This window comes from Streptomyces sp. NPDC043867, assembly GCF_056435845.1.
Map to the genome: position 1 here is coordinate 45,058 of NZ_JBWKDS010000019.1, position 113,292 is coordinate 158,349.

At 72.6% G+C, this 113,292-nt stretch carries 92 protein-coding genes, 2 pseudogenes and 1 riboswitch; of the genes and pseudogenes, 63 read left to right on the forward strand and 31 right to left on the reverse strand.

Translation table 11 applies throughout. The features are described from left to right. Positions 1-126: 126 nt before the first annotated feature. Positions 127-627, reverse strand: coding sequence for a transcriptional regulator BldD (gene bldD / locus AC069T_RS20025; RefSeq protein ID WP_067366005.1), 501 nt, complete (start codon positions 625-627; stop codon positions 127-129). A 244-nt stretch (positions 628-871) separates the two neighbouring features. Here bldD and pyrR point away from each other — a divergent pair, with 244 nt between their 5' ends. The 14 genes from pyrR (at position 872) to AC069T_RS20095 (ending at position 17,541) form a co-directional block, all read left to right on the forward strand. Further along, the gene (gene pyrR / locus AC069T_RS20030; RefSeq protein ID WP_478784026.1) at positions 872-1,462 is read left to right on the forward strand and encodes a bifunctional pyr operon transcriptional regulator/uracil phosphoribosyltransferase PyrR; all 591 of its coding nucleotides are present in this window, start codon (positions 872-874) and stop codon (positions 1,460-1,462) included. Between the two features lie 84 nt (positions 1,463-1,546). Then, positions 1,547-2,581, forward strand: a complete 1,035-nt coding sequence (locus AC069T_RS20035) for an aspartate carbamoyltransferase catalytic subunit (protein ID WP_478784027.1) — start codon at positions 1,547-1,549, stop codon at positions 2,579-2,581. Positions 2,582-2,585: 4 nt separating this feature from the next. Beyond that, a complete protein-coding gene (locus AC069T_RS20040; RefSeq protein ID WP_478784028.1) occupies positions 2,586-3,872 on the forward strand; it encodes a dihydroorotase in 1,287 nt (428 codons plus the stop codon). Then, positions 3,869-4,498 (forward strand): PH-like domain-containing protein, encoded by a 630-nt coding sequence (locus AC069T_RS20045; protein ID WP_478784029.1) that lies wholly within the window; start codon positions 3,869-3,871, stop codon positions 4,496-4,498. Before AC069T_RS20040 ends, AC069T_RS20045 begins: the two co-directional genes overlap by 4 nt. After that, a complete protein-coding gene (gene carA, locus AC069T_RS20050) occupies positions 4,495-5,637 on the forward strand; it encodes a glutamine-hydrolyzing carbamoyl-phosphate synthase small subunit (protein WP_478784030.1) in 1,143 nt (380 codons plus the stop codon). The genes AC069T_RS20045 and carA overlap by 4 nt, the downstream gene beginning before the upstream one ends. Further along, positions 5,630-8,938 carry a carbamoyl-phosphate synthase large subunit gene (gene carB, locus AC069T_RS20055; protein ID WP_478784031.1) on the forward strand — a complete coding sequence of 1,103 codons (3,309 nt, stop codon included), beginning with the start codon at positions 5,630-5,632 and terminating at the stop codon, positions 8,936-8,938. The genes carA and carB overlap by 8 nt, the downstream gene beginning before the upstream one ends. A 55-nt stretch (positions 8,939-8,993) precedes the next feature. Then, positions 8,994-10,100 carry a quinone-dependent dihydroorotate dehydrogenase gene (locus tag AC069T_RS20060; RefSeq protein ID WP_478784032.1) on the forward strand — a complete coding sequence of 369 codons (1,107 nt, stop codon included), beginning with the start codon at positions 8,994-8,996 and terminating at the stop codon, positions 10,098-10,100. Then, on the forward strand, positions 10,097-10,939 hold the full coding sequence (gene pyrF / locus AC069T_RS20065; RefSeq protein ID WP_478784033.1) for an orotidine-5'-phosphate decarboxylase: 843 nt from the start codon (positions 10,097-10,099) through the stop codon (positions 10,937-10,939). Before AC069T_RS20060 ends, pyrF begins: the two co-directional genes overlap by 4 nt. A 277-nt stretch (positions 10,940-11,216) precedes the next feature. After that, complete coding sequence (locus AC069T_RS20070) at positions 11,217-11,540, forward strand: integration host factor (RefSeq protein ID WP_010988268.1); 324 nt, start codon at positions 11,217-11,219, stop codon at positions 11,538-11,540. 38 nt (positions 11,541-11,578) lie between these two features. Next, positions 11,579-12,136, forward strand: coding sequence for a guanylate kinase (gmk, locus tag AC069T_RS20075; RefSeq protein ID WP_478784034.1), 558 nt, complete (start codon positions 11,579-11,581; stop codon positions 12,134-12,136). A gap of 38 nt (positions 12,137-12,174) precedes the next feature. Further along, positions 12,175-12,447, forward strand: a complete 273-nt coding sequence (gene rpoZ, locus AC069T_RS20080; RefSeq protein WP_019059732.1) for a DNA-directed RNA polymerase subunit omega — start codon at positions 12,175-12,177, stop codon at positions 12,445-12,447. Between the two features lie 148 nt (positions 12,448-12,595). Continuing rightward, complete coding sequence (coaBC, locus tag AC069T_RS20085) at positions 12,596-13,810, forward strand: bifunctional phosphopantothenoylcysteine decarboxylase/phosphopantothenate--cysteine ligase CoaBC (protein WP_478784035.1); 1,215 nt, start codon at positions 12,596-12,598, stop codon at positions 13,808-13,810. 228 nt (positions 13,811-14,038) lie between these two features. Continuing rightward, a complete protein-coding gene (metK, locus tag AC069T_RS20090) occupies positions 14,039-15,247 on the forward strand; it encodes a methionine adenosyltransferase (RefSeq protein ID WP_355793032.1) in 1,209 nt (402 codons plus the stop codon). A gap of 146 nt (positions 15,248-15,393) precedes the next feature. Continuing rightward, positions 15,394-17,541 (forward strand): primosomal protein N', encoded by a 2,148-nt coding sequence (locus AC069T_RS20095; RefSeq protein ID WP_478784036.1) that lies wholly within the window; start codon positions 15,394-15,396, stop codon positions 17,539-17,541. Between the two features lie 459 nt (positions 17,542-18,000). Here AC069T_RS20095 and AC069T_RS20100 read toward each other — a convergent pair whose 3' ends face one another. After that, positions 18,001-18,561, reverse strand: coding sequence for a hypothetical protein (locus AC069T_RS20100; protein ID WP_478784037.1), 561 nt, complete (start codon positions 18,559-18,561; stop codon positions 18,001-18,003). Positions 18,562-18,899: 338 nt separating this feature from the next. Between AC069T_RS20100 and fmt the strand changes: the two genes are divergently transcribed. Next, a complete protein-coding gene (fmt, locus tag AC069T_RS20105; protein ID WP_478784038.1) occupies positions 18,900-19,832 on the forward strand; it encodes a methionyl-tRNA formyltransferase in 933 nt (310 codons plus the stop codon). A gap of 98 nt (positions 19,833-19,930) precedes the next feature. After that, positions 19,931-21,361, forward strand: a complete 1,431-nt coding sequence (locus AC069T_RS20110) for an RsmB/NOP family class I SAM-dependent RNA methyltransferase (RefSeq protein WP_478784039.1) — start codon at positions 19,931-19,933, stop codon at positions 21,359-21,361. 34 nt (positions 21,362-21,395) lie between these two features. Here AC069T_RS20110 and AC069T_RS20115 read toward each other — a convergent pair whose 3' ends face one another. Continuing rightward, positions 21,396-23,564, reverse strand: a complete 2,169-nt coding sequence (locus AC069T_RS20115) for an MMPL family transporter (RefSeq protein WP_478784040.1) — start codon at positions 23,562-23,564, stop codon at positions 21,396-21,398. Positions 23,565-23,719: 155 nt separating this feature from the next. Between AC069T_RS20115 and rpe the strand changes: the two genes are divergently transcribed. From rpe to AC069T_RS20140, 5 genes are all read left to right on the forward strand, one after another. Then, positions 23,720-24,406, forward strand: coding sequence for a ribulose-phosphate 3-epimerase (gene rpe, locus AC069T_RS20120; protein ID WP_478784041.1), 687 nt, complete (start codon positions 23,720-23,722; stop codon positions 24,404-24,406). A 79-nt stretch (positions 24,407-24,485) separates the two neighbouring features. Beyond that, positions 24,486-25,529 (forward strand): sugar-binding transcriptional regulator, encoded by a 1,044-nt coding sequence (locus AC069T_RS20125; protein WP_358852680.1) that lies wholly within the window; start codon positions 24,486-24,488, stop codon positions 25,527-25,529. A gap of 632 nt (positions 25,530-26,161) precedes the next feature. Further along, on the forward strand, positions 26,162-27,604 hold the full coding sequence (locus AC069T_RS20130) for a GuaB1 family IMP dehydrogenase-related protein (protein WP_478784101.1): 1,443 nt from the start codon (positions 26,162-26,164) through the stop codon (positions 27,602-27,604). A gap of 330 nt (positions 27,605-27,934) precedes the next feature. Beyond that, positions 27,935-29,434, forward strand: coding sequence for an amino acid permease (locus AC069T_RS20135; protein ID WP_478784042.1), 1,500 nt, complete (start codon positions 27,935-27,937; stop codon positions 29,432-29,434). A 10-nt stretch (positions 29,435-29,444) separates the two neighbouring features. Further along, positions 29,445-29,897, forward strand: a complete 453-nt coding sequence (locus AC069T_RS20140; RefSeq protein ID WP_358852678.1) for an Lrp/AsnC family transcriptional regulator — start codon at positions 29,445-29,447, stop codon at positions 29,895-29,897. Between the two features lie 38 nt (positions 29,898-29,935). Here the strand turns inward: AC069T_RS20140 and AC069T_RS20145 are convergent, their stop codons facing one another. Next, positions 29,936-30,526, reverse strand: coding sequence for a Repetin (locus AC069T_RS20145; RefSeq protein ID WP_478784043.1), 591 nt, complete (start codon positions 30,524-30,526; stop codon positions 29,936-29,938). Positions 30,527-30,843: 317 nt separating this feature from the next. On the opposite strand from AC069T_RS20145, the gene AC069T_RS20150 reads away from it, so the two are divergent. Both AC069T_RS20150 and AC069T_RS20155 read left to right on the forward strand, forming a co-directional pair. Beyond that, positions 30,844-31,629: a carbon-nitrogen hydrolase family protein gene (locus AC069T_RS20150; protein WP_478784044.1), complete on the forward strand. Its 786-nt coding sequence runs from the start codon at positions 30,844-30,846 to the stop codon at positions 31,627-31,629. A 53-nt stretch (positions 31,630-31,682) separates the two neighbouring features. Continuing rightward, positions 31,683-33,377 carry a flavin monoamine oxidase family protein gene (locus tag AC069T_RS20155; protein ID WP_388790062.1) on the forward strand — a complete coding sequence of 565 codons (1,695 nt, stop codon included), beginning with the start codon at positions 31,683-31,685 and terminating at the stop codon, positions 33,375-33,377. Positions 33,378-33,423: 46 nt separating this feature from the next. Here the strand turns inward: AC069T_RS20155 and AC069T_RS20160 are convergent, their stop codons facing one another. After that, a complete protein-coding gene (locus tag AC069T_RS20160; RefSeq protein ID WP_478784045.1) occupies positions 33,424-34,125 on the reverse strand; it encodes a DUF5995 family protein in 702 nt (233 codons plus the stop codon). Positions 34,126-34,416: 291 nt separating this feature from the next. Next, positions 34,417-35,826, reverse strand: a complete 1,410-nt coding sequence (locus AC069T_RS20165; RefSeq protein WP_478784046.1) for a uracil-xanthine permease family protein — start codon at positions 35,824-35,826, stop codon at positions 34,417-34,419. Positions 35,827-36,048: 222 nt separating this feature from the next. Between AC069T_RS20165 and AC069T_RS20170 the strand changes: the two genes are divergently transcribed. Beyond that, entirely contained in the window at positions 36,049-36,510 is a 462-nt protein-coding gene (locus tag AC069T_RS20170; RefSeq protein WP_478784047.1) for an acyl-CoA thioesterase, read from the forward strand. Here the strand turns inward: AC069T_RS20170 and AC069T_RS20175 are convergent. After that, positions 36,470-37,681 (reverse strand): MFS transporter, encoded by a 1,212-nt coding sequence (locus tag AC069T_RS20175; protein ID WP_478784048.1) that lies wholly within the window; start codon positions 37,679-37,681, stop codon positions 36,470-36,472. The two genes, AC069T_RS20170 and AC069T_RS20175, sit on opposite strands and share 41 nt — an antisense overlap. 132 nt (positions 37,682-37,813) lie before the next feature. On the opposite strand from AC069T_RS20175, the gene AC069T_RS20180 reads away from it, so the two are divergent. From AC069T_RS20180 to AC069T_RS20225, 10 genes are all read left to right on the forward strand, one after another. Then, on the forward strand, positions 37,814-39,022 hold the full coding sequence (locus AC069T_RS20180; RefSeq protein WP_478784049.1) for an ROK family transcriptional regulator: 1,209 nt from the start codon (positions 37,814-37,816) through the stop codon (positions 39,020-39,022). A gap of 320 nt (positions 39,023-39,342) precedes the next feature. Beyond that, a riboswitch (FMN riboswitch) is annotated at positions 39,343-39,473 on the forward strand. Positions 39,474-39,629: 156 nt separating this feature from the next. Beyond that, positions 39,630-40,265, forward strand: coding sequence for a riboflavin synthase (locus tag AC069T_RS20185; RefSeq protein ID WP_478784050.1), 636 nt, complete (start codon positions 39,630-39,632; stop codon positions 40,263-40,265). Then, positions 40,262-40,906: a nicotinamide mononucleotide transporter family protein gene (locus AC069T_RS20190; RefSeq protein WP_478784051.1), complete on the forward strand. Its 645-nt coding sequence runs from the start codon at positions 40,262-40,264 to the stop codon at positions 40,904-40,906. The genes AC069T_RS20185 and AC069T_RS20190 overlap by 4 nt, the downstream gene beginning before the upstream one ends. Next, positions 40,903-42,192, forward strand: coding sequence for a bifunctional 3,4-dihydroxy-2-butanone-4-phosphate synthase/GTP cyclohydrolase II (locus AC069T_RS20195; protein WP_478784052.1), 1,290 nt, complete (start codon positions 40,903-40,905; stop codon positions 42,190-42,192). The genes AC069T_RS20190 and AC069T_RS20195 overlap by 4 nt, the downstream gene beginning before the upstream one ends. Before the next feature lie 45 nt (positions 42,193-42,237). Beyond that, positions 42,238-42,723, forward strand: a complete 486-nt coding sequence (gene ribH, locus AC069T_RS20200) for a 6,7-dimethyl-8-ribityllumazine synthase (protein ID WP_358852666.1) — start codon at positions 42,238-42,240, stop codon at positions 42,721-42,723. A 33-nt stretch (positions 42,724-42,756) separates the two neighbouring features. After that, entirely contained in the window at positions 42,757-43,029 is a 273-nt protein-coding gene (locus AC069T_RS20205) for a phosphoribosyl-ATP diphosphatase (protein ID WP_121404457.1), read from the forward strand. Positions 43,030-43,082: 53 nt separating this feature from the next. Beyond that, positions 43,083-43,940, forward strand: a complete 858-nt coding sequence (gene hisG / locus AC069T_RS20210) for an ATP phosphoribosyltransferase (RefSeq protein WP_358852665.1) — start codon at positions 43,083-43,085, stop codon at positions 43,938-43,940. Between the two features lie 20 nt (positions 43,941-43,960). Then, entirely contained in the window at positions 43,961-44,416 is a 456-nt protein-coding gene (locus AC069T_RS20215) for a PH domain-containing protein (protein WP_478784053.1), read from the forward strand. 232 nt (positions 44,417-44,648) lie between these two features. Then, complete coding sequence (locus AC069T_RS20220) at positions 44,649-45,983, forward strand: hemolysin family protein (RefSeq protein WP_478784054.1); 1,335 nt, start codon at positions 44,649-44,651, stop codon at positions 45,981-45,983. Beyond that, positions 45,980-47,068, forward strand: coding sequence for a hemolysin family protein (locus tag AC069T_RS20225; RefSeq protein ID WP_478784055.1), 1,089 nt, complete (start codon positions 45,980-45,982; stop codon positions 47,066-47,068). Before AC069T_RS20220 ends, AC069T_RS20225 begins: the two co-directional genes overlap by 4 nt. Positions 47,069-47,191: 123 nt before the next feature. Here AC069T_RS20225 and AC069T_RS20230 read toward each other — a convergent pair whose 3' ends face one another. Continuing rightward, positions 47,192-47,908 carry a TetR/AcrR family transcriptional regulator gene (locus AC069T_RS20230; RefSeq protein ID WP_478784056.1) on the reverse strand — a complete coding sequence of 239 codons (717 nt, stop codon included), beginning with the start codon at positions 47,906-47,908 and terminating at the stop codon, positions 47,192-47,194. A 177-nt stretch (positions 47,909-48,085) separates the two neighbouring features. Between AC069T_RS20230 and AC069T_RS20235 the strand changes: the two are divergent. Continuing rightward, positions 48,086-49,713: pseudogene (locus AC069T_RS20235) on the forward strand (CocE/NonD family hydrolase). A 243-nt stretch (positions 49,714-49,956) separates the two neighbouring features. Here AC069T_RS20235 and AC069T_RS20240 read toward each other — a convergent pair. Together AC069T_RS20240 and AC069T_RS20245 are read right to left on the reverse strand one after the other, a co-directional pair. Then, the gene (locus AC069T_RS20240) at positions 49,957-51,819 is read right to left on the reverse strand and encodes an AAA family ATPase (protein WP_478784057.1); all 1,863 of its coding nucleotides are present in this window, start codon (positions 51,817-51,819) and stop codon (positions 49,957-49,959) included. Positions 51,820-52,254: 435 nt separating this feature from the next. Then, positions 52,255-52,908 (reverse strand): uridine kinase family protein, encoded by a 654-nt coding sequence (locus tag AC069T_RS20245; RefSeq protein ID WP_478784058.1) that lies wholly within the window; start codon positions 52,906-52,908, stop codon positions 52,255-52,257. 275 nt (positions 52,909-53,183) lie between these two features. Here AC069T_RS20245 and AC069T_RS20250 point away from each other — a divergent pair, with 275 nt between their 5' ends. From AC069T_RS20250 to AC069T_RS20270, 5 genes are all read left to right on the forward strand, one after another. After that, complete coding sequence (locus AC069T_RS20250) at positions 53,184-54,140, forward strand: hypothetical protein (protein WP_478784059.1); 957 nt, start codon at positions 53,184-53,186, stop codon at positions 54,138-54,140. A gap of 55 nt (positions 54,141-54,195) precedes the next feature. Continuing rightward, complete coding sequence (locus AC069T_RS20255; protein ID WP_478784060.1) at positions 54,196-55,737, forward strand: amino acid permease; 1,542 nt, start codon at positions 54,196-54,198, stop codon at positions 55,735-55,737. Between the two features lie 233 nt (positions 55,738-55,970). Continuing rightward, on the forward strand, positions 55,971-57,323 hold the full coding sequence (locus tag AC069T_RS20260) for a peptidase C39 family protein (protein ID WP_478784061.1): 1,353 nt from the start codon (positions 55,971-55,973) through the stop codon (positions 57,321-57,323). 457 nt (positions 57,324-57,780) lie between these two features. Continuing rightward, the gene (locus AC069T_RS20265; RefSeq protein WP_358852656.1) at positions 57,781-57,927 is read left to right on the forward strand and encodes an SCO1431 family membrane protein; all 147 of its coding nucleotides are present in this window, start codon (positions 57,781-57,783) and stop codon (positions 57,925-57,927) included. A 166-nt stretch (positions 57,928-58,093) separates the two neighbouring features. Beyond that, a complete protein-coding gene (locus AC069T_RS20270) occupies positions 58,094-58,789 on the forward strand; it encodes a TetR/AcrR family transcriptional regulator (protein WP_478784062.1) in 696 nt (231 codons plus the stop codon). A gap of 51 nt (positions 58,790-58,840) precedes the next feature. On the opposite strand, the gene AC069T_RS20275 is transcribed toward AC069T_RS20270, so the two are convergent. Next, complete coding sequence (locus tag AC069T_RS20275; protein ID WP_478784063.1) at positions 58,841-60,100, reverse strand: glycoside hydrolase family 18 protein; 1,260 nt, start codon at positions 60,098-60,100, stop codon at positions 58,841-58,843. A gap of 378 nt (positions 60,101-60,478) precedes the next feature. Here AC069T_RS20275 and AC069T_RS20280 point away from each other — a divergent pair, with 378 nt between their 5' ends. Further along, the gene (locus AC069T_RS20280; protein ID WP_478784064.1) at positions 60,479-61,651 is read left to right on the forward strand and encodes an acyl-CoA dehydrogenase family protein; all 1,173 of its coding nucleotides are present in this window, start codon (positions 60,479-60,481) and stop codon (positions 61,649-61,651) included. Here AC069T_RS20280 and AC069T_RS20285 read toward each other — a convergent pair. Beyond that, entirely contained in the window at positions 61,614-61,883 is a 270-nt protein-coding gene (locus AC069T_RS20285; RefSeq protein ID WP_388790033.1) for a hypothetical protein, read from the reverse strand. The genes AC069T_RS20280 and AC069T_RS20285 overlap by 38 nt on opposite strands. Before the next feature lie 183 nt (positions 61,884-62,066). Next, positions 62,067-62,504 carry a hypothetical protein gene (locus tag AC069T_RS20290; protein ID WP_476755308.1) on the reverse strand — a complete coding sequence of 146 codons (438 nt, stop codon included), beginning with the start codon at positions 62,502-62,504 and terminating at the stop codon, positions 62,067-62,069. A 264-nt stretch (positions 62,505-62,768) separates the two neighbouring features. Here AC069T_RS20290 and AC069T_RS20295 point away from each other — a divergent pair, with 264 nt between their 5' ends. From AC069T_RS20295 to fxsA, 4 genes are all read left to right on the forward strand, one after another. Then, positions 62,769-63,209: an Lrp/AsnC family transcriptional regulator gene (locus tag AC069T_RS20295; RefSeq protein WP_476755309.1), complete on the forward strand. Its 441-nt coding sequence runs from the start codon at positions 62,769-62,771 to the stop codon at positions 63,207-63,209. Between the two features lie 67 nt (positions 63,210-63,276). Further along, positions 63,277-64,899 carry an amidohydrolase gene (locus tag AC069T_RS20300; RefSeq protein ID WP_478784065.1) on the forward strand — a complete coding sequence of 541 codons (1,623 nt, stop codon included), beginning with the start codon at positions 63,277-63,279 and terminating at the stop codon, positions 64,897-64,899. A gap of 572 nt (positions 64,900-65,471) precedes the next feature. Further along, a complete protein-coding gene (locus tag AC069T_RS20305) occupies positions 65,472-66,263 on the forward strand; it encodes a polyprenol monophosphomannose synthase (protein WP_478784066.1) in 792 nt (263 codons plus the stop codon). 73 nt (positions 66,264-66,336) lie between these two features. Then, positions 66,337-66,903, forward strand: coding sequence for an FxsA family membrane protein (fxsA, locus tag AC069T_RS20310; RefSeq protein ID WP_478784067.1), 567 nt, complete (start codon positions 66,337-66,339; stop codon positions 66,901-66,903). Between the two features lie 152 nt (positions 66,904-67,055). Here the strand turns inward: fxsA and AC069T_RS20315 are convergent, their stop codons facing one another. The 3 genes and pseudogenes from AC069T_RS20315 to yczE all read right to left on the reverse strand — a co-directional run bounded on the left by AC069T_RS20315 (position 67,056) and on the right by yczE (position 68,647). Then, the gene (locus AC069T_RS20315; RefSeq protein WP_003977404.1) at positions 67,056-67,430 is read right to left on the reverse strand and encodes an RNA polymerase-binding protein RbpA; all 375 of its coding nucleotides are present in this window, start codon (positions 67,428-67,430) and stop codon (positions 67,056-67,058) included. 313 nt (positions 67,431-67,743) lie between these two features. Next, positions 67,744-67,991 (reverse strand): annotated as a pseudogene (locus AC069T_RS20320) (glycerophosphodiester phosphodiesterase family protein); the annotation flags it as partial. Beyond that, on the reverse strand, positions 67,988-68,647 hold the full coding sequence (gene yczE, locus AC069T_RS20325) for a membrane protein YczE (protein WP_478784068.1): 660 nt from the start codon (positions 68,645-68,647) through the stop codon (positions 67,988-67,990). The gene yczE and the pseudogene AC069T_RS20320, both read right to left, overlap by 4 nt. Before the next feature lie 104 nt (positions 68,648-68,751). Here yczE and AC069T_RS20330 point away from each other — a divergent pair, with 104 nt between their 5' ends. Further along, positions 68,752-70,251 carry an SCO1417 family PLP biosynthesis transcription factor gene (locus AC069T_RS20330; protein WP_478784069.1) on the forward strand — a complete coding sequence of 500 codons (1,500 nt, stop codon included), beginning with the start codon at positions 68,752-68,754 and terminating at the stop codon, positions 70,249-70,251. 176 nt (positions 70,252-70,427) lie between these two features. On the opposite strand, the gene AC069T_RS20335 is transcribed toward AC069T_RS20330, so the two are convergent. Both AC069T_RS20335 and AC069T_RS20340 read right to left on the reverse strand, forming a co-directional pair. After that, positions 70,428-72,095, reverse strand: coding sequence for a hypothetical protein (locus tag AC069T_RS20335; RefSeq protein WP_478784070.1), 1,668 nt, complete (start codon positions 72,093-72,095; stop codon positions 70,428-70,430). Positions 72,096-72,132: 37 nt separating this feature from the next. Further along, complete coding sequence (locus tag AC069T_RS20340; RefSeq protein ID WP_358852643.1) at positions 72,133-72,327, reverse strand: hypothetical protein; 195 nt, start codon at positions 72,325-72,327, stop codon at positions 72,133-72,135. Between the two features lie 334 nt (positions 72,328-72,661). Between AC069T_RS20340 and AC069T_RS20345 the strand changes: the two genes are divergently transcribed. The 4 genes from AC069T_RS20345 to AC069T_RS20360 all read left to right on the forward strand — a co-directional run bounded on the left by AC069T_RS20345 (position 72,662) and on the right by AC069T_RS20360 (position 77,290). Next, complete coding sequence (locus AC069T_RS20345; protein WP_478784071.1) at positions 72,662-73,054, forward strand: ankyrin repeat domain-containing protein; 393 nt, start codon at positions 72,662-72,664, stop codon at positions 73,052-73,054. Between the two features lie 301 nt (positions 73,055-73,355). Continuing rightward, the gene (locus tag AC069T_RS20350) at positions 73,356-74,774 is read left to right on the forward strand and encodes a HEAT repeat domain-containing protein (RefSeq protein WP_478784072.1); all 1,419 of its coding nucleotides are present in this window, start codon (positions 73,356-73,358) and stop codon (positions 74,772-74,774) included. A 138-nt stretch (positions 74,775-74,912) separates the two neighbouring features. Next, complete coding sequence (locus AC069T_RS20355) at positions 74,913-76,037, forward strand: glycosyltransferase family 4 protein (RefSeq protein ID WP_478784073.1); 1,125 nt, start codon at positions 74,913-74,915, stop codon at positions 76,035-76,037. After that, a complete protein-coding gene (locus AC069T_RS20360; RefSeq protein WP_478784074.1) occupies positions 76,034-77,290 on the forward strand; it encodes a glycosyltransferase in 1,257 nt (418 codons plus the stop codon). Before AC069T_RS20355 ends, AC069T_RS20360 begins: the two co-directional genes overlap by 4 nt. Positions 77,291-77,412: 122 nt before the next feature. On the opposite strand, the gene AC069T_RS20365 is transcribed toward AC069T_RS20360, so the two are convergent. Genes AC069T_RS20365 through AC069T_RS20380 form a run of 4 tightly spaced genes read right to left on the reverse strand, consistent with a single transcriptional unit; the run spans position 77,413 to position 81,030 of the window. After that, positions 77,413-78,285 carry a 5-oxoprolinase subunit C family protein gene (locus AC069T_RS20365; RefSeq protein ID WP_478784075.1) on the reverse strand — a complete coding sequence of 291 codons (873 nt, stop codon included), beginning with the start codon at positions 78,283-78,285 and terminating at the stop codon, positions 77,413-77,415. Then, on the reverse strand, positions 78,282-78,899 hold the full coding sequence (pxpB, locus tag AC069T_RS20370) for a 5-oxoprolinase subunit PxpB (RefSeq protein WP_478784076.1): 618 nt from the start codon (positions 78,897-78,899) through the stop codon (positions 78,282-78,284). The genes AC069T_RS20365 and pxpB overlap by 4 nt, the downstream gene beginning before the upstream one ends. Then, positions 78,896-79,654 carry a LamB/YcsF family protein gene (locus tag AC069T_RS20375; protein ID WP_478784077.1) on the reverse strand — a complete coding sequence of 253 codons (759 nt, stop codon included), beginning with the start codon at positions 79,652-79,654 and terminating at the stop codon, positions 78,896-78,898. Before AC069T_RS20375 ends, pxpB begins: the two co-directional genes overlap by 4 nt. A gap of 56 nt (positions 79,655-79,710) precedes the next feature. Beyond that, complete coding sequence (locus AC069T_RS20380) at positions 79,711-81,030, reverse strand: MFS transporter (protein WP_478784078.1); 1,320 nt, start codon at positions 81,028-81,030, stop codon at positions 79,711-79,713. Between the two features lie 206 nt (positions 81,031-81,236). Here AC069T_RS20380 and AC069T_RS20385 point away from each other — a divergent pair, with 206 nt between their 5' ends. The 4 genes from AC069T_RS20385 (at position 81,237) to AC069T_RS20400 (ending at position 89,701) form a co-directional block, all read left to right on the forward strand. After that, a complete protein-coding gene (locus AC069T_RS20385) occupies positions 81,237-81,941 on the forward strand; it encodes a GntR family transcriptional regulator (RefSeq protein ID WP_478784079.1) in 705 nt (234 codons plus the stop codon). A gap of 125 nt (positions 81,942-82,066) precedes the next feature. Beyond that, the gene (locus AC069T_RS20390; RefSeq protein ID WP_478784080.1) at positions 82,067-83,593 is read left to right on the forward strand and encodes a hypothetical protein; all 1,527 of its coding nucleotides are present in this window, start codon (positions 82,067-82,069) and stop codon (positions 83,591-83,593) included. Positions 83,594-84,123: 530 nt separating this feature from the next. Continuing rightward, positions 84,124-85,002: a hypothetical protein gene (locus tag AC069T_RS20395; RefSeq protein ID WP_478784081.1), complete on the forward strand. Its 879-nt coding sequence runs from the start codon at positions 84,124-84,126 to the stop codon at positions 85,000-85,002. A gap of 40 nt (positions 85,003-85,042) precedes the next feature. Further along, positions 85,043-89,701, forward strand: coding sequence for a hypothetical protein (locus tag AC069T_RS20400; protein ID WP_478784082.1), 4,659 nt, complete (start codon positions 85,043-85,045; stop codon positions 89,699-89,701). A gap of 267 nt (positions 89,702-89,968) precedes the next feature. Here the strand turns inward: AC069T_RS20400 and AC069T_RS20405 are convergent, their stop codons facing one another. Beyond that, complete coding sequence (locus AC069T_RS20405; RefSeq protein ID WP_478784083.1) at positions 89,969-90,514, reverse strand: hypothetical protein; 546 nt, start codon at positions 90,512-90,514, stop codon at positions 89,969-89,971. A gap of 433 nt (positions 90,515-90,947) precedes the next feature. Between AC069T_RS20405 and AC069T_RS20410 the strand changes: the two genes are divergently transcribed. The 4 genes from AC069T_RS20410 to AC069T_RS20425 all read left to right on the forward strand — a co-directional run bounded on the left by AC069T_RS20410 (position 90,948) and on the right by AC069T_RS20425 (position 95,575). Further along, positions 90,948-93,875, forward strand: a complete 2,928-nt coding sequence (locus tag AC069T_RS20410) for a nitrate- and nitrite sensing domain-containing protein (RefSeq protein ID WP_478784084.1) — start codon at positions 90,948-90,950, stop codon at positions 93,873-93,875. Continuing rightward, entirely contained in the window at positions 93,872-94,312 is a 441-nt protein-coding gene (locus tag AC069T_RS20415) for a roadblock/LC7 domain-containing protein (RefSeq protein ID WP_358855355.1), read from the forward strand. Before AC069T_RS20410 ends, AC069T_RS20415 begins: the two co-directional genes overlap by 4 nt. Before the next feature lie 9 nt (positions 94,313-94,321). Beyond that, a complete protein-coding gene (locus AC069T_RS20420) occupies positions 94,322-94,717 on the forward strand; it encodes a DUF742 domain-containing protein (RefSeq protein WP_478784085.1) in 396 nt (131 codons plus the stop codon). 252 nt (positions 94,718-94,969) lie between these two features. Beyond that, positions 94,970-95,575, forward strand: coding sequence for a GTP-binding protein (locus tag AC069T_RS20425; RefSeq protein WP_478784086.1), 606 nt, complete (start codon positions 94,970-94,972; stop codon positions 95,573-95,575). A 115-nt stretch (positions 95,576-95,690) separates the two neighbouring features. Here AC069T_RS20425 and glpK read toward each other — a convergent pair whose 3' ends face one another. From glpK to AC069T_RS20450, 5 genes are all read right to left on the reverse strand, one after another. Then, entirely contained in the window at positions 95,691-97,208 is a 1,518-nt protein-coding gene (gene glpK, locus AC069T_RS20430) for a glycerol kinase GlpK (protein WP_478784087.1), read from the reverse strand. 32 nt (positions 97,209-97,240) lie between these two features. Further along, a complete protein-coding gene (locus tag AC069T_RS20435; protein WP_478784088.1) occupies positions 97,241-98,023 on the reverse strand; it encodes an MIP/aquaporin family protein in 783 nt (260 codons plus the stop codon). Positions 98,024-98,647: 624 nt separating this feature from the next. Next, the gene (locus tag AC069T_RS20440) at positions 98,648-100,312 is read right to left on the reverse strand and encodes an EAL domain-containing protein (RefSeq protein WP_478784089.1); all 1,665 of its coding nucleotides are present in this window, start codon (positions 100,310-100,312) and stop codon (positions 98,648-98,650) included. Between the two features lie 194 nt (positions 100,313-100,506). Further along, positions 100,507-101,697 (reverse strand): lipid-transfer protein, encoded by a 1,191-nt coding sequence (locus AC069T_RS20445; RefSeq protein ID WP_478784090.1) that lies wholly within the window; start codon positions 101,695-101,697, stop codon positions 100,507-100,509. A gap of 4 nt (positions 101,698-101,701) precedes the next feature. Continuing rightward, positions 101,702-102,160 carry a Zn-ribbon domain-containing OB-fold protein gene (locus AC069T_RS20450; RefSeq protein WP_478784102.1) on the reverse strand — a complete coding sequence of 153 codons (459 nt, stop codon included), beginning with the start codon at positions 102,158-102,160 and terminating at the stop codon, positions 101,702-101,704. A gap of 187 nt (positions 102,161-102,347) precedes the next feature. Here AC069T_RS20450 and AC069T_RS20455 point away from each other — a divergent pair, with 187 nt between their 5' ends. Together AC069T_RS20455 and AC069T_RS20460 are read left to right on the forward strand one after the other, a co-directional pair. Continuing rightward, positions 102,348-103,157, forward strand: coding sequence for a M15 family metallopeptidase (locus tag AC069T_RS20455; RefSeq protein ID WP_478784091.1), 810 nt, complete (start codon positions 102,348-102,350; stop codon positions 103,155-103,157). 133 nt (positions 103,158-103,290) lie between these two features. Next, complete coding sequence (locus AC069T_RS20460) at positions 103,291-103,830, forward strand: NUDIX domain-containing protein (protein ID WP_478784092.1); 540 nt, start codon at positions 103,291-103,293, stop codon at positions 103,828-103,830. A gap of 36 nt (positions 103,831-103,866) precedes the next feature. Here AC069T_RS20460 and AC069T_RS20465 read toward each other — a convergent pair whose 3' ends face one another. Further along, the gene (locus AC069T_RS20465; protein ID WP_478784093.1) at positions 103,867-106,233 is read right to left on the reverse strand and encodes a glycoside hydrolase family 31 protein; all 2,367 of its coding nucleotides are present in this window, start codon (positions 106,231-106,233) and stop codon (positions 103,867-103,869) included. Between the two features lie 213 nt (positions 106,234-106,446). Between AC069T_RS20465 and AC069T_RS20470 the strand changes: the two genes are divergently transcribed. The 3 genes from AC069T_RS20470 to AC069T_RS20480 all read left to right on the forward strand — a co-directional run bounded on the left by AC069T_RS20470 (position 106,447) and on the right by AC069T_RS20480 (position 110,612). Continuing rightward, positions 106,447-108,414, forward strand: coding sequence for an acetoacetate--CoA ligase (locus AC069T_RS20470; protein ID WP_478784094.1), 1,968 nt, complete (start codon positions 106,447-106,449; stop codon positions 108,412-108,414). A gap of 328 nt (positions 108,415-108,742) precedes the next feature. Further along, positions 108,743-109,699, forward strand: a complete 957-nt coding sequence (locus AC069T_RS20475; protein ID WP_478784095.1) for an MFS transporter — start codon at positions 108,743-108,745, stop codon at positions 109,697-109,699. 22 nt (positions 109,700-109,721) lie between these two features. Further along, positions 109,722-110,612, forward strand: a complete 891-nt coding sequence (locus AC069T_RS20480) for a hypothetical protein (RefSeq protein ID WP_478784096.1) — start codon at positions 109,722-109,724, stop codon at positions 110,610-110,612. A 72-nt stretch (positions 110,613-110,684) separates the two neighbouring features. Here AC069T_RS20480 and ptsP read toward each other — a convergent pair whose 3' ends face one another. Then, entirely contained in the window at positions 110,685-112,355 is a 1,671-nt protein-coding gene (gene ptsP / locus AC069T_RS20485) for a phosphoenolpyruvate--protein phosphotransferase (RefSeq protein ID WP_478784097.1), read from the reverse strand. A gap of 77 nt (positions 112,356-112,432) precedes the next feature. Next, on the reverse strand, positions 112,433-112,882 hold the full coding sequence (locus AC069T_RS20490) for a PTS sugar transporter subunit IIA (RefSeq protein WP_478784098.1): 450 nt from the start codon (positions 112,880-112,882) through the stop codon (positions 112,433-112,435). Between the last annotated feature and the right edge of the window lie 410 nt (positions 112,883-113,292).

Genomic DNA, 113,292 nt, shown 5'->3' on the forward strand with positions numbered 1-113,292 from the left:
TGGTTCTGTCTCCCTTCCTTTCTTCTCTTGTGGTGACGCCGAAGGGAAAAACGCCGCGGGGGGGCGCCACGCCCCCTCCCCCCCCCCCCCCCTGCCCCCACGTTTCTTCTCAAGCGCGGGAAGGGATCAGCCTTCGTCGTGGGAAACCGCGCGGCGCGCGTCCGCGTCCAGGACGCCCCAGCTGATCAGCTGCTCGGTGAGGACCGAGGGCGACTGGTCGTAGATGACGGCGAGTGTGCGCAGGTCGTCCTGGCGGATCGACAGCACCTTGCCGTTGTAGTCGCCGCGCTGGGACTGGATCGTGGCCGCGTACCTCTGCAGGGGGCCCGCCTTCTCGGCCGGGACGTGCGCCAGGCGCTCCAGGTCCAGGACGAGCTTCGGCGGCGGCTCGGCGGCCCCGCCCGGCGTGGTGCCCGGCAGCAGCTCCTGCACGGGGACCCCGTAGAAGTCCGCCAGCTCGGCGAGGCGCTGTACGGTGACGGCGCGGTCGCCGCGCTCGTACGAACCGACCACGACCGCCTTCCAGCGGCCCTGGGACTTCTCCTCGACGCCGTGGAGGGAAAGGCCCTGCTGGGTGCGGATGGCGCGGAGCTTGGCCCCGAGCTGTTTGGCGTATTCGCTGGACATATAGCTCCCCGGACGCTGTATCAACGTGCGGCTCCGCCGCGCGGCTGGTGACTCACTGTGAGGTTACGCAGCGTTACTCTTCCCCGTCAAGCCGAACGGTCCGCCCCCGCCCCCGCCCGCAGCCGCCGTCCGGGTGATTCCGAGGGGGTGATCAGGCGCGTTGCCTTGCTGCTAACGTGGGTGGCGCAAATCCGACGTCCTTTAATGATCCGTCCCGTGAGGCGGAGAAGGAGGTCCGTTTCCTATGGACTCAGAGCAGGACAAGCAGCAGTACGAGTCCGATGCGCGGCCCGTTCTCGAAGGCCCCGACATCGCGCGGGTGCTGACCCGCATCGCCCACGAGATCGTCGAGCGCGCCAAGGGCGCCGACGACGTGGTGCTCCTCGGCATTCCGACCCGGGGCGTCTTCCTGGCCCGCAGACTGGGCGACAAGCTCGCGGAGATCACCGGCCGCACCATCCCGGTCGGCTCCCTCGACATCACCATGTACCGCGACGACCTGCGCATGCACCCGCCGCGTGCGCTCGCCCGCACCGAGATCCCCGGTGACGGCATCGACGGCCGGCTGGTCGTCCTCGTCGACGACGTGCTCTTCTCGGGCCGCACGATCCGCGCCGCCCTCGACGGCCTGAACGACATCGGGCGACCGCGCGCCGTGCAGCTCGCCGTCCTCGTCGACCGCGGCCACCGCGAACTGCCCATCCGTGCCGACTACGTCGGCAAGAACCTCCCCACGTCGTTGCGGGAGACGGTCAAGGTCCAGCTCGCCGAGGAGGACGGTCGCGACACCGTGCTGCTCGGCGCGAAGCGGACCTCCCCGGCCGGCGAGCAGTAGCCCCACTCGGACGCACGTCCCCGAGTGCGCCGCTGCGCGCCCGTATGCCCGAATACGCCTGAACTGCCCTACGGAGCCTGACAGATGCAGCGTCATCTCATCTCGGCCGCCGACCTCACCCGCGACGACGCCGTGCTCATCCTCGACACCGCCGAGGAAATGGCCCGGGTCGCCGACCGGCCGATCAAGAAGCTGCCGACCCTGCGCGGCCGCACCGTCGTCAACCTCTTCTTCGAGGACTCGACCCGTACCCGGATCTCCTTCGAAGCGGCCGAGAAGCGGCTCTCGGCGGACGTCATCAACTTCACCGCCAAGGGATCGAGCGTCTCCAAGGGCGAGTCCCTCAAGGACACCGCCCAGACCCTGGAGGCGATGGGCGTCGACGCCGTCGTCATCCGGCACGGCGCCTCCGGCGCCCCCTACCGCCTCGCCACCTCCGGCTGGATCGACGCCGTGGTCATCAACGCGGGCGACGGCACCCACCAGCACCCCACGCAGGCCCTGCTCGACGCGTTCACCATGCGGCGCCGGCTCGTCGGCCGCGACGCCGGGCTCGGCAAGGACCTGGCGGGCAGGCGCATCACGCTGGTCGGCGACATCCTGCACAGCCGGGTCGCCCGCTCCAACGTCGACCTGCTGCACACCCTGGGCGCCGAGGTCACCCTCGTCGCACCGCCGACGCTGCTCCCCATCGGCGTCGAGGCGTGGCCCTGCGCGGTCTCCTACGACCTCGACAGCACGCTGTCCAAGTCCGACGCGGTGATGATGCTGCGCGTCCAGCGCGAGCGGATGAACGCCGCGTTCTTCCCGACCGAGCGCGAGTACTCGCGTCGCTACGGCCTCGACGGCGACCGCATGGCGAAGATGCCGGAGCACGCCATCGTCATGCACCCCGGCCCGATGGTCCGCGGCATGGAGATCACCGCCGCGGTCGCCGACTCCGACCGCTGCACGGCGATCGAGCAGGTGACGAACGGCGTGTCCGTCCGCATGGCGGTCCTGTACCTCCTGCTGGGCGGCAACGAGCCCGCCGTCACCCACACCCGCCCGCCCGTCTCCCACCCCCACCCTTCCAGCGAGCGCTCCGCGCACACCCTTTCCGCGGACGAGGAGAAGTAAGACCATGAGCAAGATCCTTATCCGCGGTGCGAAGGTGCTCGGCGGCGAGCCGCAGGACGTCCTCATCGACGGCGAGACCATCGCCGAGGTCGGCACCGGTCTGAGCGCCGAGGGCGCCGAGGTCGTCGAGGCCGACGGCCGCGTGCTGCTGCCGGGCCTCGTCGACCTGCACACCCATCTGCGCGAGCCGGGCCGGGAGGACTCCGAGACCGTCCTGACCGGTACCCGGGCCGCGGCGAGCGGCGGCTACACCTCCGTGTTCGCCATGGCCAACACCTTCCCGGTCGCCGACACCGCAGGCGTCGTCGAGCAGGTCTACCGGCTCGGCCAGGAGGGCGGCTACTGCGACGTGCAGCCCATCGGCGCCGTCACCGTCGGCCTGGAGGGCAAGAAGCTCGCCGAGCTGGGCGCGATGCACGAGTCCGCGGCCGGCGTCACCGTCTTCTCCGACGACGGCAAGTGCGTCGACGACGCGGTGATCATGCGCCGGGCCCTGGAGTACGTGAAGGCCTTCGGCGGGGTCGTCGCCCAGCACGCCCAGGAGCCGCGGCTGACCGAGGGCGCCCAGATGAACGAGGGCGCCGTCTCCGCCGAGCTCGGGCTCGGCGGCTGGCCCGCGGTCGCCGAGGAGTCGATCATCGCCCGGGACGTCCTGCTCGCCGAGCACGTCGGCTCCCGCGTCCACATCTGCCACCTGTCGACCGCAGGCTCCGTCGAGATCGTGCGCTGGGCCAAGTCCCGCGGCATCGACGTCACCGCCGAGGTCACCCCGCACCACCTCCTCCTCACCGACGAACTGGCGCGCACGTACAACCCGGTCTTCAAGGTGAACCCGCCGCTGCGCACCGAACGTGACGTGCTGGCGCTGCGCGAGGCGCTCGCCGACGGCACCATCGACATCGTCGCCACCGACCACGCCCCGCACCCGCACGAGGACAAGGACTGCGAGTGGGCCGCCGCCGCCATGGGCATGGTGGGCCTGGAGACCGCGCTCTCCGTCGTCCAGCAGACGATGGTGGAGACCGGCCTGCTCGACTGGGCCGGCGTCGCCGACCGCATGTCCGTCAAGCCCGCCGTGATCGGCCGGGCCACCGGACACGGGCGTCCCGTCTCGGCAGGTGAGCCCGCCAACCTCACCCTCGTCGACACGGAATACCGTGGGGCCGTGGACCCCGCGGGCTTCGCCTCGCGCAGCCGCAACACTCCGTACGAGGGCCGCGAGCTGCCGGGCCGTGTCACGCACACGTGGCTGCGGGGCCGGGCCACGCTCGTCGACGGGAAGCTCGCGTGACATCTCTGCAACTGACGTACCTCGCCGCCGGACAGAAGTCGGCGGAGGTGACCGACTGGGCCGCCCGCATCGGCTGGCTCGTCGGCCTCGCCCTCTTCGTCGCGCTCCTCTACTGGCTGATGCGCGAGGGCTGGAAGTGGCGCGGCACTCTCCAGGGCGACCTGCCGGAGCTGCCCGCCCGCCCGTCGCCCGCCACCACCCCGGACGGAGACGGCGGGCCGCCGCTGCCTGGAATGCCGGAAGGACCGGGTCCGGCGAGACTGAGCATGAGCGGCCGCTACCACGGCTCCACCACCGCCGGGCAGTGGCTCGACCGCATCGTGGCGCACGGCCTGGGCACCCGCAGCCGGGCCGAGCTCACGCTGACGGACGCGGGACTGGACGTCGTACGGCCCGGAGCCACCGACTTCTTCGTCCCGGTGGGAGCACTGCGCGAGGCCCGGCTGGACAAGGGCATCGCGGGCAAGGTCCTCACCGAGGGCGGTCTGCTCGTCGTCACCTGGGCGCACGGCGACAGACTGATCGACTCCGGATTCCGGTCGGACCGCGCGGCCGAGCACCACGAGTGGGTCGAGACCCTGAACCGAATGATCAACAAGAGCAGCGACACGGAAGGCGCACGATGACGACCTCCACAAGGGAGACCGGAAGGGTTTCCGCCGTACTCGTCCTGGAGGACGGCCGGATCTTCCGCGGCCGTGCCTACGGGGCCGTGGGGGAGACCTTCGGCGAAGCGGTGTTCTCCACCGGCATGACCGGCTACCAGGAGACCCTCACCGACCCGTCGTACCACCGCCAGGTCGTCGTCATGACGGCCCCGCACGTCGGCAACACCGGCGTCAACGACGAGGACCCCGAGTCCAGGCGGATCTGGGTCGCCGGATACGTGGTGCGCGACCCCGCGCGCGTGCCCTCCAGCTGGCGCTCCCGGCGGACCCTCGACGACGAGCTGCGCGCCCAGGGCGTCGTCGGCATCAGCGGGATCGACACCCGCGCGCTCACCCGGCACCTGCGTGAGCGCGGCGCCATGCGCGTCGGCATCTTCTCCGGCGACACGCTGCCCGACGAGGGCACGATGATCACCGAGGTCCGCAGGGCCCCGGAAATGAAGGGCGCCAGCCTCTTCGAGGAGGTCGCCACCAAGGAGACGTACGTCGTCCCCGCCGTCGGCGAGAAGAAGTTCACCGTCGCCGCCGTGGACCTCGGCATCAAGGGCATGACCCCCCACCGCATGGCCGAGCGCGGCATCGAGGTGCACGTGCTGCCGGCCACCGCGACCGCCGAGGAGCTGTACGCCGTCAACCCCGACGGGGTGTTCTTCTCCAACGGCCCCGGCGATCCCGAGAAGGCCGACCAGCCCGTCGCGCTGATGCGCGAGGTCCTCAGCCGGAGGACGCCGCTCTTCGGCATCTGCTTCGGCAACCAGATCCTCGGCCGCGCCCTCGGCTTCGGCACCTACAAGCTGAAGTACGGCCACCGCGGCATCAACCAGCCCGTGCAGGACCGTACGACGGGCAAGGTCGAGGTCACCGCGCACAACCACGGCTTCGCCGTCGACGCCCCGCTCGACCGGGTCTCCGAGACCCCCTTCGGCCGCGCCGAGGTCTCCCACGTCTGCCTGAACGACCAGGTCGTCGAGGGACTCCAGCTCCTCGACCAGCCGGCCTTCAGCGTCCAGTACCACCCCGAAGCGGCAGCGGGCCCCCACGATGCCGCCTACCTGTTCGACCGCTTCGTATCCCTGATGGAGGGCCAGCGTGCCTAAGCGCACCGATATCCAGTCCGTCCTGGTCATCGGCTCCGGCCCGATCGTCATCGGCCAGGCCGCCGAGTTCGACTACTCCGGCACCCAGGCGTGCCGCGTGCTCAAGGCCGAGGGCCTGCGCGTCATCCTGGTGAACTCCAACCCGGCGACGATCATGACCGACCCGGAGATCGCCGACGCGACCTACGTCGAGCCGATCACCCCCGAGTTCGTCGAGAAGATCATCGCCAAGGAGCGCCCCGACGCGCTGCTGCCGACGCTCGGCGGCCAGACCGCCCTCAACACCGCGATCTCCATGCACGAGCAGGGTGTGCTGGAGAAGTACGGGGTCGAGCTGATCGGCGCCAACGTCGAGGCGATCAACAAGGGCGAGGACCGCGACCTCTTCAAGGACGTCGTCGAGGCCGTCCGCGAGAAGATCGGGCACGGCGAGTCCGCCCGCTCCGTCATCTGCCACTCCATGGACGACGTGCTGAAGGGCGTCGAGACGCTCGGCGGCTACCCCGTCGTCGTGCGGCCCTCCTTCACCATGGGCGGCGCCGGCTCCGGCTTCGCCCACGACGAGGAGGAGCTGCGCCGCATCGCCGGCCAGGGCCTCACGCTCTCCCCGACCACCGAGGTGCTCCTGGAGGAGTCCATCCTCGGCTGGAAGGAGTACGAGCTGGAGCTGATGCGCGACAAGAACGACAACGTCGTGGTCGTCTGCTCCATCGAGAACTTCGACCCGATGGGCGTCCACACCGGTGACTCGATCACCGTCGCGCCCTCGATGACGCTGACCGACCGCGAGTACCAGCGGCTGCGCGACATCGGCATCGCGATCATCCGCGAGGTCGGCGTCGACACCGGCGGCTGCAACATCCAGTTCGCGGTCAACCCCGAGGACGGCCGCATCATCGTCATCGAGATGAACCCGCGCGTGTCGCGCTCCTCGGCCCTCGCCTCCAAGGCCACCGGCTTCCCGATCGCCAAGATCGCCGCCAAGCTGGCCGTCGGCTACACCCTCGACGAGATCCCGAACGACATCACGGAGAAGACGCCGGCGTCCTTCGAGCCGACGCTCGACTACGTCGTCGTCAAGGCGCCCCGGTTCGCCTTCGAGAAGTTCCCCTCGGCGGACTCGACCCTCACGACCACCATGAAGTCCGTCGGTGAGGCCATGGCCATCGGCCGCAACTTCACCGAGGCCCTGCAGAAGGCGCTGCGCTCCCTGGAGAAGAAGGGCTCGCAGTTCACGTTCGTGGGCGAGCCCGGCGACAAGGAGCAGCTCCTCGAAGAGGCCGTCCGGCCGACCGACGGGCGCATCAACACCGTCATGCAGGCCATCCGCGCCGGAGCCACCCAGGAGGAGGTCTTCGACGCGACGAAGATCGACCCGTGGTTCGTGGACCAGATGTTCCTGATCAAGGAGATCGCGGACGAGCTGGCCACCGCCGACCGCCTCGACCAGGACCTGCTGGCCGAGGCCAAGCGCCATGGCTTCTCCGACGTGCAGATCGCCGAGATCCGCGGCCTGCGCGAGGACGTCGTCCGCGAGGTCCGGCACGCCCTCGGCGTCCGCCCGGTCTACAAGACGGTCGACACCTGCGCCGCCGAGTTCGCCGCGAAGACGCCGTACTTCTACTCCTCCTACGACGAGGAGACCGAGGTCGCGCCCCGCGAGAAGCCCGCGGTCGTCATCCTCGGCTCCGGGCCCAACCGCATCGGCCAGGGCATCGAGTTCGACTACTCCTGCGTCCACGCCTCCTTCGCCCTCAGCGAGGCCGGCTACGAGACCGTGATGGTCAACTGCAACCCCGAGACCGTCTCCACCGACTACGACACCTCCGACCGCCTGTACTTCGAGCCGCTGACGCTCGAGGACGTGCTGGAGATCGTCCACGCGGAGTCCCTCGCGGGCCCGATCGCCGGTGTGGTGGTGCAGCTCGGCGGCCAGACCCCGCTCGGCCTCGCGCAGGCGCTCAAGGACAACGGCGTACCGGTCGTCGGCACCTCGCCCGAGGCGATCCACGCCGCCGAGGACCGCGGCGCCTTCGGCCGCGTCCTCGCGGAGGCCGGCCTCCCGGCCCCCAAGCACGGCACCGCCACCACCTTCGCGGGCGCCAAGGCCATCGCCGACGAGATCGGCTACCCGGTCCTCGTCCGGCCGTCGTACGTCCTCGGCGGACGCGGCATGGAGATCGTGTACGACGAGACGCGCCTCGAGTCGTACATCGCCGAGTCCACCGAGATCAGCCCCTCCCGGCCGGTCCTCGTCGACCGCTTCCTCGACGACGCCATCGAGATCGACGTCGACGCCCTGTACGACGGCGAGGAGCTCTACCTCGGCGGCGTCATGGAGCACATCGAGGAGGCCGGCATCCACTCCGGCGACTCGGCGTGCGCCCTGCCCCCGATCACCCTCGGCGGCTTCGACATCAAGCGGCTGCGCGCCTCCACCGAGGCCATCGCCAAGGGCGTCGGCGTCCGCGGACTGATCAACATCCAGTTCGCCATGGCCGGGGACATCCTCTACGTCCTCGAAGCCAACCCGCGCGCCTCCCGCACGGTCCCCTTCACCTCGAAGGCGACCGCCGTGCCGCTGGCCAAGGCCGCCGCCCGCATCTCGCTCGGCGCGACCGTGGCCGAACTGCGCGCGGAGGGACTGCTGCCCGCGAACGGCGACGGCGGCACCCTGCCGCTCGACGCGCCGATCTCCGTCAAGGAGGCCGTCATGCCGTGGTCGCGCTTCCGCGACATCCACGGCCGGGGCGTGGACACCGTCCTCGGCCCGGAGATGCGCTCCACCGGCGAGGTCATGGGCATCGACTCGGTGTTCGGCACCGCGTACGCCAAGTCCCAGGCCGGCGCGTACGGGCCGCTGCCCACCGGGGGCCGCGCCTTCATCTCGGTGGCCAACCGCGACAAGCGCTCGATGATCTTCCCGGCGCGTGAACTCGTCGCCCACGGCTTCGAACTGCTCGCCACGTCCGGCACGGCCGAGGTGCTCAAGCGCAACGGCCTCAACGCCACCGTCGTGCGCAAGCAGAGCGAGGGCGAGGGCCCGAACGGCGAGAAGACCATCGTCCAGCTCATCCACGACGGCCAGGTCGACCTCATCGTCAACACCCCGTACGGCACCGGCGGCCGCCTCGACGGCTACGAGATCCGTACGGCGGCCGTGGCACGGTCCGTCCCGTGCCTGACGACGGTCCAGGCGCTCGCCGCCGCCGTCCAGGGCATCGACGCGCTCAACCGCGGCGACGTGGGCGTGCGCTCACTCCAGGAACACGCCGAGCATCTGATCGCGGCCCGCGACTAGCAGCCCGAGGGGGACACCGGAAACGGTGTCCCCCTCTTCATGAGGACACTGACACATGTACAAACTCTTCTTCCGTCTGGTTTTCCGGCGGATGGACCCGGAGCAGGCGCACCACCTGGCCTTCCGCTGGATCCGTCTCGCCGTCCGCGTGCCCGTGCTGCGGACCTTCGTCGCCGCCGCGCTCGCCCCGCGGTACGAGGAACTGCGCACCGAGGCGTTCGGCCTGCGCATGCAGGGCCCCTTCGGGCTCGCCGCCGGCTTCGACAAGAACGCGGTAGCCGTCGACGGCATGTCGATGCTCGGCTTCGACCACGTCGAGATCGGCACGGTCACCGGCGAACCGCAGCCCGGCAATCCGCGCAAGCGCCTGTTCCGGCTCGTGCCGGACCGGGCCCTCATCAACCGCATGGGGTTCAACAACGACGGCTCGGCGGCCGTCGCCGAGCGACTGGCCGGCCGTACGCCCGTCTTCCGGACCGTCGTGGGCGTCAACATCGGCAAGACCAAGGCCGTCCCCGAGGCCGAGGCCGTCGGCGACTACGTGAAGTCGGCCGAGCGGCTCGCCCGGCACGCCGACTACCTGGTCGTCAACGTCTCCTCGCCGAACACGCCCGGCCTGCGCAACCTCCAGGCCACCGAGGCGCTGCGCCCGTTGCTGAGCGCCGTCCGCGAGGCCGCCGACCGGACGGTCACCGACCGCCGCGTGCCGCTCCTGGTCAAGATCGCGCCGGACCTGGCGGACGAGGACGTCGACGCCGTCGCCGACCTCGCCGTCGAACTCGGCCTGGACGGCATCATCGCCACGAACACCACCATCGCGCGCGAGGGACTCGGCCTGCGGTCCGTCCCCTCCCTCGTCGAGGAGAGCGGCGGACTGTCCGGCGCCCCGCTGAAGGCACGCTCCCTGGAGGTGCTGCGCCGCCTCTACGCGCGCGTGGGCGACCGGATCACCCTGGTGGGCGTCGGCGGCATCGAGAGCGCCGAGGACGCCTGGGAGCGCATCCTGGCCGGCGCCACCCTGGTCCAGGGGTACAGCGCCTTCATCTACGAGGGCCCCTTCTGGGGGCGCGCCGTCCACAAGGGTCTCGCCGCGCGGCTGCGGACGAGCCCGTACGCCACCCTCGCCGACGCCGTCGGCGCCGACGTGAGGAAGTCCGCATGACCCTGGAGCCCTTCGGCGCACGTCTGCGCCGGGCCATGGACGACCGTGGCCCCCTGTGCGTCGGTATCGACCCGCACGTCTCGCTGCTCGCCGACTGGGGCCTGAACGACGACGTCGCGGGCCTGGAGCGCTTCAGCCGCACCGTCGTGGAGGCGCTGGCCGACCGGGTCGCCGTCCTCAAGCCGCAGAGCGCGTTCTTCGAGCGCTTCGGGTCGCGCGGCGTCGCCGTCCTGGAGAAGTCGGTCGAGGAGGCGCGAGCCGCCGGTGCCCTGGTCGTGATGGACGCCAAACGCGGCGACATCGGCTCGACCATGGCCGCGTACGCGGAGACGTTCCTGCGCAAGGACGCCCCGCTCTTCTCCGACGCCCTCACCGTGTCCCCGTACCTCGGCTACGGCTCGCTGGCGCCGGCCGTGGAGCTGGCGCGCGAGAACGGTGCCGGGCTGTTCGTCCTGGCGCTCACCTCCAACCCGGAGGGCGGCGAGGTGCAGCACGCGGTCCGTACCGACGGCCGGGACGTCGGGGCGACCATGCTGGCCCACCTCGCCGCCGAGAACGCGGGAGAGACGCCCCTGGGGTCCTTCGGGGCGGTCGTGGGTGCCACGCTCGGCGATCTGTCCTCGTACGACCTGGACATCAACGGCCCGCTCCTCGCGCCCGGCATCGGCGCTCAGGGGGCCACGCCGGCCGATCTCCCGGGCGTCTTCGGCGCGGCCGTGCGTCAGGTCGTGCCGAACGTGAGCCGGGGTGTGCTGCGGCACGGTCCCGATGTGAGCGCCCTGCGGGGGTCCGCGGAGCGCTTCGCCGAGGAGATCAGGGCGGCCGTGGCAACCGTCTGAGCGGCTCGGCGAGGGCCCCGCGTCTGAATACATCCTCAAATCCGGGGCGTAATGTCGGGAATGCCGGGCTCGACGGAGGCTGACCAGGACTTTTCCGCTGTTCTCGCTGACTCCGGCGGACTTGCCCGCTAGTCTCCGTCGAGTGGGAGCTCCTCCCGCATCCACAAAGGCAGGCGGGGGAGACCGGGCGAGCGTGTTGCCCATAACTCCCCAGGTGTGGGGCACTAGGTTCCTCACCGGTCCGTATCCGACAGTTGACATCCGAGGTGACGTAGGCGTGGCTCTTCCGCCCCTTACCCCTGAACAGCGCGCAGCCGCGCTCGAAAAGGCCGCCGCGGCTCGCCGGGAGCGGGCCGAGGTCAAGAATCGACTCAAGCACTCCGGCGCCTCGCTTCACGAGGTCATCAAGCAGGGACAGGAGAACGATGTCATCGGCAAGATGAAGGTCTCCGCTCTCCTGGAGTCCCTGCCGGGCGTGGGCAAGGTCCGCGCCAAGCAGATCATGGAGCGGCTCGGCATCTCCGAGAGCCGCCGAGTGCGGGGTCTCGGCTCCAACCAGATCGCCTCCCTGGAGCGCGAGTTCGGCAGCACCGCCGGCTGACGTTCTCAGGCACTCCTGAGAACCTGGATAATCGCTGCATGAGTGAACGTTCGCGGCTGACCGTGCTCTCCGGCCCCTCCGGGGTCGGCAAGAGCACGGTCGTCGCTCATATGCGCAAGGCACACCCCGGAGTCTGGCTCTCGGTGTCGGCGACGACCCGCAAGCCCCGCCCCGGTGAGAAGCACGGGGTCCACTACTTCTTCGTCACCGACGACGAGATGGACAAGCTGATCGCCAACGGCGAGCTGCTCGAGTGGGCCGAGTTCGCCGGCAACCGCTACGGCACTCCGCGGGCCGCCGTGCTGGAGAGGCTGGAGGCGGGCGAGGCGGTGCTCCTGGAGATCGACCTCCAGGGAGCCCGACAGGTCCGCGAGTCCATGCCGGACGCCCAGCTGGTGTTCCTGGCCCCGCCCTCCTGGGAGGAGCTGGTGCGCAGGCTCACCGGACGCGGCACCGAACCGCCCGAGGTGATCGAGCGCCGCCTGGCCGCGGCGAAGGTCGAACTGGCGGCCGAGTCCGAGTTCGACGTCACCCTGGTCAACACCTCCGTCGAGGACGTGGCGCGCGAGCTGCTAGCCTTGATGAACGTTGTGTGATCTTCACTGATCTCATCCCACCTTTCGGAAGGCAGAGCGTGTCCTCTTCCATCACCGCTCCCGAGGGCATCATCAACCCTCCGATCGACGAGCTCCTCGAGGCCACCGACTCGAAGTACAGCCTGGTGATCTACGCCGCCAAGCGCGCCCGTCAGATCAACGCTTACTACTCGCAGCTCGGCGAGGGTCTCCTCGAGTACGTCGGTCCCCTCGTGGACACCCACGTCCACGAGAAGCCGCTCTCGATCGCCCTGCGCGAGATCAACGCGGGTCTCCTCACGTCCGAGGCCGTCGAGGGCCCCGCGACCTGACCGTCCGTTCGCTCATCCCAGGCCCGGCAGCGCGACTGCCGGGCCTGAGGTGTGTCGGGGGCGCCTCAGCCGTCCCCGCGCGGTGATGCAGCATGGAGTCGTACTCCTCCGAGTGCGTCGAACGTTTTCCGAGTGCGGGGAGACCCTGGTGGGCAAGCCGAAGGTCGTTCTGGGCGTCAGCGGCGGCATCGCCGCCTACAAGGCCTGCGAGCTGCTGCGCAGGCTGACGGAGTCGGGCCACGACGTGCGGGTCGTGCCGACCGCGTCCGCCCTGCACTTCGTCGGCGCCGCCACCTGGTCCGCGCTCTCCGGCCACCCCGTCTCGACCGAGGTCTGGTCCGACGTCCACGAGGTCCCGCACGTCCGCATCGGACAGGACGCCGACCTGGTGGTCGTGGCACCCGCGACGGCCGACATGCTCGCCAGGGCCGCCCACGGTCTCGCCGACGACCTCCTCACGAACACCCTGCTGACCGCCCGCTGTCCGGTCGTCCTCGCGCCCGCCATGCACACCGAGATGTGGGAGCACCCGGCCACCCAGGAGAACGTCGCCACGCTGCGCCGCCGCGGGGCCGTCGTGATCGAGCCGGCCGTCGGCCGCCTGACCGGCGTCGACACCGGCAAGGGCCGGCTGCCCGACCCGGCCGAGATCTTCGAGATCTGCCGAAGGGTCCTCGCCCGCGGCGTGCCTCGGCCCGACCTCGCCGGCCGGCACGTCGTCGTCAGCGCGGGCGGCACACGCGAGCCGCTCGACCCCGTCCGCTTCCTCGGCAACCGCTCCTCCGGCAAGCAGGGGTACGCCCTCGCCCGCACCGCGGCGGCGCGCGGCGCCAGGGTGACGCTCGTCTCCGCGAACACCGGGCTGCCGGACCCCGCGGGAGTGGACGTCGTCCAGGTGGGGACCGCCGTGCAGCTGCGCGAGGCCGTGCTGAAGGCGGCCGCCGACGCCGACGTCGTGGTGATGGCCGCGGCGGTGGCCGACTTCCGCCCGGCGGCCTACGCGGCCGGGAAGATCAAGAAGAAGGACGGACAGGAGCCCGAACCGGTCGTCCTGGTCCGCAATCCGGACGTCCTCGCCGAGATCTCCGCCGACCGCGCCCGTGCCGGCCAGGTGGTCGTGGGCTTCGCGGCCGAGACGGACGACGTCCTCGCCAACGGCCGCAGGAAACTGGAGCGCAAGGGCTGCGACCTCCTCGTGGTGAACGAGGTGGGGGAGCGCAAGACCTTCGGCTCCGAGGAGAACGAGGCCGTGGTGCTCGGCGCGGACGGCAGTGAGACCCCGGTGCCCCACGGGCCCAAGGAGGCCCTGGCCGATACCGTGTGGGACCTGGTGGCCGAACGGTTCGGCCCGCTGTCTCAATAGCTCCCTCCGGTATCGCACGCCACCCCGAATTCGGCGTGGCGACCCTGGCGGAGAGCGATCCACATTGGGCAGAATGCCCGTGCCGCAGGTCACAGCGCTCCCGAGAGGCGAGACGGGTGGGCCCGCGGACGAGCGCGACCGATAAACTGTTCTCGGACGACGCCGGGCGCAGCCCCCGTCCCGTCCAACAATGATCAGCCAGCAGCCGCTGCAACCACAGGGAGCGTTGTGTCCCGTCGCCTGTTCACCTCGGAGTCCGTCACCGAGGGTCACCCCGACAAGATCGCTGACCAGATCAGCGACACCATTCTCGATGCGCTTCTGCGCGAGGACCCGACGTCCCGGGTCGCCGTGGAGACGCTGATCACGACCGGCCTGGTGCACGTGGCCGGCGAGGTCACGACCAAGGCGTACGCGCCGATCGCCCAGCTGGTCCGCGACAAGATCCTCGAGATCGGTTACGACTCCTCCAAGAAGGGCTTCGACGGCGCGTCCTGCGGCGTCTCCGTGTCCATCGGCTCGCAGTCCCCCGACATCGCGCAGGGCGTCGACACGGCGTACGAGAACCGGGTCGAGGGCGACGACGACGAGCTGGACCGGCAGGGCGCGGGCGACCAGGGCCTGATGTTCGGTTACGCGACCGACGAGACGCCGAACCTGATGCCGCTCCCCATCCACCTCGCGCACCGCCTCTCCCGGCGGCTGTCCGAGGTGCGGAAGAACGGGACGATCCCCTACCTCCGCCCCGACGGCAAGACCCAGGTCACCATCGAGTACGACGGCGACAAGGCGGTCCGCCTGGACACCGTCGTCGTCTCCTCCCAGCACGCCTCCGACATCGACCTGGACTCGCTCCTGGCCCCCGACATCCGCGAGTTCGTCGTGGAGCCGGAGCTCAAGGCACTCCTGGACGACGGCATCAAGCTGGACACCGAGGGCTACCGCCTCCTGGTGAACCCGACCGGCCGTTTCGAGATCGGCGGCCCGATGGGTGACGCCGGCCTCACCGGCCGAAAGATCATCATCGACACGTACGGCGGCATGGCCCGCCACGGCGGCGGCGCCTTCTCCGGCAAGGACCCGTCCAAGGTCGACCGTTCCGCCGCGTACGCGATGCGCTGGGTCGCGAAGAACGTGGTCGCCGCGGGTCTGGCCACCCGCTGCGAGGTCCAGGTCGCCTACGCCATCGGCAAGGCCGAGCCCGTCGGCCTCTTCGTCGAGACCTTCGGCACCGCCAAGGTCGACGCCGAGCGCATCGAGACCGCCATCACCGAGGTCTTCGACCTCCGCCCGGCGGCCATCATCCGCGACCTCGACCTGCTGCGCCCGATCTACTCCCAGACCGCCGCGTACGGCCACTTCGGCCGCGAGCTGCCCGACTTCACGTGGGAGCGCACGGACCGGGTGGACGCGCTGCGGAAGGCGGCGGGGCTGTAGCCCGCACCCTCACGGTCGCGAGGCCCGGCTTCCTTCGGGAGGCCGGGCCTTCGTGTGTCGCGGGCGCGGGCCGGGCGCGGCGCCGGACGGGCCGGGGGTGTCCGGGACGGGCGGCGGTGTCGGTGGGGTCTGGTAGGAATGCAGGCGTGAGCAGCGAGAACGGGCGGGCGGACGGGGCGGCGGACGGAGCGCCGCCCGAGCAGCTTGCGCTGGTCCGGGAAGCCGTGCGCAAGGCCGAGGTGCCGAAGGCGAAGCCGCGGACCTGGCGGGGGGCCGCCCTGGCGAAGGAGCTTCCCGTCGCACGCGTCGTCGTCGACAAGGGCGTGCTGCACCTGGACCGGTACTTCGACTATGCCGTGCCGAAGGAGCTGGACGAGATCGCCCGGCCCGGGGTGCGGGTGCGGGTCCGGTTCGGCGCCGGGGGACGCCAGGTGCGCGGCGGGCGGCGCGAGGGCGGCAGTCTGATCGACGGGTTCCTCGTCGAGCGGGTCGCCGAGTCGGACTACTCGGGCCCGCTCGCCGCGCTGGCCCAGGTGGTGTCGCCGGAGCCGGTGCTCGGGCCCGACCTGCTCGGCCTCGCCCGGGCCGTCGCCGACCGGTACGCGGGCAGTCTCGCGGACGTGCTGCAGCTGGCGGTGCCGCCCCGGCACGCCCGCGCGGAGGCGGCCGTGCTGCCCGAGCCGCCGCCCCCGCCGGCCGCCCCGGACCCGGGGACCTGGACGCGGTACGTGCGGGGCGCGGAGTTCCTCGGTGCCCTCGCCGCGGGCGGGGCACCGCGCGCCGTGTGGACCGCGCTGCCCGGGCCGCAGTGGGCCGACGAGATCGCGCGGGCGGTGCGGGCCACGCTCGCCTCCGGACGCGGGGCCCTGGTCGTCGTACCGGCCGGGCGGCCCGCCGCGCGGGTGGACGCGGCGCTGACCGCCCTGCTGGGGGAGGGGCAGCACGCGGTGCTGACCGCCGACGCCGGCCAGGAGCGGCGGTACCGGGAGTGGCTCGCCGTCCGGCGGGGGGCGGTGCGCGCCGTGGTGGGGACCCGGGCCGCCATGTTCGCGCCCGTACGGGATCTCGGGCTCGTGGTCGTCTGGGACGACGGCGATGCGGCGCACAGCGACGACAACGCGCCCTTCCCGCATGTGCGGGAGGTGCTGGAGCTGCGGGCCGCCCGGGACAAGTGCGGCTTCCTGCTGGGGAGTTGGAGCTGCACGGTGGAGGCCGCGCAGCTCGTCGAGAGCGGCTGGGCGCTGCCGCTGGCCGCCGAGCGGGACCAGGTACGGGCGAGCGCGCCCCTCGTGCGCACGGTGGGGGACGGGGACCTCGCCCGCGACGAGGCCGCGCGGGCCGCACGGCTGCCCACCCTCGCCTGGCAGATCGCCCGCGAGGGGCTGCGGCACGGCCCCGTCCTCGTGCAGGTGCCGCGCCGCGGGTACGTGCCGCGGATGGCCTGCGCGCAGTGCCGGGCGCCCGCGCGGTGCCGGCACTGTGCCGGGCCGCTGGAGGCTCAGGAGGCCGCGGCCCTGCGGTGCGGGTGGTGCGGCCGGGACGAGGCCGCCTGGCACTGTCCCGAGTGCGGGGGGTTCCGGCTGCGGGCTCAGGTGGTGGGGGCGCGGCGGACGGCCGAGGAGCTGGGGCGGGCGTTTCCGGCCGTGCCGGTCCGGACGTCGGGGCGGGAGCAGGTCCTCGACACGGTGTCCGGGGCGCCCGCGCTCGTGGTGAGCACGCCCGGCGCGGAGCCCGTCGCCGAGGGCGGGTACGCGGCCGCGCTGCTGCTCGACGGGTGGGCCATGCTCGGCCGGCCCGACCTGCGGGCCGGTGAGGACGCCCTGCGACGGTGGACAGGAGCGGCGGCACTCGTCAGGCCCCAGGGGGACGGCGGGACGGTGGTCGTCGTCGCCGAGCCGACGCTGCGGCCCGTGCAGGCACTCGTCCGGTGGGACCCCGTGGGGCACGCGGTACGTGAACTCTCCGAGCGGGCCGAGCTCGGCTTTCCGCCCGTGTCCCGGATGGCCGCGGTCTCCGGGACGGCCGAGGGCCTGGCCGGCTTCCTCGCCGGCGTGCGGCTCCCCGGTGACGCAGAGGTACTGGGGCCCGTTCCGGTGCCCTTCACCCAGGCGGGGCGTCCGCGGCGGGTCGGGGGGCCGCCTCCCGGCGAGCACTGGGAGCGGGTGCTGATCCGGGTCCCCCCGGGCAGTGGTGCGGCGCTGGCCACCGCGCTGAAGACCGCGCAGGCGGCACGGATGGCTCGTGGCGGCAGCGAGCCCGTACGCATTCGGATCGACCCGCTGGACATCGGCTGAACGCCGACGCCGACGCCGACGCCGTGCGGCGCCGTCCGGGGGTGCCGACGCCGAGGCCGACGCGGTCTGTGGGCGCCGGTGCCGTTGTGTGTGTCTACGCCGACGGCTGAGCGGCGTAGACGCCGAGGCCGTCTGCGGGACGCGACGCCGACCGCCGGGGCTGGCCGCGGACGCAGGCGTCAACCGCAGTGGCGAGCGTCGGCCGCCGCGCCGCTGCCGACCGACAGCGGCCGGGGCGTCGCGGGGGAGGGGTGACGGGCAGCCGTCGCACGACCGGAGGGCAGGTACCCGCCAGGTCGTTGGTGCGGAGTGTGTCGGCCACTCAGGAATCCGTGAGGGGTCGACAGTCCCGCAGTGAGCGGGAGGGGGGCCGGTGCTCCCGGGGTCCGGCGCTCCGTCCGGGCACGGTGTCCGAAGGCGGCGATGCCTCCCGGGGTGGGGCTGCCGGGAGGCGGCGGGTCAGCCGTTGCGCGGGCTCGGGAAGGCCGTCGGCCTGACCTCTTCGCGGAGGGTGGAGCTGCCCGCCGTCGGCTGGGTCGGCATCGAGCGGGCCGCGGGCACCGTGGGCACCGTGGGCACCGTGGGCACGGAGGGGATGCCGGTGGTCACGGCGACCGTGCGGGCGGTCGACGGCTCGGTGGCGCGCTCGGCCTCCGCCGCTGCCTGGGCCGCGGCGCGCCGGGCGCCGTACCGCCGGTGCACCGCCTGCTTGGTGACGCCGAGCGCGGAGCCCACCGCGTCCCACGAGAAGCCCAGCGAGCGGTCGAAGTCCACGGCGGCCGTCACCAGCGTCTCGACGCTGTCCCGCAGCTCCTGGGCGAGCCGGACGGTCGGTGCGGGGGCGCGTCCGTAGACGACGAAGCCCGTGGACGGGCCGGAGCGGCGCGGACGGTAGACGTTGCCCAGCTGGGCGGTGAGCGTGCGCAGTGCGTCCACCTGCCGGCGGACCCGCTCGATGTCCCGCACCAGCAAGTGCAGGCTGGCCCGAGCCTGGGCGTCGTGGGTTGCGTGGTCGGCCATGAACAAGCCTCTCGAACCGGCGGAGCAGAAAAGGAAGAGGGCCACGACCGCGGCCCCTGGGGTCAACTCTCTCTTGACAACGCGTTACGGGGTGAGTGGTCACGCTGTAGGGGCGTAGGGGCATATGCACGGGGCGCGCACCGCGACGCACGCCCCCTGGGGCGGGGGTACCGCCTCCGGTGCCAGCCGCCCCGCGGGGCCGTGCGACCGGCGGACGGGGGTTCGCCGCACCCGGTGGCGGCCGGGCTCATAGACTGGTGCGCCGCCCCGCCCCGCACCGCTCCGCCGGCAACGTGCGGGCCGTTCCGAACTTCCGCCCGAGAGGCCAGCCGCCACCCATGAAGCTCGTCTTCGCAGGTACCCCCGAGGTCGCCGTTCCCGCCCTGGACGCTCTGCTCGCCTCCGGGCGGCACGAGGTCGCCGCCGTCGTGACGCGGCCCGACGCGCCGGCCGGGCGGGGCCGCAGGCTCGTCGCGAGCCCCGTCGCCGAGCGCGCGGCGGACGCCGGCATCGAGGTGCTCAAGCCGGCGAAGCCGCGGGACGAGGAGTTCCTGGCACGCCTCAGGGAGATCGCGCCCGACTGCTGCCCCGTGGTGGCGTACGGCGCGCTGCTGCCCCGGGTCGCGCTGGACATCCCGGCACACGGCTGGGTCAACCTGCACTTCTCGCTGCTGCCGGCCTGGCGGGGTGCCGCCCCCGTGCAGCACGCCATCATGGCGGGTGACGAGATCACCGGCGCGTCCACCTTCCTGATCGAGGAGGGGCTGGACTCCGGACCCGTCTACGGCACCGTCACCGAGGAGATCCGCCCCACCGACACCAGCGGGGACCTGCTCACGCGGCTCGCCTTCGCCGGGTCCGGGCTGCTCGCCGCGACCATGGACGGGATCGAGGACGGCGCCCTCAAGGCCGTACCGCAGCCCGCCGACGGCGTCACCGTGGCCCCGAAGATCACCGTCGAGAACGCGCACGTCGACTGGTCCGCACCGGCTCTGCGCGTCGACCGGGTCGTCCGGGGCTGCACTCCCGCACCCGGCGCGTGGACTCTGTTCCGCGGCGAGCGCCTCAAGCTGATCCAGGTGGCGCCGGCCCCCGAGCGCACGGACCTGGCCCCCGGTGAGCTCGCCGTGGGCAAGAACAACGTGCACGTCGGCACCGGCTCGTACGCCGTCGAACTGCTCTGGGTCCAGGCGCAGGGCAAGAAGCCGATGCGCGCCGCGGACTGGGCCCGCGGGGTCCGCATTCCCTCCGGGGAGCGGCTCGGTTCCTGACGCGAGGAAGCCGGCCGGGGGAGGCGGCCGGAGTCCCGGTGCCTCGTGCGGCGTACGCTGAGAGGCGCACCTTTTCCCGGATCCGGAGCACCTTTCCCGTGAGTGAGCAGTCCCGTCGGCCGAGCAGGCCGGGCAAGCCCTACCGTCGTCCTCAGAAGGACCCCGTGCGCATCCTCGCCTTCGAGGCGCTGCGCGCGGTGGACGAGCGGGACGCGTACGCGAACCTCGTCCTGCCGCCGCTGCTGCGCAAGGCCCGGGAGAAGGGCGGCTTCGACGGGCGGGACGCGGCGCTGGCGACCGAGCTGGTGTACGGGACGCTGCGCCGGCAGGGCACGTACGACGCCGTCATCGCGGCCTGTATCGACCGGCCGCTGCGCGAGGTCGACCCCCCGGTCCTCGACGTGCTCAGCCTCGGCGCCCACCAGCTGCTCGGCACCCGGATCCCGTCGCACGCCGCCGTCTCCGCCTCCGTGGAGCTGGCCCGGGTCGTGCTCGGCGACGGGCGGGCGAAGTTCGTCAACGCCGTGCTGCGCAAGATCGCCCAGGACGATCTCGACGCCTGGCTGGAGCGGGTCGCGCCGCCCTACGACGACGACGCGGAGGCCCACCTCGCGGTGGTGCACTCGCATCCCCGCTGGATCGTCTCCGCCCTGTGGGACGCCCTCGGGGGCGGCCGCGCAGGCATCGAGGATCTGCTGGAGGCCGACAACGAGCGGCCCGAGGTGACCCTCGTCGCCCGGCCCGGCCGCTCCAGCGCCGGTGAACTCCTCGGCGCGCTCGGCGAGGAGAACGCGCTGCCGGGCCGCTGGTCGCCGTACGCCGTGCGGCTCACCGAGGGCGGCGAGCCCGGGGCCATCGACGCCGTGCGCGAGGGGCGGGCCGGCGTCCAGGACGAGGGCAGCCAGCTGGTGGCACTCGCCCTGGCGAACGCGCCGCTCGACGGGCCCGACGAGAAGTGGCTCGACGGCTGCGCCGGTCCCGGCGGCAAGGCGGCCATGCTCGCCGGGCTCGCCGCCCAGCGCGGGGCGGTGCTGCTCGCCGCCGAGAAGCAGCCGCACCGGGCCGGGCTCGTCGCCAGGGCACTCGCCGGCAACCCCGGGCCGTATCAGGTCGTCACGGCCGACGGCACCCGCCCGCCGTGGCGCCCCGGCACCTTCGACCGCGTACTGATGGACGTGCCCTGTACGGGGCTCGGTGCCCTGCGCCGCCGTCCCGAGGCCCGCTGGCGGCGCCGCCCCGCGGACCTGGAGGGCTTCGCGCCGCTCCAGCGGGGGCTGCTGCGCACGGCGCTCGACTCCGTGCGGATCGGTGGCGTCGTCGGCTACGCGACCTGCTCGCCGCACCTCGCCGAGACCCGCGCGGTCGTCGACGACGTGCTCAAGCACTACGACGGCTCCGCCGAGCTGCTCGACGCCCGCCCGCTCCTGCCTGACGTGCCGGCGCTCGGCGACGGCCCCGACGTACAGCTGTGGCCGCATCTGCACGGGACGGACGCCATGTATCTGGCCCTGATCCGCCGGACGGCGTGACCGGCGGCTCCGTTCCCGTGCCCTTCCCGTGCGGTCAGCCGTCCGGTCGTGACGCCGGTTCCCCGGGAGCCGGCGTCGTCGGAGGGTGCCCCGCGTCCTCCCCGGCCAGGCGGTGCGGCCACCACACCTTCGGCCCGACGTCCAGGAACAGGGACGTCACCAGGACCGAGCGGACGATGAAGGTGTCCAGCAGGACGCCCAGGGCGACCGCGAAGCCGATCTCGGCGAAGGCGACCATCGGCAGGGTGCCGAGCGCGGCGAACGTGCCCGCGAGGACCAGGCCCGCCGAGGTGATGACCGCGCCGGTCGCTGCGAGTCCGGTCACGACGCCCGCGCGGGTGCCCAGGCGGGCCGCCTCCTCCCGGATGCGGGTGCTCAGGAAGATGTTGTAGTCGATGCCCAGAGCCACCAGGAAGACGAAGACGAACAGCGGGAAGTCCGTCGACTCGCCCGCGTAGTCGAAGAGGTGGCGGAAGGCGAGCGCGCTGGCGCCCAGCGCCGCCGCGAAGGACAGTACGACCGTCCCGATCAGCAGCAGGGGCGCGACCACCGCGCGCAGCAGCAGCATCAGGATCAGCAGGACGACCAGCAGGACCGCCGGGATGATCACCAGGTTGTCGCGGGTCGTGGCCGCGTCCATGTCGAGCAGGGCCGCGGTCCCGCCTCCCACCTGCGCGTCGGCGTCCGGCACTGCGTGCACGGCGTCCCGTACCCGTTCGACCGTGTGTTTCGCCGCCTCGCTGTCGGCCGGGGCGGACATGGTCGCCTCGAAGAGGACCCTGCCGTCGTGCGACGCCGTGGTCCCGGCGGGCACGGTGATGCTGCCGGGCACCACCCCCTCGGTGCGCGCGACCGCACCGCGCACCTCGGCGTTCCTGGTTTCGTCCACCACGATCACCAGCGGATCGCCGCTGCCTGCCGGGAAGTACCGCGCGGACACCTCCTGACCGGCGATCGAGTCCGGTTTTCCGGTGAAGGCGTCCGCGTTGCCGATGCCCTCGGCGCGGAGCTGCAGCAGACCGAGGGAGAGCACGGCGAGCGCGAGGGCCGTGCCGGCCCAGACGGCGCGCGGACCGCGGGAGATACGGCGGCCCATGCGGGCCCAGACGCCGTGCGACGTCGGGTCGGGGGAGCCGAAGTGCGGGACGGACGGCCAGAAGACCCAGCGGCCGAAGACCAGCAGCAGGGCGGGGAAGAGCGTGATCATGGCGAGGAGGGCGACGGCGACGCCGGTCGCGGCCACCGGGCCGAGACCGCGCGTCGAGTTCATCTCGGCGGCCAGCAGCACCAGCATGCCGAGGACGACCGTGGCACCCGAGGCGAGCACGGCCGGGCCCGCCCGGTTCAGGGCCAGGGCCATCGCCTCGTGGCGGTCCTCGTGGCGGCGCAGCTCCTCCCGGTAGCGGGCGACCAGCAGCAGCGCGTAGTCCGTGCCCGCGCCGAAGACGAGGACCGTGAGGATTCCGGCGCTCTGCCCGTTCACGGTGAGACCGGCGTGCTCGGCCAGCAGGTAGATCAGCGCCTGGGAGGTGAACAGCGCGACGACCACGGCGATCAGCGGGACGAAGATCAGCGTGAGGCTGCGGTAGGTGAGCAGCAGCATCACGATCACGACCGCCATCGCGGAGAACAGCAGGGTCGAGTCGATGCCCTCGAAGGCCGCGGAGAAGTCGGCGGAGGTGCCGCCGGGCCCGGTGATGTGCACGGCCAGCCCGTCGCCGCCCTCGCCGGCCTCGGCCCGGATCGAGTCGACGGCCGGCGCGATGCGCTCCCATCCCTTCTCGTCCATGGTGATCGGCACGAAGATCTCGGCGGCGGCGGGCGCCGCCCGGTCGTTGTAGAGGGGGCCGCGGGTCTCGGCGCCGCGCACGCCGTGGGCGGTGAGCGCCTTGATCTCGCGGACGTCCTCGGTGATCCGCTGCTTGTCCTGTGCGGTGAGGCCGCCGTCGCGCGCGTACACGACGACGGCGGGGATCTGCTCGGGCCTGAAGCCCTCCGAGGCGTCCAGGACCTGGGTGGACTCGGCGGCGCCGGGCAGCCAGGACGCCGCGTCGTTGTCCTGGGCGCCGGTCAGTTTCGTCGCGAGCGGCGCCGCCACCACGAGCAGCACCAGCCACAGTCCGACGATCAGCCACTTGCTGCGCCGTCCGCACACGAACCCGACGACTCCCTGCCGCACCCGACGTTCCTTCCCCGCCGTCATGGCCACCCTCGCAGTCGTGTCCCGGGCCGGCGGGCCGCCCCGCACCGCATGTCCGGCCATGGCGCGACATCGGCGCGACGGCCCCGAACCTCCGCGGACCGGTCCAGGTCCGGACCGGGGGGAGCAACCGGCGCCGGGCATGGCAGTCTTGGGGCATGGCCGTGCAGATCAACCCCAGCATCCTGTCCGCCGACTTCGCCCGCCTTGCCCAGGAGGCAAAGGCGGTGGAAGGAGCCGACTGGCTCCACGTCGACGTCATGGACAACCATTTCGTACCGAACCTCACGCTTGGTGTGCCGGTCGTAGAGTCCCTGGCCCGGGCGACGGACACGCCGCTGGACTGCCATCTGATGATCGAGGACGTCGATCGGTGGGCGCCGCAGTACGTGGAAGCGGGAGCCGGTTCGGTCACCTTCCACGTGGAGGCGGCCGCCGCGCCGGTGCGGCTCGCCCGCGAGATCCGGGCGAAGGGCGCCCGGGCCTCCATGGCGCTCAAGCCCGCGACGCCGATCGAGCCGTACGAGGATCTGCTCCCCGAGCTCGACATGCTGCTGATCATGACCGTCGAACCGGGATTCGGCGGCCAGTCGTTCCTCGACATCATGCTGCCGAAGATCCGCCGCACCCGCGAGTTGATCAGCAAGCACGGCCTGGAGCTGTGGCTTCAGGTGGACGGCGGCGTCTCGGCCACCACCATCGAGCGGTGCGCCGAGGCCGGCGCCGATGTCTTCGTCGCCGGATCGGCGGTCTACGGGGCGTCCGACCCGGCCGAGGCGGTACGTGCACTGCGCACGCAGGCGGCGGCGGCGACCGCCGGTGCCTCCTGGGCGTGCGACCACTGAACCAAGGGAACGTGAACGCCGTCCCATCGGGGCGGATCAAGTGCGCCGGATCTGCAAGGATGAACGGCGAATCCAGAGTGTGAACAGCAGTGAGGAGATCGCCGTGTCGGGTATGTCGGCGGGCCGGTCAGCCATGCGGATGGGGCCCGCTGAGCTGGTCCAGGCGGCGGCCATGGCCCGCCGCTTCTACCTCGAGGGCAAATCCAAGATCCAGATCGCCGAGGAGTTCGGCGTCAGCCGCTTCAAGGTGGCCCGGGTCCTGGAGACCGCTCTCGAACGGGATCTCGTGAGGATCGAGATCCGCGTCCCGGCCGAGCTGGACGCGGAGCGCTCCGACGCGCTGCGCGCCCGCTACGGCCTCAGGCACGCCGTCGTGGTCGAGTCCCCCGCCGACGCGGAGGAGTCGCCCGACCCCGAGAACCTCGGGGAGGTCGCCGCGGACCTGCTCGCCGAGCTGGTCAACGAGGGCGACATCCTCGGCCTGGCGTGGGGCCGCTCCACCATCCACATGGCGGCCGAACTCTCCCGGCTGCCTCCGTGCACGGTGGTGCAGCTGACGGGGGTGTACGACGCCGGGACCGCCGAGCGCGGGTCGGTGGAGGCGGTGCGGCGGGCCGCGCAGGTGTCAGGCGGGGACGCCCACCCCATCTACGCGCCGATGCTGCTGCCCGACGCGGCCACCGCGGCCGCGCTGCGCAACCAGACCGGGCTCGCCCGCGCCTTCGAGTACTTCGACAAGGTCACGGTCGCCTGCGTCTCCATCGGCTCCTGGGAGCCCGGCATCTCAACGGTGCACGACATGCTCAGCGACGAGGAACGCGGGCACTACGCGTCCCTCGGCGTCGCCGCCGAGATGTCCGCGCACCTCTTCGACGCGGAGGGGCGCCGGGTCGGCCGGGACCTCGGCGAGCGGTGCATCACCGTCAAGGCGGACCAGTTGCGCCGTATCCCCGAGGTCGTCGCGATCGCGGGCGGGCAGCGCAAGGCCGCCGCGATCGACGCGGTGCTGCGTTCCGGTCTCGTCACCAGCCTGGTGACGGACACGTCGGCCGCGGACTACCTGATGACGGCGGGTCCGACGCCGCGTCCCGCCCTCAACCGGGCGGACCCGGACGGGCCCTGAGCGGGCGGCGGTGACGGGGCGGCCGTCTGGGCGGTGAGGCGGCCGCCCCGGCGGTGAGGCGGCCTCCCAGGCGGTGACGGGGAGGCCGCTCCAGTGTTCACGGGGAGGCCGCTCGGGTTTGACGTGGACGCTTGCTCCGGCGGTCACGGGAGGCCGCGCCGACGGTGACGAGGTCCTCGTTCAGGCAGTGAGCCGGGGCGGCCGCTCAGGCCGGCATCAGGGCCACCGCTCCCGCGGCGACCGGGTCGCCCCTCCTGAGCTGCCCGGCCGGGCCGTTCCCGCGGCGTGGGACGGGCGCGCACCCTCCAGTCGTGCCCCTGGGCACCTCCGCCGACGTGGGACGGGCGCGCACCCTCCAGTCGTGCCCCTGGGCACCTCCGCCGACGTGGGACGGGCGCGCACCCTCCCGGCGCTGCCCCGGCGCCGTCGGCGGGCACTGAACCGCTTCGGCCGCAGCCGGGCCGGCCGTCCGTCGTCCTCGCGCTTGGAGGATCCGACCAACCCCCCACCGATGGGCCTGGATGATCTGTCCGGGCCGTTCACACCCCTCGACATGGGACAATGAAGTACGTGCTCTTCCCCCTGGCTGACCTGTCCGGGGGCCACCTCTGATCGACTGGGATGTGCAGCACGTGCGTTTCCTCAACGACATCCAGCCCCCGTACGACCTGACGTACGACGACGTCTTCATGGTGCCGAGCCGCTCCGCGGTCGGATCCCGCCAGGCCGTGGACCTCACCTCGCCGGACGGCACGGGCACCACCATCCCGCTCGTCGTCGCCAACATGACGGCGATCGCCGGGCGCCGGATGGCCGAGACCGTCGCCCGTCGCGGTGGCCTCGTCGTCATCCCGCAGGACATTCCGATCGAGGTCGTCACCGAGGTCGTGTCCTGGGTCAAGGGACGCCACCTGGTGCTGGACACCCCGATCATCCTGGCCCCCCACCAGACCGTCGCCGACGCGCTGGCCCTGCTGCCCAAGCGGGCGCACAACGCGGGCGTCGTCGTCGACGAGGACGCCCGCCCGGTCGGTGTGGTCACCGACACCGACCTCTCCGGCGTCGACCGCTTCACGCAGCTGTCCGAGGTCATGTCGAAGGACCTCCTGCTGCTCGACGCGGACATCGAACCGCGCGAGGCCTTCAACCGCCTCGACGCCGCCAACCGCCGGTACGCCCCGGCCGTCGACCGGGACGGCAGGCTGGCCGGCATCCTGACCCGCAAGGGCGCCCTGCGCGCCACGCTCTACACGCCCGCCACCGACGCGCGGGGCCGGCTGCGGATCGCCGCCGCCGTCGGCATCAACGGCGATGTCGCGGGCAAGGCCAAGCAGCTGCTCGACGCGGGGGTCGACACCCTCGTCATCGACACCGCGCACGGCCACCAGGAGTCGATGATCGCCGCGATCAGGACGGTGCGCGCGCTGGACCCGCAGGTCCCGATCGCCGCGGGCAACATCGTCGCCGCCGAGGGCGTCAAGGACCTCGTCGAGGCGGGCGCGGACATCATCAAGGTCGGTGTGGGCCCCGGCGCCATGTGCACCACCCGGATGATGACCGGTGTCGGCCGCCCGCAGTTCTCCGCGGTCAAGGAGTGCGCCGCCGAGGCGAGGAAGTACGGCAAGCACGTGTGGGCCGACGGCGGTGTCCGCCACCCGCGCGACGTCGCGATGGCGCTGGCAGCCGGTGCCTCCAACGTCATGATCGGTTCCTGGTTCGCGGGCACGTACGAGTCCCCGGGCGACCTCCAGCAGGACGCCGACGGGCGCCTGTACAAGGAGTCGTTCGGCATGGCGTCGGCCCGCGCCGTCAAGAACCGCACCAGCGAGGAGTCCGCGTACGACCGCGCCCGCAAGGCGCTGTTCGAGGAGGGCATCTCCACCTCGCGCATGTTCCTCGACCCGTCCCGGCCCGGCGTGGAGGACCTGATCGACTCGATCATCGCGGGCGTCCGGTCCTCCTGCACCTACGCGGGCGCCAACTCCCTCGCGGAGTTCGCCGAGAGGGCCATCGTCGGCATCCAGAGCGCCGCGGGCTACGCGGAGGGCAAGGCGCTGCACGCCAGCTGGAGCTGACGCGCCACCGACCCGGACGGCCCCCGAGGTACGACCACGGGGGCCGTCGGCGTACCCGCACGCACCGGCCCCCGGCCCCTCGGCACGGCCCCCGCGGGGGGCCCTGTGCAACGGTCGAAAGACCCCGCGCAACGAACGTGCGCCCGGCTGCGATGAACGCAACGATCTTGCGGAGACGCGCAAGGTTGCTGCATTACGCCCGTGAAGCCCGGACTCGTAGGGTCAAGCGCTGTACGTGGTGTGGCGGGGACCCCGCTCGGTGGGTCCCTGCTGTCGGGGGTGCCGCCGGTCCCCGCCCTTTTCGACCGGCAGCGATGAAGGAGCCAGCGCGTGCTCGACCAAGGCGCACCCCCGCAGTCCCGCACCTCCTCCGCCCCACCGTCCCCCGGCCTCGGCGCGCGCCTCATGCGGCGCAAACCCGTGGAACGCCTGGTCGCCGAGGGCGGCCAGGGCGAGGGTGGCAGCCTGCGCCGCTCCCTCGGCCTCTGGCAGCTGACCATGATCAGCATCGGTGCCACCCTCGGCACCGGCATCTTCGTCGTCCTCGGCGAGGCCGTCCCGAAGGCCGGTCCCGCGGTCACGCTGTCCTTCGTGATCGCCGGTCTCACCGCCCTCTTCTCGGCCCTCTCCTACGCCGAGCTGGCGGGCACCATCCCGGTCTCCGGGTCCTCGTACTCGTATGCGTACGCAACGATGGGCGAGCTGATCGCCTGGATCTGCGGCTGGTGTCTCGTCCTGGAGTACGGCGTCTCGGTCGCGGCCGTCGCGGTCGGCTGGGGCGAGTACCTGAACGAGCTGCTCGACGGCACGATCGGCGTCACCATCCCGGACGCGCTGTCCGCGCCGCCCGGCGACGGCGGCATCTTCAACCTCCCCGCGCTCATCGTCGTCCTGCTGGCGATGGCCTTCCTGCTGGGCGGCGCCAAGGAGTCGGCCCGCGCCAACACGATCATGGTGGTCGTGAAGATCGCGGCGCTGCTGATGTTCTGCGCGATCGGCGTCCAGGGCTTCCGGTCCGGCAACTACGAGCACTTCATGCCGCTCGGCATGGCGGGCGTCAGCGCCGCCGGTGCCACGCTCTTCTTCTCCTACATCGGCTTCGACGCCGCCTCCACGGCCGGTGAGGAGGCGAAGAACGCGCAGCGCGACCTGCCGCGCGCGATCATGCTCTCGCTCGTCATCGTGACGGCGCTGTACGTCGTCGTCGCGGCCGTCGCCGTCGGCGCCATGCCCTGGCAGGGGTTCGGCGACTCGGAGGCCGCGCTCTCCGGGATCATGAAGGACGTCACCGGGCAGACCGTCTGGGGCACCCTGCTCGCGGCCGGCGCGGTCATCGCCATCGCCAGCGTCGTGCTCACCGTGCTCTACGGCCAGACGCGCATCCTCTTCGCCATGTCGCGCGACGGACTGGTGCCGAAGGTGTTCTCCCGCGTCCACCCGAAGAGCGGCGCGCCCCGCGCCAACACCGTGATCGTCTCGCTGTTCTGCGGCGTCCTCGCCGCCGCGATCCCGCTCGGCCAGCTCGCCGACGCGACCAGCATCGGCACGCTCTTCGCCTTCGCGCTGGTCAATGTCGCGGTCGTCGTCCTGCGGCGTACGCGCCCGGAGATGCACCGCACGTTCCGGGTGCCGCTGTCGCCGGTGCTGCCCGCGCTCGGCCTCGCCTTCTGCCTCTGGATGATGGGCAGCCTCTCGGCCGTCACCTGGGTGGTCTTCGGCGTCTGGATGGCCCTCGGGCTCGTGTTCTACTTCAGTTACGGCCACCGCCGTTCCAAGCTGGCCGCCGCCGGTACTCCGGCCGCAGACTCCGCAGCCATCGCAGAAAAGTGAACCACCCGCCTTGCTGAACGATCTCGACGAACGCATCGTGCACGCCCTCGCCGAGGACGCCCGCCGCTCCTACGCCGACATCGGGCAACTCGTCGGCCTGTCCGCGCCCGCCGTGAAGCGGCGCGTGGACCGGCTGCGGGCCACCGGTGCCATCACCGGATTCACCGTCCGGGTGGACCCGGCGGCGCTCGGCTGGGAGACCGAGGGGTTCGTCGAGATCTACTGCCGGCGCAACACCTCGCCGGAGACCATCCAGCGCGGCCTGGAGCGCTACCAGGAGGTCGTGGCCGCCTCCACCGTCACCGGTGAGGCGGACGCGGTCGTCCAGGTCTTCGCCTCGGACATGCGGCACTTCGAGCGGGTCCTGGAGCGCATCGCGGGGGAGTCGTTCGTCGAGCGGACCAAGTCCGTGCTCGTCCTCTCGCCGCTGCTCAGGCGCTTCTCGGCCGGCTCACCCACGTAGGACCGCCGGGGCGTTTGGGGCCGGTCCCACGACCGGGTTCAGAGCTTCGGCCGCCAGGGCACGACCCGGTAGTCGCCCGTGCCCCGCCGCACCTTCTCGAAGGGCGCCGACCCGACGCACGCGGGCAGGTCCTCGGTCTCCACGGGACTGCCGACCGACGCCCAGCTGTAGCCCAGCCGGTCGTGGGAGCCGAGGTCGTGGACCGTGATGCCCACCCGCCTGCCCTCGGCACCGGGCAGGTCCGAGTCGGTGATCACCCCGGAGACCACGGCGACCCTGCCCCCGGTGAGCAGGCAGTCGACCTCGGCCCTCGCCCGGGCGCCGGCGCCGTTCACGTAGTGGCTGAACTCGAAGGTGCCGGTGGCCTTCGTCGGGTCGGCGCCGTCCTTCGTCGCGAGATGGGCGTCGAAGGTGAACGTGATGTCGTCGCCGGCCGACCGGTACAGCTTGGCGGTGCCGGTCAGCGCGGCGGCCTCGCGCTTCTCCCGCTCACCGCCGGTGCCCGCGACGGCGTGCCGGGTTCCGGACCGTCCGGTGCCGGACGCGGCGGCGGATTCCGCCGCTCCGGCGGTGAGCAGCAGGACGGTGCCGAGCACGGCGAGCCGGGTGCGACGGTCAAAGCGGTTCATGACGGTCCTTTCCGCAGGTCAGGTGGACAGTCACCACTCTTCCGCCGGGACCGGGAACGCACATCGTGCCGCTGACGTCACCGTGCCTCCGCCGTCCGGCGGGGACGCGCCCACCGCCTGCACCCCGAGGGGGAGGCGAGGTACGCCTCAAGGTGCGCAACGAATCACCGCGCGCCCCCGCTCGCACGCAACGAATCGTTCACCGGCGCGCAACGGCTGCTCCTTGTCCCGCCGAGCGCGGCGACCGTACCGTCTATCTGGGCGACCACGCTGGTCACCCGCCCCCCGAACCCCCTCCGCCCCGGTGAGGAACACGCATGCGCACAGCCCTGCTCCAGAGCTCCGGCCGCCCCGGCTCCGTCGCCGAGAACATCAAGGTTCTCGACGACGCCGCGGGCCGCGCCGCCGCCGCGGGCGCCGGACTGGTCGTCGCACCGGAGATGTTCCTGACCGGATACGCGATCGGCGACGACATCGCCCGCCTCGCCGAGCCCGCCGACGGCCCCGCGGCGGACGCGATCGCCGAGCTCGCCGCCCGGCACGGTGTCGCCGTCGCCTACGGCTACCCCGAGCGCGACGGCGAGCTGGTCTACAACTCCGTCCGGCTGATCTCCGCCGACGGCCCCCTCGCGAACTACCGCAAGACCCACCTCTTCGGCTGCTTCGAGCGCGAGCACTTCACCCCCGGCGACCAGCCGGTCGTCCAGGCCGACCTCGGCGGACTGCGCGTCGGCCTGATGATCTGCTACGACGTCGAGTTCCCGGAGAACGTCCGGGCGCACGCCCTCGCCGGCACGGACCTCCTCCTGGTGCCGACCGCCCAGATGCACCCCTTCCAGTTCGTCGCCGAGTCCGTCGTCCCGGTGCGCGCCTTCGAGAACCAGATGTACGTCGCGTACGTCAACCGCACCGGCCGGGAAGGGGAGTTCGAGTTCGTCGGGCTCTCCACGCTCGCCGGGCCCGACGGAGTCGCCCGCGGCCGCGCGGGCCGCGGCGAGGAACTGGTCCTCGCCGACGCCGACCCCGTCCTGCTGGCGGCCTCGCGCGAGGCGAACCCGTACCTGAAGGACCGCCACCCCGGTCTCTACGGGTCGCTGGTCTGAACCCGGCCGCCCTCTCCCCGCACCCAGCTTTCCCCGCAAGGAGTCCGTACCCCATGACGTCCACGGTGCCCACCGCCGTCCCGCACGCCGACGCGCAGCAACCGCCGATCACCATGTTCGGCCCGGACTTCCCGTACGCGTACGACGATTTCCTCGCGCACCCCGCGGGCCTCGGCCAGATACCCGCGACCGAGCACGGCACCGAGGTCGCGGTCATCGGCGGCGGACTGTCCGGCATCGTGGCCGCCTACGAGCTGATGAAGATGGGCCTCAAGCCCGTCGTCTACGAGGCCGACCAGATCGGCGGCCGGCTGCGCACCGTCGGCTTCGAGGGCTGCGACCCCTCCCTCACGGCCGAGATGGGCGCGATGCGCTTCCCGCCGTCCTCCACCGCCCTCCAGCACTACATCGACCTGGTGGGCCTGGAGACCCGGCCGTTCCCGAACCCGCTGGCCGAGAGCACGCCGTCGACCGTCGTCGACCTCAAGGGCGAGTCGCACTACGCCGAGACCGTCGAGGACCTCCCCGAGGTCTACCGGCAGGTGGCGGCCGCCTGGAACGCCTGCCTCCAGGACGGCGCCGACTTCTCCGACATGAACCAGGCCATGCGCGAGCGCGACGTACCGCGCATCCGCGAGATCTGGTCGAAGCTCGTCGAGAAGCTCGACAACCAGACCTTCTACGGCTTCCTCTGCGACTCCGAGGCCTTCAAGTCCTTCCGGCACCGCGAGATCTTCGGCCAGGTCGGCTTCGGCACCGGCGGCTGGGACACCGACTTCCCGAACTCCATCCTGGAGATCCTGCGCGTCGTCTACACCGAGGCCGACGACCACCACCGCGGCATCGTCGGCGGCTCCCAGCAGCTGCCGCTGCGCCTGTGGGAGCGCGAGCCGGAGAAGATCGTCCACTGGCCGTACGGCACGTCGCTGTCGACGCTGCACGACGGGACCCCGCGCCCCGCCGTGACCCGGCTCGGCCGCACCGCCGGCAACCGGATCACCGTCACGGACGCGAACGGCGACATCCGTACGTACCGGGCGGCCATCTTCACCGCCCAGTCCTGGATGCTGCTCTCCAAGATCGCCTGCGACGACTCGCTCTTCCCGATCGACCACTGGACGGCGATCGAGCGCACGCACTACATGGAGTCGAGCAAGCTCTTCGTCCCCGTGGACCGGCCGTTCTGGCTGGACAAGGACGAGGAGACCGGGCGGGACGTCATGTCGATGACGCTCACCGACCGTATGACGCGCGGCACTTACCTCCTCGACGACGGTCCGGACAGGCCGGCGGTCATCTGCCTGTCGTACACCTGGTGCGACGACAGCCTGAAGTGGCTGCCGCTGTCCGCGAACGAGCGCATGGAGGTCATGCTCAAGTCGCTCGGCGAGATCTACCCGAAGGTCGACATCCGGAAGCACATCATCGGCAACCCGGTGACCGTGTCCTGGGAGAACGAGCCCTACTTCATGGGCGCGTTCAAGGCCAACCTGCCGGGTCACTACCGCTACCAGCGGCGCCTGTTCACCCACTTCATGCAGGACCGGCTCGACGAGGACAAGCGCGGCATCTTCCTCGCGGGTGACGACATCTCCTGGACGGCCGGCTGGGCCGAGGGTGCCGTGCAGACGGCGCTGAACGCGGTGTGGGGCGTCATGCGCCAGCTCGGCGGCGCCACCGACCCGACCAACCCCGGGCCCGGCGACGTCTACGACGAGATCGCCCCGGTGGAACTGCCCGAGGACTGACGGATGCGGGGGAGCGGGGGGCTCGCCGGCTCCCCGCTCCGGCCGCTCACACCCCGGCCCACTGTCCGGCCGGCCGGTACGGCAGCGGCGTGAGCAGCATCCGGCCGGTGAGGCCGACCGCGGCGTCGAGGCGCCTGCCGAACTCCTCGGCGAGTTCGGGGAGTCCGCGCAGCGCCCACAGCGCCCGGGCCGCCGACCAGGTGGCGTCGCGGGCCCGTTCGAGGCTCCAGGAACCGAGCAGATGGGTGAGCGGGTCGGCGACCTGGAGCAGATCGGGGCCGGGCATCAGATCCTCGCGGATGCGTTCCTCGAGGGAGACGAGGAGGTCGCCCACCCGCTCGAACTCGTCCTCCAGATCGGCCGGTTCGCAGCCGAGCGTGCGACAGGCGTCCACGACGGCGAGCGCCAGGTCGTGCCCGATGTGCGCGTTGATGCCCGCGAGGGCGAACTGCAGCGGCCGTACGCCGGGGTGGCGGCGGAACTGGAACAGCGGCCGCCAGCAGGCGGGCCGGTGCTCCTCCTCGGCGACCGCCAGATAGCGCTGCGCGAACCGCACGTCCAGGGTGACGGCGGCCGCCGGGTCGGAGAAGTGACCGACCGCCAGGCGCCGGGCGACCTCCTCGGTGACGGCGAGGTAGACGCGGTTGAAGACGGCGACACCGTCCCGCTCGGGCAGGTCCGCGTCGAGGGCGCGCATACGAAGGACGACCGCGTCGACGGTCCCGGTGAGCTGTTCCGACTGCGCCATGGGGGCAGGGTGCCAGTCCCGGGCCCGGCGGAGTGCCGCCGGGCCGGGCGCTTCCCCGGAACGGGGGAACGACGCGCACCGGGGACCTTCCCGGACGCGTACGCCTAGGGCCTGTCGTTTGGATCAGGCTGGCTGTGACCGACGGTTCGTCCTGACCGACCCGAGCGGGGTCTGGCGCGTGCAGCTGCAAGGCGGAGGAGGGAGTCGACGCGGAGCGTCGGCGACCGACGACAACGCCGCAGATGTGCGTGCCAGACCCCGCTCGGGTCGGCGTGATCCAAACGACAGGCCCTAGGAGTCGGTGTGCCGGGCCTCGGCGTCCGCGGCGGAGCCCTCGTCGTACGAGGAGGTGCCGGAGTCGAGCAGCGGCTCCTGGGTCTTGAGGTGGGCCGGTGCCATCGCCCGCAGGGCGTGGTAGCCGGTGATCACGACGAGGGTGCCGAGTGCGATGCCGCTCAGCGAGAAGGTGTCGGTGAACGTCAGGGTGACGTTGCCGACGCCGATGATGATGCCCGCGGCGGCCGGCACCAGGTTGAGCGGATTGCGCAGGTCCACGCCCGCGTTGAGCCAGATCTGGGCGCCGAGCAGGCCGATCATGCCGTACAGGATGACCGTGATGCCGCCGAGGACGCCGCCGGGGATCGCGGCGACGACCGCGCCGAACTTGGGGCAGAGGCCGAACAGGAGCGCGAAACCGGCGGCGGCCCAGTAGGCGGCCGTCGAGTAGACACGGGTCGCGGCCATCACGCCGATGTTCTCCGAGTAGGTGGTGTTCGGCGGGCCGCCGACCGCCGTGGAGAGCATTGAGGCGACACCGTCCGCGGAGATCGCGGTGCCCAGCCTGTCGTCCAGCGGGTCGCCGGTCATCTCCCCGACCGCCTTCACATGGCCGGCGTTCTCGGCGACCAGCGCGATCACCACCGGCAGCGCGACCAGGATCGCCGACCACTGGAAACTCGGGCCGTGGAAGGACGGCAGGCCGACCCAGTCCGCCCGGCCGACCCCGGAGAGGTCCAGTCGCCAGTGGTCGGTGATCCTGCCGCTCGCGTCCGCCGAGTGGATCCGCCCGAAGACGCGGTCGAAGAGCCACGAGACCGCGTAGCCGAAGACCAGGCCGAGGAAGATCGCCACGCGGGACCAGAAGCCGCGCAGGCACACCACGGCCAGCCCGGTGAACAGCATGACCAGGAGCGCCGTCCACTGGTCCTGCGGCCAGTACGTGGTGGCCGTCACGGGTGCCAGGTTGAAGCCGATCAGCATGACGACCGCGCCGGTGACGATCGGCGGCATGGCCGCGTGGATGATGCGGGCCCCGAACCGCTGCACCGCGAGGCCGACCAGGAACAGCGCGGCGCCGACCACGAACACCGCGCCGGTCACCGTGGCGCTGGTGCCGCCCTGCGCGCGGATCACCGCGGCGACGCCCACGAAGGACAGGGAGCAGCCGAGGTAGCTGGGCACCCGGCCACGGGTCGCGAGCAGGAAGATCACCGTCGCGACGCCGGACATCATGATCGCGAGATTGGGGTCGAGCCCCATCAGCACCGGTGCGACGAAGGACGCCCCGAACATGGCGACCACGTGCTGGGCGCCGAGCCCGGCCGTGCGGGGCCACGACAGCCGTTCGTCGGGGCGGACCACCGCTCCGGGTGCGGGCGTGCGCCCGTCACCGTGCAGTTTCCAGCGCACGCCGAGATCCATGGTGAGGCTTCGCTTTCTTCGTCCGTGAACGTGTCCGGACCATTGTCACGGCTGTCGGGCGGTCCCACGGTCACGCGGTCCCCCGGCCCGCGGCGGCCCCGCGGCGACGAGCAGCCGGACTCGGCAGCGGGCTGACCTGCACCGCACCGGAGGATTGTCCTGAGCGGTTGCTTAGTATGGAACGGTCCCACCGCCCGCCCGGCACCCTCAGGAGCCCCGCCCGTGACCGTCGAAGCACCACCCGCCACGCCCGCACCCACCGACGGCCGGCTCGTCCCCGTCACCGTCCACTTCGACGACCTGGACGCGCTCGGACTGCTCCACAACGCGCGTTACCCGGTCCTGGTCGAGCGCGCCTGGACCGCGCTGTGGCAGGAGCGCGGCTTCGGCTTCGACGGTGACTGGGAGGCGGCGGGCGACTTCTGCAACGCGGTCAGAGAGCTGCGCATCAGCTACGACGCCCCGGTGAACCGGCCCGGCGCGTACGCCGTCCACCTCTGGCTCGAGCGGCTCGGCACCACCGGCCTGACGTATGGCTTCCGCTTCTGCTCGGCCGACGGCGCCGTGACCTACGCGCACGGCAGCCGGGTCCTCGTCCGGCTCGACGCCGGCACGCTGCGCCCCACCCCGTGGAGCGAGCGGTTCAGGGCCGCGGGCCGGGAACTGCTTCGCTCGCGGGACTGACCTGCGCCGTCCTGCGGTCGCCGGCGCGCAGGACGCCCGCGAACACGACGAGCGCCAGAGCCAGCACCGTGACCAGACCGAAGGACACCATCAGGCTGGTCGCCTGGGCCAGCGTGCCGATGGCGCTCGGCGCGACCAGCCCCGAGGTGTACGTGATGGTGGCGACACCCGCGATGGCCAGGCTGGGGTTGGGACCGCTGCGCCCCGCCGCCGCGAACGCCAGCGGCACGACGACCGCGATCCCGAGGCCCATCAGAGCGAACCCGCCCATCGCCGCGGCCGGGTTCCCGGCGAAGACCACCAGCAGCCCGCCGAGCGTGGCGAGGACGCCCCCGACGCGCACGGTGCGCACGGCACCGAAGCGGTCCACGACCGCGTCGCCCGCGAGGCGCGCGATCGCCATGGTGAGCGTGAAGCCGGTGGTGGACGCGGCCGCGAGTCCCGCCGAGGTGCCCAGCTGGTCACGCAGGTAGACCGCCGACCAGTCCAGACTCGCACCCTCGGCGAACACCGCGCAGAAGCCGACCGCGCCGATGAGCAGCGCCGACCTGGGCGGCAGCGCGAACCGCGGTGGCGGTTCCTCGTCCTCCGTGGGCTTCAGGTCGAGCACCCACTGGCAGGCGACGAGGCCCAGCACGGTCAGCACCGCCGACGCCAGCACGTGGTGCGCACGTGCGTCGGAACCCAGGTGCGCGGCCAGGGTGCCCGCCGCTGAGCCGATCAGGGCACCGGCGCTCCACATGCCGTGCAGCCCCGACATGATCGACTGGTCCATGCGGTTCTCGACCTCGACCCCGAGGGCGTTCATGGCGACGTCCGCCATGCCGGCCGTGGCGCCGTACGTGAAGAGGGCCAGGCACAGGGTGGGCAGGTTCGGCGCGAGGGCCGGCAGGACCAGGGACAGCGTCCACAGGGCGAGCAGGCCGCGCAGCGCCGTACGGGCACCGAAGGTGTGGCTGATCCGGCCGGCGAGCGGCATCGCGACGGACGCGCCGACGGCCGGGAAGGCGAGCGCGATGCCGAGCTGGCCCGCGCCGATCGAGGCGTGGTCCTGGATCCACGGCACCCGTGTCGCGAAGGAGCCGACGACCGCGCCGTGCACCGCGAAGACGGCCGCCACGGCATACCGTGCCCGCTTCAACTCGCGCATGCTGTAGACCACTTCACTCATTCTGCCGTCGCCCCTCCCGGACGTCCTCCCGCGCTGTCGCCGTAAACTATCAGGAAGCCTGCCTGATAAATAGTCGATTCAGAGCCCGGCGGCCCTGGGCCTTGTGCCCTCCCGATCTGGAAGGATCCCGGCATGCCCGCATCTCCGAGCACCGCCCGGGCCATGAACGACCGGCTCGCCCTGCGCCTCCTCCAGCAGGAGGGCCCCCTGACGGCGAACCGGCTGAAGCAGCTCACGGGACTGTCCCGGCCCACCGTCGCCGACCTGGTCGAACGTCTCACCGCCGCCGGACTCGTCGCGGTCGTGGGGGAGTCCGGGGAGCAGCGGCGCGGCCCGAACGCGCGGGTGTACGGGATCGTCGCCGACCGGGCCCACCTGGCGGCGCTGGACGTGCGCACCGAGGGGGTGACGGTCGTGGTCGCCGACCTGCTCGGCGTGGAACTCGGCCGGGCGTCGGTCCCGATCGCCGGCGACGCGGGGACGGGGGCCGCCGTGGAGCAGGCGGTCGCGCTGGTCGAGCGGACGGCCAAGGAGGCGGGCGCGGAACGGCTGCACACGGTCGGCATCGGCGCGCCCGGCCTGATCGACCCGGCCACCGGTGAACTGCGCGACTCCTCCGGGCTGCCCGAGTGGCACCGCCGCCTGGTCGCGGCCCTCCAGGAACGCCTGCCGGCCCGTGTCCTGGTGGAGAACGAGACCAACCTCGCGGCCCTGGCGGAGCAGCGCGACGGCGCGGCGCGCGACCGGCGGACCTTCGTCCTGCTCTGGCTCGGCCTCGGCACCGGCGCCGCCGTGGTCCTCGACGGGGCCCTGCGCCGCGGCGCCTCCGGCGGCACCGGTGAGATCGGTTTCCTCCCGGTCCCCGGCACCCGGGTCCTCCCCTCGGCGACGGACTGCGAGGGCGGCTTCCACTCCCTGGCGGGGTCCGCGGCCATCGCGGCGCTCGCGGCCGGGCACGGCATCACGGCGGACGCCGCCGCGCACGAGCCGCACGCGGCGGCGCTCGTCCGCCGGGCCGTGGCCACCTCGGAGGCCGCGGAGTCCGCGCGCTTCCTGGACGTCCTCGCCGACCGGATCGCCATCGGCGCCGCGTCCGTCATCGCCGTGCTGGACCCCGGCTGCGTGGTCCTCGGCGGGGAGACCGGGCAGGCGGGCGGGGAGGCGCTGGCCTCGCGGGTCGCGCGGCGGCTCGTCCGGATGTCGCCGCTGCCGACCGAGGTGCGGGCCGGGGCGCTGGGCGGCGGAGCGGTTCTGCGCGGGGCGCTGCTGACGGCCCGCGACGGCGCGCAGGACGAGGTGTTCGCCCCGGGGGCCCGCCCGCGGACCCCCCTGCCGCAGTGACGCGCTCGCCCCGGCCCGCCGGCGTCGCGGCGGGTCCGGGGGCGGCCCGGGTGGGGAGACCCGGCGGCGGGGCAAGGGCCTCCGTCACCGCCGCCGGGTCGCTGTGGGGGCGGGTTCGACGAGGTCGTGATCGCCGACCCTAAGAGGACTAGACCAAAGCGTCAATAGGTATGGACCAATGCGGGCCGACCTCGCCGTACAGCCGTTCACCTGCCCGGGTACACGCAGACAAGTCCAGGGAAACCTCCTGTGAGCCAGCCCACAGGGACTCACCCGTCTGGACGCCGATCAGCCGTGGCACACTGGCCCTGTACCAGAAGCAGCGCACTCCGGGGTCGGTGTAATTCCGAACCGGCGGTTACAGTCCGCGACCCGGCCGCATCCAGTGGCCGGTTGACCAGGTGAAATTCCTGGACCGACGGTGAAAGTCCGGATGGGAGGCAGTGCGCGGCGGGCGGGCATCATGCACGCCGCCGTAGTAGGTCTGTTCCGTTTCCGAGCGGCCGGGCCTCCGTCCGGCGTCGCCCCTGATGTCGTCGTCCGCTGATTCTGTCGTCATCGACAGGCCCCGGAGTCCGTGCCCCAAGAGGCAGGGAGGACCCGGGAAGTGTTCACCGGAATCGTCGAAGAGCTGGGTGAGATTACCGCCGTCGAGAACCTCGGCGACGCCTCCCGCTTCAGGCTCCGCGGACCAGTAGTCACCGAGGACGCCAAGCACGGCGACTCCATCGCGGTCAACGGCGTCTGTCTGACGGTCGTGGACCACGAGGGCGACGAGTTCACCGCCGACGTCATGGCGGAGACCCTCGACCGCTCCAGTCTCGGCGCCCTGTCCGTCGGCTCCCGCGTCAACCTCGAACGCCCCACCGCCGTGGGCGCGCGTCTCGGCGGGCACATCGTGCAGGGCCATGTCGACGGCACCGGCGTGGTCCTGGAGCGCAGTCCCTCCGAGAACTGGGAGATCGTCAAGATCTCCCTCCCCGCGGACCTCTCCCGCTACGTGGTCGAGAAGGGCTCCATCACGGTCGACGGCATCAGCCTCACCGTGGTCGACGCCGCCCCCGACCACTTCACCGTCAGCCTCATCCCCACCACCCTCGCGCTGACCACGCTCGGCCTCAAGCAGGCCGGCGACCCGGTCAACCTGGAGGTCGACGTCATCGCCAAGTACGTCGAGCGGCTGCTCGGCGCGCGGGCGGACCAGCCGGCCGCACGGCCCGGCGTCCAGGGGGCGGCATCGTGAACTGGCTCAACTCCGAGGCCTTCACGCTCTTCGGCCAGCACATCAAGTGGTCCGACATGATCGGCAACACGATCGGTCTGATCGCCCTCGCGCTCGGCTGGCGCCGCTCGATATGGACCTGGCCCGTCCAGTTCCTGTCCGGCGTCATCCTCCTCGCCGCCTTCGCCACGGCCCACCTCTCCGGCAGCGCCGGAAAGCAGCTCGTGGTGATGGCCGTCGCCCTGTGGGGCTGGTGGCAGTGGAACCGCGGCCGGGGACAGGCACAGGACGGCTCCATCGCCGTACGCTTCGCCACCTGGCGCGAGCGCGCGTACCTGGCGGGCGGCGCCGCGGTCGGCACGCTCGCGGTCGGCGGCCTGTTCACCGCCTACCCGACGCTGTCGTGGGACCCCTGGCCCGACGCCTACATCTTCGTCGGCACCGTCGTCGCCATGTACGCCCAGGCGCGCGGCATGGTCGAGTTCTGGTTCGCCTGGCTGCTGGTCGACCTGGTGGGCGTCCCGCTCAACTTCGCCAACGGCTTCGCCTTCTCCGGTTTCGTCTACGTCGTCTACGGCGCGCTCGTCCTGTGGGGCATGCGCGACTGGTGGCTGCGCTCCCGCCGGAGCCCGCAGCCCACTTTCGAAGGAGCCCCGGCATGACCACGGCGCCCGTCTGGTACAGCACCGACAACATCGAGGACTTCGCGCTCGACCCCATCGAGCGGGCCATCGCCGACATCGCGGCCGGCCGCCCGGTCGTCGTCGTCGACGACGAGGACCGCGAGAACGAGGGCGACCTCGTCATCGCGGCCGAGAAGGCGACCCCCGAGATCATCGCCTTCATGATGAGCGAATGCCGCGGACTGATCTGCGCGCCCATGGAGGGCGAGGAACTGGACCGCCTCCGGCTCCCGCAGATGGTCGACGACAACACCGAGTCGATGAAGACGGCCTTCACGGTCTCCGTCGACGCGAGCGGCGCCCACGGCGTGACCACCGGCATCTCCGCGGCCGACCGCGCCACCACCCTCCGACTGCTCGCGGACGGCCGGTCCGAGGCCGGCGACTTCGTGCGCCCCGGCCACATCTTCCCGCTGCGCGCCCGGTCCGGCGGCGTCCTGGTCCGCAACGGCCACACCGAGGCCGCCGTCGACCTCGCCCGCCTCGCCGGCCTGCGCCCCGCCGGCGCGATCGTCGAGATCGCCGGCGAGGACGGCCACATGCTGCGCCTGCCCGAGCTGATCCCCTTCGCCCGCAAGCACGGCCTGACGATCATCTCCATCGAGGACCTGATCGCCTACCGCCGCACCGCCGAGCCGACCGTGCGCCGCGAGGCCGAGGTCCAGCTGCCCACCGCCTTCGGCGAGTTCACCGCGTACGGCTACCGCTCCACCGTGGACGGTGTCGAGCACGTCGCCCTCGTCCACGGCGAGGTCGGCGAGGGCGAGGACGTCCTCGTCCGCATCCACTCCGAGTGCCTCACCGGCGACGTCTTCCACTCGCTCCGCTGCGACTGCGGCCCGCAGCTGGAGGCGTCCCTGACGGCCATCCGGACCGAGGGCCGCGGAGTTGTCGTCTACCTGCGCGGGCACGAGGGCCGCGGCATCGGCCTGCTGTCCAAGCTGCGCGCCTACGAGCTCCAGGAGCGCGGCCGGGACACCCTCGACGCCAACCTGGAACTGGGCCTGCCCGCGGACGCCCGGGACTACGCCGCCGGCGCGCAGATCCTCCAGGACCTCGGCGTCCGCAGCCTGCGCCTGATGACCAACAACCCCGAGAAGAGCGAGGCACTCGTCCGGCACGGACTCGACGTCGTCCGCCGGGAGCCGATGCCCGTACAGGCGGGCGAGCACAACCTCCGCTACCTGCGCACCAAGCGGGACCGGATGGGGCACGACCTGCCCTGGCTGGACACGGCCGCCGTGTCCGCCTGCAACAGCCAGTAACAGCACGAGAAGCACAAGAGCACGAAGAGAACGCTGAGGAGAGACGTGAGCGGCAAGGGTGCACCCGAACTGTCCGTACGCAACTGCGGGGACCTGCGCGTCGCGGTCATCGCGGCACAGTGGCACGAAAAGGTGATGGACGGCCTGGTGGACGGCGCGCTGCGCGCCCTGCACGAGCTGGGGATCGACGAGCCGACCCTCCTGCGGGTCCCCGGCAGCTTCGAGCTCCCGGTCGTCGCGAAGGTCCTCGCGGGCCGCGGCTACGACGCGATCGTCGCGCTCGGTGTCGTCATCCGCGGCGGCACCCCGCACTTCGAGTACGTGTGCCAGGGCGTCACCCAGGGACTGACCCAGGTCTCCATCGAGACCGGCGTCCCCGTCGGCTTCGGCGTGCTGACCTGTGACACCGAGGAGCAGGCGCTCGACCGCGCGGGCATCGAGGGCTCCCGCGAGGACAAGGGGCACGAGGCCGTCACCGCCGCCGTGGCGACCGCGGCCACGCTGCGCTCGGTGTCCGAACCCTGGCGCTGAGGCACGGACGCTTGCACGTAGGGTAGGAGCACCATGTCCAAGAAGACTTTCGAGGAGCTCTTCACCGAGCTCCAGCACAAGGCCGCCAGCGGCGATCCCGCCACTTCCCGCACCGCCGAACTGGTCGGGAAGGGGGTTCATGCCATCGGCAAGAAGGTCGTCGAAGAGGCCGCCGAAGTGTGGATGGCCGCCGAGTACGAGGGCAAGGAAGCAGCCGCCGAGGAGATCTCGCAGCTGCTCTACCACGTCCAGGTGATGATGGTCGCCCGCGGCATCACCCTCGACGACGTCTACGCCCACCTCTGAGCCGTACCCCGCTCCCGCTCCGTACGCACGAACGAACGAAGGAAGCCGACCTCATGCTGCGCATCGCCGTCCCCAACAAGGGTTCCCTGTCAGGCCCTGCGGCGGAGATGCTGCATGAGGCCGGCTACCAGCAGCGCCGGGAGTCCAAGGAACTGCGCATCGTCGACCCGGTCAACGAGGTCGAGTTCTTCTACCTCCGCCCCCGCGACATCGCGATCTACGTCTCCTCCGGGCGTCTCGACATCGGCATCACCGGCCGCGACCTGCTCATCGACTCCGGGGCCAACGCGGAGGAGATCCTCCCGCTCGGTTTCGCCCGCTCCACCTTCCGCTTCGCCACCAAGCCCGGCACGGCCACCACGGTCGAGGACCTGACCGGCATGACCGTCGCCACCTCGTACGAGGGCATCGTCGACAAGTACCTAGCCGACAAGGGCGTCGACGCCTCCGTGGTCCACCTCGACGGAGCCGTCGAGACCGCCATCGAACTCGGCGTCGCCGAGGTCATCGCGGACGTGGTGGAGACCGGCACCTCGCTGCGCAACGCGGGCCTCGAGGTCTTCGGCGAGCCGATCATGAAGTCGGAGGCCGTCGTCGTCCGCCGCGTCGGCGGCGACGTGGACGAGAACGCCGAACCGAAGGTCCAGCAGTTCCTGCGCCGCCTCCAGGGCGTCCTGGTCGCCCGGACCTACGTGATGATGGACTACGACTGCCGCGCGGAGCACCTGGAGCGGGCCGTCGCGCTCACCCCGGGTCTGGAGTCGCCCACCATCTCGCCGCTCCACAACGAGGGCTGGGTCGCCGTCCGCGCCATGGTCCCCGCCAAGGAGGCCCAGCGGATCATGGACGACCTGTACGAGCTCGGCGCGCGGGCCATCCTGACCACCGCCATCCACGCCTGCCGGCTCTGACCGGAGGACGGACCACCCCCATGACGGACCTGCCCGTCCTCCCCGTCACCTTCCGGCCGTCCCGCACCCGGGCCGTGCTGCTCACCGCGGGCGTCGCGATCCTCGTGGTGATCACCACCGTCGCGATGCTCCTGGAACAGCTCAGCCCGGGCGAGCGCGTCAGCTTCGTCCTCACCGGCGCGCTGCTGTGTGCCGTGCTCGTCCTGCTCGCCCGGCCCAAGGTGGTCGCCGACGAGAGCGGGGTCACCGTCGTCAACATCGTCAGCAGGCGGCGCCTGTCCTGGCCGGAGATCATCCAGGTCAATCTCCGTCCCGGCGACCCCTGGGTGTTCCTCGACCTCAGCGACGGCACCAGCCTGCCCGCCCTCGGCATCCAGCCCGGTATCGCCAGGCAGCGGGCCGTCGAGGACGCCCGCGCCCTGCGCGCGCTCGCCGAGACCCGCTCGGTCCACGACCCCGGGCAGCCGGAGGGGTAGACCGGGAGCCGTCTCACAGGCAATCGGGCCGACTCGGGGATCCTCCCCTGACGTACCGGCCCGTGTCTTGATTAATCTGGTGACGGAGGCGTTTTCGTTGCGCCTCCGCCCCTGTGGTGCCGACCGGTTCCCAGGGGCTCCTGCTACCCGAGGAGTGACTCCCTCCAGCGATGGACGGATCGTCCTGTAGTACCTGCGCCGCCCCCTCCCGACACAGCGAGGCGGCGGCATCATGACCATCCCCCTGCTGCTCCTCGGGGCGGCGTTCCTGCTCATTCTCGCCAACGGCTTCTTCGTCGCGGCCGAGTTCGGCCTCGTCACCGTGGACCGCCCCGACGCCGAGCGCGCCGCGGCCGCCGGCGACCGACGGGCCCGTACGGTCGTGGACTCGCTCAAGGAGCTGTCCTTCCAGCTCTCCGGCACCCAGCTCGGCATCACCATCACCTCGCTCGTCGTCGGCATGCTCGCCGAACCGGCGCTCGCCGAACTGCTGCGCGGGCCGTTCACCGCGATCGGCGTCCCCGAAGGTGCCGTCCCCGGCGTCGCGGTGGTCGTCGGCATGCTGTTCGCCTCGGCGGTGCAGATGGTGATCGGCGAACTCGTGCCCAAGAACTGGGCGGTGTCCCGTCCTCTGCAGGTCGCACGTTTCGTCGCGCGCCCGCAGCACGTCTTCTCCAGCCTGTTCCGTCCGGTGATCGCCGCGCTGAACACGGTGGCCAACCGGCTGGTGCGCGCTCTCGGCGTCGAACCCGCCGACGAACTGGCCTCCGCCCGCACCCCCGGCGAGCTCGTCTCGCTGGCCCGGCACTCGGCCCGCGCCGGCGCCCTGGAACAGAACACCGCCGACCTCTTCGTGCGCACCCTGTCGCTGGGCGAGCTGACCGCGCAGCACGTCATGACCCCGCGCGTGAAGGTCAGCGCGCTCCAGTCCTCGGCGACCGCCGAGGACGTCGTCAACCTCACCCGGGCCACCGGCCTGTCCCGCTTCCCCGTCTACCGGGAGCGGATCGACGAGATCGTCGGCATGGTGCACCTCAAGGACGCCCTCGCGGTGCCCGCGCACGACCGGCTGCGCACCCCCGTCGGCCGGATCGCCCAGGCCCCGCTGCTCGTCCCGGAGACCCTGCCCGTGCAACCCCTCCTCAAGCAGCTGCGCAGTCAGCAGCCGATCGCCGTCGTCGTCGACGAGTACGGCGGTACGGCGGGCGTGGTCACCCTGGAGGACATCGTCGAGGAACTCGTCGGCGAGGTCCGTGACGAGCACGACGCCAAGGACCTGCCGGAACTCGCGGTGGCGCCGTCGGAGGACGGACGGCCCGCGTGGGACGTCGACGGCAGCTGCCGGGTCGACGTCCTCCAGCGCATAGGCCTCGTCGTGCCCGAGGGCCCCTACGAGACCGTGGCCGGACTGGTCGCCGACCTGCTCGGCCGTATCCCTGCCCCCGGCGACAAGGCGGAACTCGACGGCTGGCGTCTGTCGGTCCGTCAGGTCGGCCACTACCGCGCCGAGCGCGTCCGGCTGGTGAGGACCGCGGACGCCGCGGTCGCCGCGGAGGGCGTCCGATGATCCTGCTCCAACTCCTGTTCGCCGTTCTGCTCGTCCTCGCCAACGGCTTCTTCGTCGGCGCCGAGTTCGCGCTCGTCTCCGTGCGGCGCAGCCAGATCGAGCCACTGGGCACCGCTCGCGCCCGCCAGGTGCTGTACGGCCTGGAGCGCCTGCCGCAGATGATGGCTGCCGCCCAGTTCGGCATCACCGTCTGCTCGCTGACCCTCGGCGCGGTCGCCGAGCCGACCGTCGCCCATCTGCTGGAGCCCGCCTTCGAGGCGGCCCGGCTGCCCGAGGGGATGATCCACCCCCTCGGTTACGTCATCGCGCTCGCCTTCGTCGTCTTCTTCCACCTCGTCATCGGCGAGATGGTCCCGAAGAACCTGGCGATGGCGGCGCCCGAGAAGACCGCGCTGTGGCTGAGCCCGGGACTGGTCGCCTTCGCGCGCCTGTGCCGGCCGGTCACCGTTGCCCTCGGCGCCTGCGCGCGCGTGATCCTCCGGCTGTTCCGGGTCGAGCCCAAGGACGAGGTCGAGGCGGTCTTCACGAGCGAACAGCTCAACCGCCTGGTCGAGGACTCGGGCCAGGCCGGACTGCTGGAACCCGAGGAGCAGGAGCGCCTGGAGGACGCGCTGGAACTGGGCTCCCGCCCGGTCACGGACGTCCTGCTGGACGCCGGCTCCCTGGTGACGGTGGGCCCCTCGGTCACCCCCGGCCAGGTCGTCGCGCTCACCGCCCGCACGGGCTACTCCCGTTTCCCGGTGGCCGCGGAGAACGGCGCCTTCATGGGCTATCTGCACGTGAAGGACGTACTCGACCTCGAGGAGTCCCAGCGGGCGGTGCCGCAGCACGTCTGGCGTCCCATGACGACGCTCCGGGCGGAACTCCCGCTGGACGACGCCCTGACGGTGATGCGCCGCGCCGCGACGCACCTCGCCCAGGTCGCCGACGCCTCCGGCAAGGTGCTCGGCCTGGTCGCCCTGGAGGACGTCCTGGAGCTCCTGGTGGGCGAGGTTCGCGACCCCGCCCACCGCGACGCGCGGCAGCCCGCCCGCGTCACGGACCCACGCCTGAGCGCGCCCCAGGAGGAAGCCCTGGCGAGCTGACACACGCGAAGGCGGAGGGGCTGGATTCTCACGAGAGAACCCAGCCCCTCCGGCGTTCGACGGGTGTGAGTAGTTGAGGTACAGGAAGCACCGGGGCCCTTCCAGCGGTGCGGCGGAGCGGGATCAGTCGGTGTCCAGGCCGTCGATCAGGCGGTTGAGGAACCGGGTGAAGGTGGCTTCGGGTGTGAGGGGGCGTCCGGGGGCGGCGAGGGCTTCGGCGAGTTCCGGGTGACGGCCGTCCGCAGCGACAGCGGCGAGGTAACGGGCTTCGGCTGCGACTCGGTCGGGGGACTGCAGGGCTGCGGCCCCCGCAATCTCGTAAGTGACGTGCCCCGCCACGAACGCGGTGAGTTGGGCGAAGACCTCCAGTTTCGCCGCACCGTCCAAGCCGGTGGGCCGCAGGGCGGCAAGCGCGCGTTCCAGGAAGGCCAGGGTGTTGGGGCCCGGGATGCGGCGGCCGGCCAGGGCGGCGGGCAGCCAGGGGTGTCGCAGCATGTGGGCGCGCTGGAGGTGGGCGATGGCTTTCAGCTCGGCACGCCAGTCGCCGGTGGGCGTGTTCTCGGTCGGCAGTTCGCCGCTGACGTGGTCGACCATCAGTTCCAGCAGCGTCTCCTTGTCGGGGGCGTAGCTGTACAGCGACATGGCGCCGGCTCCGACCTCTGCGGCGACTCTCCGCATGGTGACTGCTTCGAGTCCCTCCGCGTCCGCCAAGGCGACGGCTACCGCCGTGATCGCCTCTCGGCTGTAGGAGGGCTTGCGGCCCCTACGGGGCTGGGCGGAACTCAGCCAGAGCTGCTCGGGGTCGACGCCTGGGGTGCCGGCCTTCCGTGCACGCGGCATGGTCCACGCTCCCTCCGTTGATCGAGGCGGCCCTTGCGGGTCGCATCCAACCATGGTCTATTCTCGTACATCGTACGGATAAACAGGAGGGGAACGATGGCAGCACGCACGCACGGTCCTGAGACGAGGCCGACCTGGGCACCGCCTTCCGGTAGGCCGCCACTGGCCTCCCGGATCATGAGGGCGACCTGGCGCGGCCTCCCGGTCAAGCGGCACGATGCCGGGTGGGAACCGGGGCTGCCGGTGCCGGCGGCCGACGGCAGCCCGCTGATCACGGACCACTACTTCCCACGCGCCGAGGGCGACTTCCCCACCCTCTTGGTGCGCTCGCCGTACGGCAGGGGCTGCCGTGGTCCCCCATGTACGGCGTGCTCTTCGCCGAACAGGGCTTCCACGTGGTGCTGCAGAGCTGCCGCGGCACCGGTGGTTCCGGCGGCGAGTTCGACCTGTGGCGCAACGAGGCCGCCGACGGCCGGGCCACCGTGTCCTGGCTGCGCGAGCAACCCTGGTTCAACGGAACACTGGGGACCGTCGGCCCCAGCTGCCTGGGATACGTGCAGTGGGCCCTCGCCGCGGACCCGCCACCGGAGCTGAAGGCGATGGTGGTGCAGGTGGGGCTGCATGATCCTCGCGCCCTGTTCCACGCAGATGGTGCGCTCCGCCTGGAGAACGCTCTCGCCGTCGGCGTCGGTATGACGTACCAGCACCGGGGGATGGCACCGTTCGTGAGGGCGACTCTGCGTCTGCAGCGACGCCTGCGTGATGTCACCACCGCGCAGCCGCTGCGTGGCGCTTACGTGTCCGCCCTCGGGGGCGATGTGCCCTGGCTGGACGCCGTGATGTCGCACCCGGATGCCGAGGACGCGTACTGGCGCGGTGCGTCGTTGGCGGCGGCGGCGGAGCGGCTGACGGTGCCGACCAGTTTGATCACCGGATGGCACGATGTGCTGGGCGACCAGACCTTCGAGCAGTACCGCCGACTACGTGAGGCCGGGTGCGAGACCGCCTTGCTCGTCGGCCCCTGGACCCACACGTCCGCGCTGCAGCAGGGGTGGCCCGAGGTGTTCGCCGAGAGCCTCGCCTGGCTCCGCGCGCACCTGTACGCCGATCCCTCCGACCTCCGTCCCACAAGGGTGCGCGTACACGTCGGCGGCGAAGACGACTGGCGGGGCATCGACGACTGGCCGCCGGCCGCGGTCGTCAGCCCGTGGTTTCCCACCGCGCAGGGGTACCTCACGCAGCAGGCTCCCACGGAATCCGCACCACTCCGGTCGTTCCGCTACGACCCGAGCGACCCCACCCCCTCTCTCGGCGGACCGCTGCTCTCCCGTACGGCCGGTCCTCGCGACAACAGCACCCTGGAGATTCGGGACGACGTACTGACCTTCACCGGCCCGCCGCTGACCGAGCCCCTGGACATCCTCGGCCCGGTCTCCGCACGGCTGAGCATCTCCACGGACACCGGCCACGCCGACGTCTTCACCCGCCTGTGCGACGTGGACACCCAGGGCCGCTCCGTCAACATCTGCGACGGGCTGGGCCGACTGCGGACGGACGGGCAGGATCCGTCGCAGATCACCGTGCCGATGAGTCACACCGCCCACCGCTTCGCCGTCGGTCACCGCATACGCTGGCAGATCAGCGGAGGCGCCCATCCGCGCTACGCCCGCAATCCCGGCACCGGGGAGTCGCCGGTGAACGCCACCAGCTTCACGCCGGTGCGCATCACGCTCCATGCGGACTCAGCACTGATGCTTGCGACACTTGCCCACAGTTCCGGGCCCAGCCGGGCGGGGAAGAGCTGACAGGCCAAGCCTCGACGGGTGTCAGAGAACACCGCCCGCTTCCACATCGCCGGCACCGGCTCGGCATCGACCTCGCGCGGCAGCAGCGGCCGGTCTTGACCCGGCGGCGCGACAGCGCGGGCAGGCGGCGCACCGCCTTCAACGGGCGCTGCCCGGCCGGGGACGCGCCCAGCGCGTCCGACTCAGGACGAGAGGGGCGCAGGGGCCGAAGACACGCGAGCGGGAAGCCGGGCCCCCGGGGCGTCACAGGGCTGAAGGATCCTGCGGCCCCCGGCCGGACAGCACCTCCCCGTACGCCTGCATCAGATCCGGCAGCCGCAGGGTCGACAGGTCGTCGCGCGACAGACTCCCGGGATACCCCGTGAGCCGCAGATCGCGGTACGCGCAGCTCTTCTCGTACAGCGTGCGCAGGAACCGCCCGTTGCCCAGCTCGTCGATCCAGCCCTGGTCGACCACGTGCCCGCTGATGGAGCGCAGTTCGTCCAGCGCCTCCTCGTCCCAGACGTCGCCGTTGTCGGCGGCCAGCACCTCACCGATGGCGGTCAGTTCGAGGGGTCGGTACGAAGGGAAGTCGACGCGGGTCGTGAAGCGCGAGGACAGGCCCGGGTTGGCGGCGAGCAGGCGGTCCATGCCCTCCGGGTAGCCCGCGAGGATGACGACGAGGTGGTCGCGGTTGTCCTCGGCACGCTTCAGCAGCACCTGAAGGGCCTCGTCGCCGTACGCGTCGCCCTTGCCGTAGCCCGAGTTGGAGAGCGAGTACGCCTCGTCCACGAACAGGACGCCGCCGATCGCCGAGTCGATCAGTTCGTTGGCCTTGACGGCCGTCTGGCCGAGGTACTCGCCCACCAGGTCGGCGCGCTGGGCCTCCACCAGGTGGTCGCCGCCGAGCAGTCCGAGGGCGTAGAAGACCCGGCCCAGGATGCGGGCCACCGTGGTCTTGCCGGTGCCCGACGGGCCGGAGAAGACGAAGTGGCGCTTGGGCGGCTGCACGGGTAAGCCCTGGCCGGCCCTGAGCCGGGCCATGTTCAGCTGCGCGGACAGCGCCTTCACCTGGCGCTTGACCGGTTCGAGGCCGACCATTCCCTCGAGCTCGGCGAGCGCCTCCTCCAGGAGTGCCGGATCGGTCGGCCCGGTCGGCGGCGGCTGCACCGGGATCACGGCCTTCTCCCGCACCGCGTCCCGCTCGGGAGGCAGCACCCCCGAGGGCGGCGGATCCGGCTCCGAGAGCTTCAACTCCCTTCCCTCCGGACCGAAGAGGGGGTCCACACCGTCCGGCCCCTCCAGCACGTCCTGTCCGGCACCGGAGAGGGTGACCGCCGCGAAGTCGGCCGCGTCGTCGTACCCGTCGCCCTCGGAGATCGCCGCCAGCCGTGCCGCGGTGTCCATGAAGGCGGGGTCCACCCGGTGCACCGCCCGGTACAGCGGCAGGGCCGCGGCGGAACGCCCGGTGCCCTCGTGCGCCCGGGCCAGCCAGTAACGCAGTTCCTTGCGCTGCGGCTGCTCGCTGCGGCAGCGCATCAGCGCGGACGACAGGAGCGGCTCCGCGTGCCCGTACATCTCGAGCCGGACCCGGGCCATCCCGCCGAACAGGCCCGCCTCGATGCCCAGCATGGGGTCGTCGATCAGCGGGTCCGTGTGCCGGACCAACTGCTCCCAGTCCTTGACCAGATAGGCGCGGCAGGCGTGCAGGAAGCGCACCTGCGGGTCGGCGTCGACGGGAGGCAGGCTCGCCAGCGCCCGGTCCAGCTCGGGGACATGGCGGCCGTCGAGCCAGTGCGAGGCGTGCGCCAGCAGCAGATCGCGCGGGCTCTCCAGCACCGGCTGCACCCACCAGCCCAGCCAGTACCAGGAGTTGAGGGTGCGCCGGTGACGGGAGCGCTGTTCGCCGAAGCGGTCCCGGTGGCGGAACATGCGCAGCAGCGCGGTGGTCGTGTCCACCCGCAGCGCGTGCAGCCCGAGCCAGCCGTCGGCCATCCCGGGATCGATCCGGACCGCGGCGCGGAACTCCTCCTCCGCCTGCGGATAGGCGCCCATCGTGTAGGCGTCGACGCCTCGCAGCCAGGCGAGGTCGGCCGGGGCCGGTGGGCCCTGCGTGCCGAAGTCCATCACGTCCCCCACAAACCGTGCCCCCGATGGGTGTGCCGACGGGCCGGTGCCCGCCGACAGCCTTCGTCGAACCGCTGTGCCGCGGACGGGAGTTGACTCGGTGCGCAGAGCAGCCGTCCGATGGTCGCACCGAAAGGCATCGTACCTGCGGGGGAGTGGTGGGCCGTAGGGTGCCGCACGCCCCGTTCTACGAGGCGGGAGCGATGGGGCGCACTCGCTCTCGGTGACCCAGGGTGAGCAAACAAGGGATTTTGGTGTGCGGAAACCCGGTCCGGGGGCAGAACGAAGCCCCCGATCACGGGGGAACAACCGGGGGCTTCGCGTCTGAGGGCGACCTCGAAGGGCCGCACATTCAGAACGTAAGACCTGTACGGCCCCTGGGTCAAGCCGAGTTGGGGCACTCGGACGGGTTCGCCCGTAAGGGTCTTCACAAGTTCAGCACACAGCGGACGGTCCGTCACCGTGAGTGAGAATCCGGGCGGGTCCGTCCGTCCCGGCAGGCCCGGGGAGCACCTCGTATCCCTGCGGGCACTGCCGTACCAGGAGATCCGCGAACGGCCGTGCGGGGTCCTCGGTGAAGTGCCGGCGTTCCGCCTGGACCCATCCGTCCCAGAACGCCTCCTGCGCCTCCCCGTCCCGTACTCGCCCACGGGCCCAGGCCTCCTCGCGAGGCAACTCCATCCACAGCAGCCCCGCCAGACGGGAGCGCAGCGCCCGGCGCCCGGCGCCGACCCCCTCCAGCAGGACGACGGGCGCGGGCGGGAGCGTCCGGGCGGGTCCGAAGTGCCGCGCGTGCCAGTCGTAGGGGCGGTAGTGCGCCGTCTCGCCGCGGCTCAGGGGGCCGATCACCTCGCGATCCAGCCGGCCGGTCCAGGCGAAGAGCGCCTCGTGGGTGGCGATGTCGTCGAGGTGCAGGACGGGTGCGTCGCCGAGCGCCGCCGCAAGCCACCGGGCGAAGGTCGTCTTCCCGGAGCCCGCGTGTCCGTCGACGCCGAGCAGGCGCACGGGACCGCAGGAGGGCGGCAGCAGGCGGATGCGGGACGCGAGGTCGTCGATGGCGGTTCCCAGGGCGGATCGAGGGAATGGCATATTCCAGTTGCACATTCTACAGCCGTCGATACCGGTTGAATCCGGAGGAAGGCGGATGGTGTCGAATTGAACGAATCGGCGTCCGTCCATTCGCGCGGGCCTTCGCGACAGGACCGGTACAACCTGCCTTTTCGGAAGTGGCGTTCCTGTCCTGCGTGATGCTGAGTAGTGTTCGGTTTGCTGTCCGTGCGGGGCCCGGCCGGGCCCTGACCGAAATTCAGCACGGGCGGCACAGGCGCACCGCTGTGATGTAGTACGGGGACGGACAGGGGAACATGACCACGGGGTTATTCGAGGGGCAGTACGTGTGGCACCCGGCGGCCGACGACCGCAGGCTCGCGAGTGTGTGCACGGACGTGCGGGCAGGACGCTATCTGAGTGCGCACGAGGCACTGGCCGAGTCGCGCCGGGACTTCGGACTGCGCGCCCATCGCTCTCTGGTGCTGGCGTCGGAGGCCGCCGACTCCGATCTCGCGGAGCGCTGGCTGGCCGAGGAGCCGACCCCGGAAGCCGCCCTGCTGTGGGCGCGGGTCGCCGTCCTGCGGGCACTGCGCGCCGCCGACGCCCGGGACGAGCGGGCCGAGGCACTGGAGCGCATCGCCGTGACCGCCTGCGACCGGGCCTCCGCGATGGCACCGTACGACCCGACGCCTGCGGTGGCGAAGCTGACCATGGCCCGGCTGCACGAGATCCGCGAACCGGCCCCGCAGGGCCTGCTGACCGCGCCGCCCGGCCCCTGGCAGCTCTTCTCGCACATCCTGCGGCTCGACCCCTGGAACCGTGAGGGCCACCACCGCTTCCTGGCGTTCTTCTTCACCCGCCACGGCGGCTCGGTGAACGCGGCCTGGGACGTCGCGGCCTTCCTGAGCCAGCGGGCGCCCGCCTCCTCCCCGCTGCGACTGCTGCCGCTGGTCGCCCTGGTCGAGAGCTACGACCCCTCCCAGCTGCTGGCCGACCGGGTCTGGGAGCAGCCCCAGTGGCGGTCCACGGCGCTCGGCATCTACCAGAACTGGCTTCCGCACGTGACGGGCTACCAGTTCACGCCGGTGATCGACCTGGCGTACCTGGCGCACGCGCTCTTCATGGCGCAGCGCGAGTTCGAGGCCCGCGCCGTCTTCACGGCCATGGGCCCGTACGCGTCACGGATGCCCTGGTGCGTGTTCGGCGACCCCGAGGAGCAGCTGTCCCGCGCCCGGCGGTCCTGTGGGCTGCCCGTGCCCGGAGCCGCCTGACCCGCCCTTCCCCGTCCACCCGGCAGATCTCTCTTCCCCCAGGAAAGGTCCGGTTGTGTCAGAACGGATAACGGCCCCTCGCACGAGACCACGCGGCCGTGAGGTCCCCGCGGAGCTCGACGACGACGCGACGCTGCATGCGATGGGTTATCCGAGAAAGCTCACGCGTCGATTCAAGGCGTTCGACAATTTCGCGATCTCGTTCACCATCATCAACATCATCTCGGGTATCTTCTCGGCTTTCGGATTCGGAATGAACGCGGGCGGGCCGCGCATTCTCGTATTCGGCTGGATCGGGGTGTCCGTCATGGTGCTCTTCATCGGCGCCGCCATGGCCGAGGTCGCCTCCGCCTATCCCACGAGCGGCGCCCTCTATTTCTCCGCGGGTAAACTCGCCAAACGGCACAAAGGCGCCTGGTCCTGGTACACGGGCTGGCTGAACTTCGTCGGCCAGGTCGGCGGAACGGCCGCCACCGGATACGCGGCCGCCACCTTCATCCAGGCCTTCATCGCGCTGCAGTGGTCCTCGTACGAGCCGACCGCCCACCAGACGGTCCTGATCACGGCGCTGATCATCGTGCTCCAGGGGCTGGCCAACACGTACACGGTCCAGGTCGTCGCGCTGCTCAACCGCATCTCGGTGTGGTGGCTGCTGATCGGACTGGTGGTAATCGTGAGCACACTCGTCGTGATGCCCGACGATCATCAGTCGGCGTCTTTCGTCACTCATTTCGCGAACAACACCGGTTTCACCAACGGGCTTTACGGGGGCATGCTCGGTCTGCTGGTCACCAGTTGGACCTTCACCGGCTTCGACGGCAGCTTCCACATGTCCGAGGAAACGGTCCGGGCCACCGTCAACGCGCCGAAGGGGATCATGCGGGCGATCGGCTATTCGGCGATCACCGGACTCGTCCTCATGCTCGCGCTCGTGTACAGCGTCCAGGATTACGACCGGGTCGCCGGCTCCTCGGCGCCGCCCGTGCAGATCCTCCTGGACGGCCTCGGCGCGGGTACCGCGAAGGTGATCCTGCTGATCGTGATCGGCGCCATGCTCTTCTGCGGTCTGGCCAATCTGACCAGCAACACCCGGCAGATCTTCGCCTTCTCCCGGGACGGCGCGATGCCGGGCTCGCGCTGGTGGCACTCGGTCTCGCCGCGCACCCGTACCCCCGTGAAGGCCGTCTGGCTGGCGGTCGGCTGCTCGCTCGCCCTGGTGCTGCCCGGCTGGTGGTCCCACACCGCGTTCACCGCGATCGTCAGTGTCAACGTGGTGGGGCTGTACCTCGCCTACGCCGTGCCCATCTTCCTGCGGCTGCGGCTCGGCGACGAGTTCCGGCCCGGCCCCTGGAACCTCGGCCGCTGGAGCAGGCCCGTCGGCATCCTCGCCGTGGTCTGGATCCTGCTCAGCAGCGTGCTGTTCATGCTGCCCCAGGCCTCCCCGATCACCGTCGACACCTTCAACTACGCCTCGATCGCGCTGGCCGTGGTGCTGGTGGTCGCCACGGTGTGGTGGTTCGCCACCGCGCGCCGCCGCTTCCAGGGGCCGGTCAGCTACGGCCGCCCCGACGAGGTCGCCGCCATGGACCTCATCTGACCCACCCGTCCGGGGCCCCGGCGCACGCCACTCCTGTGCGCCGGGGCCCCGGCGCGTCCGGCACGCCCAGGCCGGCGGCTCGGGGACGCGCAGCTCGTGCCAGTGGTCCCGACCAATATTGGTTGGCGCGGCGAGGCCCGAAGTGCTGGCAGAAGCCGGCCTCCGGCATCCATAGTTGGGCCACAGCCGTGCTGTTGAACCGCCCCTTCCGGACAACTGGGGGTCACTCACCCATGACCAGAGCTTCCGAACCGTCCCGCAGAACCGTCCTCGCCGCAGCCGTCGCAGCGGCGGCCGCCGGGGCGGCGGGACCGGCGGCCGCCGCCACTCCGACGCGCTCAGCGAAAGCCCCGAACAGCCTCGTGGACCTCCACGCCTGGACCTCGTACCCCGACTGGCGCTCGGGCGCCGCCCGGGGCACCCGCGCGGTCGCCGGCGCCCGTCCGGGGCTGGTGATCGCCACCCCGGCCGGCACCACCGACTACACCGACCCGCACACCCAGAAGACCGCCGCCTGGGAGTACGCGACCTGGACCTCCCCGGTCCACCGGCTCACCGTCCCGGCCACCGAGGTCATCGCGTCCTGGAACGCGCACACTCCGGCCGGCACCTGGCTCCAGGTCGAGCTGACGGGGACGTACTCCGACGGCACGGACACCCCCTGGTACGTGATGGGCCGCTGGGCCGCCGGCGACCAGGACATCAGGCGGACCTCGGTCGACGGCCAGGGCGACGGCAAAAGCAGCATCTGGACGGACACGTTCGCCGTCGACGACACCGCCTCCGGCCTGCGCCTGGTCTCCTGCCGGCTGCGGCTGACGCTGTACCGGACCCCGGGCACGCAGCACACGCCCACCGTCTGGCGGGCCGGCGCGATGGGCTCCGACGTCCCCGACCGCTTCACCGTCCCGGCCTCCACGCCCGGCCTCGCCCGGGAACTGCGGGTGCCGCGGTACTCGCAGGAGATCCACGCGGGCCAGTACCCGCAGTACGACAACGGCGGCGAGGCCTGGTGCAGCCCCACGTCCTCGCAGATGATCATCGAGTACTGGGGACGCAGGCCCACGGCGGAGCAGCTCGCCTGGGTGGACCCGTCCTACGCGGACCCGCAGGTGTGCCACGCGGCCCGCTTCACGTTCGACTACCAGTACGACGGCTGCGGCAACTGGCCCTTCAACGCCGCCTACGCGGCGACGTACAAGGACCTCCAGGGTGTGGTGACCCGCCTCGGCTCGCTCACCGACCTGGAGACGCTGATCGCCGCCGGTATCCCGGCCATAACGTCCCAGTCGTTCCTCAAGACGGAGCTGACCGGCGCGGGGTACGGGACCTCGGGCCATCTGATGACGGTCATCGGCTTCACCGCCGACGGCGACGTGATCGCCCATGACCCCGCCTCGCCGAGCGACGACGCGGTGCGCCGCGTCTATGACCGGAGGGAGTTCGAGAACATCTGGCTCCGTACGAAGCGCTACAACGCGTCCGGGAAGGTCGTCTCCGGCACCGGCGGCGTCTGCTACCTGTACTTCCCGGCGCACCCCTCCGCGCGTCAGCGCAAGGCGCTGGCGGCGGTGGGCGTCCGCTAGGGCCTGTCGTTTGGATCAGGCTGGCTGTGACCGACGGTTCGTCCTGACCGGCCCGAGCGGGGTCTGGCGCGTGCAGCTGCAAGGCGGAGGAGGGAGTCGACGCGGAGCGTCGGCGACCGACGACAACGCCGCAGATGTGCGTGCCAGACCCGGCGACGCCGGCATGATCCAAACGACATGCCCTAGAGCCCCAGGGGCCCCCTTCGCCCCGCGAGGGGGGCCGCCCGCTCGACGGCGGCCACCACCGTGCCGGCTGCCCGGACGGGCAGGCCATGGTCGTGTGAGGAGACGCACAGACCCGCGCTCCGTGGTGGAATCCCGGGCCTTTCGAACCTCGCGGGGGTGTTCGCGTGACCAAGCTCTCTACCGCGAGGGGCCGGTCCGGTGGCAAGGTGGTCGGGTCGGCGGGGAGCCGGCGGGGCGGGGATCCGCTGCAGCACTACGTGAGCGAGAAGCCATGACCGCAACCTCCGCCACCACGGCCCCCGTCCGCGCCCGCACCGGCGGCCCCGGGGAAGACGGGCCGAAGATCCTCGAGCACGCCCTCGGCTGGACCCTCGTCGTGGTCCTGGCCATGCTGGTCGCCCAGCTCGGCCTGCTGTGACCCGAGCCGGCCGGCGGTGAGCCGAGCCGGTCCGCGCCTGTCGTGCAGCCCCTCGGCCCAACGCCCGCGCAGGGCGACGGAGTTGTCGATCCGAGTCGAACGGGCAGGTGACGGGGGTCTGCCATACTGCCGATGTCCCGCCGGCAGTTGGAGACCAGGGCCGACATTGAACAGCAGCCGACAGCGCGGCCTCGACCGCCCACGCACGCGCGGCACCGACCGCTCGGTGGCACGCCGCGCCGAACTCATCGCCGTCGGCCGGAAGTTGTTCGCCGACCGGTCCTACGACGCGCTGTCGATGGACGACATCGCCAAGCAGGCGCAGGTGGCCAAAGGGCTGATCTACTACTACTTCCAGTCCAAGCGCGGCTACTACCTGGCCATCGTCGAGGACGCGGTGGCCGACCTGACGGCACGCGCGGCCGGCGGCCTCGGCCTGCCTCCCGAGCAGCGCGTGCACCGCACCGTCGACGGTTACCTCCGCTTCGCCGAGCACCACCAGGCCGCGTACCGCACGATCATCAGCGGCGGGGTCGGTTTCGACGCCGAGGTGCAGGCCATCCGGGACGGCGTCCGCGAGGCGATCATCACGACGATCGCCGAGGGAGCCTGGGGCCCCGCGCGCACGGACCGGGCCGGGGGCGGTGGAGGCCGGCAGCGGATCCGGCCGCTGCCCCGGGCGGCGCTGCTCGCCTGGCTGTGCAGCGTCGAGGGGGCCACCCTGGACTGGATCGACCGGCAGGACCTGACCCGCGACACCATGCGCGAACTGCTGGTGAAGATGCTGGGCGGGGCGTTGCGGGCCGTCGAGGAACTCGACCCCTCGTACGTGGCACCCGCCGCCGCCCGCCGGGACGGCTGACCAAGGGGCGGGAGCCGCCGGACCCCCGCCCCGAGTTCTGTGCCCGATCGGTCAGTTGATCGCCTTGATCAGTTCACCGTTCGAGGTGTCTCCGCTCAGCTCCCAGAAGAAGGTGCCTCCGAGACCCTGCGCGTTCTTGTAGTTCATCTTCCCGGCGATGGTCGACGGGGTGTCGTAACTCCACCAGTTGCTGCCGCACTTCGCGTACGCCGTGCCGCCGACCGTGCCGGTCGCCGGGCACTTCGCCTTGAGCACCTTGTAGTCGTCGATGCCCTGCTCGTACGTTCCCGCCGCCGGGCCGGTGGCCGAGCCGCCGGGAGCCGACTGGGTGACTCCGGTCCAGCCGCGTCCGTAGAAGCCGATGCCGAGCAGCAGCTTGGCGGCCGGGACACCGAGGCCCTTGAGCTTCGCGATCGTCGCGGAGGTGTGATAGCCCGCCTTGGGGATCCCCGTGTAGGAGGTGAGCGGGGAGTGCGGAGCCGTGGGGCCGGTCGCGTCCCAGGCGCCGAAGAAGTCGTACGTCATCGGGTTGTACCAGTCGACGTACTGGGCGGCGCCCGCGTAGTCGGCCGCGTCGATCTTGCCGCCGCTGGTGGCGTCGGCCGGGATCGCCGAGGTGAGGAGACTGCCGCTGCCGAACTTCGCGCGCAGCGCCGCCATCAGGTTCTTGTAGGCCGCCCTGCCGCTGGTGTCGCAGCTGAGGCCGCAGGCGTTGGGGTACTCCCAGTCGATGTCGATGCCGTCGAAGACGTCGGCCCACTTGGAGTTCTCGACCAGGTCGTAGCAGGACTGCGCGAAGGCGGCGGGGTTCTTGGCGGCCTCCGTGAAGCCGCCCGACCAGGTCCAGCCGCCGAAGGACCACAGGACCTTGAGATTCGGGTGCAGCTTCTTGAGCTTGCGCAGCTGGTTGAAGTTGCCGCGCAGCGGCTGGTCCCAGGTGTCGGCGACGCCGTCGACGGACTGGGCGGCGGTGTACGCCTTGTCCGTCGCCGCGTACGCGTCACCCATGGCGCACTTGCCGCCGGTGACGTTGCCGAACGCGTAGTTGATGTGGGTCAGCTTGGCGGCCGAGCCGGACGTCTCGACGTTCTTGACGTGGTAGTTCCGGTCGTACACGCCCCATTCGGTGAAGTAGCCGACGACCTTGGAGCCGGCCGCCGCGGCCGTGGTCTCCCCGGCGGTCGTGGCGGTACCGGACTCGCCGGCGGCCGCGGCGCCCGCGCCGGCGAGCAGTCCGGCGCCGAGGGCGGCGCAACACGCGGCGGACAGGAGCGCCCGGAAGCGGGCGCGGGTGCGGTGCGGTCTGAACATCGTTGCTCCTCGTGGGGGGAGGGGAACGTGTGGGGGCCGTGCTGCCGGACCTGCGGGCGGGCCTGCGCCGCCCGCGGGGACGTCCGGTCGCCGACCTCCTCGTACCGTTTGGCATGAACGCGGTGAGGCGTTGCGGGAACAGTAGGAGGACTAGACCAGTGCGTCAATGGTTCGGACCAATTTCCCTTTCTTTTAGTAAGCGGTCGTTAACTGGTGACTCGGTGCCTCCGATCGGGCATACTCACAGCGCCACAGCCGCTGATCAGCACCTTCCGCGACCCGGACGGGCAGCATCGGCTGGGCACTGTGAGACCGGTGGATCCGCCCCATCCCAGGCGTGCGTCCGCCGCTGTGCCCGACAGGGAGGAGAGCGTCGACATGCCCGACCGCGCCCCGCAGCCGGTGGACCGGCAACTGCCCACGGACGAGGCCCGCGATCTGATCTCGCTCGTCCGCGACATCGCGCAGCGTGAGATCGCGCCCAGGGCGGCCGAGGAGGAGGACACCGGGCGGTTCCCGCGCGACGTGTTCGGACTGCTCTCGGAATCGGGCCTGCTCGGACTGCCCTACGACGCCGAGCACGGCGGGGGTGACCAGCCGTACGAGGTCTACCTCCAGGTCCTCGAAGAGCTCGCCGCGGCCCGCCTCACCGTCGGCCTCGGCGTCAGCGTCCACTCCCTCGCCTGCCACGCGCTCGCGAACTACGGCACCAAGGAGCAGCGGACCGAGCACCTGCCCGCCATGCTCGGCGGCGGTCTCCTCGGCGCCTACTGCCTCTCCGAACCCTCCTCCGGGTCCGACGCCGCGTCCCTGCGGACCAAGGCCGTCCGGGAGGGCGACGACTGGGTGATCACGGGCACCAAGGCCTGGATCACGCACGGCGGGATCGCCGACTTCTACACCGTGCTGGCGCGCACCGGCGGCGAGGGCGCCCGTGGCATCTCCGCGTTCCTCGTGCCCGGCGACGCCGAGGGGCTGAGTGCCGCGCTGCCCGAGAAGAAGATGGGCATGAAGGGCTCGCCCACCGCCCAGGTCCACTTCGACGGCGTCCGGGTCGGCGACGACCGGCGCATCGGCGACGAGGGGCAGGGCTTCGCGATCGCCCTCTCCGCGCTCGACTCCGGCCGGCTCGGCATCGCGGCCTGCGCCGTCGGCGTGGCCCAGGCGGCACTGGACGAGGCCGTCGCGTACGCCACCGGGCGACAGCAGTTCGGGCGGCCGGTCTCGGACTTCCAGGGGCTGCGCTTCATGCTCGCCGACATGGCGACCCAGATCGAGGCGGGCCGGGCGCTCTACCTGGCCGCCGCCCGCCTGCGCGACGCCGGGCGGCCATTCGCCAAGCAGGCGGCCATGGCCAAACTGCTCTGCACGGACACCGCGATGAAGGTCACCACGGACGCCGTGCAGGTCCTCGGCGGGTACGGCTACACCGCCGACTTCCCGGCCGAGCGCTACATGCGCGAGGCCAAGGTGCTCCAGATCGTCGAGGGCACCAATCAGATCCAGCGCATGGTCATCGCCCGTCACCTCGCGGGTCCGGAGTCACGCTGAACGGATCCCGGCCCGTACCGAACTGGCTCAGGCCGGCCGGGGGCGCCGCCAGCCGCGCCCACTCCGGGTCGTGCTGCCCCGGAAGCGTACGGCCGCGGTCGGCCCAGGTCCGGATCAGCGCACGGTAGATGGGCGGGTCCTGGTACTGGGAAGGCCCCGGGGGAACCGGTGCTGCCGGGGGCGGGACGTAGATGCGGCGCCGACGCCCGGTGGCCGGGAAGGTAGGGGTCATACCAGGGCAACGCGCGCACGGGCGCACAGGTAACCGGCGCGGGGATTCGGGCTTGAGTTCGCGCTGAACCCGTACGGGGGTGTCGGCGGGCGCCGCCTCGGGCGGCACCGGGCACCGGACGCGCCGATCCCGCACCACGGCCCGACCCGCGGGCCATGGTGCAGGACGGCTACGAGAACCGGCTCAGGCGGCGTGACGCCGCATGCCGGGGACCCTCATGGGGCGCGAGCCCGGTCCGCCGACGTGCGAGAACGGCTGCTTGCGCCAGTCGAGTCCCTGGGGGAGCGTCAGCAGCAGTGCGGTGTCCTGCTCCTGAGGCTCCGTCGACTCGTCGGCGGGCCGCGCGTCGGCCGCCGCCCGGCCCGTACCAGCACAGGCCGTGAGCCCGAAGGGATTCCACGGAGAGGCGCACAGCGCGTGCTCCGGCAAGGTCTCCTCGTCCGCCAGGAGTGCGATGGGCTGTGCGCAGTCCGGGCAGATCACCCGGTACATCTCGAAGGTGTCGTACGCGTCGAACTCCTCGCCGTCCAGGACGTCAGGTTCGACGCCCTCCGGCTCGGGTTCCAGGACCGGCTGCTGCCTCTTGGGCGTGGTACGTCCAGGGCGCTTGAGACTCTGCATGGGTTTCTCCCCCTCGGGTGGGCCGACAAGGCGCTGCGACCTCGACCACAGCAAGCACTTCCCGCCAGGCCTGCGAGGTAATCACGAGAACATCACGGACCCTGCCGCGGATCTGTGGTGTTCGTCACACGCCCTTCACGGATGCCCGGCCCGGCGGGTTCCTCCCCGGGCGGCGCACCGGCCGCACCGGTCACATCACGAACCGGGTATGACCTGGGCCGCTGAGGTATCCGCCGGGATCAAGGGCCCTGTAGGTTCAGCGCCATGGAGGACCTGGATCGACGGATCGTGCAGCTGCTCGTCGAGGACGGGCGGATGAGCTACACCGACCTGGGCAAGGCCACGGGCCTGTCCACGTCGGCCGTGCACCAGAGGGTGCGCCGGCTGGAGCAGCGCGGTGTCATCCGCGGCTACGCAGCCGTCGTCGACCCCGAAGCCGTCGGGCTGCCCATCACCGCCTTCATCTCGGTGAAACCGTTCGACCCGAGCGCCCCGGACGACATCGCGGAACGGCTGGCGGGCGTCCCCGAGATCGAGGCCTGCCACAGCGTCGCCGGCGACGAGAACTACATCCTCAAGGTGCGCGTCCCGACCCCGCACGAACTGGAGGAGCTGCTCGCCCGCGTGCGCTCCCTCGCGGGCGTCTCGACCCGCACCACGGTGGTGCTCTCGACGCCGTACGAGGCCCGGCCGCCCCGGATCTGACGGCGCCCGATCCTTTCCCCGGCCCCCGCGCGCGAACTGGCTGCCCGAAGCAGCGAGACTGTCCCTCATGAGTGAGAGCACCGCCCCGACGGACACCGTGCTGCTGCGCGGTGGCGAAGTCCACAGCCCCGCCGATCCCTTCGCCACCGCCATGGTCGTCGAACGCGGGCAGATCGCCTGGGTCGGCTCCGAGGGCGCGGCCGACGCCTTCGCGAGCGGGGTCGACGAGGTCGTGGACCTCCAAGGTGCCCTCGTGACACCCGCGTTCACCGACGCACACGTCCACACCACCGCCACCGGGCTCGCCCTCACCGGCCTCGATCTGTCCGGCGCCCCCTCCCTGGACGCGGCCCTCGCCCTCGTCCGGGAGTTCGCCGCCGCCCGCCCCGCCGACCGGGTCCTGCTCGGCCACGGCTGGGACGCGGCCCGCTGGCCCGACGGACGGCCCCCGGCCCGCGCCGAACTCGACGAGGCGACCGGCGGACGCCCGCTCTACCTCTCCCGCATCGACGTCCACTCCGCCGTCGTCTCCACCGCCCTCCTCGACCTCGTGCCGGGCATCACCGGACGCGCCGGGCACGCGGACGGCCCGCTCACCCGCGACGCCCATCACGCCGTGCGCGCCGCCGCGTTCGCTGCCGTGACCGCCGCCCAGCGCACCGAGGCGCAGCGCGCCGCACTCGCCCACGCCGCCTCCCTCGGCATCGGCTCCGTGCACGAGTGCGCGGGACCCGACATCTCCTCCGAGGAAGACCTCGCCGGGCTGCTGCGCCTCGCCGGCGCGGAGGCCGGCCCCCGCGTCGTGGGCTACTGGGCCGAGGCGGGCGAGGAGGGCATCGCCCGGGCGCGTGCCCTGGGCGCGGTCGGCGCCGCCGGCGACCTCTTCGTCGACGGGGCGCTCGGCTCGCACACCGCCTGTCTGCACCGGCCGTACGCCGACGCCGGGCACACCGGCACGGCCTACCTCGATGCCGACGCCGTCGCCGCCCACGTGATCGCGTGCACCGAGGCGGGCCTCCAGGCCGGTTTCCACGCCATCGGGGACGCTGCCGTGACCGCCGTCGCCGACGGGGTGCGCGCCGCCGCCGAGAAGGTCGGCCTCACCCGCGTGCGCGCCGCCCGCCACCGCGTCGAACACGCCGAGATGCTCACCCCGCACACCATCGCCGCCTTCGCCGAACTCGGGCTCACCGCCTCGGTGCAGCCGGCCTTCGACGCGCTGTGGGGCGGCGAGGACGGCATGTACGCCCAGCGCCTCGGTGCCGAACGAGCCCGCACGCTCAATCCGTACGCGGCCCTGCTGCGGGCCGGCGTCCCGCTCGCCTTCGGCTCCGACAGCCCGGTGACCCCCCTCGACCCGTGGGGCACCGTCCGTGCCGCCGCCTTCCACCGGACCCCCGCGCACCGGATCTCGGTACGCGCCGCGTTCACGGCGCACACGCGCGGCGGCTGGCGGGCCGTCGGACGGGACGACGCGGGTGTTCTGGTCCCCGGGGCTCCCGCGGACTACGCCGTGTGGCGCACCGAGGACCTGGTCGTCCAGGCCCCCGACGACCGCGTCGCGCGCTGGTCCACCGACCCCCGCTCCGGCACGCCCGGGCTGCCCGACCTGACCCCCGGCGCGGACCTCCCGGTCTGCCTGCGCACGGTCGTCGGCGGCCGGACGGTATTCGTACGGCCGGACGAGTGATGTCCCGGGACGGCGCGGCCCCGGCCGGTGCGGGCCGCCGCGCGGCGCGACCTGCGCATCCTGGGCACTGATCAGGCCGTTGGTCGAATAGTCGCAGGTCAGAGGGGTGTTGACAGTCGACAGTGAAGGGCCGGTAGGTTCGGCCGGGTCCACCACCGGACGTCCGGCCGGGGAACTTCACTCAGTCGCCGCAGCGCCGCTGGGCCAGGGATGGTGTGCCGCACCGGCACACCACCACCGGGTGCCAGGCCCAGCGCCCGCGCCACGGGGCGGGGGAACGTTCCGGCCGGATGGGTCCCTCCCCGCTCCGCAGGAGCGCGGGGGAAGGTGCGACCCGGGTGGGGCCCGGACGTTCAGTAGACAACGGCTTTCGGTCGACCCGCAGCCAGCGGGTCCCTGGTCGGCCCGAAGGGCGCCGGGCCCCGATCCGCAGGGTTCGTCCGGCAGGGGGCCGGCGCCTCGCCCGCACGGCTCCGGCGGGAACGGACACCCCGTACGCGTACGTGCCGACACGGCAACGCAGGCCGCGGCCACTATGGTGGTCCCCTGCGTACGGACATGAAGGGGCAGTGGTGAACGACGGCGACGGGACCCTCGCGGCAGGAGCCCAGGGGAGACAGTTCGGCCCCCTCGGGAAGGCCTTGGTGATCATTCCGACCTACAACGAGGCGGAGAACATCAAGAAGATCGTCGCCCGGGTGCGGGCCGCCGTGCCCGATGCGCACGTTCTCGTGGCCGACGACAACAGCCCCGACGGCACGGGCAAACTCGCCGACGAGCTGGCCGTGGGCGACGAGCACGTCCAGGTGCTGCACCGCAAGGGCAAGGAGGGCCTCGGCGCCGCCTACCTCGCGGGCTTTCGCTGGGGCATGGAGCACGGCTACGACGTACTCATCGAGATGGACGCCGACGGCTCCCACCAGCCCGAGGAACTGCCCCGGCTGCTGACCGCCCTCAAGGGGGCCGACCTCGTGCTCGGCTCCCGCTGGGTGCCGGGCGGCCGGGTCGTGAACTGGCCCAAGTCCCGGGAGTTCATCTCTCGCGGCGGCAGCCTCTACTCGCGGGTCCTGCTCGACGTACCGATCCGGGACGTCACCGGCGGCTACCGCGCCTTCCGGGCCGAGACCCTGAAGGGCCTCGGCCTGGGCGAAGTGGCCTCACAGGGTTACTGCTTCCAGGTCGACCTCGCCCGTCGCGCCGTGAAGGCCGGCTACCACGTCGTCGAGGTGCCCATCACCTTCGTCGAGCGGGAACTGGGCGACTCCAAGATGAGCCGCGACATCCTCGTGGAGGCCCTGTGGCGGGTCACCAGCTGGGGCGTGCGGGAGCGGGCCGGCAAGGTCCTGGGACGCAAGACCCTCTGAGCGGCACCGACGCACAGGTTCGGCTGATCCTTCCCTTATCCCGTGCTGAGCCGGGCCCGGGCACACTGGGTGCATGACGACTGGCGTTCCGACCCCCGCGCACCCCGTCCGGCCCCGGCGTTCCCGGCTGCGTACGTTCCTGCCGCTCGGCATCGCCGCCTGGCTGGTGCTGGAGATCTGGCTGCTGACCGTGGTCGCGGGCGTGGCGGGCGGCGGCGCGGTCCTGCTGCTGGTCGTCGCCGGGTTCGTGCTCGGCGGTGTGGTGATCAAGCGGGCCGGGCGCCGGGCCTTCCGCAATCTGAGCGAGACGCTGCAACAGCAGCAGAGCGGTGTGCCGCCCACCGGCGGCAGCACCCGGGGCAACGGCCCGATGATGCTGGGCGGTCTGCTGCTGATGCTCCCGGGCCTGATCTCCGACGTCCTGGGACTCCTCCTGCTGGTCCCCCCGGTCCAGAAGGCCGTCAGCGCCTACACCGAGCGCGCCGTCGACCGCAGGATCCGCGCGACCGTCCCGGGCACCTTCCAGGACGCCTTCGAGCAGTCCCGGATGCACCGCCCCGACGGAAAGGTCGTCCAGGGCGAGGTCATCAGGGACGAGGGCCCGCGGGATCAGGGACCGACGCCGCCGCTCGGCCGCTGAGCAGAGCCGCGCACGCTCGGGCCGGGCCTCGCCGCCCGGCCGGAGCGTGCGCGGCGAGTGCGGAACGCAGGACGACCGCGGGCACCGTACAGAACGTACGGTGCCCGCGGTCGTCGTGCGTGTGTCGGTATGCCGCCCAACCCCCGGAGGGATTACGCGGACTTGCGGCTGTCCCGCGGATGTACCGCGATGTTCATCGCGCCTGAGCGCAGAACGGCCAGGCGCTCCTCGAGGACCTCTTCGAGTTCCTCTCGGGTACGCCGCTCCATCAGCATGTCCCAGTGCGTACGCGCGGGCTTGGCCTTCTTTTCCTCAGGGCCGTCGCCGTCCACCAGGAGTGCCTGGGCCCCGCAGACCTTGCACTCCCACTCGGGCGGGATCTCCGCCTCGACCGAGAAGGGCATCTCAAACCGGTGCCCCTTCTCGCATGCGTACTCCACGGCCTGGCGCGGGGCCAGGTCGATGCCGCGGTCCGTCTCGTAGCTGGTCACCACGAGGCGCGTGCCGCGAAGAGCTCGCTCACTCATGAATCGTGCCTCCCGGGCTTGTCGCCCACAGGACAGGTGTCGCTGTCGTCGTCATCCGGTCAACGTCCGGTCGGCGGTAAAGATTCCCGTTGGGGGTCATGCGTCGCCGTCGTAGCCGCCCCTTGTTGTACCCACCAGCACCCGGTTTGTCACATCTATCAACAGATGTGACCCCGCGTTTCGTCGTCTTTGACGCGCAGTAACGGTACGCCAGGCAGGCCAAAGGCGTACACTACCGGCCTTTGGCGTTGCGCGCTAAATCCTGGCGGGTTCGGGTTGCCCGCGTCGCGTACGGCCCGTCGTACCGGGACCTGTCGTCCCAGGGAAGGTGCGCGATCCGGCCCGACCCGTCGGTCACGCGGTCGAGGGTCGCGTCGTGGAAGGCGACGAGCCGGCCGTCGGCCGTGGCGTGCACGTCCGCCTCCAGGTAGCGGTAGCCCGTCTCGACCGCCCGCCGCACCTGGAGCGGGGTGTTCTCCAGGCCGTCCGCCGCTCCGCCCCGGTGCGCGAAGGCGATCGGGCCGGGCGGTCGAGGTAGGGGCGACGTGGGTGCGTGCTCACCGGGGCAGTGCCGCGCCCTCCGCTCGACCTGCGGCGACGACCGTGCTGCCGGCCGGTGCCGGCGCGGCGGCGAAGAGGCGCAGGAAGAGCTGGGCGAGCGGGCCGATGGCCAGCGCGTAGAGGACGGTGCCGATGCCGACGGTTCCCCCGAGGGCGAAGCCGGTGGCGACCACGGTCACCTCGACGCCGGTGCGCATCAGGCGGATCGAGCGGCCGGTGCGCCGGTGCAGGCCCGTCATCAGGCCGTCCCGCGGGCCGGCACCGAAGCCCGCCGTGATGTACAGGCCCGTCGCCATCCCGTTGAGCACGATGCCCGCGCCGAGGAGCGCGACCCGGACGGCCGTACCGTGCGCGTCGGGCACCAGGGCGAGGGTGCCGTCCATGGCGATGCCGACCACGAAGACGTTGGAGACCGTGCCGAGCCCGGGCCGCTGGCGCAGCGGTATCCACAGCAGCAGGACGCCCGCCCCGACGACGATCGACACCACCCCGATGGTCAGCCCGGTCAGCTCGGCCAGGCCCTGGTGCAGCACGTTCCACGGCTCCAGCCCGAGACCCGACTTCACGAGCAGCGCGGAGCTGGCGCCGTACAGCGCGAGGCCGGCGTAGAGCCGGACGAGTCGGCCCGGGAGCCGCCGCCCGGACTCGGGACGCATGGACAACGGAACCCCCGTGTGGTCGCAGTGGCCTGACGCATGACACTCTGTGGCTTGGCAACAGACGCTATCCATGGCCAATTCGGGGAAGGTGGACTGGAATCATGGCGCAGTGGACTTCGGCGGTGGGGGCGGCGCAGCTCGCCCGGCTGCTCACCTCCCAGCAGGAGCGCCCCGCCGGACCCGGCACCCGCCGCCCCCCGGCCTACCGCGCGCTCGGCGACGGCATCCGGCTGCTGGTGCTCGAGGGCCGGGTGCCGGTCGCCGCCCGGCTGCCCGCCGAGCGCGAGCTCGCGCTGGCCCTGTCGGTCAGCCGCACCACGGTCGCCGCCGCGTACGAGGCGCTGCGCGGCGAAGGGTTCCTGGAGTCCCGGCGGGGCGCGGGCAGCTGGACCTCGGTGCCGGCGGGGAACCCGCTGCCCGCCCGCGGCCTCGAACCCCTGCCGCCCGAGGCGCTGGGCTCCATGATCGACCTCGGTACGGCGGCACTGCCCGCGCCCGAACCGTGGCTGACCCGCGCGGTGCAGGGCGCGCTGGAGGAGCTGCCGCCGTACGCGCACACCCACGGCGACTATCCGGCGGGGCTGCCCGCGCTGCGCTCGATGCTCGCCGAGCGGTACACCGCGCGCGGCATCCCCACCATGCCCGAACAGATCATGGTGACCACCGGCGCGATGGGTGCCATCGACGCGATCTGCCACCTGTTCGCGGGACGCGGCGAACGTATCGCCGTCGAGTCGCCCTCGTACGCCAACATCCTGCAGCTGATGCGGGAGGCCGGCGCCCGGCTGGTGCCGGTCGCCATGGCCGAGGGGCTCGCGGGGTGGGACCTGGACCGCTGGCGGCAGGTGCTGCGGGAGGCCGCGCCCCGGCTGGCCTACGTGGTCGCCGACTTCCACAATCCGACCGGTGCCCTGGCCGACGAGGACCAGCGGCGCCGGCTGGTGGACGCGGCGCGTTCCGCGGGGACCGTGCTCGTCGTCGACGAGACGATGAACGAACTGCACCTGGACGCGGACGTCGACATGCCGCGCCCCGTCTGCGGGTTCGACCCCGCCGGGTCGACGGTGATCACGGTCGGGTCGGCCAGCAAGGCGTTCTGGGCCGGCATGCGCATCGGCTGGGTGCGGGCGGCCCCCGACGTCATCCGCAGCCTGGTCTCCGCGCGCGCGTACGCCGATCTGGGGACACCCGTCGTGGAGCAGCTCGCGGTGAACTGGCTGCTCAGCACCGGCGGCTGGGAGCAGGCCGTGGAGGTGCGCCGGGAGCAGGCCCGGGAGAACCGCGACGCGCTGGTCTCCGCCGTCCGCCGGGAGCTGCCCGACTGGGAGTTCTCCGTCCCCCGCGGCGGTCTCACGCTGTGGGTGCGCACCGGAGGCCTGTCGGGCTCGCGGATCGCCGAGGCGGGGGAGCGGGTCGGGGTGCGGGTCCCCTCGGGGCCGCGCTTCGGGGTGGACGGTGCCTTCGAGGGGTATGTGCGGCTGCCGTTCACGGTGGCGGGCGCGGTGGCCGAGGAGGCGGCGGTGCGGCTGGCCGCGGCGGCCCGGCTGGTGGAGACGGGCGCGAGCACCGGGTCGGACGCACCGCGCACCTTCGTGGCGTAGGCCCGGCCCGGGACGTCGGTCCCGGGCCGGCCGGCGCGCGGCCGGCGCGCGGCCGGCTCCGGACGTGCGCTCCGGACGTGCGCTCCGGACGTGCGCTCCGGACGTGCGCTCCGGACGTGCGCTCCGGACGTGCGCTCCGGACGTGCGCTCCGGACGTGCGCCACGGTCCGGGACCCTCAGCTCTCCGCGGCGGCGACCTCGGTCGTCATGGGCTCCAGCACCGGGACGGAGCGGGGCTCCGCCTTCCCGACGGGCTTCTTCTCCAGGTCCTTCTGCAGCTCCTTGTCCATCTCCACCTCCGCCTCCACCGGGACCACGTGCTCGGGACCGACCGGAGACGTGTGGTCGGGAAGCAGGTCGAGCACCGCGCGGCGATGGGCCTCGCTCGTCGCGTCGTCGTACGGGTCCGGGGTGGCCGGGACCTGGAGGCGGTGGACCGGTCCCGAACCCAGCCGGGCGTAACCCCGCCCGGCCGGCGTGTCCGCAGTGGGCGTGGTGTGCGGGGGCACCCCCAGGACCGCCTGGAGCTGCGAGGCGGACGCCGGGCCGAGGACCACGCGCGCCCGGGTGTGCCGGCGCACCGCGTCGGAGAGGGCGTCGAGGCCGTCGAACTGGTCGGCCACGACGACCGTGACATTGGCCGCGCGCCCGTGCCGGAGCGGAACCTCCAGCAGCGACTGGGGATCCTCGCGGCCGGCGGCTGCGGCCGGCGGACCGAGCGTGCTGGGACGGTCCACGAGGATCCACAGGGGACGCCTGATGTCGTCCGGCGCGGGACGGCCGGCCTGCCGCGCGCGGTTCGCGGCGGCGAGCCGGCGCTCCGTCTCGTGCGCCGCCCATTCCAGGCTGGTGCACGCGCCGGTCAGGCCGCACTCGACGGCCAGCACGCCGTTGCGGCCGGTCAGGCAGGCGAACTCGCCGGTCCCGCCGCCCTCGACGATCAGGACGTCGCCGTGCTGGAGCGCCTGCAGCGCGATCGAACGCAGCAGCGTGGTCGTGCCGCTCCCCGGCTCGCCCACGACCAGCAGGTGCGGCTCCGTCGAGCGGACGCCCGTGCGCCACACGACGGGGGGAACGTCGCGCTGCTCCTCGCCGTGGGTGAGCGGGAGCGTACGCGGGACATCGCCCGGGTCGGTGAAACCGAGGACGGTCTCGCCGGGCGCCGTGACGAAGCGCTGGGCGGCGATGTCGGTGGGCAGCGGGGACAGCACCGAGACCGACAGTTCGTTGCCCTCCTCGTCCCAGACGAAGTGGTACTCGCGGCCGCGCCCCGACTTGGTGTGCAGCAACTGCTCGATACGGGCGCGGGACTCCGCCTCACCGTCCGTGAAATACGCCGGATAGCGGACGAGCAGCCGTGAGACCCGGCCCGTGGCGTCGAACTCGTACGACGGGAAGGCCTGCTCCCACTCGCCGCCGTGGGCGTACAGCGGAGCGGGGTCCTCCGCGGCGGAGAAGTACGGGACGAGCGCCTCGTACAGCGACTGCAGGCGCTTGGTCTGCGGCTCGTCGGGGCCCTCGGGCTCCGACGACCGGGGTTCGCGGCCCTTCCAGGCCGCTGCCGCCATCACCGTGGTGACGGCCAGCAGCGGCCCGTACGGCACGAGAGCCACTACGAGGACCACCGAGGCGACCAGGAACAGGAGCGGCCCGCGCCGGTCCTTCGGTGTCTCGGCCCACCTGCGCCGCCCGGCTCCCGCCAGCCGGCGCAGTCCACGAGTGATCGTGATCAGCGGGTGGAGGACGTCGGTGGCGCTGTCGGCCGCCGTCCGGGCCAGCTCCCGGCTCCGGGCGATCGGTGTGCTGCCGTTGCTCAGAATGCGGGGAAGAGGGCGCCGCGCCACTGCTGTCTCCTGATCGTGCGTGCGTAGGGGAGGGGCCTCAGAACCTGATGCCGCCGAGGAGGCCCGCCAGGCTCTCGCCGCCCGCCTTGATGCTCGGCGCGAGGGCCGTGCTGGCGAGGTAGAAGCCGAAGAGCGCGGAGACCATGGCGTGCGACGCCTTGAGGCCGTCCTTGCGGAAGAAGAGGAAGACGATGATCCCGAGGAGGACGACGCCGGAGATGGACAAAATCATTTTTGGCTCCTGGTTGTGGGGACAGTCACCATGAGTTCTTCCAGGCTCACAGCATGTATCCATACGATAAAAGGTGCAACTGAGTGAAATTCCCCAGATTTCCCCCGGACGGTCGAGCCGTCGGAGCCACCCGAGGTGCGCTGACGCGTCCGGCGGTGTCCGGGGTGATCTTTGCCTCGGGCGGCACCGCTCATGTGCTCCCGGAGCCAGTACGCTGGCGATTCACCCGTACGGCCGCGCCGCTCGCCGCCGTACCCTCCCGGCACGACGGCGGCGCGCGCTGCCGTAAGCTCCCGCAGTCCCGAAACAGTCGTAGTGAGAGGCGGTCCGGCCGATGAGTGAAGCCCCCGACCCCGAGGTCGTGGAGCTGGCGACCAAGATCTTCGATCTGGCGCGCCGCGGCGAGACCGAGGCGCTCGTGTCGTACGTCGACGCGGGCGTCCCCGCCAACCTCACCAACGACCGCGGCGACACCCTCGTGATGCTCGCCGCCTATCACGGCCACGCGGACGCGGTGCGCGCCCTGCTGGAGCGCGGCGCGGAGGCCGACCGGATCAACGACCGGGGCCAGACCCCCCTCGCCGGAGCCGTCTTCAAGGGCGAGGAAGCCGTGATCCGGGTGCTCCTCGACGGCGGCGCCGATCCCGCCGCGGGCACGCCGTCGGCGGTCGACACCGCCCGGATGTTCGCCCGGACGGAACTGCTCCAGTTGTTCGGCGCGCACTGATCTCAACGCCCTGACCAGGCAGAACACAAAAAACGGGGGAGGCGGTACGGGGCCGCCGGAAATGCGGTCGCGGCAGGAAGAACCGCTGGGTCATCATGACGTCGTGATTCACGGACGCGATGGCCGGGCAGGTGTTGCCGCACCGCGCGGGCCGTGACGCGGCCCGCACGGGCCACCGACGAGAGGCAGAGGAAGATGGTCTACAGCAAGCAGGAAACGGCGGGCGCCCCGACGTGTTGTCACGCGGCCAGGTAAAGCACGATCCCCGGTTGCGTCGACGCTTGATGTGAGGCTGTTTCCCATGTTCGATCCGGTCATAGCGCCCAGCGGTACGCTGCTCGGCCTGCTCCAGAGGGGCCGCGGCGACGGCACGCTGCACGCGCTCACCGCACCGCGCGCCGAAGCGCTCGCGGCGCTCAACCACTGTGTGCTGCGCGACCCCCGCCACGACTGGCAGGTGGAAAACCGCTCCCTCTACTACGCCCGGCTCTACCTCGACCTGAGCGGTGAGCTCGACGCGATCGAGCGGCACCTCTTCGACACCGAGGACATCCTCGACACCTGCGAGTCACGCACGGGGCTCGCCCTCGCGGTCCTCGGCCACCTCGCCTCGTACGGCAGGCGCGACGCGCTGGAGCTGCTCCGCAGGTACGCGGCCGCCGGCACCAACTGGGCCTGGGCCCTCGACGAGCTGGCCCTGCGCGACGACGACGCGGGCCTGCGCAGCCTCGCCGCCCCCGTACTGGCCCGTTTCCCCGCCGGCGCGGCCGGCGAGGCCGAACTGGCCGCGCACGTGCGCGACGCCTTCGAGCCCCGGCCCTGGCGGCTGTGGGCCGAGGATCCGCGCGCCTCGGTCGGCGCACGCGTGCGCGCCGCTCAGGAACAGGGCTCCTTCGACCGCTGGCAACGCCAGATGCGACCGGCCGGGCCGCGGCCCGGCTGGAGCGTGCAGGCCGTCTTCCACTGGGCCCAGGAGGGCCTCGAACGCGGAGCCGCGCTCCACGTCCCCGCCGCCCGCTGCCTGTCCGCCGTCGCGGGACCGGAGGACCGTCCCGGGATCGTCGAGGCCGCCCGCACCGGCGGTGACGGAGCCCGCTGCACCGCCCTGCGCTACCTCGCCGACAGCGATGATCCCGGCGCTCTCGATCTGATCGAAGGCGCCGCGGCCGCCGGCACAGCACTGGTCGTGGACGCCGCCGTGGACGCCTTCGAGCGGATGCGCAGTGCCGCCGCCATCGACCGGGCACGAAGTTGGGCCCACCGCCCCGACGCCCTCGGAACCGCCGCCGGGCGGATGCTCGCCTGCCGGGGCGGCGCCCAGGACAGCGACCTGGTCCTCGGGGCGCTGCGGGAAGCGGTGCGGGGCGAGGGCCCCGACGCACCGACCCTGTGGACGCTCGTGGACGGCGCCGGACGCCTCGGCATCGCCTCCGCCGGGCCCGTCCTGCGCCACGTCTACCGCGAGACCGCCTCCTCCCAGCTGCGCGGCCGGGCCGCCCGCGCCCTCGCCGCCACCGACCCCTCCTTCCCCGCCGGCTTCGCCGTCGAATGCCTGTGGGACTGCGAGGAATCCACCCGCGAGGTCGCCGCACGGCACGCCGAGACCGGCGACACCCGCGTCGTCGACCAGCTGCGCCGGCTCGCCGCGGACCCGGCCGAGGAGGCCGAGGTGCAGACGGCCGTACGCAGCCGGATCGGGCCCGACATGCCCGCCGTGTGAACACCGGATGACCCGGCGGCGGGCGTTCGTGGCCGCCGGCCGAACCGCCCGGGTGCGCAGCGCAACGCTCATGGGACGTTCCTCGCCAGGAAAGATCGACGTTGACGTGGCCACGTCCGGTGCGACGACAACACCGGTATGCGTGTCGTCATCGTCACCGAGTCCTTTCCCCCCGACGTCAACGGCGTGGCCCACTGCGCCCTGCAGACCGCCGGGCATCTCGCCGACCGCGGGCACACCCCCCTCGTCGTAGCCCCGGCCACCGCGGCCGGGGCTGGGTCCGACGCGCTCGCGCCGTGCCCCGTCGTCCGGGTCCCCTCCCTGCCGCTGCCCGGCTACGCCCAGGTCCGGGTCGCCCTCCCGAGCCGACGCGTCGCCGCGGCGATCACCGAACACCGCGCCGACCTCGTCCACCTGGCGGGCCCCTTCGTGCTGGGCGTGCGCGGCATGGCCGCCGCCACCCGGCTCGGCGTCCCCGCCGTGGCCGTCTATCAGACCGACCTCGCCGGCTACGCCCGTACGTACATGGGGGCGGGGGAGGCCGCCGCCTGGCGGCGCATCCGCTCCGTCCACGCGGCCGCCCACCGCACGCTGGCCCCCTCCAGCGCGGCCCTGCACGATCTGCGGGCGCACGGGGTGCCCCGGGTGCGGCTGTGGCCGCGCGGAGTCGACACGGACCGCTTCCACCCCGGGCGGCGGGACGAGGCACTCCGCCGGGAGCTGGCGCCCGACGGCGAGCTGATCGTCGGATACGTCGGCCGCCTCGCCCCCGAGAAGCAGGTCGAACTGCTGGCCGGGGCCTGCGGGATCGCGGGCGTGCGGGTCGTGGTCGTGGGTGACGGACCGAGCCGGCCGGCGCTCGACGCGGCGCTCCCCGGCGCCGTCTTCCTCGGCCGCCGCACCGGCGACGACCTCGCCCGGATCTTCGCCTCGCTGGACGTCTTCGTGCACACCGGGCCCTTCGAGACGTTCTGCCAGACCGTGCAGGAGGCGATGGCGAGCGGAGTGCCGGTCGTCGCGCCCGCGGCGGGCGGGCCGCTCGACCTGGTGGCCCACGGACGCACCGGCCTCCTCGTCCCGCCGCGCGACCCGGCCGCGGTGCGGGACGCGGTGTGGTCGCTCGCCGCCGACCCGGCGCTGCGGACGGCCTACGGGAGCGCCGGGCGGGCCGCCGTGGAGGGCCGCACCTGGGCCGCCGTCGGCGACGACCTGATCGGTCACTACACGGACGTGCTCGCGGCACGGACGGCGGTGGCGGCATGACCGCGCGCACCGTCACGGGCCGTACGGGTGGGCGGACCGGCCTGCGGATCGTACGGCTGGCGAACTTCGTCACCCCCGCCTCGGGCGGTCTGCGGACCGCGCTGCGGGAGCTGGGCGCCGGGTACCGGGCGGCCGGGCACGAGCCCGTTCTGATCGTCCCCGGCGAGCGGGTCACCGACCGGGAGACCGGGCAGGGCCGGGTGATCACCCTTCCCGGGCCGCTGCTGCCCGGCACCGGCGGCTACCGGGCGCTCACGGACCGGCGGCGGGTGGCCGCCCTGCTGGAGGCCCTCGCGCCCGACCGGCTGGAGGTCTCCGACCGGACCACGCTGCGCTGGACCGGGGTGTGGGCGCGGCGGGCCCGGGTGCCGGCCGTGATGGTCTCCCACGAGAGCGCCGACGGCGTGCTGCGGACCTGGGGGCTGCCCGAGGGGCTGGCCCGGCGTACCGCCGACTCCCTCAACACCCGTACGGCACACACCTACGCGCGCGTGGTGTGCACCACGGAGTTCGCCGAGCGGGAGTTCGTGCGGATCGGCGCCCGCAACGTCGTACGGGCTCCCCTGGGCGTCGATTTGGCCGGGCGGCACCCCGCGCTGCGGGACCCGGGGGTGCGGGCACGGCACGCGCGCGCGGGGCAGACCCTGCTGGTGATGTGCTCGCGCCTTTCGGTCGAGAAGCGGCCCGGCACCGCGCTCGACACCCTGGAGGCGCTGCTGCGGCGTGGGCGGCACGCGGTGCTCGTCGTGGCCGGGGACGGACCCCTGCGCGGTCGGCTCGCAGTGCGGGCCAGGGAGCGGGGGCTGCCCGTGACGTTTCTCGGACACGTCGCCGACCGGGCGGCTCTGGGCGCGCTCCAGGCGTCCGCCGACGTGTGTCTCGCGCCGGGGCCCGCGGAGACCTTCGGGCTCGCCGCCCTGGAGGCGATGGCCTGCGGTACGCCCGTCGTGGCCAGCGCGTCGTCCGCGCTCCCCGAGGTCGTCGGGTCCGCCGGTGCGACCGCCGCGGACGACGGGGAGTCCTTCGCGGACGCGGTGGACTCGCTCCTGGCGCGACCCGAGGCCGAGCGGAGGAGGGCCGCACGCGCGCGTGCCGAGTGCTTCGGATGGGGCGCCGCCGTGGAGGCGTTCCTCGCCGCGCACGACGCGGCGCCCCGGATGCCCGGCCCGGCGGAGGACGGCGCGGGCGCCCCGACAGACGGGCCGGGCGTGCCGACGACCGCAACCGAGCCGGGCACACCCGTACGCCGGTGATCGTGCCGGGCGCGGCCGTTCGCCGGTGGTCGTGGCCGGGGTTCCGGCTGGTCACCGGCGGGGGCGCGTCGCTGCGAGGCGCACCGATGTGCCGGGCGCGGCGTGGCCGGGGTTCCGGCGGGTCAGGGGCGGTGGTGGCTCGTCATGAAGCGGACTGGTGTTCCGGGCACGGCCTGGGCTGACGCGGGAAGGTCGGGCGGGTGGACGACCGCGATCACCGGGTAGCCGCCGGTGGTCGGGTGGTCCGCGAGGAAGACCACCGGCCTGCCGTCCGGCGGGACCTGGACCGCGCCGAGGACCATGCCCTCGCTGGGCAGCTCCCCGGACACGGCCCGCTCCAGGGCTGGTCCCTCCGTGCGCAGGCCGATGCGGTTGCTTGCGGAGGACACCCGGTAGGTCCCTGCCGTGAGCGTGCGCAGGGCCGCCGCGGTGAACCAGTCGTCGCGCGGCCCCGGCGTCACGCGCAGCACCAGTTCGCGGGGCGGCGCCGGCTGCGGGACGACGTCCACGCGCGCGGGGATGCCGCTCACGGGTCCGAGCGGAAGCACCGTGCCGTCCGTGAGAGGGGGAGGGCCGAGTCCCGAGAGGAGGTCGGTGGACCGGCTGCCGAGCACCGGCTCGACGGCCACTCCGCCGGACACGGCCAGGTAGGCGCGGACGCCCGCGCGCGCGGGACCGACGTCCAGCAGCGCCCCGCCGGGGACCCTGACGGGCGCGCCCCAGGGGACCGGCCGTCCGTCCACCGTGACCGGACAGGGCGCGCCGCCCACCGCCACGGTGACCGCGCAGCGCGGCCGCACGGCACAGCCGTCGAGCGTGGTCTCCAGGACCGCCGCGCCGGGCGGGTTCCCGACGAGCCGGTTCACCAGGGCGGCGGCCGGCGCGTCGAGTGCTCCGGAGCGCGGTACGCCGAGGTGGGCGTGGCCGGGGCGCCCCCGGTCCTGCACCGTGGTCAGGGCGCCGGCGCGGACGACGGCGAGCGCGCGGTCCGTCATGAGCGCCCCGCGGGTACGAAGCGGACGCGTGTGCCCGGGGCCAACAGCGCCGCCGGCTCCCTGCGGTGGTCCCACAGGACCGCGTCCGTGGTGCCGATCAGCTGCCAGCCCCCGGGCGACGAGCGCGGGTACACGCCCGTGTAGGGGCCCGCGAGGCCCACGGATCCCGCGGGGACCGCCGTCCGCGGGGTCGCGCGCCGGGGGACGTCGTACCGGGAGGGGAGCCCGGTGAGATAGCCGAAGCCGGGCGCGAACCCGCAGAAGGCGACGCGGAACTCGGTGGCCGCGTGGATCTCCGCGACCTCCCGGGGAGGCACCCCCCACCGGGCCGCGACCTCGGCCAGGTCGGGACCGTCGTACCGCACGGGGATCTCCACGGCCTGCTCCGTGCGCGCGGGCAGCGGCGGGATCTCCCACGCGGCGAGCCGCTCCGCGAGCCGGACGGGGTCCGGCACGCCGTCCAGGAGGACCGTGCGCGCCGCGGGCACGATCTCCCCCGCGCTCAGGTCACCGTCCGCGCGGCGGCGCAGCAGCTCGGCGTGCAGGGCCTGGGCCGCCTCGCCCGAGGAGACCTCGACCAGCAGGGCGTGGCCGCCCACCGCGAGCGCCCTCACGTGAACGCCTCCACACGGACACCGGAGGCCTCCAGGCGGGCGCGGACCCGGCGGGCGAGGTCCACCGCGCCCGGGGTGTCGCCGTGCAGGCACAGGGAGCGGGCCCGGACCGTGATCCGCTCCCCGGAACGGGACGCGACCACACCGGAGCGGGCCAGGTCCACCGACCGCTCGACGACCGTGTCCCCGTCCGTGATCACGGCGCCGTCCTCGGTACGGGGGACCAGAGTGCCCTCCGAGGTGTACGCGCGGTCGGCGAACGCCTCGGTGACGGCCGGCAGCCCCGCCTTCCGCGCCAGGTCGAGCAGGCGGGAGGACGGCAGGCCGAGGACGGGGAGAGCGGGGTCCGCGAGCAGGACGCCGGCGACGACCGCGCCCGCCTGCTCCTCGTCGTGCACCACCCGGTTGTAGAGCGCCCCGTGCGGTTTCACGTACGACACGCGCGTGCCGGCCGCCCGGGCGAAGACCTCCAGGGCGCCGATCTGGTAGGCCACTTCGGCCGCCAGCTCGTCGGATGGCACGTCCATCGCGCGCCGCCCGAACCCCGCCAGGTCCCGGTAGGAGACCTGGGCGCCGATCCGCACGCCGCGACCGGCCGCGAGCTCGCACACCCGCCGCATGGTGATCGCGTCCCCGGCGTGGAAGCCGCAGGCCACGTTGGCGCTGGTGACGACGGACAGCAGCTGCTCGTCGTCGGTCAGCCGCCAGCGGCCGAAGCCCTCGCCGAGGTCGGCGTTCAGATCGATCAGGGTCATGGCTCTTCCGTTCTCCTGTTCAGGCTACGCGGTACTGCTCTCTGAGCGGTGCGGGTTCACCGGAGCTCCCTCCCGCGGGTCTCGGGAAGTCCGAGGAGTGCCAGCGCCGCCAGGCCGTAGCCGATCGCGCCGAAGACCAGCGCGCCGCCGACGCCCCAGCTGCCGGCCAGGAAGCCGACCAGGGTGGGGAAGACGGCACCCACCGCGCGGCCCGTGTTGTACGTGAAGCCCTGCCCGGTGCCCCGGACCGCCGTCGGGTACAGCTCGCTGAGGAACGAGCCGAAACCGCTGAAGATCGCCGACATGCAGAAGCCGAGCGGGAAACCGAGCACCAGGAGAAGGGTGTCGGCGCCGCCGGGGATGTTCGCGTAGACGAGGATGCCGAGGGAGGACAGGACCGCGAAGAGCAGGATGTTGCGCTTGCGGCCCAGCCTGTCGGTCAGATGGCCGCCGGTGAGGTAGCCGAGGAAGGCTCCGGAGATCAGCAGCGCTAGGTAGCCGCCGGTACCGACGACGGACAGACCGCGTTCGGTCTTCAGGTAGGTGGGCACCCAGGTGGCCAGCGTGTAGTAGCCGCCCTGGACGCCGGTGGAGAGCAGCCCCGCGAAGACGGTTGTGCGCAGCAGGCCGGGGCCGTCGGCGTTCCCGGGTTTGAAGATGGCCGTGAAGGAGCCCTTCTGGGGGTTCCTCCTCCGTTCGGCGGCGGCCTCCGGGGCGTCGTGCACCCGGCGTCGCACCCACACGACGAGCAGCGCGGGCAGCGCGCCCGTCCAGAACATCACCCGCCACGCGAGGTCGTCGCCGACGAACTGGAAGACCAGCGTGTAGACGACGACGGCCAGCCCCCAGCCCACGGCCCAGGAACTCTGGACCGCGCCGAGGGTGCGCCCGCGGTGCCGGGAGCTCGCGTACTCGGCGACGAGGATCGCGCCGACCGCCCACTCCCCGCCGAAACCGAGGCCCTGCAACGCCCGGAACACCAGCAGCGTCTCGTAGTCGGGGGCGAAGCCGCAGGCCACGGTGAAGACCGCGTACGTGATCACGGTGATCATCAGTGCCTTGACGCGTCCGATCCGGTCGGCGACCACACCGGCGACGGCGCCGCCGACCGCCGAGACGACCAGCGTGACCGTGGTGAACAGCCCGGTCCGGCCGCTGTCCAGGCCGAAGTGGGCGGCCAGCGCGACCATGCTCAACGGCAGCGTGAAGTAGTCGTACGAGTCCAGGGCATAGCCGCCGAACGCGCCGGCGAAGGCGCGGCGGCCGCGTGGTCCGAGCGCGTGCAGCCAGCCGAACGGGCCGTCGTCGGAGGGGAGTTCAGTCGCGGCAGCCCCGGGGCCGGGCTCCAGGGCGGGCGGGGGAGGAGTCGTGCTCATGGGCACCTCGCAGTGAGGGACGAAGGGTGCTTGAGGGACTGAGCCGTGCCGTGCCGTTCCGTTCCGCGTTGTTTCCGTGCCGTGCCGTGCCGTGCCGAAGCGCCGGGCTGATGCGGTCGGCGTCGTCCCGTCAACGTAGAGGATCGTTGAACGATCCTTCAATACCCGCGTTGTTTCGCCCTCCTATCTACGATTCAATTCCGGGCATGGCAGAGCTGACCGGACTGGCCGACGACCGCGCCCTGCTGGGGCGTACCAGCACGGCCGAGCGGGTCTCGGACATCCTCAGGAGCCGCATCGCCGACGGCTTCTTCCCGCCCGGGACGCGGCTGTCCGAGGACAGCATCGGCGGCGCGCTCGGCGTCTCCCGCAACACCCTGCGCGAAGCGTTCCGGCTGCTCACCCACGAACGGCTGCTCGTGCACGAGCTCAACCGCGGTGTCTTCGTGCGGGTGCTGACCGTCGACGACGTGACGGACATCTACCGCACCCGCGGCCTCGTCGAGTGCGCCGTCGTCCGGAGCCTCGGTGAGCCTCCGTACGCCGTGGAGGGACTCGCGGCAGCCGTCGCGGAAGGGCGGCGGGCGGCGCACGAAGGTGACTGGAAGAGCGTCTCCACGGCCAACATCCACTTCCACCGGGAACTCGTGGCGCTCGCCGGGAGCGCCCGCACGGACGAGGTCATGCGCAGCGTCTTCGCCGAACTGCGGCTCGCCTTCCACGTCGTGGACGACCCGCGCCGGCTCCACGAGCCCTATCTGGCCCGCAACGGCGAGATCCTCCAGACCCTCCGGGCGGGCCGGCGCGACGAGGCGGAGAAACTGCTCGCCGACTATCTCGACGACTCCCTGGCGGGGCTGGTCGAGGTGTACGGGCGGCGGGTGTCGGGCGGCGGCGGGGGCGTCGGCTGAGCAGGCGGCGGCCCACGTCCTGGCGAGGCCCGCGGGCCCCGACGGGGCGGGTTGGGCCGTCCGGCCGCGTGGGCGCTTCTGCGCCGTTTCGACCGTTGTCAGACCGAGGACCTAGTCTGTGCACCGTGACTTCGCCTGCATCGACGGACCGTGTTCCGCCCCAGCTCAGCGCGGGGCCGCGCCCCGCACCGGGTCCGGCCGCCGACGAGGGTCTGGCGCGGCGGCTGCGCGCGCTCGCCTGCACCGCGCCGCTGCACGACCTCGACGCACGCAAGGCCAACCTCGCGGGCGAGTACTCGGTGTACGGGATGGCGGAGGTGGCCCTCGCGGCCATCGATCTCATCACGCTGAACATGGACTTCGACACGGGCGCCGACCACGACCAGATAGTGGCCCGCCTCATCCCCCGCATCGCGGCCCAGGCCCCGCAGCGGCCCGCCGCCGAGCACGAGCGCGTGGCCCGCTGGGTCCTGGAGAACCTGATCAACGTAGGCAGTGTCGACCGCGGCTTCCGGGCCGTGTACGGCACGTTCGCGTCCGACGGTTCGTACGTCCGGCGTGACTACGACTTCAAGCTGATCGAGGAGGTGCCCGGCTACGGGGGAAGTGTCTACCTCCGTACGACGGACGAGGCGGTCAACGTCCTCGTCGGTGCCCTCGACACGGACGTCACCAGCGCGCAGATCGCCGCCGAGGTCAAGCTGGAGGTGCTGATCAGCCGGGGCCGGCTCGCCGACGCCCAACTGGCCGCCGAGCAGGCCCGGTACCGCACCGTGCAGTACTCGGAGACGCTGCGCAGGGCCCTCGACGCCACCCGGCGCAACGTGCGCGCGGTCGACTGGCTCCAGGCCGTCCCCGACATGATCGCGGAGGCCCTGGACCACGTCGCCGACCGCTACCGCCACGAGAACGCGATCCTCACCAACATCCGCAAGGCCCGCGACGAGTCCGAGGACCCCGAGCAGAAGCGGCGCGCCGCCGAACTCGTGGACATCGTCAAGGACTGCATCCGGCGGCACACGCAGTTGCAGTCCCGGCTGCTGGAGGCGGGACCGCTGTTCCGCGCCGAACAGGACCGGCAGGCCTTCGCCACCCCCATGACCACCTCGGGGATCGACCTCTACGGTCACCTGGTCGCCCCCGTCCTGCCGCTGCCCGTGGAGCAGGCGACGCGCGTGACGGACGCCTTCTTCACCCACGGGACGGGGCTGCGCACGCCCGTCTCGGTGCGGGTCGGGGACCTCGTCGACATACTGCTGACGCCGCCCGTGGAGCGCGAGCACCTCGGCGCCGAGATGCCCGAACCCGACCTGATCGCCACTCCGGACGACAGCCGCTTCAGCGAGGAGCAGCTGACCGCCGCCATGCAGCTGCTCGAACTCCCCGCCGACGCGCCCCGACGGCTGTCCGGGCTGCTCGCCGAGGCCCGCGACAAGGACCCCGAACTGCCTTATCTGGTCGCCCTGCTGGCCGTGCACGCGGCCAGCCCGCCGGTCGGCACCGCCTACCGGCAGGGCGAGGAGAAGCTGCTGTTCGCGGTGGACGACGGGACCGAGCTGGACGATCCCGAGTTCGGCGGCGCGGACCTCATCGTCGGGACGGCCCTGCTGGACGCGGCCGGAATGGCGGCCGGCCGGACGGAGGCGGCGTGAACGCCATGCCCGAACCGGCCACCGTCCGCCCGCCGGTGGGCTGCATGTCGGGTGTCCGTACGGCGATGGGCTGGACGTCGGGCGTGCGCAAGCCGGTGGACCGCACGTCGGCCGTTCGTACGGGGGTGGACCGCACGTCGGCGGTCCGTACGGCGGCGGACCGCACGTCGACCGGTCGCGTGCCGTCCGTCCACGGTCGTCGCGCCGCCCGCCTGTCCGACGGGCCGTCCGCTGTCCACCACCGCGAGCCCGGGCCCGGGCGGCGCGTGCCACTCGGCCGCCCGGGGCCCCGTCACGGTGGCACGCGCCCGTGTGGCGGGGCCGCCCGATGGCGCACCGCGCGCCCCTCGCCGAGGCGTCACCCCCGCCAGGGCCTGTCCACCATGGCGGTCGTCATGACCCGGTGGCCCCGTGACCGCGACCGTGGTCTGTCGGACCGCGTGTCGTGCCACGGTCCGTCCGATGCCGTACCGCGCGCCCCTCGCCGGGGCGCCGTCACCCCCGTAACGCCGAATCAAGGAGCCTGAGCCGTGACCGAGCACGTCGAGTGGAGTGAACCGGAGGCCGCCGCCGCTCCGGCGAGCGCCGCCGTCACCCCCGCCGACGCCGCCGACGCGGCGCGGCTCGTCGCCTTCGGGCTCCAGCCGAAGCTGCAGCCCGCCCGTGACCAGGAATACGCGGAACTGCTGCGCCGCTACCGCGAGGACCCGCCGTTCGCCCGGCTCGCCGACGCCGTGGCGACGGGGCTGGGGCTGATCGTCCTGGAGGTGTCCCCGCGCGCGGGGATGGCCGTGACCGCCGCCGAGGACTCCGTGTTCGCCGTCCGCATGGGCGACTACGCGCGCCGGACGTCCGCGGACTCAGGCGACCGGTTCCTGCACGGCCTCGCACATCTCGCCGTCGCCGCCATGGCGTTCCCGCGCCCCGAGGACCTCGCCGACGACGGCTACATCGGGCGCGTCACGGTCAACGGCGTCGACGCCTTCGTCCGGCAGGCCTGCCGCCGCCTGGAGGAGCGGGCCGACGCGCAGGGGCAGAACACCGACCCGGCGACGGACGCGCCTGGACTCGAGGCCGCCTGGCGGATCTGGGCGCGGCGCAGCGCGGCCGGCGCCACCAAGGACGCGCGCAGACTGGCCGGTTCCACCACGGGCATCGTCGGCAAGGCCGTCGCGTTCCTCACCGACTCCGGCTTCCTCCAGCGCACCGGCGACGACTCCGGAGGGACGTACCGGACCACTGCCCGCTATCAGCTCCAGGTCCGTGACATGGCGGGCAGCGCGGCCATGGCCGAACTCCTCGAACTGGGCGTGGTCCCCGTGACCGACGGCACGGCGACCCTGCTGCCCGCCGAGGACACCGACGACCTGGAACTCGTCGCCGACGCCGGACTGCCGTTCCATTCCTGACCGCTCCGCCCCCCCCACACGATCACGAGAGTCCGCCGCCATGTACGAGCTGTCCCGGGTCCGCCTCTACTCCATCGGGCCCGCCGGTGCGCGCTACGCCGACACCGTCCTGGACCTGAGGGGAGTGGGCGAGCTTGTGCCCGACCCCGCGCCCACCCAGGCGGAGTTCTTCCAGGACGAGCCGGTCGGCCCGCCGCGCCGCCCCGCACCCGCGGGCGTGCTCTTCCTGGAGAACGGCGGCGGGAAGTCGGTCCTGCTCAAGCTGATCTTCTCGGTGATGCTGCCGGGCCACCGGAACACGCTGGGCGGCGCCAGCTCCGGCGTCCTGCGCAAGTTCCTGCTCGCGGACGACTGCGGGCACGTCGCGCTGGAGTGGCAGCACACGCTGACCGGGGAGTGCGTCGTCGTCGGCAAGGCGAGCGAGTGGCGGGGCCGGCAGGTCTCCAACGACCCGCGCAAGTTCGCCGAGGCCTGGTACTCCTTCCGCCCCGGCCCCGGGCTGAGCCTCGACAACCTGCCCGTCGCCGAGGCCACCGCCGTCCGTCCGTCCGTCGAGGGCGTCTCCGGCGCGCAGGGGCGCCGGCGCACCATGAAGGGCTTCCGCGACGCGATCACCGAGGCCGGCAAGGCCTACCCGCACCTCGAAGTGCACTGGGAGGAGATCCACGACCGCTGGATCGAGCACCTGGGCGACCTGGGACTCGACCCCGAACTCTTCCGCTACCAGCGCGAGATGAACGCCGACGAGGGCGAGGCCGCCGGTCTCTTCGCGGTCAAGAAGGACTCCGACTTCACCGACCTGCTGCTGCGTGCCGTCACCGACACCCGGGACACGGACGGGCTCGCCGACCTGGTCAGCGGCTTCGGCAACAAGCTGGGGCGGCGCGCCGAACTGATCGCCGAACGGGACTTCACGGCGGGGTCGGTGGACCTGCTCACACGGATCGTCGACGCGGCCGAGGCCCGCGGCCGGGCACGGGACATCCACACGGCGGCCGAGCGGCGCACCCGGACCCTGGCCCGGCGCCTGTCCGCCCGGTCGGTCCGGGAGCGGCACCGCGTGGGCGACCTCGCCCGGGGCGTCACGGCCGCCGCGCACACGGTCACCGAAGCCGAGGGCGCCCGCTCGCACAGCGCACTGATCTCCGCCGAACTGGCCTACCGGCACGCCTCGTTGGCGCTCGCCGGGGCCGAGAGGTCCGCCGCCGCCCAGAAGCGGGAACTCGCCGACGCGCGGACGCTGCACGCCGCCTGGCAGGCCGCCGAACTCGTCCTGCGGCACCGCTCCGCCGCCGACCGCTCCGCCCGCGTCGCCGCGGCGATCCGGGAGGCCGAGCGGGACGCGGCGCCGGCGCTCGCCGCGCGGGCGAAGGCCGCCGTCGACCTCGTACGCGCCCTGCACGGCGCCGCCGAAGGAGCCGAGGCGCTCGCCAACGAGGAGGAGGAGCGGTCCGCCGCCCTCCAGGAGGTCGGCGAGGCCGCGCACCGCGACGCGACGGCCGCCGCCACCGAGGCGCAGCGCGCCCGCAGCGAGGTCGGGCACCTGCGCCAGCGGCTGGCCGAGGTCGAGCAGGAGACCGCCGAGGCGGTGCGCGCGGGCTGGCTGGACGACAGCGCCCCGGACGCCGATCCGGCACGGGCCGCGCTGGCCGCCAGCGACGCCGAGAAGTCCGCCGTGGCGGCCTGGGACACCGCCCGGGACGCCGCGCGCCGCGCCGCGGAGCATGCCCGGGAGGCGGCCTCAGCCGAGTCCCGCGCGGAACTGACGGCGGCGCGCGCGGCGGACGCCGCCACGGCGGCGGAGCGCGCCCACGACGCGGAGCAGCGCACGGCACAGGCGCTGGCGGGCGAAGAACGGCTCACGGAGTTGCTCGGCCTGCCGGGCGCTCCCGCACGGACGAGCGTTCCGCAGCCCCGGCGCGACGAGAGCGCCGGTGCAGCGGGCCCCGCGGGCGGAACCCCGCTCACCCCGGAGCAACTGGACCGGTACGCCGACGAGCTGCGGGAACTGCTCGACGAAGGCGTCGCCTCCGCAGAGCGTCAGCTCTTCGAACTGCGGACGGCCGCCGCCGACGACGCTCGGATCCTCGGCGCGCTCGGCGACGGCGGACTGCTGCCGCCCGGCCCGGACGTGCTGGCCACCGTCGAGTACCTCGGCGAGCACGGCATCCCGGCGCTGCCCGGCTGGCGCTACCTCGCGCAGGCCGTCGACCCCGCCGACCACGCGCGCGTGCTGACCGCCCGCCCCGAGCTGGTCGACGGTGTGATCATCACCGACCCGGACACCCACGCACGGGCCCGTCAGGCGCTCGGCGAAGCCGCGCTGCTGCCGCGCTCCGCCGTCGCCGTGGGCACCGCCGCCGCGCTCCTCGCCCCCACCCCGGCCCCGGGAGACGACAGCGGAGACGTCTTCCTCGTACCGCCGAACCCGGCCATGCACGACGAGCACGCCGCCGACGAGGAGCGGCAGGCGCTGCGCGGCCGCGCCACCCGCCGGGACGAGGAGATCCGCACGCTCGCGGCCCGGCTCGGCAAGGACCGGGAACTGGCCGCGCGGCTGGCGTCCTGGCGCGCCGGGTGCCCGGCGGGGCGGCTCGTCGAGCTCGCCGCCGCGGCCCGCGACGCACGCGCGTTCGCCGAGGAGACGGAGGCCGAACTCGCCGAGGCGCGGGCCGTCCGCGCCGAGGCCGACGAGGAGGCTGCGGAGGCGGCCCTCGTGCGGGACGAGCGGCAGGAGGCCGCCCAGCGGGCCCGCCGTGCCGCCGACGCCCTCGCGGGGCTCGCCTTCCGGCTGCGCGAGCGCGCCGGCTGGCAGGTCAAGCTCCGTGAACTCGCCGACGACGCGGCGGAGTCGGAGACCCGCGCCCAGGTCTGCCTGGAGCGCGCACGCGCCGCCGACGAGGACCGCCGCGCCGCCCAGCGCGCCGCCGACGACGCCCGCCGCACGGCCCGGGCGCTGCGCGCCGAGCGCGCCGAGATCGCGGGCGTACCCGACGACGTGAAGGACAAGGACGACGACGGCGGGGCCCCCGGAGCCGCCGACAGCACCCCCAGGTCCTCCCTGCCCGCCCTCCGGGAGGCATACCGGGCCGCCTCCCAGCTCTACGAGAAGGTCGGTGTCGGCGCCGATCTGCGCGCCGAGCAGGCACGCGCCGAGAGCGACGAAAGCGCGGCGATCGCCGAGTTCGACCGGCTCAGCAACAAGGTGCGGACCCGCGCCGCCCAGCTCCTGGAGTCGCCGGACGGCTCCGACGGTCCGTCCCGGCAGGCCGCCGCCGCCCGCGCCGAGGAACTCGTCCAGCTCCTGGAGACCCGGATGTCGACCGCGAGCGAGCAGCTCGGCCGGCTGCGCGGAGAGACCGAGCGGCACGCCCCGCAGGAGGGCGAGGCCCACACCGCACTGCCCGAGGAACTGACCCCCCGGGACGCCGAGCACGCCCAGGCGCTGCTGCGCACCGCGACCGGTGAACTCGCCGCGTGCACCGAGGCGGTGAGCCGGGCGCGCGAGGCTCACGCCGGGCTGCTCGACGCGCACCGCGCGGCGGAGGACGCCGCCGGCGGCTTCGAGGAGACGGCGGCCCTGCTCCGGGACCTGCTGCGCGAGACCTCCGAGGAGGAGCAGGACGACACCGAGCCGTACCCCGGCACGCTGGAGGAGGCCCGGCACGCCGCCACCGAGACCCGCCGCTCGCTGCGCGGCTGCGCCGCCGACCTGTCCGCGGCCGAGGCCGCCGTGCGGGAGGCGAGCGACATTCTCGTACGGCACGCCAACTCCACGCGCTACGAGCAGGTGCGCACCCCGGCCCGGCAGCAGATCCGTGAGCTGCCCGCCGCCGTGCTGCCCGAGCACGCGCAGAAGTGGGCGGACGCGTTCGCGCCCCGACTGCGGGTGCTCACCGACGAGTTGGCGCAGCTGGAGCGGAACCGGGACTCGATCGTCGACCGGCTGCGGGGACTCGTGGAGTCCTCGCTCGCCACGCTGCGGTCCGCGCAGCGGCTCTCCCGGCTGCCCGAGGGTCTCGGCGAGTGGTCCGGGCAGGAGTTCCTGCGGATCCGTTTCGAGGAGCCCGACCAGGCCACGCTCACCGAGCGGCTCGGCGAGGTCGTCGACGAGGCCACCCGCGCCGCCGTCAAGAAGAACTCGGACATGCGCCGCGACGGCATGTCCCTGCTGCTGCGGGGCGTCAGCGCCGCCCTCCAGCCGAAGGGCGTCGCCGTCGAGATCCTCAAGCCGGACGCCGTGCTGCGTGCCGAGCGCGTCCCCGTCGGACAGATGGGCGACGTCTTCTCCGGCGGCCAGCTGCTCACCGCCGCCATCGCCCTGTACTGCACGATGGCGGCGCTGCGCAGCAACGACCGGGGCCGCGACAAGCACCGGCACGCCGGCACGCTCTTCCTCGACAACCCCATCGGGCGCGCCAACGCCACGTATCTGCTGGAACTCCAGCGTGCCGTGTCCGACGCGCTGGGCGTGCAACTGCTGTACACCACGGGCCTGTTCGACACGACCGCGCTCGCCGAGTTCCCGCTCGTCATCCGGCTGCGCAACGACGCCGACCTGCGCGCGGGGCTGAAGTACATCAGCGTGGAGGAGCACCTGCGGCCGGGACTGCCGCGGGAGGCCGCCGCCGGGGAGCCCGGGCACAGCGAGATCACCGCGACTCGCATGTACAAGCGTCCGGCGCCCAGCGCGTCGTAGCGGACGGCGGTGGCTTCGCCGCGGGCGCCGTCCTGCCCACGGCGAAGCCACCGAACTGCCGTCCCTGGCGGTCCGACTCGTCAGGCCCGCACACTTCTCACCGCTCGCCACGTCCGAGCCGGGAGGCCGCTCCGCGCCCGTCCCGTCCGTGCGCCCGAGCCGGGAGTGACCTCCGCGCTCGTCTCGGACGTGCGTGCGTGCGTGCCGAGCATCCGCTTCGGGCCGGGCCGGGCCGCGCGCCTCGCCGCCCGCGTGGCCTGCCTCGTCCTACGAGTGCGACAGCCTTCGTGCGCCACCCCGGCGGCGTATCCGCCCCTGGGGCCGCTCCGTCGCCCGGGCGTGGCGCCGGGCCACGCGGCGCTCACGCCTGAGCGCGCGTGCCGTGCTGCTCGGTACGGACACCACTCCGTGGCGCTGATTCCACACCTGGCGGGTCACCCAGACGTCGAGGGCGGCCCAGGTGGCGACCACCGTGCAGGCCACGCTGCTGAGCACCATCGGGAACGCCAGCCAGGAGCCGGCCAGAGTGCACAGGAACGCGATCACGGCCTGCATGAGCGTCACCGCGATGATGATCACCGCTCGCACCGCCGCCGTACGCACGGGATCCGGCAACCGCCGCCTGCGCGCGGGCTCCTCGACCCACAACGGCCGGTAGTGGCGCTCCTCACGCTCCCGGGTGGCGGCCCCGCCGTCCGCGGCGACTCGACGCGCGCCCGAGCGGTCCGCCGCCGGGGCGGACCGGCGCCCGGCTGCCGACGGCGTGCGGATGCTGCCGCCGCTCCTGAGCGCCTCACGCTCCACCGTGCCCATCAACACGTCACTCCCCATCCCCAGCAGACCGCTTGCCCTGGTACCCCGAGACCTCCGAAGACTCCCGCTTACCAGTGGCTGCCCGGTTTGCGCTGTTCTACGCGGCCTGGGCGTGGCATGCGACGCCTTGTGGCCGATTCCGCCCCTCGTTCCCGTACAGAAAGACGAACGACCTCCCGCAAAGATTCCCGACCACCGAAGAATTCCGGCCAACCAGCAAGTCACGCCCGCGGGTTGCGACGCGGGCGCAGGTGCCGGAACAGGGGAGGCAATCTCCCGCAATGCACCGACAACTACTGATGTCCCGTTCAGTTCACGGCAGATGCGGGTTCGGACAGCCCTTCGAGATACCTGTGTGTCGGTAGTAGGCTCACGCCGTTTGTTGACGCACATGTGTGCCCCCGGACCAGCGGGGGCCGAGCTGGGGGAGGCCATGCGCTTTCGCGGGAAGTCCATCCGCCGGAAGATCGTGGCGCTGTTGCTCGTGCCGCTGGTGTCCCTGACCGCGATCTGGGGCTTCGCCACGGTGCTCACCGGACGTGAGGCGCTCCACCTGTTCGACGTGTCGGACGTCGTGGAGAAGGTCGCCTTCCCCACCGAGGACACCATCGGCGTCCTCCAGCAGGAACGCCGTCAGAGCCTCGTGTATCTCGCCGACCCCCGCGCCTCGGACGCCCGGGCGGCGCTCGCCCGCAGCCGGGCCGCCACCGACAAGGCCGTCGCGAAGGTCCGCCGAAACGCCCAGGACCACGACATACGGGCGGAGATGAGCGAGGGGACCGGTGAACGTGTCACCTCGATCCTCGACGCCCTCGGCGGACTCGACTCGCTGCGGGGCAGCATCGACGAGGGCACCGTCGACCGGACCCAGGCCCTCGGCCTCTACAACCAACTCGTCGACCCCTGCTACGTCCTCATGGCCAACCTCCACGTGCTCGACGACGTCGAGATGGACAAGCAGGGGCGCGCCCTCGCCAACGTCGCCCGCGCCCGGGAACTGCTCTCCCGCGAGGACGCGCTCCTCGGATCCGCGCTCGTAGCGGGCCGGCTCACCGACGACGAGATCCGCGACGTCTCCGACCTCGTGGCCCAGCGCGGCCTCCTGTACGACACCAGCCTGCCGCTGCTGCCCCCCGCCGAGCGTGTCCGCTTCGAGCGCTACTGGAAGAACGCCGTCACCGCTCCGCTCCGCAACGCCGAACAGTCCGTCATCGGCTCCGCCCCCGGCGCCCCCCGCGGGGTCACCGCGAAGAGCTGGGACGAGACGGCCGGACGGGCACTCGCCGAACTGGACCGGCTCGGTGACGAGGCGGGGGACCGCTACCAGGACCGGGTCCACCCCCTGGCCGTCAACGTCATCGTCAAGGCGGCCATCGCCGGCGTCCTCGGCCTGGCCGCGCTGCTCGTCTCCCTGTTCATGTCCGTACGCATCGGCAGCAGCCTGATCCGCGACCTGCGCAGGCTGCGCCTGGAGGCCCACGAGGCGTCCGGCGTCCGGCTGCCCAGCGTCATGCGCCGCCTCTCCGCGGGTGAACAGGTCGACGTGGAGACGGAAGTGCCGCGCCTGGAGTACGACAGGAACGAGATCGGCGAGGTCGGCCAGGCGCTCAACACCCTGCAGCGGGCCGCCGTCGAGGCCGCCGTCAAGCAGTCCGAGCTGCGCGAGGGCATCTCCGATGTCTTCGTCAACCTCGCCCGCCGCAGCCAGGTCCTGCTGCACAAGCAGCTCACCCTGCTCGACACCATGGAGCGCAGGACCGAGGACACCGACGAACTCGCCGACCTGTTCCGCCTGGACCACCTCACGACGCGCATGCGCCGCCACGCCGAGGGCCTCGTCATCCTCTCCGGAGCCGCCCCCTCCCGGCAGTGGCGCAAGCCCATCCAGCTCATGGACATCGTCCGCGCCGCCGTCGCCGAGGTCGAGGACTACGAGCGCATCGAGGTACGCCGCCTGCCGCGCGTCGCGGTCACCGGCCCCGCGGTCGCCGACCTCACCCATCTCGTGGCCGAACTCCTGGAGAACGCCACGGTGTTCTCACCCCCGCACACCGCCGTCCAGGTCCTTGGCGAACGCGTCGCCAACGGCTTCACGCTGGAGATCCACGACCGCGGTCTCGGCATGGCGGCCGAGGCCCTGCTCGACGCCAACCTCCGGCTCGCCGAGACCCCCGAGTTCGAACTGTCCGACACCGACCGGCTCGGCCTCTTCGTGGTCAGCCGGCTCGCCCAGCGGCAGAACGTCCGGGTCTCCCTGCAGCCGTCCCCGTACGGCGGCACCACGGCGGTCGTCTTCATCCCCGACGCGCTGCTCACGGACGACGTCCCGGACACGAACGGCATCGGCTTCCGTCTCGACCGCGCGGTGCCCGCGAAGGAGGCCGAGACCGGGCAGGACCGCACCGCGGCCCTGTCCGAGGTCCCGGTGCGACTGCCCGGACTGCCCGCCTCGATCCTGGACGGTCCCGTCGAACTGGAGGCCCCGGTCGGTCTCGACGCCCTGGACGACCTCCCGGGAGCCCTCGGCGAGGACGACGGCGAACGCGGTGGCCTCTTCCGGCCGCGCCGCTCCCTCACCGGTGTCCTCGGCGAACAGCACCAGCAGGCCCGCGAGGGCCAGGGCGAGACCGCGCGGCCCGGCGGCCCCGACCGGCCGGACGCCCCCGTCCCGCTGCCGCAGCGCCGCAGGGCACCCAAGCTCGTCAGCTCCCACGGACGCCCGGTGACGGACGTCCGGACCCGGCGCGGGGAACCCGACGGGACGGAACCGCTGGGCATGGAACCCCCGGCCCCGGGGCGCGCGGAGTTGGAGGACGCCCGCCCGTCCGCGGCGCGCCGCGGCTCCCGTGGCGCGGCACCTGCACACTCCGGCACCGAGCGAGCCGGTTCGGCGAGCCGGTTCGGCGCCGGACGCGGCGAGGCACCGGGCCGCTCCGGCGGCGACCACGACGTCCCGCCGGCCCGCACTGAACGCCCCGACACCCCCGGACGCCTCGACGGCACGCCTCCCGGGGCTCCCGCCCGGCCGGCGGGCGCACGCCGCCCGGGCCGCCCGGCCGGTACCGAAGAGACGGGCGCGCACCCCGATCCCGCGGCCGCGTCACCGGACGCGAGCCCGCTGCCCCGCCGCGTACGGCAGGCCAGCCTCGCGCCGCAGCTGAAGGACGGACCCGCGCGGCGCACCGAGCGCGACGGATCAGGGAACGGCGGCGCGGAACCCGCCGAGCGCGACGCCGACGACGTGCGCAGCCGGATGGCCTCGCTCCAGCGGGGCTGGCAGCGCGGCCGCGAGGAGAACGCCGGGGGCGACGATGCCCACGACGGCTCAGCACAAGGAACGACAGAGGGAGACGGTCGATGACCGCACCGAAGGCCGCAGGGCACCCCGTGAGCAGCGCGACGTCGGGGGAGCTGAACTGGCTCCTCGACGACCTGGTGGACCGGGTCGCCAGCATCCGCAAGGCGATCGTGCTCTCCGGCGACGGACTGCCCACGGGAGTCTCCAAGGACCTGACCCGGGAGGACAGCGAGCACCTGGCCGCCGTCGCCTCGGGATTCCACAGCCTCGCCAAGGGGGTGGGCCGGCACTTCGAGGCGGGCAGTGTCCGACAGACGATCGTGGAACTCGACGACGCCTTCCTGTTCGTCACCGCCGCGGGCGACGGCAGCTGCCTCGCCGTCCTCTCCGAGGCCGAGTCGGACATCGGACAGGTCGCCTACGAGATGACGCTCCTGGTCAAGCGGGTCGGTGTACATCTGGGCGCCGCTCCGCGCACCGACCTGCCCGCCGACGGGTAGTGGGATGGCATGAGCGGAGACGGTCACGGAACACGCCACTGGTTCGACGACGACGCCGGACCGGTGGTTCGTCCGTACGCCATGACGCGGGGCCGCACCACCAGCCCGGCCCAGCACCGGCTCGACCTGATCGCGGTGGTCGTCACGGAGACCCACGCGGACGATCCCGAGGCGGACCAGGCGCTGTCCCCGGAGCACGTGGACATCGTCGAACTCTGCCGCGACGCACCGCAGTCGGTCGCCGAACTAGCCGCTGAGCTCGACCTTCCCATCGGGGTGATACGCGTCCTGATCGGCGACCTGGTGGACGAGGAGCTGGTCCACGTGACACGTCCCGTACCGCCCGCGGAGCTGCCGGACGAGAGCATCCTCCGCGACGTGATCAGCGGCCTCCGGGCGCTCTGAGCGGCACGGGATCAGGGTGACGACGTGCCTGCCCCCCGAGTCCGCGGTCCGGCGCGGCGACGGCGGCGTACGGCACGGGGTGAGCCGGGCGAGCTCGGCGCGGACCGCGTCGGGTACGCCGGCGGGACCGGCACGCGACTTGGCGGAAGTGCTACGGCAGAAGCCCGCCCCCAGACGTACTCGTCAGCGAAACCCGGCGGTGGCGGCTACGGTCCGCCCCGTCCGACACCAGCGAAGCAGGAGAAGAGATCGATGATCTTCGGGCGTACTGAGCGCGGCAAGCCCCCGGTCGAGCCCGTCACGCTCAAGATCCTCGTGGCCGGCGGTTTCGGCGTGGGGAAGACGACCCTCGTCGGCGCGGTCAGCGAGATCAGGCCGCTGCGGACGGAGGAGATGCTCACCGAGGCGGGGCGCCCGGTCGACGACATCAGCGGCGTGGAGGGCAAGAGGACGACCACCGTCGCGATGGACTTCGGGCGCATCACCCTCCGCGAGGACCTGGTGCTGTACCTCTTCGGGACGCCCGGACAGGATCGCTTCTGGTTCCTGTGGGACGAACTCGCCACCGGCGCCCTGGGCGCGATCGTCCTCGCGGACACCCGCCGCCTGGAGGACTGCTTCGCCGCGGTCGACTACTTCGAGCGGCGCTCCATCCCCTTCGTGATGGCCGTCAACTGCTTCGAGGGCGCCGCCCGTCACCCCGCCGAGGACGTCCGCAGGGCGCTCGACCTGGACGACGGCGTCCCCGTGGTGCTCTGCGACGCGCGGGACCGGGGATCGGCCAAGGAAGTCCTCATCCGGGTCGTCCAGCACGCGATGGAACAGGCCGCGGGACGCCGCGAGTCCCTCACCACCTGACCGCGGGCCCGGGCCCGTGCGTACGGCCCGTACCCCCGCCGACCGGGGTACGAGCCGCACTCCGCACGCGCGCGTGGCTCACGGGACGTTCACGCGCGCGTGGACCCAGGTCGGCTCACACGTCCTCCTCGTGCCAGCCGAAGCTCTTCTCCACCGCCTTGCGCCAGTTGTGGTACTCGCGGTCCCGCTCGGCGGCTTCCATGGCCGGCGTCCACTCGACGTCCTTCTGCCAGTGCGTCTTCAGTTCGTCGAGGCCGCTCCAGACACCCGTCGCGAGCCCGGCCGCGTACGCGGCGCCCAGGCACGTCGTCTCGGAGACCTTCGGACGGATGACCGGCACCCCGAGGACGTCCGCCTGGTGCTGCATCAGGAGGTTGTTCCCGGTCATGCCGCCGTCGACCTTCAGGGTGGTGATCCGGACCCCGGAGTCCTGGTACATGGCGTCCACGACCTCGCGGGTCTGCCAGCTCGTGGCCTCCAGAACGGCCCGGGCCAGGTGTGCCTTCGTGACGTAACGGGTGAGGCCGGTGACGACACCGCGGGCGTCGGAGCGCCAGTAGGGCGCGTACAGGCCGGAGAAGGCCGGCACGATGTACGCCCCGCCGTTGTCCTCGACGCTCGCCGCCAGCGTCTCGATCTCGTCCGCGTTGCGGATGATCCCGAGCTGGTCGCGGAACCACTGGACCAGGGCCCCCGTGATCGCGATCGAGCCCTCCAGACAGTAGACGGGCGCCTCGTCTCCGATCTTGTAGCCCATGGTGGTCAGCAGGCCGTTCTTCGAGGGAACGGGCCGGTTGCCGGTGTTGAGCAGCAGGAAGCTGCCGGTGCCGTAGGTGTTCTTGGCCGTGCCCACGTCGTAGCAGGCCTGCCCGAACACGGCCGCCTGCTGGTCGCCGAGCGCCGACGCGACCGGAACGCCGCCGAGTTGGCCCACGGCCGTCCCGTACACCTCGGAGGAGGACCTGATCTCGGGCAGCATCGCCTCGGGGACGTTCATCGCGGAGAGGATGGACGGGTCCCACTGGAGTGTCTCCAGGTTCATCAGCATGGTGCGCCCGGCGTTCGTCACGTCGGTGACGTGCCGCCCGCCCGCCGTGCCGCCGGTGAGGTTCCAGATCAGCCAGGAGTCGATCGTGCCGAAGGCGATCTCGCCCCGCTCGGCCCGGGCGCGCAGGCCCGGCACGTTGTCCAGCAGCCAGGCCGCCTTGGGCCCGGAGAAGTAGCTGGCCAGCGGCAGCCCGGTCTGCTCGCGGAAGCGGTCCTGCCCGTCCGTGCCGCCCAGTTCGCTGCAGAGGGCGGAGGTCCGGGTGTCCTGCCAGACGATGGCGTTGTGCACGGGCTTGCCGGTGGCGCGGTCCCACAGGACCGTCGTCTCACGCTGGTTGGTGATGCCCAGCGCGCTGAGCTGGTCGGCGCGCAGCCCGGCCTTGGCGACCGCTCCCGCGACCACCGCCTGCACCTTGGACCAGATCTCGGTCGCGTCGTGCTCCACCCAGCCGGGCTTGGGAAAGATCTGCCGGTGCTCGCGCTGGTCGACGGCGACGATCGCGCCGGCCCGGTCGAAGACGATGCAGCGGCTGGAGGTGGTGCCCTGGTCGATTGCGGCGACGTACTTCTCGGCGTTGTCCGGCATGGATACCCCTTGGTCGCTCGGGTCAGCTCGGGTCAGAAGGCTGCGTTGTAGATGAGGCCGGCGAGCGCCCCGCCGATCAGCGGGCCGACGACCGGGACCCAGGAGTAGCCCCAGTCGGACGTGCCCTTGTTCGGAATGGGCAGGAAGGTGTGCACGATGCGCGGGCCCAGGTCGCGCGCCGGGTTGATGGCGTACCCGGTGGGTCCGCCGAGGGAGAGTCCGATGCCGACGACGAGCAGGGACACCAGCAGGACGGAGATGCCGGAGCCGTAGATGCCCTGTTCGCCGGGGACCGGGCCGATGCCGATGCCGACGTTCTTGCCGAAGGCGAGGATCGGCAGCACCAGGCCGATCGTCGCGATGACCTCGGTGATCAGGTTGGCGGCCGGGTTCCGGATCTCGGGGATGGTGGAGAAGATGCCCAGGGTCGGCGTCGGCTCGTCCGCCGTTCCCTCCGTGGTGCCCGTCTTGCGGACGTTGGCCTGGAACTGCGCGAAATAGACCAGGTAGGCGAGGACGGCACCGAGCATGGCGCCCACCATCTGGCCCAGCACATAGACCCAGACCTTGTCCCACACGCCGGTGTGGACGGCGACGCCGATGGTGACCGCGGGGTTGAGGTGGCCGCCGGACAGGGGCGCGGCGGTGTAGGCGCCGGCCAGTACGGCGAAGCCCCAGCCGAACGCGATGACGATCCAGCCGGCGGCCCGCGCCTTCGAGAATCTGAGGGTGACGGCGGCGCACACTCCGGCGCCGAACAGGATGAGGATCGCGGTACCGATGACCTCACCGACGAATATGTCTCCGTTGCTCATGGCGGCTCCTAGGCCCTCGCCCGGGGCGGTCCGCCCCGGTCCACCGTGCAGGGTGCGTTTCCCATGGCTACTTCAGCCGAGGGCAGGGAGAGTCCCGTCGCCCCGCCCGGCGTCCGTGACGAGCGTGCCGTAGCAGCGGAATCGCCCGTGTGGGATGGCCCTTCGTGCAGGCGGGAACCCTTGCGGTACAGCGCCTGAAGACGCCCGAATGCGGCGATGCCGACTGACAACGGGAAGTGTTCACCGGCACTCAGGGGGCGTCAAGGTCGCCGACCGGAACGGTTCGCGACCACGGGCCGCGCACCTCGCGGGTACGGCGTCCCGGGCGCGGGGAGAGCCGCGACACCGGCGAGCCGGCCGCCCGACGGCGTCAACGCCCGTGCAGGGGTCGTCCGTTGACGCAGCATGAAGGCTGACGCATCACCCGGGGGAGCACGGTCCCCTCCGCCCTGCGTCGTCAACGCCTCTGCGTGGGTCGCCTGTTGCAGCCGTGAGGGCTGACGCGCCGTCCGGGGGAGGACGGTCCGTCCGCCGACGGCGCCAACGCCCCAACGCAGCCGTTGACGCCGTAAAGGCCGACGCGCCGTCGGGAGGGGACGGACCCTCGCCGCCGCGGCCCCCGGCTCAGCCGGGGTGAGTGCCCGCCGGTGTGGTGGCGGCGCAGGCAGCGTGAGGCGCCGGCCCGGCCAGGGGCCCGCGGCGCACCTCGTGGCCCGGCAGTCCCGCCCGCCCCAGGATCCAGCTCGCCCCAGGCAGGGCCTTCGCCGCCTGCTTGAGCGGTGCGAGACAGGCGGCGGCCTGCCGGTGACCGCTCACACTGCCGGGCGGGCACAGGACCGTGGCGAGGGAGAGCGTCACGGCCAGCCCGCCCGCCGACCACGGCGTGTCGAGCACCGAGGCGGCCACCCGGTCGAGCCCGTCCGGGTCGGCGAGGACCAGGAAGTCGTCGCCGCCGATGTGCCCCACGCGCACGTCCTCGGACGCGGCGAGCTGCAACGCCCGCCCCACCGCCCGGATCAGCTCGTCCCCGGCCGCGAACCCGGCCCCGTCGTTCACCCGCTTGAAGTGGTCCACGTCCAGCCAGCTCAGCGCGAACGTCCGGCCGCCCGCGATCAGCCGGTCCACCTCCTCGGTGATGGCGTCCGAACCGGGCAGCCGCGTCAGCGGGTTGAGCCCGGCCGCCTCCTCGACCCGGGTCTCGGCCAGTGCCCGTACGAGGTCGGCGAGCCGCACGACGCCCACGCACCGCCCGCGCCCGTCGACCACGGCGACATCGTCGGACGTACGGTCCCGGTCCCCGCCCGCGACCACGTCGAGCACCTCCCAGGCCGTCGCGTCGACGCCGACCGTGCGCGGCGGATCCCCGAGCCTGACGGCCGGCCGGTCGGCGTACAGGGCATGCCCGTACCGCCCCGACATCGACAGCAGGAAGCGGGACCGGTGCACCGAACGCACGGGCACACCGAAGGCGTCCACGAGCAGTACTCCCGACACGTCGGCGGCCCCCGTGAGCAGCGCACGCACCCGCCCCGCGGACGCCGTCGCGGGCAGCAGCGCGGCGGGCCGCACGAACTGCCGCACCGAGGGCCCCGAACGGGGCACGGCCGTCACTGCGGGTGCCACCGCCGGGACGTACACGTCCGCGGCGGGCAGTCGCGCCGGCGGGGCGAACAGCTCACCCTGCGCCAGCTGCGCGCCCGCGGCCACCGCCGCCGCGCACTGCGCCTCCGTCTCCACGCCCTCGACGGACAGCAGCGCGCCCGACTGCTCGCACAGCGTCCGCATCGCCCGCACCGCCGCCGGACGGCTCAGCAGGGACGCGTCGAGCTTGATCAGCTCGGGAGCGAGGTCGGTGAGCAGCCGCAGGGGTACGTCGCCGTCCCCGACGCCGTCCGCACAGATCCGGAAGCCGTCCGCCCGCAGCCCGGCGACCGCCTCCAGCAGCGCCTGCCGGGGCACGTGCGTGTAGGGCGGCCCGACGTCGACGGTCACCTCCCACGTCATCCGCCCCGCGTCCCGTACCGCGTCGCGCAGTGCGGCCAGGCCTCCGAGGTCGGCCAGCGTCCCGGCGAAGACGTTGACGTGCAGCGGCAGCAGCGTCTCCTTGCGAGCCGCCGCCCGGACGGCCAACGCGGCCACCCTCCCGTCGAGTTCCGGGTCGCGACGGGCCTCCGCGAGGATGTCGCCGGCCTCCGGACGCGCGAGTATCTCCAGCGCGGCGACCCCTCCGGTCGTCAGGTTGACCACCGGCTGGAAGGCGAAGCGGAGAGTTTCCGTCCAGGAGTGCACGGAAGCATGATGGCGCCGCTCATGCGCGACCAGGCGCGATTCACGCGCTGTTCACGCAGGATTCCCGAGCGGTGACACTCCGTGCGCACACCTGTCCGGACGCGGCCGTCCGTACACCCCGTCCGTGTACTCCTGTTCGCGTGTCTGCGTCCCGGCGTCCTCCTTCCGGGGCGTCCCCCGGGTGTCGGTCGGCGTCACCGCACGGCGACCACGGACGAACCGTGCCCGAACAGACCCTGATTGGCCGTGATCCCCACCCGCGCCCCCGCCACCTGCCGGTCGCCCGCGTCCCCCCGCAACTGCCACGTCAGTTCGCACACCTGGGCGATGGCCTGCGCCGGGACCGCCTCCCCGAACGAGGCGAGCCCGCCACTGACGTTCACCGGAATGCGCCCGCCCAGTGCCGTCGCCCCCTCCCGGAGGAGCTTCGCCGCGTCGCCCTCACCGCACAGCCCGAGATCCTCGTACCACTGCAACTCCAGCGCCGTGGACAGGTCGTACACCTCGGCGAGGGAGAGATCCCCGGGGCCGACCCCCGCTTCCTCGTACGCGGCGCGGACGATCGACGAACGGAACGTCCCGTCGGCCGCGGTCACCGCCACCGCGGAGTCCGTCGCGATGTCCGGCAGATCCAGCACGGTCCTGGGATAGCGCGGCGTCACCGTGGACACGGCCCGGATGCGCACGGCGTCGGCCGCGCCGTGCCGCCGCGCGAACTCCAGGCTGGACAGCACGAGCGCCGCGCCGCCGTCCGAGGTCGCGCAGATGTCGAGCAGCCGCAGCGGATCCGCGACGACCGCCGAGGCGGCCACCTCCTCGGCGGTGACCCGCCTGCGGTAGCGCGCGTGCGGATTCAGCGCGCCGGTCGCCGCGTTCTTCACCTTGACCAGCGCGAAATCCTCGGGGGTGTCCCCGTGCACGGCCATCCGCCGCCGCGCGTAGAGCCCGAAGTAGGCCGGATTGGTTGCCCCGAGGACCCGGAAACGCAGCCAGTCCGGGTCCTCGGGCCGGTCCCCGCCCGCCGGTCGGAAGAACCCCTTGGGTGCCGCGTCCGCGCCGACCACGAGCACCACGTCCGCGAGTCCCGAGAGGATCTGCGCCCGGGCCGCGTCGACCGCCTGGGCCCCCGAGGCGCAGGCCGCGTAGACACTTGTCACCCGGGCCCCCTGCCAGCCCAGCGCCCTGGCGAACGTCGCGCCCGCCACATACCCCGGATATCCGCCCCGCACGGTGTCCGCGCCCACGATCGAGCCGACGTCCCGCCAGTCGAGCCCCGCGTCGGCGAGCGCGGCCCGGGCGGCCACCGTCCCGTACTCCACGAAGCCGCGCCCCCACTTGCCCCAGGGGTGCATGCCCGCGCCGATCACTGCCACGTCACCCGTCATGCCGTCACCCTCCGTCGCCGGACGCCGCTCCTCGCTCCGCTCCCCTCGCCCCCACCGGCCGCCAGTGCCAGGTCGTCCACGTCGTCTCCGCGTCCTCGTTCAGCACCCCGGGGACGAGCTCCACCTCCATGCCCACCGCCAGGTCGGCGACGGTGACGCCGGGAACGGCCTGTCCGAGCACGACGACGCGCTCGGCGGCCAGCTCCACCGCGATCAACGTGTACGGCCGCCACGCGAGTTCCGGGTCGGACACGTAGGGTGACGGCGGCCGGTACCGGCTGTCCGTGTACGACCAGACGTGTCCGCGCCGGGACAGGGGCACCTCCGTCAACGCGCCCCCGGAGCACCCGGGGTTGCGGCAGAAGACGTCCTCGCGGGGAAAGAACACCGAGGCGCATCCGGAGCAGCGCGTGCCGAGCAGGCGGAAGCCGTCCCCGTCCCCGGCGAACCATCCGGCCACCACCGGTGTGCGTGTGCGCGCCATAGGGCCTCCCGGAAACAGGATCTGACGGAACGTCAGAAGTGTGTCACGGGTGACGGAAATTGGGCAGGGCACCGGAGTCCGTACGTGGTCCCCGCCAGCCGGCGAGACGCGGCTCCCCCCGGCGCACCCTTCCCAGACGCGACCCCGGCCTGGTAGACGCAGGGGCATGACACGACTCTCCGCCGCCGTCCGGGGCCTGGTGACCACGCTCGCGGCCCTTCTGTCCGTGGCCGCCGCCTCCGCCTCCGCCCGCGCCGAGCCCGGGCCGAGGGCCCCCGAGGACTTCGTGGCCCTGAGGTCCGTCGACCCCACGATCCGCCAGGAGATGCGCTACTTCACCCCGCACAACTTCGTGGGCGAGCGCATCGACGGCTACCGGCAGCCGGTCTGCATCCTGACCAGGCCCGCCGCCGAGGCCCTGCACAGGGCCCAGACGAAACTGCTGCGTAAGGGCTACAGCCTCAAGGTCTACGACTGCTACCGGCCGCAGCGCGCGGTGGACCACTTCGTGCGCTGGGCCAAGGACCTCGACGACCAGCGGATGAAGCCCGAGTTCTATCCGCAGGTCGACAAGTCCCGCCTGTTCCAGGACGGTTACATCGCCGAGAAGTCCGGACACAGCCGCGGCTCCACCCTCGACCTCACGATCGTCGAGCTGCCGGCCCGGCCGACGCGGCCGTACGTCCCCGGGCAGCCGCTCGTGCCCTGCCACGCCCCCCAGAGCGAGCGCTTCCCCGACAACTCCGTGGACATGGGGACGGGCTACGACTGCTTCGACCCGCTCGCGCACACCCTGGACCCGCGCGTCCAGGGCGAACAGCGCGCGCACCGGCTGCTCCTGAAGGGGACCCTCGAAGGACTCGGTTTCGTGAACCTCGCCGAGGAGTGGTGGCACTACACGTACAAGCCGGAGCCCTACCCGGACACCTACTTCGACTTCCCGGTGTCCAAAAGGTCGCTGACACCGGCGCACTGAGCAGGCGGGTGTCCAGGAGGTCGCTGACACCAACCTGCTGAGCCGGCGCCCGGGGGCCGACGCCCGACGGCCCCGCGGTGTCCTGTCGGCCTCCCCGCAGACGCCCACCACATGATCGGATACAGTCCGCCGCGTGTCCGCAACCCACCACTCGCCGACCGCCGACTCCGCACCCGGCTCGCACTGTTCCAGCTGCGGGACGCCCTACGGAGAGGGCGTCTCCGGCTGGCCCCGCACCTGCGCCGCGTGCGGCACGGTCGCCTACCGCAATCCCCTGCCGGTCGCGGTGGCCCTGCAACCCGTGTACGACACCCGGGGCACCGCTCTGGTGGTCATCACCCGGACCATCGCCCCCGCGCTCGGCGGCATCGCGCTGCCCGGCGGGTTCGTCGACCACCGGGAGGACTGGCGTCACGCCGTGGTGCGGGAACTCCAGGAGGAGACAGGCATCGACGCGGCGAGCCGCGAGGTGCGGCTCGCCGACGCGATGAGCTCTCCCGGCGGGCACCTGCTGCTCTTCGGTCTCCTCCCCGAACGTCCCGCCGCCGACCTTCCGGAGTCCGCCGCCACAGACGAGACGGACGGCTGGCACCTGCTCCGCAGACCGGCGGAACTCGCCTTCCCGCTGCACACGCTGGCCGTCCGGGCCTGGTTCGAGGGACGCTACATCTGAGCACTTCCCGGCGGCGCGGGTCCGCCCGGCGCTCCCTCAGTGCGCTCCGGGCCCTCGCAGCCGCACCCGGTGCGGCGGCTCGCCGGGACCGTCCTCGGAATGCCGCTCGACCACCAGCCGCCGGCCCTCCCAACGCGTCACATAGCGTTCGATCTGCGCCTCGCTCCACCCGTCACCCGCGTCCTGCACCACCAGCCCGCCTCCCGTGCGGCCCCGCGCGGGCGCCCACACGTCCAGCTCCAGGCTGCCGTCTTCACCCCGCACGGGCACCACGGCACCCGCCCGCGCGAGGACCGGAATCCGGGACAGGGGGGCGTCGATCAGCACCTGGGCAGGACCCTCGTACGCCCTCCCGGTCGCGGTGTCGTACCAGCGTCCGCGTGGCAGCTGCACCGCGCGCCGGTCCGCTCCCGGATCCAGCACGGGAGCCACCAGAAGACAGTCACCGAGCAGGAAGGCGTCCTCGCAGTCACGCAACGCCCGGTCCTCGGTCGCGCCCCACCACAGGGGCCGCACGTAGGGCGCTCCGGTGCGCCGCGCGAGATGCGCCAGAGTCATGAAGTACGGCAGCAGGCGGCGCCGCTCGACGAGTGCCACGCGCGCGTGCGCCAGCACGTCGTCGCCGAACTCCCAGGGCTCCCCGCGCCCCGCCCGCGGGCCGGCGTGCGTACGGAACAGCGGCAGGTACGCGCCCAGCTGCAGCCACCGCAGATACAGCTCGGGGGACAGGCGCCCCTCGCAACCGCCCACGTCGGGCCCCGAGTACGGCACCCCGCTCAGGCCGAGCCCCATCACCAGCGACAGCGAGGCCCGCAGTCCGGGCCACCCCGCCTCCACGCCACCCGACCAGGCACCTCCGTAACGCTGCATCCCGGCCCACCCGGATCGCGAGAGGACGAACGGCCGCTCCCCGGGCGATATCTCGCGCAGCCCCTCGTACCCCGCCCGGGCCATGTACAGGGCGTAGACGTTGTGCGCCTCGCGGTGGTCCCCGCCGGCGCCCTCCAGGAGGTGCCGGGCCGAACGCGGCAGCGTGTTCTCTCCGAACGCCGTGAACGACGTCGGCTCGTTCATGTCGTGCCAGAACCCCGCGAAGCCCTGGCCGAGCCGCTCCTCGTAGAGCCGTCCCCACCAGCGCCGCACACGCGCGTGGGTGAAGTCGGGGAAGAGCGACTCCCCGGGGCGGCCCACCGCCTCCACGAGCCGGCCCCCGGCGTCGCGCACGAAGACGTCCTCGGCCGCCCCGCTGTCGCGGACGGCGTTGCCCGGCACGGACGAGACCGCGGGTTCCACGACCGACACCAGCCGGATCCCGTCGCGTCGCAGCTCGTCGGCGAGCACCGGCAGCTTGGGGAAGCGTTCCCGGTCCACCGTGAACACCCGGTGCGCGTCGTGGTGGCCGGCGTCCAGATGGACCGCGTCGAGCGGAAGATCGCGCTCCTGATAACCCCCCACGATCCGCCGCACCTCGTCCTCGCCGTCGAGCCCCGAGCGCACGTGATGGTGCCCGAGCGCCCAGGCGGGCGGCAGGGCGGGCGCCCCGGTGAGCGCGGCCCAGGCATGCAGCACGCGCGCGGGGGTGCCCACCAGCACCCAGCAGCGCAGCGGACCGCCGTCCATCCGCAGCCGGCACGTGCCCACCCGGTCGTGCCCGGAGCCGGCCCCCTCCTCGCCCTCCCGCAGCGTCACCGTGCCGTCCCACGAGGTGTCGTGGAAGACCAGATGGGTCGCCGCGTCCGCCACCACCAGCTGCACCGGCATGGTGATGTGCAGCGGGTCGTCGCCGGACCCGGCCGCGCGGCCGGGATCCGTGTTCCACAGCCGGTACGTGCCGTCGCGCAGCCGTACCCCGGCGGCCCGTCCGCCCAGACCGAAGAAGCGGGCGTCCGCCGCCACTTCGGAACGCTGCATCCAGCGCGCCGCGCCGCCCTCCGGCGTCTCCCACCACCGGGGCGGCAGATCGCGGCGCAGGGTCACTCCGCCGGGCGTACGCACCTCGATCGCTCCGTGCCGCGACACGGCGACCGTGACGCGCTCGGCCACGATCCGCCAGCCGCCGTCCTTGTCGGGTTCCAGAACGGCCCGCGGATCCGGCTCGGGGCAGCGGCCCGACAGCGCGTGGGACGGCACCGGTCCCGCGCCGTCCCAGCCCCAGAACACCGAGCCGTTCACCGCCACGCTGATCCGCAGCTCCGACCGCGTGAACTTGACGACCCCGCCCCCGGGTCCCGGCTCCGCCCCCAGCACCGGTCCCGGCACCCGCGCCCGCTCGCCGCCCCGCCGCGGCAGACCGGCGGCGTCCAGCCGCCTCCTGCGCCATGCGGCCCGCACGGTGCGCAGCCCCTGGGCGGCACCCCCCGAACCGATCGCCTTCACCGAACGCACCAGGTCACGACCGTCCATGCTGTTCAGCCTGCCATTCACGGTGCCTCGGGGGTGAGCCGTTCAACTGCCGTTCACCCGTGGCGTGGGCACATCTTCACGACACGGACTATGTGCGGCGCGCCCTGGTGTAGAAGTCGATCACATGGCATCGTCCGTGTCAGCCGCGTGACGCGCACACCCCTGCCCGTGCGCGCCCGACGCACACGACGCGCACAGTCCGGGAGCCGCCCCATGTCCTCAGCGAACGCCTCGCCGCTCTGGCGGCCCGACCAGGCACGTATCGACCGCGCCCAGGTCACCAGGTTCCAGGCCTGGGCGGCCGAGCACCACGGAGCCCCGGCCTCGGGCGGCTACGCGGCGCTGCACCGCTGGTCCGTCGACGAGCTGGACACGTTCTGGAAAGCCGTCACCGAGTGGTTCGGCGTACGGTTCTCGGCTCCCTACGCGCGCGTGCTGGGCGACCGCTCGATGCCGGGCGCCGAGTGGTTCCCCGGGGCCACGCTGAACTACGCGGAGCACGCCCTGCGCGCCGCGGACACCCGCGCGGACGAGCCCGCCCTGCTGTACGTCGACGAGACCCACGAGCCGAGCCCCGTGAGCTGGTCCGAGCTGCGCCGCCAGGTCGGCTCCCTGACCGCCGAGCTGCGCGCCCTCGGAGTGCGCCCCGGAGACCGGATCAGCGGCTACCTCCCCAACATCCCGCAGGCCGTGGTGGCCCTGCTCGCCACGGCCGCCGTCGGCGGCGTGTGGACGTCCTGCGCCCCCGACTTCGGCGCCCGCAGCGTCCTGGACCGCTTCCAGCAGGTCGAACCCGTCGTCCTGTTCACCGTCGACGGCTACCGCTACGGCGGCAAGGAGCACGACCGGCGCGACACCGTCGCCGAGCTGCGCCGCGAACTGCCCACCCTGCGCGCCGTCGTGCACATCCCGCTGCTCGGCACCGCCGCTCCCGAGGGTGCCCTGGAGTGGTCCGCGCTGACGGCCGGCGACGTGGAGCCCGTCTTCGAGCCGGTGCCCTTCGACCATCCCCTGTGGGTGCTGTACTCCTCGGGCACGACGGGCCTGCCGAAGGCGATCGTCCAGTCCCAGGGCGGCATCCTCGTCGAACACCTCAAGCAGCTCGGCCTGCACTGCGACCTCGGGCCGCGGGACCGCTTCTTCTGGTACACGTCCACCGGCTGGATGATGTGGAACTTCCTCGTCTCCGGCCTGCTCACCGGCACCACGATCGTCCTGTACGACGGCAGCCCCGGCTACCCGGACACCGGAGCGCAGTGGCGTATCGCCGAGCGCACCGGAGCCACCCTCTACGGCACCTCCGCCGCCTACGTCATGGCGTGCCGCAAAGCGGGCGTGCACCCCTCGCGGGACTTCGACCTCTCACGTGTCCAGTGCGTGGCCACCACAGGCTCGCCCCTGCCGCCCGACGGATTCCGCTGGCTGCACGACGAGGTCCGCGACGACCTGTGGATCGCCTCGGTCAGCGGCGGCACGGACGTGTGCTCCTGCTTCGCGGGCGCCGTACCGACGCTCCCGGTGTACATCGGTGAACTCCAGGCCCCGGGCCTCGGCACGGATCTCCAGTCCTGGGACCCCGGCGGGAAGGCCGTCGTCGACGAGGTCGGCGAACTCGTGGTCACCAACCCGATGCCGTCCATGCCCGTCCGCTTCTGGAACGACCCCGACGGCAGCCGCTACCACGGCAGTTACTTCGACACGTACCCCGGAGTGTGGCGGCACGGAGACTGGATCACCGTCACCTCGCGCGGCTCCGTCGTCATCCACGGCCGATCCGACTCCACCCTGAACCGCCAGGGCGTACGGATGGGATCCGCCGACATCTACGAGGCCGTCGAACGCCTCCCCGAGATCAGGGAATCCCTCGTCATCGGTGTCGAACAGCCCGACGGCGGCTACTGGATGCCCCTCTTCGTGCACCTCGCCCCCGGAGCCGAACTCGACGACGCCCTCCTGGACCGCATCAGGCGGACCATCCGCGAACAGCTCTCGCCGCGCCACGTCCCCGACGAGGTCATCGAGGTGCCCGGCATCCCGCACACCCTCACGGGCAAGCGCATCGAGGTCCCCGTGAAGCGCCTTCTCCAGGGCGCCTCCCTGGAGAAGGCGGTGAACGTCGGCTCCGTGGACAACGTCGAACTGCTCCGTTTCTACGAGGACCTGGCCCGCGAGCGCTCCTGACCAGCCCCCCGTAGGTGGCCTCGGACTCGCCGAGCACGGTGGCGAAGTCCGAGGCCGGCAGCGCCGCATCGGCCGGCTCCAGACCGGAGACCGAGATCCGCACCCCCGGGCCGGACGCGATCCGGAACCGGGCACCCGCCGCCACCCACCAGCCGCAACGCGCGCGTGTCCTCGTCCGCCAGCAGTCCGTGAACGGTCTCCTGCAGCAGATGGCTGACCCACCCCGAAGTCAGCAGCAGCCGGCCGTCGTGCCGGGCCAGGGTCGTCGGGTCACAGGCGGCCGCGGCCCCCGCAGGTCCGTCCCCAGGAACTTGCTGACGGTCCGTACGTGCACGCGCTGCTGCTCCTGTTCTCGTCCGTCGGCAGCCTCGGCGACCGCGCCGCCAACGTCCTGACCAAGCTCTACGCCGCTCGCGTCGCGGGCTCCGACGGCGTCCGCTACCAGGCCGTGAACCGAACGGTCGCCAACACCGGGTGGGCCGTGGGCGGCCTCACAGCGGCAGCGGCCCTCGCCGCCGGCACCACCGAGGCGTACCAGTGGCTCCTCGCCGGCGACGGCCTCTTCGTCGTCGCCGCACTCCTCACCCGCCGCTGCGGCGAGCCGCCGTCCCCGTCACGCACCGTGGCCTCGTCGGACGGGCCCGCTCCCGCACCGGAGAAGGCCGGCCCCTGGCGGGACCGCACCTACCTCGCCTACGTCGCCACCGAGGCGGTCCTCTCCCTCGGCGACGCCGTGTTCAAGGTCGGCCTGCCCCGGTGGATCGCCCACGGAAGCAACGCCCCGCACGGCCTCGCACCGCTGCTCATGGTGCTCAACAACGTCATGGTCGTCGCCGTCCAGGTCCCCCTGGCCCGCTTCGGCGCCACCACCGCGGCCGACCGCGCCCTGCTGCTCCCGCTCTCCGCGGTCGTCGCCCTCGGCGGCGTGACGATGGCCCTGTCCAGCACCGGCGGAACCCTGACCGCCACCGTGTCCCTCACCACCGCGGCCCTCGCCTTCACCGTGGCAGAGATGATCCACGCCACCGTCTCCTGGGACCTCACGATCGGCCTCGCGCCCGACACCGCCCAGGGCGGCTACCTCGGCGTCCACGGACTCGCCCAGTCCGTCCGGCGCAGCGTGGGACCACTGGCCGTCACCGCGGCCATCGCCACCGGCCCCCTCGGCTGGACGGACTTCGGCGGTGTCATCGCGCTGACCTGCGGAATCCAGCACCGCCTCGTCCGCGACCGCGTCCACCGGAAGGCATTGTCAGTGCCGCCGATTACTGTGAGTGAGCATTGATCGACCGCGCACAGGGGGAAACATGGCGCACACCCAGGACCGGACCATGCGACGCGTTCTGCGCCGCGAGATCGCCGGCACCATCGGCCTGCTCACCGACGAAGAGGACTTCGCGGCGATGCGGCGCTACCGGACCTTCACCTTCGACGACCATCGCACCTACCTCCGACAGGTGGAGGCCCTGCTCATGGCCCTCGCCGCGGAGGGCAGCCACACCACCGTGGCCCTCTTCGACCCCGAGGAGTACGCCGAGTTCTGCACCCACAGCGGCCTGGACCCGGACGCCCCGTCCAGCCGCACCCGCTTCACGGCCGAGCTGGCCGCGACGGGCCCCACCCTCCCGTACGAGGGACAGCCCCTCACCGAACTCGTCCCGGACCTCGTGGACGAGGCCGTCCGGCAGGCCACCTGGGAGTACGCGACCACACTTCTGGCCCGCGTCGGCGACTGCGCGTCCTGCGGGGAGGACATCGGACGCGCCGCGTTCACCCGGGCCACACACCTGCTCACCCGCATCCTCGACACCGCCGGCCCCGGCGAACGCCACCTCGTACTGAGCGTCTCCACAACACCCGAACCGCTCATGGCCGTACTCCACGCCGAGGCTGCCGAGGACTCCACGAGCCCGGACGAGACAGAGGCCCTCGAATTCGCCACGGTCCTCGCCCTCGGCATCGCCACCGGGACACCGGCCGGACTGGTCGTACGCACCAGCGCCCCCGGCACGACCGACCGGGTCTACGGCTGGCGCCTGCGCGGCGAGAACCTGCAGCCCCTCACCGCGGCCGAGGTCTTCGACGCGTACTGCACCGACCTCGACTCCGGAGACCTCGTCTCCCCGGAGTCCGGCGTCGGCTACTGCGCGCCACCCGACCTGGGGCAGGACGGACGGAACGGGGGGCACAGGCACTGAACACAGGAGGGGCGCCCCACCCGCAGGCGGAGCGCCCCTCACCACAGCCGGTCGCCCGGCGACGAGTCCCGCCTACTCGCCGGACAGCACCGCCTGAGCCGCGCTCCGCGCCTCCTCGGCGGTGTCCGTGGCACGCGCGGCGGCGGCGGCCCGCTCGCACTGCGCCAGCGTGTACTTCGCCAGTGCCGACCGCACATACGGAATGGACGCGGCGCCCATCGACAGGGAGGTGACCCCGAGACCGGTCAGCACACAGGCGAGCAGCGGGTCCGACGCGGCCTCACCGCAGACACCACAGCTCTTGCCCTCGGCCTGCGCCGCCTCGGCGGACAGCGCCACCAGGTCCAGCAGCGCGGGCTGCCAGGGGTCCTGCAACCGGGAAACCGCACCCACCTGCCGGTCCGCGGCGAACGTGTACTGCGCGAGGTCGTTCGTCCCGAGCGACAGGAACTCGACCTCCTGCAGGATCGAGCGCGCCCGCAGCGCGGCCGACGGGATCTCCACCATTGCGCCGAACTTCGCCCGCAGTCCGGCCTCCCGGCACGCGTCGGCGAACGCCTTCGCGTCGGTACGGTCCGCCACCATCGGCGCCATGACCTCGAGGTGGACCGGAAGCCCCTCCGCAGCCTTCGCCAGAGCGGTCAGCTGGGTACGCAGCACGTCCGGGTGGTCGAGCAGCGAGCGCAGCCCGCGCACACCCAGGGCGGGGTTGGGCTCGTCCGCCGGAGTCAGGAAGTCGAGCGGCTTGTCCGCACCGGCGTCGAGCACCCGCACGACGACACGGCCCTCGGGGAACGCCTCGAGCACCTGGCGGTACGCCTCCACCTGCTTCTCCTCGGACGGCGCGTTCTTGCTGTCGTCCAGGAAGAGGAACTCGGTACGGAACAGGCCTACGCCCTCGGCACCCGCTTCGACGGCGGCCGGCACGTCCGAAGGACCGCCCACGTTGGCGAGCAGTGGCACCTTGTGCCCGTCGGAGGTGGCGCCGGGACCGGTCGAGGCCGACAGCGCGGCCCTGCGCGCGGCCGCCGCGGCCTCCAGCTGAGCCTTCTTCTCGGCGCTCGGCTCGACGAAGATCTCACCGGTGCTGCCGTCCACCGCGATCATCGTGCCCTCGGCGAGCTCGCCCGCGCCGGGAAGCGCGACCACGGCGGGAACACCCAGCGCCCGCGCGAGGATCGCGCTGTGGCTGGTGGGGCCACCCTCCTCGGTGACGAAACCGAGGACGAGAGTCGGGTCGAGCAGCGCGGTGTCCGCCGGCGCGAGATCACGCGCGATGAGGACGTACGGCTCGTCGCTGTCCGGCACACCCGGCATGGGCACGCCGAGCAGCCGGGCCACGATCCGGTTCCGCACGTCGTCGAGGTCGGCCACGCGTCCGGCCAGATACTCACCGGCACCCGCCAGCAGCGCCCGGTACGCGGCGAACGCGTCGTAGACCGCTCGCTCGGCGGTACTGCCGACGGCGATACGCCGCTCGACGTCCGCCATCAGCTCGGGGTCCTGGGCCATCATGGCCTGGGCCTCGAGCACCGCCTGCGCCTCGCCCCCGGCCAGGTTGCCGCGTGCCGTCAGATCGGCCGCAACAGCTTCCACGGCCTTGCGGGCGCGCCCCTGTTCGCGCTCCGCGTCCTCCGCGGGAATCTGCTTGGCCGGCGGTTCGAGAACCGCCGTTCCCATGTGCCGAACCTCGCCGATCGCCACACCGTGGCTCACGCCGACGCCTCGCAGCGTTGTCTCCATCTCACCCGTCTCCGATAGTGCGGCGGGCCCCGCCGCCGCGGTGGTTGTCCCGGTGCCGTCCCGTGACGGCACCGGCGTCACTGCCAGCCGAAGAGGCTGTCGCCGGCCTTCACGTCGCCGTCCTCGCGGACTTCGGAGAGAGACTCCGCCGTGGCCTCCAGCGCCACCACCGGGCACACCGGGGACTTGCCCGCGGCCTCCACGTCGGCCGGATTCCAGCGGATCACGGACTGGCCGCGCGCCACGGTGTCGCCCTTGTTGACGAGGAGCTCGAAGCCCTCGCCGTTGAGCTGCACGGTGTCGATGCCGAGATGGGTGAGCACGCCGTGGCCCCGGTCGTCGACCACGACGAAGGCGTGCGGGTGGAGCGAGACGATGACTCCGTCGACGGGGGCCACCGCCTCGGAGGACTCACGCACGGGGTCGATCGCCGTACCCGGGCCGACCATGGCTCCGGAGAAGACGGGGTCCGGCACTGCGGCGAGCCCGATGGCGCGTCCTGCAAGAGGGGACGTCACGGTGGTCATGGGAAGCCTCCCAGGGGTGGAGATTCAGATGGGCCGTCACTCCCTGTATCGGACGGCGCACTGTTCAGCAGCGTATGTCATATGAACTGCCGGTTCCGCACGATAGCTCCCGAGTAGAGGTCTAGACCACCTCTCCAGCGGATTTGCACCCACTCGGGCGGCGGAGGTAGAGTCGTACTCCTGCTTGGGGCTGAGCGATGCGAACACGTGTCCTTGCCCGGCAGCATCCAAACTCGTCAGATCCTATCGCGAGCTGCGTTCCCCATGTCCGGGGTCCGGTGGTCAGGGAGACGGAAAATCGCTGGTAGAGTTTGGAACGCAAGACCGAAGGGAAGCGCCCGGAGGAAAGCCCGAGAGGGTGAGTACAAAGGAAGCGTCCGTTCCTTGAGAACTCAACAGCGTGCCAAAAA

What these genes read in the sequence shown, in the direction of transcription:
- AC069T_RS20100 (WP_478784037.1), bottom strand. Translation starts at nt 18,561, where the DNA reads ATGGCCGACCACGCAACCCACGACGCCCAGGCTCGGGCCAGCCTGCAC.
- AC069T_RS20345 (WP_478784071.1), top strand. Translation starts at nt 72,662, where the DNA reads ATGAGTGAAGCCCCCGACCCCGAGGTCGTGGAGCTGGCGACCAAGATC.
- AC069T_RS20375 (WP_478784077.1), bottom strand. Translation starts at nt 79,654, where the DNA reads ATGACCCTGATCGATCTGAACGCCGACCTCGGCGAGGGCTTCGGCCGC.
- AC069T_RS20060 (WP_478784032.1), top strand. Translation starts at nt 8,994, where the DNA reads ATGTACAAACTCTTCTTCCGTCTGGTTTTCCGGCGGATGGACCCGGAG.
- AC069T_RS20435 (WP_478784088.1), bottom strand. Translation starts at nt 98,023, where the DNA reads ATGAGCAACGGAGACATATTCGTCGGTGAGGTCATCGGTACCGCGATC.
- AC069T_RS20225 (WP_478784055.1), top strand. Translation starts at nt 45,980, where the DNA reads ATGATCCTGCTCCAACTCCTGTTCGCCGTTCTGCTCGTCCTCGCCAAC.
- pyrR (WP_478784026.1), top strand. Translation starts at nt 872, where the DNA reads ATGGACTCAGAGCAGGACAAGCAGCAGTACGAGTCCGATGCGCGGCCC.
- AC069T_RS20340 (WP_358852643.1), bottom strand. Translation starts at nt 72,327, where the DNA reads ATGATTTTGTCCATCTCCGGCGTCGTCCTCCTCGGGATCATCGTCTTC.
- AC069T_RS20145 (WP_478784043.1), bottom strand. Translation starts at nt 30,526, where the DNA reads ATGAACCGCTTTGACCGTCGCACCCGGCTCGCCGTGCTCGGCACCGTC.
- bldD (WP_067366005.1), bottom strand. Translation starts at nt 627, where the DNA reads ATGTCCAGCGAATACGCCAAACAGCTCGGGGCCAAGCTCCGCGCCATC.
- AC069T_RS20175 (WP_478784048.1), bottom strand. Translation starts at nt 37,681, where the DNA reads ATGAGTGAAGTGGTCTACAGCATGCGCGAGTTGAAGCGGGCACGGTAT.
- AC069T_RS20150 (WP_478784044.1), top strand. Translation starts at nt 30,844, where the DNA reads ATGCGCACAGCCCTGCTCCAGAGCTCCGGCCGCCCCGGCTCCGTCGCC.
- AC069T_RS20330 (WP_478784069.1), top strand. Translation starts at nt 68,752, where the DNA reads ATGGCGCAGTGGACTTCGGCGGTGGGGGCGGCGCAGCTCGCCCGGCTG.
- AC069T_RS20295 (WP_476755309.1), top strand. Translation starts at nt 62,769, where the DNA reads ATGGAGGACCTGGATCGACGGATCGTGCAGCTGCTCGTCGAGGACGGG.
- AC069T_RS20315 (WP_003977404.1), bottom strand. Translation starts at nt 67,430, where the DNA reads ATGAGTGAGCGAGCTCTTCGCGGCACGCGCCTCGTGGTGACCAGCTAC.
- AC069T_RS20365 (WP_478784075.1), bottom strand. Translation starts at nt 78,285, where the DNA reads ATGACGGACCGCGCGCTCGCCGTCGTCCGCGCCGGCGCCCTGACCACG.
- AC069T_RS20470 (WP_478784094.1), top strand. Translation starts at nt 106,447, where the DNA reads ATGTCCTCAGCGAACGCCTCGCCGCTCTGGCGGCCCGACCAGGCACGT.
- AC069T_RS20360 (WP_478784074.1), top strand. Translation starts at nt 76,034, where the DNA reads ATGACCGCGCGCACCGTCACGGGCCGTACGGGTGGGCGGACCGGCCTG.
- AC069T_RS20240 (WP_478784057.1), bottom strand. Translation starts at nt 51,819, where the DNA reads ATGGACTTCGGCACGCAGGGCCCACCGGCCCCGGCCGACCTCGCCTGG.
- AC069T_RS20290 (WP_476755308.1), bottom strand. Translation starts at nt 62,504, where the DNA reads ATGCAGAGTCTCAAGCGCCCTGGACGTACCACGCCCAAGAGGCAGCAG.
- AC069T_RS20280 (WP_478784064.1), top strand. Translation starts at nt 60,479, where the DNA reads ATGCCCGACCGCGCCCCGCAGCCGGTGGACCGGCAACTGCCCACGGAC.
- AC069T_RS20385 (WP_478784079.1), top strand. Translation starts at nt 81,237, where the DNA reads ATGGCAGAGCTGACCGGACTGGCCGACGACCGCGCCCTGCTGGGGCGT.
- AC069T_RS20260 (WP_478784061.1), top strand. Translation starts at nt 55,971, where the DNA reads ATGACCAGAGCTTCCGAACCGTCCCGCAGAACCGTCCTCGCCGCAGCC.
- AC069T_RS20380 (WP_478784078.1), bottom strand. Translation starts at nt 81,030, where the DNA reads ATGAGCACGACTCCTCCCCCGCCCGCCCTGGAGCCCGGCCCCGGGGCT.
- AC069T_RS20480 (WP_478784096.1), top strand. Translation starts at nt 109,722, where the DNA reads ATGGCGCACACCCAGGACCGGACCATGCGACGCGTTCTGCGCCGCGAG.
- AC069T_RS20250 (WP_478784059.1), top strand. Translation starts at nt 53,184, where the DNA reads ATGACCACGGGGTTATTCGAGGGGCAGTACGTGTGGCACCCGGCGGCC.
- AC069T_RS20205 (WP_121404457.1), top strand. Translation starts at nt 42,757, where the DNA reads ATGTCCAAGAAGACTTTCGAGGAGCTCTTCACCGAGCTCCAGCACAAG.
- AC069T_RS20275 (WP_478784063.1), bottom strand. Translation starts at nt 60,100, where the DNA reads ATGTTCAGACCGCACCGCACCCGCGCCCGCTTCCGGGCGCTCCTGTCC.
- gmk (WP_478784034.1), top strand. Translation starts at nt 11,579, where the DNA reads ATGAGTGAACGTTCGCGGCTGACCGTGCTCTCCGGCCCCTCCGGGGTC.
- AC069T_RS20160 (WP_478784045.1), bottom strand. Translation starts at nt 34,125, where the DNA reads ATGGCGCAGTCGGAACAGCTCACCGGGACCGTCGACGCGGTCGTCCTT.
- AC069T_RS20265 (WP_358852656.1), top strand. Translation starts at nt 57,781, where the DNA reads ATGACCGCAACCTCCGCCACCACGGCCCCCGTCCGCGCCCGCACCGGC.
- AC069T_RS20300 (WP_478784065.1), top strand. Translation starts at nt 63,277, where the DNA reads ATGAGTGAGAGCACCGCCCCGACGGACACCGTGCTGCTGCGCGGTGGC.
- pyrF (WP_478784033.1), top strand. Translation starts at nt 10,097, where the DNA reads ATGACCCTGGAGCCCTTCGGCGCACGTCTGCGCCGGGCCATGGACGAC.
- AC069T_RS20040 (WP_478784028.1), top strand. Translation starts at nt 2,586, where the DNA reads ATGAGCAAGATCCTTATCCGCGGTGCGAAGGTGCTCGGCGGCGAGCCG.
- AC069T_RS20195 (WP_478784052.1), top strand. Translation starts at nt 40,903, where the DNA reads ATGACCACGGCGCCCGTCTGGTACAGCACCGACAACATCGAGGACTTC.
- AC069T_RS20350 (WP_478784072.1), top strand. Translation starts at nt 73,356, where the DNA reads ATGTTCGATCCGGTCATAGCGCCCAGCGGTACGCTGCTCGGCCTGCTC.
- AC069T_RS20420 (WP_478784085.1), top strand. Translation starts at nt 94,322, where the DNA reads ATGAGCGGAGACGGTCACGGAACACGCCACTGGTTCGACGACGACGCC.
- glpK (WP_478784087.1), bottom strand. Translation starts at nt 97,208, where the DNA reads ATGCCGGACAACGCCGAGAAGTACGTCGCCGCAATCGACCAGGGCACC.
- yczE (WP_478784068.1), bottom strand. Translation starts at nt 68,647, where the DNA reads ATGCGTCCCGAGTCCGGGCGGCGGCTCCCGGGCCGACTCGTCCGGCTC.
- AC069T_RS20180 (WP_478784049.1), top strand. Translation starts at nt 37,814, where the DNA reads ATGCCCGCATCTCCGAGCACCGCCCGGGCCATGAACGACCGGCTCGCC.
- AC069T_RS20415 (WP_358855355.1), top strand. Translation starts at nt 93,872, where the DNA reads ATGACCGCACCGAAGGCCGCAGGGCACCCCGTGAGCAGCGCGACGTCG.
- AC069T_RS20445 (WP_478784090.1), bottom strand. Translation starts at nt 101,697, where the DNA reads ATGACGGGTGACGTGGCAGTGATCGGCGCGGGCATGCACCCCTGGGGC.
- AC069T_RS20245 (WP_478784058.1), bottom strand. Translation starts at nt 52,908, where the DNA reads ATGCCATTCCCTCGATCCGCCCTGGGAACCGCCATCGACGACCTCGCG.
- AC069T_RS20410 (WP_478784084.1), top strand. Translation starts at nt 90,948, where the DNA reads ATGCGCTTTCGCGGGAAGTCCATCCGCCGGAAGATCGTGGCGCTGTTG.
- fmt (WP_478784038.1), top strand. Translation starts at nt 18,900, where the DNA reads ATGAAGCTCGTCTTCGCAGGTACCCCCGAGGTCGCCGTTCCCGCCCTG.
- AC069T_RS20115 (WP_478784040.1), bottom strand. Translation starts at nt 23,564, where the DNA reads ATGACGGCGGGGAAGGAACGTCGGGTGCGGCAGGGAGTCGTCGGGTTC.
- AC069T_RS20425 (WP_478784086.1), top strand. Translation starts at nt 94,970, where the DNA reads ATGATCTTCGGGCGTACTGAGCGCGGCAAGCCCCCGGTCGAGCCCGTC.
- rpe (WP_478784041.1), top strand. Translation starts at nt 23,720, where the DNA reads ATGGCCGTGCAGATCAACCCCAGCATCCTGTCCGCCGACTTCGCCCGC.
- carA (WP_478784030.1), top strand. Translation starts at nt 4,495, where the DNA reads ATGACGACCTCCACAAGGGAGACCGGAAGGGTTTCCGCCGTACTCGTC.
- AC069T_RS20215 (WP_478784053.1), top strand. Translation starts at nt 43,961, where the DNA reads ATGACGGACCTGCCCGTCCTCCCCGTCACCTTCCGGCCGTCCCGCACC.
- AC069T_RS20455 (WP_478784091.1), top strand. Translation starts at nt 102,348, where the DNA reads ATGACACGACTCTCCGCCGCCGTCCGGGGCCTGGTGACCACGCTCGCG.
- AC069T_RS20230 (WP_478784056.1), bottom strand. Translation starts at nt 47,908, where the DNA reads ATGCCGCGTGCACGGAAGGCCGGCACCCCAGGCGTCGACCCCGAGCAG.
- AC069T_RS20285 (WP_388790033.1), bottom strand. Translation starts at nt 61,883, where the DNA reads ATGACCCCTACCTTCCCGGCCACCGGGCGTCGGCGCCGCATCTACGTC.
- AC069T_RS20035 (WP_478784027.1), top strand. Translation starts at nt 1,547, where the DNA reads ATGCAGCGTCATCTCATCTCGGCCGCCGACCTCACCCGCGACGACGCC.
- AC069T_RS20155 (WP_388790062.1), top strand. Translation starts at nt 31,683, where the DNA reads ATGACGTCCACGGTGCCCACCGCCGTCCCGCACGCCGACGCGCAGCAA.
- AC069T_RS20490 (WP_478784098.1), bottom strand. Translation starts at nt 112,882, where the DNA reads ATGACCACCGTGACGTCCCCTCTTGCAGGACGCGCCATCGGGCTCGCC.
- AC069T_RS20405 (WP_478784083.1), bottom strand. Translation starts at nt 90,514, where the DNA reads ATGGGCACGGTGGAGCGTGAGGCGCTCAGGAGCGGCGGCAGCATCCGC.
- hisG (WP_358852665.1), top strand. Translation starts at nt 43,083, where the DNA reads ATGCTGCGCATCGCCGTCCCCAACAAGGGTTCCCTGTCAGGCCCTGCG.
- ptsP (WP_478784097.1), bottom strand. Translation starts at nt 112,355, where the DNA reads ATGGAGACAACGCTGCGAGGCGTCGGCGTGAGCCACGGTGTGGCGATC.
- AC069T_RS20220 (WP_478784054.1), top strand. Translation starts at nt 44,649, where the DNA reads ATGACCATCCCCCTGCTGCTCCTCGGGGCGGCGTTCCTGCTCATTCTC.
- fxsA (WP_478784067.1), top strand. Translation starts at nt 66,337, where the DNA reads ATGACGACTGGCGTTCCGACCCCCGCGCACCCCGTCCGGCCCCGGCGT.
- AC069T_RS20165 (WP_478784046.1), bottom strand. Translation starts at nt 35,826, where the DNA reads ATGGATCTCGGCGTGCGCTGGAAACTGCACGGTGACGGGCGCACGCCC.
- AC069T_RS20400 (WP_478784082.1), top strand. Translation starts at nt 85,043, where the DNA reads ATGTACGAGCTGTCCCGGGTCCGCCTCTACTCCATCGGGCCCGCCGGT.
- AC069T_RS20355 (WP_478784073.1), top strand. Translation starts at nt 74,913, where the DNA reads ATGCGTGTCGTCATCGTCACCGAGTCCTTTCCCCCCGACGTCAACGGC.
- AC069T_RS20465 (WP_478784093.1), bottom strand. Translation starts at nt 106,233, where the DNA reads ATGGACGGTCGTGACCTGGTGCGTTCGGTGAAGGCGATCGGTTCGGGG.